This window comes from Mesorhizobium sp. M1403, assembly GCF_040317695.1.
GTDB lineage: Bacteria > Pseudomonadota > Alphaproteobacteria > Rhizobiales > Rhizobiaceae > Mesorhizobium.
Genome location: NZ_JAMYKY010000017.1, coordinates 1 through 110,538 on the forward strand (window position 1 = coordinate 1; position 110,538 = coordinate 110,538).

The 110,538-nt window shown below is 61.8% G+C and carries 112 protein-coding genes, 1 tRNA gene and 2 pseudogenes; 46 read left to right on the plus strand and 69 right to left on the minus strand.

Annotation, left to right across the window (positions count from 1 at the left end; all coding sequences use genetic code 11):
• Positions 1-50 precede the first annotated feature (50 nt).
• The 12 genes from NKH01_RS23735 to NKH01_RS23790 form a co-directional block, all read right to left on the minus strand.
• Positions 51-671: an LpxD N-terminal domain-containing protein gene (locus NKH01_RS23735; RefSeq protein ID WP_353022704.1), complete on the minus strand. Its 621-nt coding sequence runs from the start codon at positions 669-671 to the stop codon at positions 51-53.
• A gap of 134 nt (positions 672-805) precedes the next feature.
• Positions 806-1,573: a DUF3313 domain-containing protein gene (locus NKH01_RS23740; RefSeq protein WP_353022706.1), complete on the minus strand. Its 768-nt coding sequence runs from the start codon at positions 1,571-1,573 to the stop codon at positions 806-808.
• Positions 1,574-1,729: 156 nt separating this feature from the next.
• Entirely contained in the window at positions 1,730-2,902 is a 1,173-nt protein-coding gene (locus NKH01_RS23745; RefSeq protein ID WP_353022708.1) for a patatin-like phospholipase family protein, read from the minus strand.
• A 460-nt stretch (positions 2,903-3,362) separates the two neighbouring features.
• On the minus strand, positions 3,363-3,995 hold the full coding sequence (locus NKH01_RS23750; protein ID WP_353022710.1) for a GMC oxidoreductase: 633 nt from the start codon (positions 3,993-3,995) through the stop codon (positions 3,363-3,365).
• Positions 3,887-4,996 carry a GMC family oxidoreductase gene (locus NKH01_RS23755; RefSeq protein ID WP_353022712.1) on the minus strand — a complete coding sequence of 370 codons (1,110 nt, stop codon included), beginning with the start codon at positions 4,994-4,996 and terminating at the stop codon, positions 3,887-3,889. Before NKH01_RS23755 ends, NKH01_RS23750 begins: the two co-directional genes overlap by 109 nt.
• A 177-nt stretch (positions 4,997-5,173) precedes the next feature.
• Positions 5,174-5,665, minus strand: a complete 492-nt coding sequence (locus NKH01_RS23760; RefSeq protein WP_352788875.1) for a class I SAM-dependent methyltransferase — start codon at positions 5,663-5,665, stop codon at positions 5,174-5,176.
• A 231-nt stretch (positions 5,666-5,896) separates the two neighbouring features.
• A complete protein-coding gene (locus NKH01_RS23765) occupies positions 5,897-6,784 on the minus strand; it encodes a MipA/OmpV family protein (RefSeq protein ID WP_353022714.1) in 888 nt (295 codons plus the stop codon).
• 225 nt (positions 6,785-7,009) lie between these two features.
• Positions 7,010-7,969, minus strand: a complete 960-nt coding sequence (locus NKH01_RS23770) for an aspartyl/asparaginyl beta-hydroxylase domain-containing protein (protein WP_353022716.1) — start codon at positions 7,967-7,969, stop codon at positions 7,010-7,012.
• A gap of 366 nt (positions 7,970-8,335) precedes the next feature.
• Positions 8,336-9,127, minus strand: a complete 792-nt coding sequence (locus NKH01_RS23775; RefSeq protein WP_352515605.1) for an antitoxin Xre/MbcA/ParS-like domain-containing protein — start codon at positions 9,125-9,127, stop codon at positions 8,336-8,338.
• A gap of 353 nt (positions 9,128-9,480) precedes the next feature.
• On the minus strand, positions 9,481-10,596 hold the full coding sequence (locus NKH01_RS23780) for a porin (protein WP_353022718.1): 1,116 nt from the start codon (positions 10,594-10,596) through the stop codon (positions 9,481-9,483).
• 883 nt (positions 10,597-11,479) lie between these two features.
• Complete coding sequence (locus NKH01_RS23785; RefSeq protein WP_353022720.1) at positions 11,480-12,895, minus strand: sensor histidine kinase; 1,416 nt, start codon at positions 12,893-12,895, stop codon at positions 11,480-11,482.
• Positions 12,892-13,647, minus strand: coding sequence for a response regulator (locus NKH01_RS23790; RefSeq protein WP_352494212.1), 756 nt, complete (start codon positions 13,645-13,647; stop codon positions 12,892-12,894). The genes NKH01_RS23785 and NKH01_RS23790 overlap by 4 nt, the downstream gene beginning before the upstream one ends.
• 344 nt (positions 13,648-13,991) lie before the next feature.
• Between NKH01_RS23790 and NKH01_RS23795 the strand changes: the two genes are divergently transcribed.
• From NKH01_RS23795 to NKH01_RS23810, 4 genes are all read left to right on the plus strand, one after another.
• Entirely contained in the window at positions 13,992-15,512 is a 1,521-nt protein-coding gene (locus tag NKH01_RS23795; protein WP_353022722.1) for an efflux transporter outer membrane subunit, read from the plus strand.
• On the plus strand, positions 15,512-16,585 hold the full coding sequence (locus NKH01_RS23800; protein WP_353022724.1) for an efflux RND transporter periplasmic adaptor subunit: 1,074 nt from the start codon (positions 15,512-15,514) through the stop codon (positions 16,583-16,585). The genes NKH01_RS23795 and NKH01_RS23800 overlap by 1 nt, the downstream gene beginning before the upstream one ends.
• A complete protein-coding gene (locus tag NKH01_RS23805) occupies positions 16,582-19,824 on the plus strand; it encodes an efflux RND transporter permease subunit (protein ID WP_353022726.1) in 3,243 nt (1,080 codons plus the stop codon). Before NKH01_RS23800 ends, NKH01_RS23805 begins: the two co-directional genes overlap by 4 nt.
• Positions 19,825-19,977: 153 nt before the next feature.
• Complete coding sequence (locus NKH01_RS23810; protein ID WP_352847259.1) at positions 19,978-21,009, plus strand: glycosyltransferase family 9 protein; 1,032 nt, start codon at positions 19,978-19,980, stop codon at positions 21,007-21,009.
• A 651-nt stretch (positions 21,010-21,660) separates the two neighbouring features.
• Here the strand turns inward: NKH01_RS23810 and NKH01_RS23815 are convergent.
• Positions 21,661-22,524 (minus strand): alpha/beta fold hydrolase, encoded by an 864-nt coding sequence (locus NKH01_RS23815; protein ID WP_245278662.1) that lies wholly within the window; start codon positions 22,522-22,524, stop codon positions 21,661-21,663.
• 415 nt (positions 22,525-22,939) lie between these two features.
• Here NKH01_RS23815 and NKH01_RS23820 point away from each other — a divergent pair, with 415 nt between their 5' ends.
• Positions 22,940-23,929 (plus strand): hypothetical protein, encoded by a 990-nt coding sequence (locus NKH01_RS23820; RefSeq protein WP_352480826.1) that lies wholly within the window; start codon positions 22,940-22,942, stop codon positions 23,927-23,929.
• A 1-nt stretch (position 23,930) separates the two neighbouring features.
• Positions 23,931-25,406, plus strand: coding sequence for an FAD-dependent oxidoreductase (locus tag NKH01_RS23825; RefSeq protein WP_353022729.1), 1,476 nt, complete (start codon positions 23,931-23,933; stop codon positions 25,404-25,406).
• Between the two features lie 39 nt (positions 25,407-25,445).
• On the opposite strand, the gene NKH01_RS23830 is transcribed toward NKH01_RS23825, so the two are convergent.
• Both NKH01_RS23830 and NKH01_RS23835 read right to left on the minus strand, forming a co-directional pair.
• Positions 25,446-25,916, minus strand: a complete 471-nt coding sequence (locus NKH01_RS23830) for a YbhB/YbcL family Raf kinase inhibitor-like protein (protein ID WP_352471470.1) — start codon at positions 25,914-25,916, stop codon at positions 25,446-25,448.
• A 49-nt stretch (positions 25,917-25,965) separates the two neighbouring features.
• Complete coding sequence (locus NKH01_RS23835) at positions 25,966-26,403, minus strand: DUF2267 domain-containing protein (RefSeq protein WP_352917703.1); 438 nt, start codon at positions 26,401-26,403, stop codon at positions 25,966-25,968.
• Between the two features lie 111 nt (positions 26,404-26,514).
• Here NKH01_RS23835 and NKH01_RS23840 point away from each other — a divergent pair, with 111 nt between their 5' ends.
• On the plus strand, positions 26,515-27,147 hold the full coding sequence (locus NKH01_RS23840) for an Hsp20/alpha crystallin family protein (protein WP_353022731.1): 633 nt from the start codon (positions 26,515-26,517) through the stop codon (positions 27,145-27,147).
• Between the two features lie 86 nt (positions 27,148-27,233).
• Here NKH01_RS23840 and NKH01_RS23845 read toward each other — a convergent pair whose 3' ends face one another.
• Complete coding sequence (locus tag NKH01_RS23845; RefSeq protein WP_352847246.1) at positions 27,234-27,644, minus strand: CBS domain-containing protein; 411 nt, start codon at positions 27,642-27,644, stop codon at positions 27,234-27,236.
• 302 nt (positions 27,645-27,946) lie between these two features.
• Here NKH01_RS23845 and NKH01_RS23850 point away from each other — a divergent pair, with 302 nt between their 5' ends.
• The 4 genes and pseudogenes from NKH01_RS23850 to NKH01_RS23865 form a co-directional block, all read left to right on the plus strand.
• Positions 27,947-28,681: a phosphoribosyltransferase gene (locus NKH01_RS23850; RefSeq protein WP_353022733.1), complete on the plus strand. Its 735-nt coding sequence runs from the start codon at positions 27,947-27,949 to the stop codon at positions 28,679-28,681.
• A 325-nt stretch (positions 28,682-29,006) separates the two neighbouring features.
• A complete protein-coding gene (locus tag NKH01_RS23855) occupies positions 29,007-29,507 on the plus strand; it encodes a DUF6496 domain-containing protein (RefSeq protein WP_352451168.1) in 501 nt (166 codons plus the stop codon).
• Between the two features lie 355 nt (positions 29,508-29,862).
• The gene (locus tag NKH01_RS23860; protein WP_352855472.1) at positions 29,863-30,750 is read left to right on the plus strand and encodes an arginase family protein; all 888 of its coding nucleotides are present in this window, start codon (positions 29,863-29,865) and stop codon (positions 30,748-30,750) included.
• Between the two features lie 172 nt (positions 30,751-30,922).
• A pseudogene (locus NKH01_RS23865) lies at positions 30,923-32,672 on the plus strand (vitamin K epoxide reductase family protein); the annotation flags it as partial.
• Positions 32,673-32,780: 108 nt separating this feature from the next.
• On the opposite strand, the gene NKH01_RS23870 reads toward NKH01_RS23865, so the two are convergent.
• Together NKH01_RS23870 and NKH01_RS23875 are read right to left on the minus strand one after the other, a co-directional pair.
• Positions 32,781-33,554: a glucose 1-dehydrogenase gene (locus NKH01_RS23870; protein ID WP_031194526.1), complete on the minus strand. Its 774-nt coding sequence runs from the start codon at positions 33,552-33,554 to the stop codon at positions 32,781-32,783.
• Between the two features lie 108 nt (positions 33,555-33,662).
• Positions 33,663-35,081: an aminotransferase gene (locus NKH01_RS23875; RefSeq protein ID WP_023720896.1), complete on the minus strand. Its 1,419-nt coding sequence runs from the start codon at positions 35,079-35,081 to the stop codon at positions 33,663-33,665.
• Between the two features lie 297 nt (positions 35,082-35,378).
• Between NKH01_RS23875 and NKH01_RS23880 the strand changes: the two genes are divergently transcribed.
• From NKH01_RS23880 to NKH01_RS23890, 3 genes are read left to right on the plus strand one after another with little or no spacing between them, the layout of a single operon-like run.
• A complete protein-coding gene (locus tag NKH01_RS23880) occupies positions 35,379-36,296 on the plus strand; it encodes an ABC transporter permease (protein ID WP_352847237.1) in 918 nt (305 codons plus the stop codon).
• A gap of 24 nt (positions 36,297-36,320) precedes the next feature.
• Positions 36,321-37,148 carry an ABC transporter permease gene (locus NKH01_RS23885; RefSeq protein WP_353022736.1) on the plus strand — a complete coding sequence of 276 codons (828 nt, stop codon included), beginning with the start codon at positions 36,321-36,323 and terminating at the stop codon, positions 37,146-37,148.
• 22 nt (positions 37,149-37,170) lie between these two features.
• Positions 37,171-38,244, plus strand: a complete 1,074-nt coding sequence (locus tag NKH01_RS23890; RefSeq protein ID WP_353022808.1) for an ABC transporter ATP-binding protein — start codon at positions 37,171-37,173, stop codon at positions 38,242-38,244.
• A 2-nt stretch (positions 38,245-38,246) separates the two neighbouring features.
• Here the strand turns inward: NKH01_RS23890 and NKH01_RS23895 are convergent, their stop codons facing one another.
• From NKH01_RS23895 to NKH01_RS23920, 6 genes are all read right to left on the minus strand, one after another.
• Complete coding sequence (locus NKH01_RS23895; RefSeq protein ID WP_353022738.1) at positions 38,247-38,648, minus strand: hypothetical protein; 402 nt, start codon at positions 38,646-38,648, stop codon at positions 38,247-38,249.
• A gap of 5 nt (positions 38,649-38,653) precedes the next feature.
• Positions 38,654-39,931, minus strand: a complete 1,278-nt coding sequence (locus tag NKH01_RS23900) for a flavin monoamine oxidase family protein (RefSeq protein WP_353022740.1) — start codon at positions 39,929-39,931, stop codon at positions 38,654-38,656.
• Positions 39,928-41,001, minus strand: coding sequence for an extracellular solute-binding protein (locus NKH01_RS23905; RefSeq protein ID WP_353022742.1), 1,074 nt, complete (start codon positions 40,999-41,001; stop codon positions 39,928-39,930). The genes NKH01_RS23900 and NKH01_RS23905 overlap by 4 nt, the downstream gene beginning before the upstream one ends.
• 114 nt (positions 41,002-41,115) lie before the next feature.
• The gene (locus NKH01_RS23910; RefSeq protein ID WP_353022744.1) at positions 41,116-42,210 is read right to left on the minus strand and encodes an ABC transporter substrate-binding protein; all 1,095 of its coding nucleotides are present in this window, start codon (positions 42,208-42,210) and stop codon (positions 41,116-41,118) included.
• 26 nt (positions 42,211-42,236) lie between these two features.
• Positions 42,237-42,950 (minus strand): transcriptional regulator BetI, encoded by a 714-nt coding sequence (betI, locus tag NKH01_RS23915; protein ID WP_502912677.1) that lies wholly within the window; start codon positions 42,948-42,950, stop codon positions 42,237-42,239.
• Positions 42,951-42,956: 6 nt separating this feature from the next.
• Entirely contained in the window at positions 42,957-43,751 is a 795-nt protein-coding gene (locus NKH01_RS23920; protein WP_353022748.1) for a methyltransferase domain-containing protein, read from the minus strand.
• A 186-nt stretch (positions 43,752-43,937) separates the two neighbouring features.
• Between NKH01_RS23920 and NKH01_RS23925 the strand changes: the two genes are divergently transcribed.
• The 4 genes and pseudogenes from NKH01_RS23925 (at position 43,938) to NKH01_RS23940 (ending at position 48,666) form a co-directional block, all read left to right on the plus strand.
• Complete coding sequence (locus tag NKH01_RS23925; protein ID WP_353022750.1) at positions 43,938-45,557, plus strand: phytoene desaturase family protein; 1,620 nt, start codon at positions 43,938-43,940, stop codon at positions 45,555-45,557.
• The gene (locus NKH01_RS23930; RefSeq protein WP_353022752.1) at positions 45,544-47,118 is read left to right on the plus strand and encodes a phytoene desaturase family protein; all 1,575 of its coding nucleotides are present in this window, start codon (positions 45,544-45,546) and stop codon (positions 47,116-47,118) included. The genes NKH01_RS23925 and NKH01_RS23930 overlap by 14 nt, the downstream gene beginning before the upstream one ends.
• Positions 47,119-47,170: 52 nt before the next feature.
• Positions 47,171-48,403 carry an aminomethyl transferase family protein gene (locus NKH01_RS23935; protein ID WP_352480846.1) on the plus strand — a complete coding sequence of 411 codons (1,233 nt, stop codon included), beginning with the start codon at positions 47,171-47,173 and terminating at the stop codon, positions 48,401-48,403.
• 2 nt (positions 48,404-48,405) lie between these two features.
• Positions 48,406-48,666, plus strand: a pseudogene (locus NKH01_RS23940) (hypothetical protein).
• Between the two features lie 88 nt (positions 48,667-48,754).
• On the opposite strand, the gene NKH01_RS23945 reads toward NKH01_RS23940, so the two are convergent.
• The 4 genes from NKH01_RS23945 to NKH01_RS23960 form a co-directional block, all read right to left on the minus strand.
• Positions 48,755-49,813 carry a dipeptidase gene (locus tag NKH01_RS23945; RefSeq protein ID WP_352547168.1) on the minus strand — a complete coding sequence of 353 codons (1,059 nt, stop codon included), beginning with the start codon at positions 49,811-49,813 and terminating at the stop codon, positions 48,755-48,757.
• Positions 49,814-49,999: 186 nt separating this feature from the next.
• Positions 50,000-50,299, minus strand: coding sequence for a GNAT family N-acetyltransferase (locus NKH01_RS23950; RefSeq protein WP_353022754.1), 300 nt, complete (start codon positions 50,297-50,299; stop codon positions 50,000-50,002).
• On the minus strand, positions 50,292-50,927 hold the full coding sequence (locus NKH01_RS23955) for an alpha/beta hydrolase (RefSeq protein ID WP_353022756.1): 636 nt from the start codon (positions 50,925-50,927) through the stop codon (positions 50,292-50,294). Before NKH01_RS23955 ends, NKH01_RS23950 begins: the two co-directional genes overlap by 8 nt.
• Positions 50,928-50,937: 10 nt before the next feature.
• Entirely contained in the window at positions 50,938-51,870 is a 933-nt protein-coding gene (locus NKH01_RS23960; RefSeq protein ID WP_352494201.1) for a VOC family protein, read from the minus strand.
• 219 nt (positions 51,871-52,089) lie between these two features.
• On the opposite strand from NKH01_RS23960, the gene NKH01_RS23965 reads away from it, so the two are divergent.
• Entirely contained in the window at positions 52,090-53,658 is a 1,569-nt protein-coding gene (locus NKH01_RS23965; RefSeq protein WP_353022758.1) for an alkaline phosphatase family protein, read from the plus strand.
• A 51-nt stretch (positions 53,659-53,709) separates the two neighbouring features.
• Here NKH01_RS23965 and NKH01_RS23970 read toward each other — a convergent pair whose 3' ends face one another.
• Positions 53,710-55,053, minus strand: a complete 1,344-nt coding sequence (locus NKH01_RS23970; RefSeq protein WP_353022760.1) for a PRC-barrel domain-containing protein — start codon at positions 55,051-55,053, stop codon at positions 53,710-53,712.
• A 252-nt stretch (positions 55,054-55,305) separates the two neighbouring features.
• Here NKH01_RS23970 and NKH01_RS23975 point away from each other — a divergent pair, with 252 nt between their 5' ends.
• Positions 55,306-56,226: a diacylglycerol/lipid kinase family protein gene (locus tag NKH01_RS23975; RefSeq protein ID WP_353022762.1), complete on the plus strand. Its 921-nt coding sequence runs from the start codon at positions 55,306-55,308 to the stop codon at positions 56,224-56,226.
• A 59-nt stretch (positions 56,227-56,285) separates the two neighbouring features.
• On the opposite strand, the gene NKH01_RS23980 is transcribed toward NKH01_RS23975, so the two are convergent.
• Complete coding sequence (locus tag NKH01_RS23980; RefSeq protein ID WP_023720914.1) at positions 56,286-56,459, minus strand: hypothetical protein; 174 nt, start codon at positions 56,457-56,459, stop codon at positions 56,286-56,288.
• Between the two features lie 146 nt (positions 56,460-56,605).
• Here NKH01_RS23980 and NKH01_RS23985 point away from each other — a divergent pair, with 146 nt between their 5' ends.
• Positions 56,606-58,132 (plus strand): sensor histidine kinase, encoded by a 1,527-nt coding sequence (locus NKH01_RS23985; RefSeq protein ID WP_353022764.1) that lies wholly within the window; start codon positions 56,606-56,608, stop codon positions 58,130-58,132.
• A 58-nt stretch (positions 58,133-58,190) separates the two neighbouring features.
• Here the strand turns inward: NKH01_RS23985 and NKH01_RS23990 are convergent, their stop codons facing one another.
• A complete protein-coding gene (locus tag NKH01_RS23990) occupies positions 58,191-58,670 on the minus strand; it encodes a hypothetical protein (protein ID WP_023720916.1) in 480 nt (159 codons plus the stop codon).
• 10 nt (positions 58,671-58,680) lie between these two features.
• Positions 58,681-59,007, minus strand: a complete 327-nt coding sequence (locus NKH01_RS23995) for an ElaB/YgaM/YqjD family protein (protein ID WP_023720917.1) — start codon at positions 59,005-59,007, stop codon at positions 58,681-58,683.
• Between the two features lie 226 nt (positions 59,008-59,233).
• Between NKH01_RS23995 and NKH01_RS24000 the strand changes: the two genes are divergently transcribed.
• Complete coding sequence (locus NKH01_RS24000) at positions 59,234-59,602, plus strand: response regulator (RefSeq protein ID WP_352480853.1); 369 nt, start codon at positions 59,234-59,236, stop codon at positions 59,600-59,602.
• Between the two features lie 31 nt (positions 59,603-59,633).
• On the opposite strand, the gene NKH01_RS24005 is transcribed toward NKH01_RS24000, so the two are convergent.
• Together NKH01_RS24005 and NKH01_RS24010 are read right to left on the minus strand one after the other, a co-directional pair.
• Positions 59,634-60,185, minus strand: a complete 552-nt coding sequence (locus NKH01_RS24005; protein ID WP_023678544.1) for a sigma-70 family RNA polymerase sigma factor — start codon at positions 60,183-60,185, stop codon at positions 59,634-59,636.
• Between the two features lie 3 nt (positions 60,186-60,188).
• Complete coding sequence (locus NKH01_RS24010) at positions 60,189-60,392, minus strand: NepR family anti-sigma factor (protein WP_023720919.1); 204 nt, start codon at positions 60,390-60,392, stop codon at positions 60,189-60,191.
• A gap of 216 nt (positions 60,393-60,608) precedes the next feature.
• On the opposite strand from NKH01_RS24010, the gene NKH01_RS24015 reads away from it, so the two are divergent.
• The 5 genes from NKH01_RS24015 (at position 60,609) to NKH01_RS24035 (ending at position 63,934) form a co-directional block, all read left to right on the plus strand.
• A complete protein-coding gene (locus tag NKH01_RS24015) occupies positions 60,609-61,403 on the plus strand; it encodes a response regulator (RefSeq protein ID WP_023678542.1) in 795 nt (264 codons plus the stop codon).
• Between the two features lie 241 nt (positions 61,404-61,644).
• A complete protein-coding gene (locus NKH01_RS24020; RefSeq protein ID WP_023678541.1) occupies positions 61,645-61,809 on the plus strand; it encodes a DUF1328 domain-containing protein in 165 nt (54 codons plus the stop codon).
• A gap of 190 nt (positions 61,810-61,999) precedes the next feature.
• Positions 62,000-63,034: a sensor histidine kinase gene (locus NKH01_RS24025; RefSeq protein WP_352515608.1), complete on the plus strand. Its 1,035-nt coding sequence runs from the start codon at positions 62,000-62,002 to the stop codon at positions 63,032-63,034.
• A gap of 138 nt (positions 63,035-63,172) precedes the next feature.
• Entirely contained in the window at positions 63,173-63,343 is a 171-nt protein-coding gene (locus tag NKH01_RS24030; protein ID WP_352494195.1) for a hypothetical protein, read from the plus strand.
• A 345-nt stretch (positions 63,344-63,688) separates the two neighbouring features.
• Entirely contained in the window at positions 63,689-63,934 is a 246-nt protein-coding gene (locus NKH01_RS24035; RefSeq protein WP_006328050.1) for a YMGG-like glycine zipper-containing protein, read from the plus strand.
• A 99-nt stretch (positions 63,935-64,033) separates the two neighbouring features.
• On the opposite strand, the gene NKH01_RS24040 is transcribed toward NKH01_RS24035, so the two are convergent.
• The 4 genes from NKH01_RS24040 to xylF all read right to left on the minus strand — a co-directional run bounded on the left by NKH01_RS24040 (position 64,034) and on the right by xylF (position 69,115).
• Entirely contained in the window at positions 64,034-65,656 is a 1,623-nt protein-coding gene (locus tag NKH01_RS24040) for a CHASE domain-containing protein (RefSeq protein ID WP_353022767.1), read from the minus strand.
• Positions 65,657-65,785: 129 nt separating this feature from the next.
• On the minus strand, positions 65,786-66,586 hold the full coding sequence (locus tag NKH01_RS24045; protein WP_353022769.1) for an ATP-binding cassette domain-containing protein: 801 nt from the start codon (positions 66,584-66,586) through the stop codon (positions 65,786-65,788).
• A 14-nt stretch (positions 66,587-66,600) separates the two neighbouring features.
• Positions 66,601-67,932, minus strand: a complete 1,332-nt coding sequence (locus tag NKH01_RS24050) for a sugar ABC transporter permease (protein WP_352683670.1) — start codon at positions 67,930-67,932, stop codon at positions 66,601-66,603.
• Between the two features lie 142 nt (positions 67,933-68,074).
• Complete coding sequence (gene xylF, locus NKH01_RS24055; RefSeq protein WP_352494193.1) at positions 68,075-69,115, minus strand: D-xylose ABC transporter substrate-binding protein; 1,041 nt, start codon at positions 69,113-69,115, stop codon at positions 68,075-68,077.
• A 286-nt stretch (positions 69,116-69,401) separates the two neighbouring features.
• On the opposite strand from xylF, the gene NKH01_RS24060 reads away from it, so the two are divergent.
• On the plus strand, positions 69,402-70,646 hold the full coding sequence (locus NKH01_RS24060; protein WP_023720925.1) for an ROK family protein: 1,245 nt from the start codon (positions 69,402-69,404) through the stop codon (positions 70,644-70,646).
• A gap of 9 nt (positions 70,647-70,655) precedes the next feature.
• On the opposite strand, the gene phoB is transcribed toward NKH01_RS24060, so the two are convergent.
• From phoB to pstS, 6 genes are read right to left on the minus strand one after another with little or no spacing between them, the layout of a single operon-like run.
• Positions 70,656-71,345 carry a phosphate regulon transcriptional regulator PhoB gene (gene phoB, locus NKH01_RS24065; RefSeq protein WP_031194536.1) on the minus strand — a complete coding sequence of 230 codons (690 nt, stop codon included), beginning with the start codon at positions 71,343-71,345 and terminating at the stop codon, positions 70,656-70,658.
• Between the two features lie 16 nt (positions 71,346-71,361).
• Positions 71,362-72,069 carry a phosphate signaling complex protein PhoU gene (phoU, locus tag NKH01_RS24070; protein ID WP_023720927.1) on the minus strand — a complete coding sequence of 236 codons (708 nt, stop codon included), beginning with the start codon at positions 72,067-72,069 and terminating at the stop codon, positions 71,362-71,364.
• A gap of 32 nt (positions 72,070-72,101) precedes the next feature.
• Positions 72,102-72,905 (minus strand): phosphate ABC transporter ATP-binding protein PstB, encoded by an 804-nt coding sequence (pstB, locus tag NKH01_RS24075; protein ID WP_023720928.1) that lies wholly within the window; start codon positions 72,903-72,905, stop codon positions 72,102-72,104.
• The gene (gene pstA / locus NKH01_RS24080) at positions 72,902-73,753 is read right to left on the minus strand and encodes a phosphate ABC transporter permease PstA (protein WP_023720929.1); all 852 of its coding nucleotides are present in this window, start codon (positions 73,751-73,753) and stop codon (positions 72,902-72,904) included. Before pstA ends, pstB begins: the two co-directional genes overlap by 4 nt.
• Positions 73,754-73,756: 3 nt before the next feature.
• On the minus strand, positions 73,757-74,743 hold the full coding sequence (gene pstC / locus NKH01_RS24085; protein WP_502896305.1) for a phosphate ABC transporter permease subunit PstC: 987 nt from the start codon (positions 74,741-74,743) through the stop codon (positions 73,757-73,759).
• Between the two features lie 59 nt (positions 74,744-74,802).
• Entirely contained in the window at positions 74,803-75,864 is a 1,062-nt protein-coding gene (pstS, locus tag NKH01_RS24090; RefSeq protein ID WP_353022772.1) for a phosphate ABC transporter substrate-binding protein PstS, read from the minus strand.
• Between the two features lie 661 nt (positions 75,865-76,525).
• Here pstS and NKH01_RS24095 point away from each other — a divergent pair.
• Positions 76,526-76,876 carry a hypothetical protein gene (locus tag NKH01_RS24095; RefSeq protein ID WP_023720932.1) on the plus strand — a complete coding sequence of 117 codons (351 nt, stop codon included), beginning with the start codon at positions 76,526-76,528 and terminating at the stop codon, positions 76,874-76,876.
• A gap of 91 nt (positions 76,877-76,967) precedes the next feature.
• On the opposite strand, the gene NKH01_RS24100 is transcribed toward NKH01_RS24095, so the two are convergent.
• A complete protein-coding gene (locus NKH01_RS24100; RefSeq protein WP_352894693.1) occupies positions 76,968-77,960 on the minus strand; it encodes a DUF2865 domain-containing protein in 993 nt (330 codons plus the stop codon).
• A gap of 332 nt (positions 77,961-78,292) precedes the next feature.
• On the opposite strand from NKH01_RS24100, the gene NKH01_RS24105 reads away from it, so the two are divergent.
• Complete coding sequence (locus NKH01_RS24105; protein ID WP_023720934.1) at positions 78,293-78,508, plus strand: hypothetical protein; 216 nt, start codon at positions 78,293-78,295, stop codon at positions 78,506-78,508.
• Between the two features lie 137 nt (positions 78,509-78,645).
• Here the strand turns inward: NKH01_RS24105 and tolA are convergent, their stop codons facing one another.
• The 4 genes from tolA to NKH01_RS24125 all read right to left on the minus strand — a co-directional run bounded on the left by tolA (position 78,646) and on the right by NKH01_RS24125 (position 81,772).
• Complete coding sequence (gene tolA, locus NKH01_RS24110; RefSeq protein WP_352855459.1) at positions 78,646-79,032, minus strand: cell envelope integrity protein TolA; 387 nt, start codon at positions 79,030-79,032, stop codon at positions 78,646-78,648.
• Between the two features lie 381 nt (positions 79,033-79,413).
• Complete coding sequence (locus NKH01_RS24115) at positions 79,414-80,304, minus strand: glutathione S-transferase family protein (RefSeq protein ID WP_353022775.1); 891 nt, start codon at positions 80,302-80,304, stop codon at positions 79,414-79,416.
• Between the two features lie 27 nt (positions 80,305-80,331).
• Positions 80,332-80,913, minus strand: coding sequence for a VOC family protein (locus NKH01_RS24120; RefSeq protein ID WP_023720938.1), 582 nt, complete (start codon positions 80,911-80,913; stop codon positions 80,332-80,334).
• A 418-nt stretch (positions 80,914-81,331) separates the two neighbouring features.
• Positions 81,332-81,772: an SRPBCC family protein gene (locus NKH01_RS24125; RefSeq protein WP_023678521.1), complete on the minus strand. Its 441-nt coding sequence runs from the start codon at positions 81,770-81,772 to the stop codon at positions 81,332-81,334.
• A 116-nt stretch (positions 81,773-81,888) separates the two neighbouring features.
• On the opposite strand from NKH01_RS24125, the gene NKH01_RS24130 reads away from it, so the two are divergent.
• Positions 81,889-82,956: an adenylate/guanylate cyclase domain-containing protein gene (locus NKH01_RS24130; RefSeq protein ID WP_352860085.1), complete on the plus strand. Its 1,068-nt coding sequence runs from the start codon at positions 81,889-81,891 to the stop codon at positions 82,954-82,956.
• 146 nt (positions 82,957-83,102) lie between these two features.
• On the opposite strand, the gene NKH01_RS24135 is transcribed toward NKH01_RS24130, so the two are convergent.
• The 3 genes from NKH01_RS24135 to NKH01_RS24145 all read right to left on the minus strand — a co-directional run bounded on the left by NKH01_RS24135 (position 83,103) and on the right by NKH01_RS24145 (position 84,055).
• Positions 83,103-83,177, minus strand: a tRNA-Glu gene (locus NKH01_RS24135).
• A 90-nt stretch (positions 83,178-83,267) separates the two neighbouring features.
• The gene (locus NKH01_RS24140) at positions 83,268-83,675 is read right to left on the minus strand and encodes a VOC family protein (protein WP_353022777.1); all 408 of its coding nucleotides are present in this window, start codon (positions 83,673-83,675) and stop codon (positions 83,268-83,270) included.
• Positions 83,672-84,055, minus strand: a complete 384-nt coding sequence (locus NKH01_RS24145) for a fimbrial protein (RefSeq protein ID WP_352641750.1) — start codon at positions 84,053-84,055, stop codon at positions 83,672-83,674. Before NKH01_RS24145 ends, NKH01_RS24140 begins: the two co-directional genes overlap by 4 nt.
• Positions 84,056-84,081: 26 nt before the next feature.
• Between NKH01_RS24145 and NKH01_RS24150 the strand changes: the two genes are divergently transcribed.
• The 3 genes from NKH01_RS24150 to NKH01_RS24160 all read left to right on the plus strand — a co-directional run bounded on the left by NKH01_RS24150 (position 84,082) and on the right by NKH01_RS24160 (position 87,092).
• The gene (locus NKH01_RS24150) at positions 84,082-85,122 is read left to right on the plus strand and encodes an RluA family pseudouridine synthase (RefSeq protein WP_353022779.1); all 1,041 of its coding nucleotides are present in this window, start codon (positions 84,082-84,084) and stop codon (positions 85,120-85,122) included.
• A 187-nt stretch (positions 85,123-85,309) separates the two neighbouring features.
• On the plus strand, positions 85,310-86,221 hold the full coding sequence (rpoH, locus tag NKH01_RS24155; protein ID WP_023720954.1) for an RNA polymerase sigma factor RpoH: 912 nt from the start codon (positions 85,310-85,312) through the stop codon (positions 86,219-86,221).
• A 355-nt stretch (positions 86,222-86,576) separates the two neighbouring features.
• Complete coding sequence (locus NKH01_RS24160; protein WP_353022781.1) at positions 86,577-87,092, plus strand: hypothetical protein; 516 nt, start codon at positions 86,577-86,579, stop codon at positions 87,090-87,092.
• A gap of 202 nt (positions 87,093-87,294) precedes the next feature.
• Here NKH01_RS24160 and NKH01_RS24165 read toward each other — a convergent pair whose 3' ends face one another.
• The 4 genes from NKH01_RS24165 to NKH01_RS24180 all read right to left on the minus strand — a co-directional run bounded on the left by NKH01_RS24165 (position 87,295) and on the right by NKH01_RS24180 (position 89,795).
• Positions 87,295-88,167: an MBL fold metallo-hydrolase gene (locus tag NKH01_RS24165; protein WP_353022783.1), complete on the minus strand. Its 873-nt coding sequence runs from the start codon at positions 88,165-88,167 to the stop codon at positions 87,295-87,297.
• Between the two features lie 151 nt (positions 88,168-88,318).
• Positions 88,319-88,978: a peroxiredoxin gene (locus NKH01_RS24170; RefSeq protein ID WP_023720958.1), complete on the minus strand. Its 660-nt coding sequence runs from the start codon at positions 88,976-88,978 to the stop codon at positions 88,319-88,321.
• A 174-nt stretch (positions 88,979-89,152) separates the two neighbouring features.
• A complete protein-coding gene (locus NKH01_RS24175) occupies positions 89,153-89,518 on the minus strand; it encodes a cell division protein ZapA (protein WP_353022785.1) in 366 nt (121 codons plus the stop codon).
• 4 nt (positions 89,519-89,522) lie between these two features.
• Positions 89,523-89,795, minus strand: coding sequence for a DUF4164 domain-containing protein (locus NKH01_RS24180; RefSeq protein WP_006200774.1), 273 nt, complete (start codon positions 89,793-89,795; stop codon positions 89,523-89,525).
• Positions 89,796-90,055: 260 nt separating this feature from the next.
• Here NKH01_RS24180 and tkt point away from each other — a divergent pair, with 260 nt between their 5' ends.
• The 3 genes from tkt to NKH01_RS24195 all read left to right on the plus strand — a co-directional run bounded on the left by tkt (position 90,056) and on the right by NKH01_RS24195 (position 95,320).
• Complete coding sequence (gene tkt, locus NKH01_RS24185; RefSeq protein WP_353022787.1) at positions 90,056-92,047, plus strand: transketolase; 1,992 nt, start codon at positions 90,056-90,058, stop codon at positions 92,045-92,047.
• A gap of 158 nt (positions 92,048-92,205) precedes the next feature.
• Positions 92,206-93,216 carry a type I glyceraldehyde-3-phosphate dehydrogenase gene (gap, locus tag NKH01_RS24190; protein WP_023720961.1) on the plus strand — a complete coding sequence of 337 codons (1,011 nt, stop codon included), beginning with the start codon at positions 92,206-92,208 and terminating at the stop codon, positions 93,214-93,216.
• 217 nt (positions 93,217-93,433) lie between these two features.
• Positions 93,434-95,320 (plus strand): potassium/proton antiporter, encoded by a 1,887-nt coding sequence (locus tag NKH01_RS24195; protein WP_353022790.1) that lies wholly within the window; start codon positions 93,434-93,436, stop codon positions 95,318-95,320.
• Between the two features lie 178 nt (positions 95,321-95,498).
• Here NKH01_RS24195 and NKH01_RS24200 read toward each other — a convergent pair whose 3' ends face one another.
• Positions 95,499-96,416 carry a polyprenyl synthetase family protein gene (locus tag NKH01_RS24200; protein ID WP_352640176.1) on the minus strand — a complete coding sequence of 306 codons (918 nt, stop codon included), beginning with the start codon at positions 96,414-96,416 and terminating at the stop codon, positions 95,499-95,501.
• Positions 96,417-96,495: 79 nt separating this feature from the next.
• Here NKH01_RS24200 and NKH01_RS24205 point away from each other — a divergent pair, with 79 nt between their 5' ends.
• The 3 genes from NKH01_RS24205 to NKH01_RS24215 all read left to right on the plus strand — a co-directional run bounded on the left by NKH01_RS24205 (position 96,496) and on the right by NKH01_RS24215 (position 98,175).
• Positions 96,496-97,254, plus strand: coding sequence for a transglycosylase domain-containing protein (locus NKH01_RS24205; protein WP_031194544.1), 759 nt, complete (start codon positions 96,496-96,498; stop codon positions 97,252-97,254).
• 138 nt (positions 97,255-97,392) lie between these two features.
• Positions 97,393-97,575, plus strand: a complete 183-nt coding sequence (rpmF, locus tag NKH01_RS24210; RefSeq protein WP_006203806.1) for a 50S ribosomal protein L32 — start codon at positions 97,393-97,395, stop codon at positions 97,573-97,575.
• A 198-nt stretch (positions 97,576-97,773) separates the two neighbouring features.
• A complete protein-coding gene (locus NKH01_RS24215) occupies positions 97,774-98,175 on the plus strand; it encodes a hypothetical protein (RefSeq protein WP_023720966.1) in 402 nt (133 codons plus the stop codon).
• Positions 98,176-98,185: 10 nt separating this feature from the next.
• Here NKH01_RS24215 and NKH01_RS24220 read toward each other — a convergent pair whose 3' ends face one another.
• The 3 genes from NKH01_RS24220 to NKH01_RS24230 all read right to left on the minus strand — a co-directional run bounded on the left by NKH01_RS24220 (position 98,186) and on the right by NKH01_RS24230 (position 99,549).
• Complete coding sequence (locus tag NKH01_RS24220) at positions 98,186-98,617, minus strand: GlcG/HbpS family heme-binding protein (protein WP_023720967.1); 432 nt, start codon at positions 98,615-98,617, stop codon at positions 98,186-98,188.
• Positions 98,618-98,717: 100 nt separating this feature from the next.
• Entirely contained in the window at positions 98,718-98,948 is a 231-nt protein-coding gene (locus NKH01_RS24225) for a hypothetical protein (RefSeq protein WP_023720968.1), read from the minus strand.
• 76 nt (positions 98,949-99,024) lie between these two features.
• Positions 99,025-99,549 carry a winged helix-turn-helix transcriptional regulator gene (locus NKH01_RS24230; RefSeq protein ID WP_352640174.1) on the minus strand — a complete coding sequence of 175 codons (525 nt, stop codon included), beginning with the start codon at positions 99,547-99,549 and terminating at the stop codon, positions 99,025-99,027.
• A gap of 97 nt (positions 99,550-99,646) precedes the next feature.
• Between NKH01_RS24230 and NKH01_RS24235 the strand changes: the two genes are divergently transcribed.
• Positions 99,647-100,513: an alpha/beta fold hydrolase gene (locus NKH01_RS24235; RefSeq protein WP_353022793.1), complete on the plus strand. Its 867-nt coding sequence runs from the start codon at positions 99,647-99,649 to the stop codon at positions 100,511-100,513.
• A gap of 61 nt (positions 100,514-100,574) precedes the next feature.
• Positions 100,575-101,231, plus strand: coding sequence for a glutathione S-transferase family protein (locus NKH01_RS24240; protein WP_352847178.1), 657 nt, complete (start codon positions 100,575-100,577; stop codon positions 101,229-101,231).
• Between the two features lie 146 nt (positions 101,232-101,377).
• Here the strand turns inward: NKH01_RS24240 and NKH01_RS24245 are convergent, their stop codons facing one another.
• The 3 genes from NKH01_RS24245 to NKH01_RS24255 form a co-directional block, all read right to left on the minus strand.
• Entirely contained in the window at positions 101,378-101,665 is a 288-nt protein-coding gene (locus NKH01_RS24245) for an ArsR/SmtB family transcription factor (protein ID WP_023720972.1), read from the minus strand.
• 31 nt (positions 101,666-101,696) lie between these two features.
• Entirely contained in the window at positions 101,697-102,944 is a 1,248-nt protein-coding gene (locus tag NKH01_RS24250) for an MFS transporter (RefSeq protein ID WP_352480880.1), read from the minus strand.
• A 95-nt stretch (positions 102,945-103,039) separates the two neighbouring features.
• On the minus strand, positions 103,040-103,234 hold the full coding sequence (locus tag NKH01_RS24255) for a DUF1192 domain-containing protein (RefSeq protein WP_023720974.1): 195 nt from the start codon (positions 103,232-103,234) through the stop codon (positions 103,040-103,042).
• A gap of 124 nt (positions 103,235-103,358) precedes the next feature.
• Here NKH01_RS24255 and NKH01_RS24260 point away from each other — a divergent pair, with 124 nt between their 5' ends.
• From NKH01_RS24260 to NKH01_RS24270, 3 genes are all read left to right on the plus strand, one after another.
• Positions 103,359-104,369 carry an NAD(P)H-quinone oxidoreductase gene (locus NKH01_RS24260; RefSeq protein WP_353022796.1) on the plus strand — a complete coding sequence of 337 codons (1,011 nt, stop codon included), beginning with the start codon at positions 103,359-103,361 and terminating at the stop codon, positions 104,367-104,369.
• A gap of 132 nt (positions 104,370-104,501) precedes the next feature.
• The gene (locus NKH01_RS24265; RefSeq protein ID WP_023720976.1) at positions 104,502-104,642 is read left to right on the plus strand and encodes a DUF1127 domain-containing protein; all 141 of its coding nucleotides are present in this window, start codon (positions 104,502-104,504) and stop codon (positions 104,640-104,642) included.
• Positions 104,643-104,996: 354 nt separating this feature from the next.
• On the plus strand, positions 104,997-105,692 hold the full coding sequence (locus tag NKH01_RS24270) for a DUF1013 domain-containing protein (RefSeq protein WP_023720977.1): 696 nt from the start codon (positions 104,997-104,999) through the stop codon (positions 105,690-105,692).
• A 60-nt stretch (positions 105,693-105,752) separates the two neighbouring features.
• Here the strand turns inward: NKH01_RS24270 and NKH01_RS24275 are convergent, their stop codons facing one another.
• From NKH01_RS24275 to NKH01_RS24285, 3 genes are all read right to left on the minus strand, one after another.
• Positions 105,753-106,472, minus strand: coding sequence for a helix-turn-helix transcriptional regulator (locus NKH01_RS24275; protein WP_023678491.1), 720 nt, complete (start codon positions 106,470-106,472; stop codon positions 105,753-105,755).
• 18 nt (positions 106,473-106,490) lie between these two features.
• Positions 106,491-106,898, minus strand: a complete 408-nt coding sequence (locus tag NKH01_RS24280; protein ID WP_353022798.1) for a hypothetical protein — start codon at positions 106,896-106,898, stop codon at positions 106,491-106,493.
• A gap of 135 nt (positions 106,899-107,033) precedes the next feature.
• Positions 107,034-107,201, minus strand: coding sequence for a hypothetical protein (locus NKH01_RS24285; RefSeq protein WP_023720979.1), 168 nt, complete (start codon positions 107,199-107,201; stop codon positions 107,034-107,036).
• 203 nt (positions 107,202-107,404) lie between these two features.
• Between NKH01_RS24285 and NKH01_RS24290 the strand changes: the two genes are divergently transcribed.
• Entirely contained in the window at positions 107,405-107,566 is a 162-nt protein-coding gene (locus NKH01_RS24290) for a hypothetical protein (protein ID WP_008873884.1), read from the plus strand.
• A 117-nt stretch (positions 107,567-107,683) separates the two neighbouring features.
• On the opposite strand, the gene NKH01_RS24295 is transcribed toward NKH01_RS24290, so the two are convergent.
• The 3 genes from NKH01_RS24295 to NKH01_RS24305 form a co-directional block, all read right to left on the minus strand.
• Positions 107,684-108,415 carry an SGNH/GDSL hydrolase family protein gene (locus NKH01_RS24295; protein ID WP_023720980.1) on the minus strand — a complete coding sequence of 244 codons (732 nt, stop codon included), beginning with the start codon at positions 108,413-108,415 and terminating at the stop codon, positions 107,684-107,686.
• Positions 108,416-108,500: 85 nt separating this feature from the next.
• The gene (locus NKH01_RS24300; RefSeq protein ID WP_023720981.1) at positions 108,501-109,238 is read right to left on the minus strand and encodes a DUF899 domain-containing protein; all 738 of its coding nucleotides are present in this window, start codon (positions 109,236-109,238) and stop codon (positions 108,501-108,503) included.
• A gap of 151 nt (positions 109,239-109,389) precedes the next feature.
• A complete protein-coding gene (locus NKH01_RS24305; RefSeq protein WP_023720982.1) occupies positions 109,390-110,415 on the minus strand; it encodes a class I fructose-bisphosphate aldolase in 1,026 nt (341 codons plus the stop codon).
• Positions 110,416-110,538 lie beyond the last annotated feature (123 nt).

A 110,538-nucleotide genomic window follows, 5' to 3' on the forward strand; every position in this document is an offset into this window, starting at 1 on the left:
ATCGCCCCCACGGCAGCCTAAAGTCAAAAACACCTATCAGTCGCCTCGCTCTAACCGAGGACAACCTGTTGAGGCTCCACACCTAAGCTGCAATGGGCTATTGAGACGCTAGGGCCGATAGAGCAGTCCCAGCCGATTACCACGTCCGGACCCAGCACCACATGGGCGCCTATTGTGGTGCCGGCTCCGATGAACACCCGATCTCCGATGACAACACCAGGATCGAGCACGACGCCGGCGCCGATCTGCGCCAATGGATGCACAAAACATCCCCCGGTGACATCAGGGCTGCCCAAAAGCGGCGCGGCTCGCAATGCCTCGGGGTGTAGCCGGGCAAGCACCTTGGCATAAACAAGGCGGGGGTCCCGGACGGTGATGGGAACCGTGCCAGGCGGCACCAGATGGGCGAAGCGCTCCGTGACAAAGCAAGCGCCGGCCTTGGTGGTGCGCAAGGCGTTCGTGTAGCGTGCATGATCAATGTACGCGATATGCCACGACCGTGCCGTCTCAAGGCTCGCCCCGCTCTGCAGAAGCATGTCTGGATTGGCAGCTGCGGGCAGCAGCACTCCCGCCTCTTTGGCGAGTTCGGCTAAAGCTAATCCGCTCGGCTGAAAGATCGGCGGCACGGTCAGGCTCGGTTCATGGCAGGACTGGTTTGGTTTGATTTGCATTCATCAAAGTGTCGGTCGGCCTGTCGGGGGGCAGGGGAGTGCAGGCCGACCGACTTACCGCGGGTCCGCATGCGGACGACGCAGTCCATAAATCCGGATGCCCGGCGATGGAGTTGGTCGATACAAATTCTACTCTAGCTCTGCGGGCGAGCTGGCTTGTCCGTCCAGGACGGCGGCAAACCGAGTTGCCCGCCTGCGAAATCCTTCAGGCCGGGCGACCGACCGAACCTTTCGCAAGCCTGATATTTGGGTTTGCCGCCGAGCCCGGATTTCAGCTTCTGATAAGACGGAAGCTTCGGGAAGCCAAATTTGAATGGTGTTTTGCCCGTGACAAGCATCTTGGAAAAGTCACTTCCGAAACTCTCCGCCAGAGAGTAGGCATCGCCAATCTGTGACATCCGCGCGCCTGTTGTCACGAAATTCGCGCCCTTCGACCACACCATGGCAGCCGCCTGTTTTCCATCCTTCGTGGTCGCCTCGGCCTCGACGGCAAGCCCGCCCAGTCCTAACGGAATCCTCGGGACAGGGACGGAGGAGGACGCGAACGAAGCCCCAATCGACGCCGCGGTCGACAGGCCGGCGACTGTGGCGTTCGTTGGCACAATGCGGGTGACCGTCGCATGAACAACCAGATCGGCGCTTTCTCTGTCGTCCGTGACTACGAAGCGATCGCTGACGCCAACGCAGAGCGCACGGCTAACTACGGTTGCCACCAAGGCCTGATCGGCGGGCTTTATGGAGGATTGCGCTGCGGTTGGCGAAACCAGCGTAGGCTCAATGTACACTGTTTTGCTTACGTTGAGATCCTCGGGGACAGCCTTGTACTCTGCCTTTCTTATTCGCCCGTCGACCTTGGTGAGACCGTCATAGGAGGCCAGCGAGTTGTCCGGCTGGAGTGGCACCGAGGTGCAGCCGGCAACTGCCGATACAAGCAGCGACGGCAGAAGCGCGGCGCCGATCGATCTATGCTGCAGCCGACCGGCAGCCTGGTTTGTATGGAAATTTGGCACTTCGTTCTCCTGTTGGGGCTTGGGGAATGGAGGGAGGCAGGCGGGTGGCTACTGCATCTGTTTCGCTGGCTGATCGGCAGCAACCTTGTCGGTGAACACGGGCCTGTCTTGCCACAGGCTGCCACGAGCCATTTTTGTGTATCCCAGGTTGTAGACGGCGCGCATGTAGTCCGTGTTGAACGGATCGGTCATGCTGTAGGGGAGCTGCTTGTCGATCGAAGCCACGCGAAATCGAATGCCGTTCTTTTGGGCGTAGACGTAAGTGGCCAGCAGCGCACTGCGGGTCTGTGACTTGACAAGGGTGGAATTCGCCCTGGCCATGACAGAAAACGTATTGTTCGTTGTCGTGGTAAATTCTGGCATGAGCGCATTGTTGATGATGATGTACATGTTGAACTTGAGGTTCTTAGGCAGGACGCTTTTGTCCGAATTGGCTATCCACCCCTCCGGGATCGTCAGGATCTGGGTCGCTGAACCGCCGTCGGAGTGCATTTCTTCAAACGCCTCCCCTCCAGCTTCGGCGCGGATGAGCACGGCCGGATAAATGCCGGGGATACTTGCCGAGGCGATGAGTATGTCCTGGAAGAGTTTCAGCGAACCGGGCCGCCCGCTGCTGGCGATGGCGCCCATGTTCCAGATCACCGCTCTTTGGGAATCGAGGTTGGAGGTCAAAACAAGCAGTCGTCGCCCCTTGCGGTGCTCAGCCGCGATTTTTTTCAGTATGTCTCGCGTCAAATAGCGCTCGACCATTTTGCGAAGCGGCTCCTGTTTCAGGAGACTTGCTCCGAAGAGGCCTTTCGGTAGGAAATCCGCATCGACCAACTCCTTGGCGACACCGCTTGTATAGAGATCCACGAGGGGCTGGTCGTAGGCCGAGCCTAGGAAGGCGTAAGGCGCAATTAGCGCGCCCGTGCTGACACCGCTGACCATCTCGAATTCCGGCCGCTGTCCATTGTCCGACCAAGCCTTGAGCGCGCCGACGCTGAATCCGCCTGCGCCACCGCCGCTCGACAGGACGAGGTAGTTGATTTCCTTGTGTCTCGGGATGGGCAACCAGGTTTGCGCGTCGCGCAGTTTCCGGGCCGAATCTGCATAAATACGAATGTCGCTGAACCCTTGGATGCTGGCTACCGTCGCAGCCTTTGGCCCGTAAACAATGCGGTCCGGCGCCAAACAGCCCGCAAGGAAGGCCAGCAGGACGATGGCCACCAGTCGATGCATGTCTACCGCCTTGTCCCGGGCCATCGCCGGAAGGAACCATCAAGGTCTCCACCGGCGGTCGGCATACCCGCGACCGCTGTTCGCAATCGCGTCTGGCGGCATTAATCCCGATTTGTCGTTGCCGTGGGTTTTGTATTGTTAAGAGTTGTTTCGCCCTGCAATCCTCGCCGGCAAACGCTCTGCGCTTAAGAAGCCGCGCCGCCGAGTCGAAGGCCGCGGCCGTCAATGGTTTGACTTTTTGAAGGAACGGGCTCGGCGAAGATCGTCGCACAATGTGCCAATGCCGGGCTGGTACCGCATCTTGCGGTCGGCGGAAGCTATGCGGATGCTTCCCCGGCCGACCTTAGCACCGACTGAGCTGGTGCTGATGGCGGACGTTTCGGCGCTGCCGGTTTGGCTCTTGTTCGTTTTGGTTGACTGGAAAGCGCGCCCTTTCCCCACAGGCCGTTCCCGACGACGCTTACGCCAACACCCGGATCAGATCGGCAGAGATCTTCTCCGCCAACATGATCGTGGGCGCGTTAAGATTCGCCGTAGGGATCGTGGGGAAGATCGATGCGTCCACCACCCTCAGATTGTCGAACCCGTGCACTTTTCCGGACGAGTCCACAACACTCCCCTCTCCCCTCCCCATACGCAACGTGCACGAAGGATGATAGCTGGATTTCGCGACCCGTTTTGCCCAGGACAGCAACGTCTTATCGGTGCGACAGGCGACCTGTTCCCCGACCTCGCCCTTGAGCTTGGTCACCATGCTGGGCTGGTTCATCAAGTCGCGCAGCTGCCTGAGCGCGACAACCGCCAGCTTCCTGTCATGCTCTGTTCGTAGGTAGTTGAACCGAAAGGCCGGGGGAGCAAAAGGATCGGCGCTACTCAGCCAAACAAGACCCGTGCTTGTAGGCCGCTGAAGGCTGACAAAGCACTGAAACCCTGGGGCAATGCTGATTTCGCCGGCGCCGAAGCTCGATCGCGCCGCAAGACATTCTATCTGCCTATCTGCACATCGGGCCGGCTCACCGTCTGGTCGGACGATAGCATGGCTCCTACCTCGAAAAGACCTGAGGTCCCCGGGCCGCGCCGGGATAGTAGCCATTCCAGACCCGGCGTAAGTCCTCCACCAAAGGGCAGGGTTTGAGCGGCCGACTCGCGGGAATCCTTGACTTCATATTCAACACAGAAACAGATGTGATCGCTTAATCCCTGACCAACTGCCGGCAAGTGAGAGACGACCGGTATGTCTAGCTGTCGCAAATGGTCCGCATGTCCGACACCCGACAGCATGAGCAATTGCGGCGAGACTAATGCTCCTGCGCAGCAAATGGCCTCCTGATGGACCGGGATCGTGATGCGGGTGCGGTTTTTAACTACCTCGACCGCAACACAACGATGGCCCTGGAAAATGATGCGAACTACGCGCGCGTTGAGCAAGACATCCAGATTTGGCCGGACCGGCCGATTGTGGAGATAGGCGAAGGACGCACTCATTCGGCGCCCGTTGTCGATGTTGTGTTGGATGCGATGGACGCCGCTTAGATAAGCCGCGTTGTGGTCGTGATTCACGCCGTGACCTGCCTCCATGCCCGCGGCAAGAAAGGCCTGGAACAGAGGATTGTCGGCTTTGGAACGCTCAACCTGAATCGGGCCTTGGCCTCCCCTGAACCGGTTGTCGCCACCCTCGAAAGTCTCAGACATTTTGAAGAACGGCAGAACCTCATCGTAACTCCAACCCTGAACGCCATAGCTTGCCCAACTGTCGTAGTCTTTCCTGTTGCCGCGCGTCCAGTTCATGCGACCGATAGACGAAGAGCCTCCCAACACCTTGCCGCAGGGTTGATAGACGCCGACGTCCTGGCCCCTCCTCATCTCGGGCATACCGAAATATTTCCAGTTATACCGATCGCTTATCAACGGAAGACCTATGGCCGCAGGCATGCTTCCATCGGTCGACTGGTCGGACCCGCCCGCCTCAATGAGAAGGACCGTTCGGGCAGAATCCTCTGCCAACCGGCTGGCCACCACACTACCGGCCGAACCAGAGCCGATGACCACGTAGTCGTATCCTCCTTTCCTGGGGGACCGCACGACTTGGATCATCTGGGTTCCCTCGATCCATGGTTAAACGGCCTGGCAACCCTGCCCAACGGGGAAGGCCACCATCGCGTCGACGGTGCGCCTGAGCTGCTGCAGGATCAGGTTGTCTTCAGAGCGGCCAGCCGCTGACGTCCGCAGTTTGATGTGGGCTGGGTCGGCGGTGGATGGCTGACGACAAGCTCATCGTTCACTCCCGATCGCGTCCGATCTTCTGGCGATCCGGTAAACCTGCGCAGGCGGCGCGTTTGCGAAGACCCATTCCATAAACGTCGCCTCAAGCCCGATCCGGTCGAGAACGGTGTCAGGTACTGGGCACCGCCAGCCGTAAGTGAACTGATAGACGGCTCCTCCCGGCCGAAGAATGTGAAAAGCGCCGTACAGAATGGCGAACACACGCCAAGCCGGCATAGTAGAAAGCGGGAGGCTGCTGATCACCGTGCCTATTTTTTCCCCGTCAAAGGGATTGCATCGCCGCAACTCCGTTGCGTCGATATCCAGCAACGCGGCAGCGGGGAACTGCCGACGTAGCACGCGGGCAAGGGACGCAGCGTTTTCGACGAGCGCAATGCGCTGCTGAGGCACGCCGCGTATGATAAGCTGTCGGGTGAAGACACCGGTTCCGGGCCTAAGCTCAACCACCGGAGACTGCGCAGAACCTATTTCGCGAGTCATTGCCACTGCCAGAGCTCTCCCGGAAGGCACGAGCCAGGCCGTCCGGAAGGTATCCGACATCCAGGTTCGAAATAGAGTAGTAGGATCCAACATTGCGGAGCTCCGCATACCGACAGGCAATATTTGTTATCCGTAAGCCTAAGGCGGAAAACGCCGATCAGGCAGCAGAGTTAAGGGCTGGTGCTGGCCGGAAAGTGTCGAAGGGGTAGCGCGGGAGTTAGTACGGAAGTCCTAGAACCTATAGCCCGCCATGAGCATCCCTGAAGGCTGCACTGTTTTCCGAACAATCGGACTGTCCTTCGCGTCGCCCGTGAGGAAGCCAACCCCTGCCTGCCCGCGCACAAACCAGTTTTGCGATGCCATGTACGTTACCGAAGCTTCGATATCGAAGCGCTTATGCCCTGCACCTGCATCGTACTGCCGCAACCCCGATCTTGCCGACTGCAGAGCAGTCACCCCAAAGTAGCTTTGCATATGATTTTTGTCTGCGAAGGTCGCCGACACGCCCGCAGAGAGAATAAATGCGTTGTAGTGATGGGAAACGTTTGCGCCGATTTGACCAATCAGGCCGTCACTGCCCCCGAACGTCCTGTCGACAGATGTATAAATTTCCATCGGCCCCATTTCGTATGAGATCTGCGCTCCGACGACGCCGCCGCCGTCAATGTCACCGAGGCCTTTCAGGTGCTTGGAGTCCTTTTCCTTTCGCCCTCCGCCTATGTCATAGCCGCCCTTCACCGAGACCTTGAAACCGTTGGATTCTAGCACATCGATGCTCAGGCCGCCCGGATCAATGGTAAGACGACCAATGGTTGCGGAGATCATCGGTAGCGGGACGAGTTCGAACTCATCGGATCCTTCGTATTTTGGCGCGTACATAGCTCCGGCGGCAAGCATCACGTTCCAGTCGGCAAGCTTCACGTTCCAGTCGGCAAGCTTCTGGCGTATGGGGCCGTACCGTCTCTCGTCGACAGCATCCGCAGAGGGCACTGTTGCAGCCGCTTCATTCTCGAACGGTTCAGCTGCGCCTGCTTGGAACGGCAAAAAAGCCACTGCTGAGAGGCTCGTGGCGACAAGAGCATCCCGCGAGCGGGTTGAGCGAGACTTTGTGGCTGGCATGCGAATCGTCTCCTGGGGATGGTGGAGGTATTCAAAGACGGCAAAAGGGAAGCCCGACACAGTCGTACCTCCAGCGCACGCACTATCTCGGACTACGACATTGCTTTGGGTTTAGTGATGTTAAGACATGTTGCGGCTCGACCCGTCTGGGTTGCTATGGCGGGGTAACAATCGCGCGGCCTTCGCTCAGATCACGCACATCAGGAGCCAACTAAAAACTGTGCTTTAGACGAGTTGGCTCAGCAACTGTGCTACACCGGCAATCAGCCCCAACACCAACAGCAACAGCAAGGTATTCACCGACCATTTGATGACGAGGTACAAGGGGCGGTTCGTCGACTTCAGCGCCCTGGTGCCTGCTAGGAACGGCGCGAGCCCCGCAAAGACCCTGTTGGCGAAGCCACGATGGTCTTCCGGGGTATTAGGCACCACCGTGGCTCGTGTCAGGCCTTCGTAGAAGAAATTGAACACTGCACCCACCGGGTTCAAGGGCCTTTTGACATCGCACATGAGGATGAGGCGATCGCAGTCGGTATCGTTGCGCACGAAGTGCAGGTAGGTCTCATCGAACATGATGGCCTCGCCGTCGCGCCAACTCAACTTGCGGCCATCGACATTGATAAAGCAGGCGTCGGAGTTCGGGGTGACAAGACCGAGGTGGTAGCGCAGTGACACGGCGATCGGATCGGCATGCCGTGTCAGTTGCGCGCCCTTGGGAAGATAGGCAAACATCGCTCCATGGACGCTTGGCACGCTCTGGAGGATCTGGACCGTCTTGGGGCAAAGGCGTTTTGCTGAATGGTGCTCATATCCGTACCACTTAATGTAGAAGCGGCTCCAGCCGTACTTGAAGAACGTGCGGAAGCCGACGTCATAGGTTCCCGCCGTGCCCGGTCGTTTGGTGGCGTCGAAGTAGTTCTGGCGCAGCAGTTCAAGGCCTTCCTGGCGAATGGTGTGCCAGTTTTGACGCAGCACCTCGAGTTCAGGAAAATCGGCCGGGTCGAGAACAGCCCTTGATCCGTGCGGCAGCGTTGTCATGTACAAGGCACAATTCAACGGCGAAAAAATTGGCCATCCCTTGCGGATGTATTCAGACAGGCTTTCGTAGCGAACTTCACCCCGGAAGCGGTAGACGTACACGGTGCTCGCGGCCACTAGCGTGACCATGACGACAAGAATTAGCATGAGATTTGCCCAGAATGCGCCAGTTGCCGCGATGTTGAGATGCTTCCGTTGCGCCGACCCAAGTCAGACACTTCAGAATGTGTTCATCCGAGGCGCGCTCGCACGTTCGGATGGCGGCATTAGTCCAGATTCGTCGTTGCATTGGATTTTGTGTTGTTAAGAGTTGTTTTCGGTCCAGACGATTCATCACGGACGGTCGCCGGACGACCATCCGGCCGATGAGGGCCGGAGCCAAACCTTGCTCGAAATGATCTGCTATGCTGGGAGCGTGCTTGCTATGGCCGCTTCGGCCTACGACTTTCGCCTGACATCACTCGCTGCGCGGGGGATTCCAAGCTTCAACTTTCGCGTTCGACGAATGATCAGCTAAAACGAACGTTTGGCAGCTATCACGACTTCGTCGACTAGGTCTCGTCTCAGCAAATCGATGGGAATACTGCCCTCGAGGTAAGGTGAAGGGCGAACGAGCCATGACCACGCAAGCCTTGGCTGCTTTGCCAGCGCGAACACTTCAGGTATTCCGGCAACGGGTCTGCCGTCAACGAACTGGGCCAGCGGGAACACGTGCCGGCCGAGGCCCTTGCGCAATGCGATAACCTGGTTGCGTTTCTGCCAGCGGTGCAACGTCGATCTCGGAATCTGCAGATTTTCCTCGAGGTATGTTGGCCCGACAACCGCGCCTGCCCAGTCTTCAAGACGCATCGTGGCAACATCGGCGAGTCGCCATCGCGTCAAATAGGGTTCAGACTCTCGCCCCGCATTCACTCGCGCCAAATCGGCATTTGTTTGTTCAGACGGCCCTGTGCCCCTGGATACATTGTCACGAAGAAACTCCGTCTTGCGCCTGAATTCGGTTACGGGCTCGAAGTAGGTAACAGAGTCCGGTTCGCGCGTTGCGCCGCCGAGCTCGCTTTCGTTTCCCGAGCTTGCCACCGCACCTTCTATTACCTGCCTGACGTCCGTAGTCTCGTGATCATAGGTCACCATGCAACCCCAGCGATACGGGCTTGGGCCTCCGGGATGATCCGCGCAACGGAAACTGTCCGCGCTGATAACACCCGGAACCTTCATCACCTTGTCGCGATACAAATATGCGCGCTGATCATCATCGGACCCCATCAAGGCTTTAGTCAGGATGATCAGCTTACGAGAGCTCATAATCGGACCTCTATTGCGATTTAGGTGGAAACCTTTTTAAAATAACGGTCTCCATTGCTTTTTAAAGCAATAATTTGTTTGAATAGATTTAGAAATATTTTCTGATATTTCCATTCTTTTCGATTTTGATCGAGCGTTTCCACCATTGCCTCTCTGACCTAGAGCGCCTGAGATGCCGTTGCTTTGCGGCGATTGAACGAGAGGGCCGGGCCCTAGTCGAGTGCTACCGCGATCTGCCTTTTCTCTACTACCGCGCAGCGCCGGAAAGCTAATGCAGTCCGACGGTCATGCGAAAAGCCGGAAAGAAAACGGTCCGCGGCGCCCGCCGCGGACCAAGCCAGACCAGACGAAATCTAGAACGAGCGCTGCATGCGAAGGATACCGCCGACACCATCGGTCTTGGCGTGATACACGCTGGCACCCTTGTTGTAGTAATCGACTTCTGCCGTGGCCGTGAGGCCGGGGACGAGGTCGTAGGCAACGTTGGCAGCGACACCGAGGGTCTTGCCTTCGTCATACGAGGCCTGGAGGTTGAACGAAGTCTTCTCGTTGAACTTGTAGGTGCCACCACCCCAGACTGCCCACTCGCCATCCCATAGCTTGTAGAAGTTGTGAGCAGCATTCGAGTCCGAACCGTAGCCGCCGATAACAAACAGCGACAGTTCGTCGGTGGCGTTCACGTCCAAGCGAACTTTGCCCGCCACTTCTTCATAGTTGCTGTCATAGGCGATGACGCCAGTGACCGCGCCCCAGCCCTGCGTGTACTTCACGCCGCCAACGACATGCGGGACATAGCTGTCGATCGTCTCGGCGCCAGCGCCCTCTTCGAGCGAGACCACGGCCGAAAAGCCGTTGCCAGCGTCGAAGTAGTACTGGATGACGTTGGTGTCGAACGAGCCGTATGGGACGATCGTGTCGTCGATGACGTTGCCGGCGTAGCCGATGAACGTATCGAAGGCTGATTCGTCCTTACCGACGCGAAGACCACCGAGCTGCATCCAGGCGAAGTTCAGCGATACGTCCTTGTTACCTGCCTGCCAGCCAGCGCCGCCAACCAACGGGCCAGCACCATCCGGGTCAGCATAATCGCCGCTGCTGTTGCCGAAGTTGAACCGGGTCTCGGTGTAGGTCTTCAAGGTGCCCATCTCGGTTTCCTGACCGGTGTAGGTCCTCAGCGTGAAGCGGGCCTGCTTGTAGTAGGTGTCGTTTGTTTTGCCGGTTTTGAGATGATCCGGAACGTTCTGCGCGCCCTCCCGGTCACCGACGCCGACGTCGTAGCGGATGTAGCCGCCGATGCGCAGGCAGATTTCGGTGCCGGGGATGTAGAAATAGCCAGCGCCGTAGACGTCGCAAATCTTGACGTATTGAGCAGGTTCCGGCTCGGCAACGACGACGGCGTCGGCGGCGCGAGCACCGGAAACTGCGACCAGGGCCGCAGCTGAGCCGAGAAGCAGGCTCTTGATGTTCATTTTCTGACCTCCAGTGAAGTTAAAAGGGGCTGGCCAAGATCTTAGCCTCGATCCCCGTCCACGAAGCAGCGTGACGCGCCGCCTCTCCGCAAGGGATTATCGATGGGGTCGAATTGATCAATGGTATTTTGCGATCGTGTGACGACAATTACTAAGTATATGCACTCATGTTGCGTAAATATCACCTATTTCGGCACGACTTGTACTTATAATCCGCGTGGAACTGATGGCACATTTGCAACGTATGTTACGATTTTACATTTCATCGTGAAATACCCTTCTCCCGCAGCCAGTTCACGATGTTTGGTCGTTCGGGAGAAGGCCTCCTATGCAATCGCGTCCGTTAGCGCGCGGAAATATGCCCAATGAAGCAATTTCGATCGGGTCGGGCCCAGACAGGCGCTGGGCAGTTTGGCTGGCGAGGGAGCAGCCCGACAGTTGCGCAGTGACCGAGCGCGCCGGCCTCGGCATGAGGCAAGCTCACCGATCGCCGTGGCCATTTCGGTTGCCGATGGAACTTTTGACCGGAGCGAACCCGCCACGGTGGCCGGCAACAAAACTTCACCGACCGCCTTGGTTTTGTCCCGCTTTTGACATCGCCAGGATCTCGGCCGCGGCTACGTTCGAATGCGATAAAGACGGAGACCGTTTATGGTCCATGACGATCTAAAGCGGGCAGACATCCTGAAAGACCCACTCATAAGACAGATGATGCGTGCGGACCGGGTCTCTTTGAGAGAGATGAAGAAACTGCTTCAGGATGCGGCGGCGCGGTCGCACCGGTGTCATGGCAAGGACGAGCCCTTGCGGACGCAGGAGACGCCGCCCTCACCGCGATAAGACTTTGAACGCGGCTGTCAAACGTCACGCATCCTGCGTCCTGCTACGTGGTCGACTGCCTGCCCTTGGCGAGCGCCTGCCGCGTTGAAGCCTGTCGTTGCATCTCGTCAGTCTTGCTGTTTTTGAGCGGAACAACCTGCTCCGGCGGCAACGATATAGTTGCCCGTAGCCCATGCGGCGATATGTTCTCGAGCAACAGCGAGCCACCATGGCTCTTTGCGATCTCATCCGCGATCGAAAGGCCCAGACCAAAACCGCTGTTGGTATTCGAGGATCTGGCCTCATCTGCCTTGAAAAAAGGCTCTAGAGCCTTCTCGTGGAGACCTTCTGCAAGGCCGGGGCCATCGTCTTGCACAACAACGGACACTTTGCTTGGCGGGAAATTGGACAATTGGACATGCACGATCTTGCCGAATCTGACGGCATTTTCCACGATGTTGGTGACTGCCCGCGTCAGCCCTTTCTGCTTGCATGAATATCCGAATCTCTCGGGGCCGACGTAAATCACTGTGTGTCCAACATCGGAGAACCCGGCAACGATTGTCTTTATCAGGGCCGCAATATCAACTTTTCGAAGCGGCTCGTCGCGGGCCGTGCTGCTCAGATACTGGAGGCTTTCCTCGATCATCGCTGTCAATGTAGCGATATCGTCAAGCATCGCTTGTTTGGACGGGATCTCCTTTGATCGCTCCACGCGCATTCTTAGCCGCGTCAGTGGTGTTCTCAGGTCGTGGCTCACTGCGGTCAGCATCCGCGTGCGGTCATCAACCATCTTGCGAATTCCGCGCCGCATGTCGTTAAGTGCCGTTGCGAGGGTGCGAAGCTCCTTGGCGCCTGCGACAGTGAACAACTGCTCCTCGTTGCCGTCGAGGCGCAGGCTCTTTGCAGCCTCGGCGAAGCGGACGAGAGGCGACGTGATCACGCCGCCGATATAGAGGACCAGCAGAAGCATCGGCAGGATCAACATCAGAATCTTGGCAATGAGTTCGACAATCGTGCCGAACACGGCTGGATAGGTATCGGCGTCAGAGAACCGGACCAGGAGGCCGCGCTTGGCGTCGACACGCACCGCCAGGGCATTGTGTTCAGAATCCTGCGGAACAACCGTGGCCTCAAAGTCAGAGGGCAGCACGTCGCGGAGATCATCGGCGATGAATTGCATATTCCCTTGGTGGCTGCTTGCGACGTTAAGATCAGGCCACGGTAAAACGCTCATCTCCAGACCGGTGGGAGCGCTCGCGCGCAGCAGCTTCTCGGCGTCGGCATCGTCCGCGCTGTTTCTGAGTTGCTCTACGATCAATTCGATCTGCGTGCTTCTGACCGCCACCACTTGCTTGGCCTGGAAGATGTACGGCTCCGGCAAGAGCGCGACAACGCTAAGGAGCACTGCCGGAATAGGGATCGCGGCGAGCACGACGAACTGGAGCCGAATGGGCGCCCGTCTGAACCGACCGATCATATGGCTACCGAGACCTCCGGAGTGAAGATGTAGCCTCCCAGCCGCACTGTCTTGATGAAAGTGGGCTCCTTATAGTTCGGCTCTATCTTTTGCCGGATACGGCTCACATGCACATCAATGCTGCGCTCGACAGGTCCGGCAGCGCCAGCGTGGGTACGCGCAAGTATGTCGTGCCGGTTCATCACCTGGCGAGGATTCTCGCAGAACACAAGCAGCACATCGAATTCCGCCGTCGTAAGCGGCACATGCACACCGTCAACGTCAGTTAATTCGCGTGTGACAGGGTCGATGCGCCAGCCCGCGAACGTCATCGGGTCTTGGCTTGGCCTGACTTGGCTTGAATAAGACGAACGGCGCAACAGCGCCTTTATTCTCGCCAACAGCTCCCTGGAGCTGAACGGTTTTGTAACATAGTCGTCGGCACCCATTTCAAGCCCAACGACCCTGTCCACCTCTTTCGTCAGAGCGGTGAGCATAAGGATGGGCGTCGTATCGGATGCCCTGATCCTTCTGCAAATGCTAAAACCATCCTCTCCCGGCAGCATTCCGTCCAGCACAATAAGGTTGAACTCTCTCTTTTTTAAGACGCGGTCCATCTCCATCGCCGATCCGACCGTCTCGGCAGCATAACCAGCATCCTTCATCAACTCGATCAGCATGGTGGCTATATCCCGGTCATCCTCGACGACGAGGATTCGGGCTGAAGCTTGAGTTAGGACATTGTATCCGAGGCTATCCATAGGTTTGGCCATTTTCGTTGCCCTTTCCCTTCCGGAATAACACGCTGTACATGATGGCTGTCAGCAACAATTGTGTTTAGTTTTGTTGCTGCGCCCCCCACAGGCCGCCTCCGGGCCCGACAGCCGCTGCATCTACGGCCCATGAATGACGCGCACCGGTGCTTCCGGCGGGCCGCTCAGCCGCTGCGCCTTAGCAACTCTTAACAATACAAAACCCACGGCAATGACAAAACCGGACTAATGCCCCAGGCGCGATTGCGAAGAACATTCGCGAAATGTGCGGTGCTGCTGGTGGAGACTTAGATGTTTCCGCCGGGTGGCGGCCCCGGAACAAGGCGGTAGACATGCATCGACTAGTGGCCATCATCATGATGGCCTTTCTTGCTGGCTGTTTCGCGCCGGGCCGTAATGCCTGCCAATCGAAGGCCGCGATGAAGGCGGCCTATCGCAGGATTGTCGGTATGGGCGGTCTTGGAGCGTGCCTGATCGTGTCAGGCTGCACGACTGTGGCCAGCGTTCAGGAACCTGATTTGAAGATCGCGAATGCCTGGCACGCGACCTTTCCGCATGGCGGCCGGGCCGGCGATCTCGTGTCCTGGTGGTCCACGTTTTCCGATCCATCGCTGACGGCCCTCATTGCATCTGCGCAGGCGGAAAGCCCCAGTCTCGAGTCGGCCGCTGCAGAGATCGAGAGGGGGCGCGCCACGCTGACATCTACGCAGGCGAGCCTTTTTCCGGGGCTTGGCGGCTCGGGATCGCTCGCCCGCTCCGGCACCGGCGGCAACAAAGCCAACCAAGTTGCTGCCGCTACGACGGTGAGCGGCAGCCTCGACGCTTCTTGGGAAATCGATCTGTTCGGCAAGACTCGGCAGAGGAGCGAGGCTGCGCGGCTGCGGGTACACGAGCGCACCGCGGATTGGCACGATGCGCGCGTCTCACTCGCGGCGGAGGTGGCGGACTACTATATGCAGTACCGTGCCTGCCGGCAGCTGGAGCAAGTTTATACCACCGAACTCGCCTCGCAGCGCGAGACGATCCGGGCAATGGAAATGGCCGCAACCTCCGGCCTTACGTCGAGCGCCGACCTCGCGCTAGGGCGGGCGAGTGCTGCTACCTCGGCCTCGACACGGACCGCCCAGCGTGCCGAGTGCGAGGTTCTCGTCAAATCTCTCGCCCGCCTTATCGGCGGTGACGAGCCTCACGTCCGCGATATTCTGGCGATGGGCAAGCACGGGTTACCCACGCCGAGGACCCTCAAGCTATCCGCCGTGCCTGCCGACGCCTTGCGGCAGCGCCCCGACATCGACGCCCTTGAGCTCGAGGTCGCTGCATCGCTCGCCGAGATCGGCGCGGCAAAAGCCGATCTCCATCCGAGTCTCAGCCTCAGCGGCTCGGTCACGATCGACAGTTCATCGCTGATCGGAACCTCTCTGCCCTGGTCCTTCGGCCCGGCCATCTCGATCCCGCTCTTTGACGGTGGTTCGCGCCGGGCGGCAGTGGGCAGCGCGGCAGCCGCATATAAGGTGGCGGTGGCCGCCTACAAATCAGGTGTGCTGGACGCGGTCGCCGAAGTCGAGACCGCACTCGTGCGGATCGACAGTACGCGACGGCAGATCGGCGACGCCAGTGTCGCGGCGCGCAACTATCGCGCCTACTTCAAAGCCGTGGATTCGAACTGGAAGGCCGGTGGCGCAAGCCTGCTCGACCGCGAGGAAGCCCGGCGTTCGGCGCAGTCGGCGGAGGTCTCGCTCATCGAAATCCGTCGTGACTCCGTGCGCTATTGGATCGCCCTCTACAAGGCGCTGGGCGGCGGCTGGGATGCGAGCGCCTCCTCATCCAAGGACCTGCCGCAAACATCGAAAGAAAACCTGCTCTGATGCGATCTTCACCTCTTCTCCTCGCCGCTACCCTGAGCGGGATCCTTGTTTTCGCCGTAGAGCCCGCGCTCGCGCAACAGAACGAGGCGGCAGCGCTTACCGTCGCAGTGGCAAAGCCCGCGGAACGCCAGTGGCCTGAAACGATACCCGCCAGCGGCTGGCTGAAGCCCTGGCACGAGGCGGTCATCGCCGCGGAAATCGGCGGCCTGCGTGTGACCGATGTCCTTGCCGATGTCGGGTCGGTTGTCTCAAAGGATCAGCCCCTGGTTCGGCTGGCCGACGAAACGGTGCGGGCGGAACTGCGCAAGGAAGAGGCTGTCCTGGCAAGTGCCAAGGCGGACCTCGCAAAAGCCAGGGCTAGTGCGGACCGAGCACGCAAGGTGCAGGGAAGCGGTGCGCTTTCTGAGGAGAAGATCACTGAATACCTGATCGCCGAGCAGACTGCGATCGCGAGTGTCGAATCCGCCGAAGCCTCGCTGGAAAGCCAGAGGATCAAGCTTGCTCAGACGACCATTATGGCCCCGGACGACGGGCTGATCACCGCCCGTTCGGTCCAACTCGGCGCTGTCGTCTCCTCCGGCACGGAGCTATTCCGTCTCGTGCGCCAGCAGCGCGTCGAGTGGCAGGCGGAAGCGTCTGCACGTTATTTGCCTCGCATCAAAGAAGGCCTGACCGCCACGATCATCAGCCCGGAGCGGCGGCGCGTCAAAGGGACCGTGCGGCTCGTGGGGCCGACGGTCAGCACCGATACCGGAAGGGTGCTCGCCTATGTGGCGCTGCCGGCGGACGCGCACCCACCCATCGGCCTCTACGTCACCGGCCAGATTGAGCTTGCGACCACGCAGGCCCTCACCGTGCCCGAGACGGGCCTCGTGATGCGTGATGGCATCGCTTACGTCTTCACCGTGGGTACAGACGGGCGTGCGTCACGCGTCCGAGTTGAAACCGGCCGCCGCAATGGCAGCGAAGTGGAGATCCTCTCGGGCCTTGATCCCTGGGCCGACGTGGTGACGGCGGGCGGCGCCTTCCTTTCGGACAGGGCTCTTGTCCGGGTAGAGGAGGACGCACGATGAACTTTTCCGCCTGGTCGATCCGCAATCCGGTTCCCGCAATCCTGCTATTCATCCTGCTCACCGTTAGCGGCCTGCTCGCCTTCGATCGCTTAGCGGTACAGAATTTCCCCGACATGGTGCTGCCGACTGTCCAGATCAACGCCGCGTTCGAAGGTGCCGCACCGGCCCAACTCGAAACCGAAGTCGCGCGCAAGATCGAGGACAAGCTCGCCTCTCTGAGCCTCCTAGAGCATGTCACTACCACGATTACGGACGGCGCGGTCAGCATCAATGTCTCATTTCAGCTGGAGAAGGACGGCGAGGCAGCGCTGAACGAGGTGCGCAATGCCGTCGACAGTATGAGCGGCGACCTGCCTGCCCAGATGCAGACACCAAGCGTGACGAAAACGACGGTGCAAGGCTCACCGATCCTTACTTATGCCGTGCGCTCCGTCCGCCTCAATGAGACGGAACTCTCCTGGTTCGTCGACAACGACATGACAAAGGCCTTACTTGCCGTGCCCGGCGTCGGCCAGGTCAGCCGCATTGGCGGCATCAATCGTGAGGTGCAGATCGATCTCAATCCCCAACTCATGAGTTCGCTCGGCCTCAGCGCCGCAACCGTTTCCGCGCGGCTCAAATCCATGCAGTCGGACGCTTCTGGCGGCCGGGCGGAAATCGGCGGCAGCAAGCAGGTGATCCGCACGCTCGGCGCGGTTTCTTCGATTGAGGCATTAAGGGCGCTCGCAATCCCGCTCCCAAGTGGCGCCCTGGTGCGTCTCGACGAGATCAGCACCGTTACGGACAGCTTCGCTGACCGGGGGTCCATCGCCTATCTCGATGGCGAGCCGGTGATCGCAGTGCAGGTCAAACGCTCGAACGGCTTTTCGGATACGGGCGTCGCGGCAGCCATCCGGACTGGCATGCAGAACTTCGCCGCCGCCAAGCCCGATGTTGAGATCGTCGAGGCCTACAGCACGACCGGGCCGATCATTGAGAACTATGACGGCTCCATGCACATGCTCTACGAGGGCGCCATCCTCGCGATCGTCGTGGTCTGGCTCTTCCTGCGCGACTGGAGGGCGACTGTCCTTTCGGCGGTTGCGCTGCCACTATCGGTCATTCCGACCTTTCTTGTGATGTATCTGGCGGATTTCAGCCTCAACACGGTGACGCTGCTCGCGCTCTCTCTCGTGGTCGGCATCCTGATCGATGATGCGATTGTCGAAATCGAGAACATCGCGCGCCATCTGCAAATGGGCAAACACCCGAAGGAGGCCGCGCTTGAGGCCGCCGACGAGATTGGCCTTGCCGTCATCGCCACGACCTTCACGCTCGTCGCCGTCTTCCTGCCGACTGCCTTCATGAGCGGTATTCCCGGCCTGATCTTCCGTCAGTTCGGGGTGACGGCAGCCGTGGCGGTCCTCGCCTCACTGGTCGTCGCGCGCCTGCTGACGCCGATGATGGCCGCCTACATGATGAAAGCGCATCCCGTCGAGGCAAAGGACGGCTGGATCATGCGCGCCTACATGGCCGTCGTCAGAATCTGCCTGCAGCGCCGCAAACTAACGGTCCTTGGCGTCATGCTGTTTCTCGGCCTTTCCATGTCGACGATCCCGTTCCTCAGTTCCGGCTTTCTGCCCGCTTCGGATGATGCGCAGACGCAAGTCACCTTGACGCTGCAACCTGGCAGCACCATTGGGCAGACGGAGGCGATCACGCGGCGAGCCGCCGAGATCGTTTCCCGACTGCCGGACGTGACGCATGTGTTCTCCTCCGTGGGAAGCGTCTCTTCGAATGACTTGATCGATTCCTCGACGACCGCCGATACGGGGGCCGCTTCCCTCGTGGTCGATCTCAAGAAGATCGGCGATCGCACCCGCACGCAGACCGAGATCGAGAATGATATCCGGCAGGCACTTTCCGTCCTTCCCGGCACCAGGATCGCTGTGGGGACGGGCGGCAACGGCACGACATTGGAGATCACGTTGGCGAGCGACGATTCCGATGCGCTCGGCCAGGCAGCCGGCGCGCTCGAAGAGCAACTGCGCACCCTCAGGAGAGTCGGCGCGGTCACCTCCAGTGCCTCCCTGCAGGCGCCGGAAATCCAGATCGTCACGAACCTCGACAGCGCGGCCGCTCTCGGCGTGACGGCGGAAGCGATTTCCGAGGCGGTTCGCGTGGCAACAAACGGCGACCATTCCTCGTCGCTCGCGAAGCTCAACCTGCCACAGCGCCAGCTTCCTATCCGTGTCCGATTTGACCCCAGCAACCGGACGACGTTTGATGACATTGCCAATCTTCGCGTTGCCGGCGCCAGGGGCAGCGTCGATGTTGGCTCGGTCGCCGAGATCAGCATCGGCGGCAGCCCGTCGGAAATCAGCCGCATCGACCGCTCGCGAAATGTCACGCTATCGCTCGAGTTGAACGGGCGCATCCTCGGCGACGTCTATCGCGAGGCACAGGCATTGCCTGCCCTTCGCAACCTCCCGGAAGGCGTCCGGCTCGTCGAGCAAGGAGAATTAGAGCGCAGCTCCGAGCTCTTTGGCAGTTTCGCCATCGCTATGGGGATCGGAATATTCTGCATCTATGCCGTGCTGGTCCTCCTCTTCCACGACTTCCTTCAACCGGTGACGATCCTTATGGCGCTGCCACTTTCTCTCGGCGGCGCCCTGCTGCCGTTGGTGCTGACCGGCACGAGCTTTTCCATGCCAGTGGTGATCGGGTTGCTCATGCTGATGGGTGTGGTGACGAAGAATTCGATCCTTCTGGTCGAATACGCGATCATCTCACGCCGCGCCGGCCTCTCGCGCTTCGACGCTCTTGTCGACGCCTGCCATAAGCGCGCTCGCCCGATCGTGATGACGACGATCGCGATGGGCGGCGGCATGCTTCCGGTAGCCCTCAGTCTCAGCGGCGGCGACTCCAGTTTCCGTCAACCCATGGCAATTGTTGTCATCGGCGGCCTGATGACTTCCACCGTCTTTAGCCTCGTCGCGATCCCCGTCATCTTCACCTTCGTCGATGACTTTCTCAGGCTTCTCAAACGGCTTGCCGCCCTAGGAGAGCATGAGACCTCGCCGGCTTCCACACCTGAAGACGCAGTGCAGTTCGAGGCACCGCTTCGGCGGGAGCGGTCCTGGGACGCACCTCGACTACGATCCGGCCTTCGTGAAACAGGCGCGGGATCGAACTGGCCTGCCACGCCAGCGGACGGACTTTCTCATCCTCCTGCCGAACGACCCGCGCGTCGGAATTGAGGCCGATGAGTGCTAGCACTTTGGCCGCATTGGCTAGCCGCGCTGTCCGTCTTCGGCCATGGCGGGTGCAGATCGCGAGCGCCTGCCACGACTGGCCAGCTGTCCGTCAAGTCCATTCTCATCATTCAGACAAAGTATATTGGCGACGTTGTTTTGACGTCAGCTTTGGTGCGCAATCTACGTCTCGCCTACCCGGATGCCACCGTGACCATGCTTTGCGCCCCCGGTCTTCGGCGGTTCATAGTCAGCCAAAACATCGCGGACGAAGCAATCGGGTTCGACCGCCGCGGCAAGGGAAAGAGCCTCTTCCAGCGGCTAAGAGCGTATCTGAGCTTGGTCTCTGATCTCCGCCAACGAAGGTACGATCTCACTATTGATCTGAGTGATTCCAAGACATCCAGGATTCTGCACCGATTGCTCGACGCGCCGCTGCGGGTTGGCTTCGATCCTCCCGAGAGGCCACTGAGATTCTGGGAGGTTCAACCGGCAAACGTTTACGCCGCCACCTGTGGTCACGGCGGCATCCACTATCTGTACCGATATCTTTCTCCTCTAAAGGCTCTCAACATTGACCTCGCTGACTCCACACCAAGGCTTGTGCCCACATGCGCCGCTCAAAGTGAAAGCGCACAAATCCTGGCGCAAAGGAGTTTGGTCAAAAACGCCTATATCGTCGTCCATGCAGGGGCACGATTTGAGGGGCGATGCTGGCAACCGGAGCGGTTTGCAGCGGCAATCGATGAAGTCTATGCCGCCACCGGCCTTCGGTCTTTGCTGATTGGTGGCCGGGACGAGACAACAGCCGAGCAGACAATACTCGCATTGGCTGTGTCACCTGTGGCGAGCGTGGTTGGGAAGGTCTCGCTTGAAACACTGACGGCATTGCTTGGCGACGCCGTTATCTTTCTAGGAAATGAGAGTGGTCCCATGCATCTGGCGGCATCAGTAGGGACTCCTGTCGTCGGCCTTTACGGCTTGACACCGCCGGACATATGGGGGCCGCTCGGAGTTCCGCATCGGATCGTGGCGCCTCGGCTGCCCTGCCAATGCGCTGCTCCCAACTTGTGCAAGCCGAACAATCCCGGTGGCGTCTACTGTGTGCATCGCGTGCGAGTAGAGGAGGTCACCACAGCTACCCTCGACCTGATCGAGTTCGAAACGCTCAAATCAATACCGAATCGTTAAGCTCAGCTCAGCTAGTTCGTTGAAGCGGCGGACCTAACAACTGGCCGGATCGACGGCGAGCGGCCTAGGTCCATCAGATCAAAGCCGGGCCTCGATCCAGAACAGAGATATCGTAAACTACACTCTGCGTCTCATGAACGGCCAAGTCAGCAAAATACCCCTATTCACCCCCGCCGTCGGTTACTGCTCATCGCCTTGAGATAGCCTCTTGCGAGTCGACAATCGCCTCCCGCGCTATGACAATGTCTTTCCGGGTGAGAGCATTGCATTCCCTCGCAAGCGCGATTCGAACCGTTATTGCGCGTTCATTTTCCGCAAGACGGCAGCGCGTTCCCGGATAACGAACATTCGATCCCAGCTAACGGCAATCGCATCCCACATAACGACAACGGATTTCCCTGTTAATTCACCGGCGGCCGCGAATATTCACGCAAATCTGGTCGATATTCCCTGACGCCTCGCGCAGGAAATCTCCCACTAAGTAGCTGACATCGCTACAAGATATTGATGTTCTGCCCGCCCAAAGCGCGCATTTCGCACAAATACCCTGCTTTTTGCCTGTTAGCAGGAAATATCAAACGGAGACTGGTTCGCCACAGACCGGTCGGTTCACCATGCTTTCAATAGGTTACCCGAGGGATGCATCGGTCATCAGCCGTGGACGCGTGCAAGGAAGTCGCGCACCAACGCAAGCGCCTCATCGAAATGGGTTTCCAGTAGCCAGTGGCCGGCGCCATCGAGGAGGTGGAACTCAGCTTGCGGCAAGTCGCGTTTGTAGGCGCGGGCCGATGCGGCCGGCATATAGCCGTCCTCGGGACCCCAGACGATCAGTGTCGGCGGTTGCCGTTTGCGCAGATAAGCTTGGTATTTCGGGAACCAGTTGAGGTTCCCCTCCAGCTTCTCCATCAGGCCGACCGCAAGCCGCCGACGGGCTGGCGTGTCCATCAGAGGCCAATGGAGTTTCCACAGATCCGGTGGCACGCGCTCGGCCACGGCCTCGCCAACTTCACCGATGAACTCGTGCCGGAAGCCCTCCTCGCTGACCGCATCTTCCAGCGGGCGATGCTTCTCGGACGTCTTGTCGTTCCAATACATCTTGATGGCTGCGTATTTCGGGCCGAGCACGTCTTCGTAGATGTCGCCGTTCTGGATGATAAGCGCGGCAACGCGCTCCGGATAGGCGATGGCGTGGCGCAATCCGATCTGCGAGCCATAGTCGTGCAGCCACAGCGCATAGCGGGATAGGCCGAGCGCGTCAGCGAAAGCCGCCAGAAACCCGGCATAGGCATCGAAATCGTAGCCGAATGCAGCCATGTCGGGCGTGGCGCTGTAACCGAAGCCAGGAAAATCCGGCGCGAACGTGTGCCAGCGATCTGCCAGTCCAGGCATCAGCCTTCGAAACTGATAGGACGAGCAGGGATAGCCGTGCGGCAACAGAAGCACCGGAGCGTCGGCCGGGCCGTCCTCGCGAAAGAAAATAGCGTCTCCGTTAACTTTGACTTGGCGGTGTCGCAATTTTGCCTCCTCGATCGAAAGGCTGCAACCTCCCGCATCCCGTTGTTTACGATGCTCTCGCTGGAAGGTTCCGTGGAAAAATAGACGCGGCAACTGACTTCCAAAACACAAATACGGTGACAGTGCACTTTGTCTTGTTCGCGCGATTGTCGCTTTCTGTACTGCTCCGCTCGGCCAGTCCGGGCATGAGTTCGGGCCACGTGGTCCCCGCACCGTCCAAGGCCAATTCGCAAACTTATGACCAGGCGGAGGGTTCCCGGTCGCGCCGTTGAAAGCGCCAAGGAACCTGCCGCCGATCAGATCGTTTCGCGGTATCTGGCCAGATCAACCGGAGCAGAGGCAGATATGTCGCATGCTCGCAATCGCATGGGACTGAACATCGGCAAAGGCTGCCGCGAGTTCGGGACTTGGCGCGATGCTGCGTGACGTCGACTATGTCCTGCGAAAACTCGACTGGCTGCGCGCCGAAGGCATCTGGCCCGACGGCTTGCGGTATCTGTGGACCGATGCATTCGGGGTCGTGCTCTACGTCTCGCTTTACACAGAAACTGGCGAAGCGCGCTGGCTGGACGCGGCCGAGCGGCTGGTGGCCGATGTCGAGCGTGTGCTCGGGCGCCGGCGCGGACTGAGGATCGGCGAAGCGGCCGATCGCGACGGCCAGTACTTCCACTATCTGGCGATGTGGCTGTTCGCCCTGGCGCGTCTCGGCGATCTGAAGCCGGAATACCGCAAGCGCGGCATTGCGCTGGCGCGTGACATTCACCCGGCCTTTGTGGTCCCCGGCCGCGGCGTGATCTGGAAGATGCAGGAGGATCTGAGCAGCCCATATCCTGGCTACGGTCTCGGCAGCATGGATGCCTATGACGGCTACGTCTCTTACCGGATGCTCAATGAGGACGCACTGGCGCCCGAGATCGCGCAAATGCGTGACCTGATGGAGCGCGATTGGCGCACCCTCGACATCGAGCAGGACCTCGGCCTCGGCATGATGCTGTGGCTCGCCCATTTCTTTCCCGACGAGCCGTGGGCCGAGGCCCAGACGAGGCGTTCCCTGCGAAGCCTGGAAACGATGTGGGTCGACCCGCCCGGCTATTTCAGCCGTGCCCCATGGCTGGGCGACACCAAGTTCGCCTTCACCAATTACGGCGTTTCGCTCGGCCTGCAGGCCGCCGGTATCTGGCCGGGGCGTGTCGATAGGCTGAACGCCTTCTTCGAGGACTGGCGCTCCGGCGACGAATACGACCGCGAGGCGATCACGTGGGTGATGGCCTGCACCTCGCATCTTCCTGGTGCTTTTCTGACCCGGGGTGGCGAGACAATGATTGAAAGCGACCAAGCTCGGGAACGTTCCTCTGCCGGCGCGGTTGTCGATGGAAGTGCACCGAGACGCAAGGAACGCGGTTGAAATGGCCATTCTCTTGGGAAAACCGGGAAGCTGTTGGGTGGCGGCAGCCAGATCCACGAACTATCCCCAGCTCGAAGGTTCGATCCATGCGGACGCCGTTGTCGTGGGGGCTGGAATTGTCGGGCTGACGACGGCGCTTCGGCTTTGCGAGGCGGGCCGATCGGTGGTCGTCCTCGAAGGCCTGCGCACGGGCGGCCAGGTGACCGGCCGCTCGACGGCCAAGATCACCACGCAGCATACGCTGATCTATCGTCATCTCATCGACAGCGTTGGCCGGGACCTAGCGCAGACCTATGCCGATGCGAATTCCGCTGGCGCCCGACAAATCCGCGATTGGGTTAACAACTACACAATCCCCTGCGATCTCGAGAGCAAGGACGCCTACACCTACACCTGCGATGAAAGCCGGCGCGCTGAGGTCGCGGCCGAGGTGGAGGCCGTGCGCCAGGTCGGGCTAGAGGCCGAGGTTCTCGAACGCGCACCGCTGCCTTTCGAAACGGCCGCGGCATTACGGTTCCCCGACCAGGCGCAGTTCAATCCGGCGATGTATCTGGTTGGTCTGGCGGAAGCGGTGACGGCCCGTGGCGGTCGGATCTTCGAAAACAGCCGCGCCACCTCGATCGACGAGGCAAGCCGCTGGCGCGTCGTCACAGATGGCGGCGCCGTTGATGCCGGGCACGTCGTCGTCTCCACCAACATGACGGTGAAGAGCCCCGTCGGCATGGCGAACCGGACGCAACCGCGCTGCCACACCGTGATGGCCTTTCGGATCGATGATCCCCTCCCTGTCGACGGCATGTTCATCGGCATCGACGAGCCGACGCATTCCATTCGCACAGGCCGTGATGCCGAAGGTCCGCTGCTGGTCACGCTTGGCCCCAAATTCAACACCGGCTGGGATGGCGACTTGGCGAAGCGGTTTGTCGAACTGGAAAAATGGACAAGAAAGAACCTTCCGGTCGGCGACGTCGCGTGGCGCTGGTGCAACGAAGACTATGATACGGCCGACAGGATCCCATACGCCGGCGAACCCGATCCCACCAAGGCCGCCGGCTTCCGCATTGCCACGGGCTTCAACGCCTGGGGCATCACCAACGGGACGGCCGTGGGAACGATGATCGCCGACCTGATTTGCGCCCGCCCGAGCCCATGGCAAAAACTCTACGATCCGGCGCGGCCCTATCCCGAGGACTTCCACAAGAATGGCCGCAGTCAATCGATCGTCTCGAGCACCCACGACATTGCGCCCGGCATGGGTGGCGTGATCGTCAGGGGAGACGAAAAGATTGCGGCCTGGAGAGACACCGAAGGCGCACTCCAGGCGGTTTCGGCGACCTGCACCCACAAAGGCTGCACCGTAACCTGGAACAATGTGGACCACACCTGGGATTGTCCCTGCCACGGCTCGATCTTCGCCGCCGACGGTTCGGTCATCCACGGCCCTGCCCGAAAACCGCTTGCCCAGATTACATTGTGAAGGCGGCCACTGTGAAGGCGGCGATCGGCGCGGCCCGCGTCACGCCGGCCGTTCGTAGGTTCCGACCAACTCCGTCTCCTCCAATGCGTGTTTCTGGGCTTGCTTCCAGACCTGATGCACGCCCGCCTGTCCTGGTACGCTGAGGCTCGGCACATCGAGCGCGGCCAGTAGGAAGTGGTAATGGTGGACGCCGTGCCCTGCAGGCGGCTGCGGACCATCGTAATAGGCATTGCCGAAATCGTTGGTGCCTTGCCTGAGGGCCGATGGGCCGGGCTTGCCGTCTTCGGCCTCGGCGAGTCCGCCGGCATCCGGCGGGATGTTGAAGACCGCCCAGTGCCCGAAAATCCCGCTTGGCGCATCGGGATCCCGCACGACAAGAACAAGGCTCTTGGTACCATCCGGAACACCGGACCACTTCAGCGGCGGCGAGACGTTCTGGCCGTCACGCGCATATTTTTCGGGAATTCTTCCGCCTGCCCGGAACGCCGGGCTGATAAGGGTGAGTGGCATTGCTATTTCCCCAAGGAGGTTGCGACCGAGAAACCCGCGCCGGCGCCGTTCACGCCGCTTGTTGAGCTTCGGCGATGCGTCTGATCTCTCCTGGCAGGGATTCCCAGACCTTGTGCATCTGTCCTTCTCCGACGTGATGGGCGAGCACCTTGGACACGACCCTGAAGGCATCCTTGGAATCGACCGGACGGGTGAATTCCAGCTCCGCCTTGATCTTGGCCAGAAACTCGTCGAGCGACCGCACCTTCTCGGGAGCTTTGGAAGGCTGATATTGGTCATAGAAGGCGCCGCGCACCAGAATCGGCAGCTGCGAGCCGAGGTGAGCTGCAAGGTCCGGTTGCATACGGTCGCGCAGGGCGTGCAGCACCGCTCCGAGAACGTGCCATGCGACCTGCCGATCCGGCCCGATCTCGTCCATGATCTCGTCGAGCCAGATGTTCGTGGTCTGCAGGGTCTTGTCGAATACGTCGAGTCCGGTGGCGTTCATCGAAATCCTCCGATCAAATCCGATTACGGCTGATGTGACCAAACAGCCGTACCGGCCCGTTGTTCCCCGATGGGCATGTCCTGACGCGCATTCATTGTCGGAGGTTCCGTCATGAGGGAATTTGGGCCGGCTTTTTGCCGCTGTTTTTTCGACCGCCTTTCTTGGCCGGCGCTCGGAACATCCTCATGGGCGGACGAGTTTTATTTCGCCGTCGCCGATCACATGGCGACGAATGATGCAGACACGAAAAACAGGAGAAGAACCATGGCACATCACGATTTGGCGCCCAGGACGCCATCGCGCAGCCTCTACCCATCCGCGCGAGACCCGCTCACGTCATTTCACCGGCAGATTGATCGCCTGTTCGACGACTTCTTTGCGCCAATGGCCGAAGCGACTACGGCCGGCGGTCTTTGGCCGAGCGTCGACGTATATGAAACAGACCAAGCCTATAAGGTCACCGCCGAATTGCCGGGGCTCGAGCAGAAGGATGTTGAGCTCGAGCTGCGCGACAACACCCTCTCCATTACGGGCGAGAAGCGTTCGGAGCACAAGGAAGGCGACGGCGGCCGCACTTACAGCGAACGCAGTTATGGCCGGTTTCAGCGGACCATCCCCCTGGAAACGGAGATCGATGCCGACAAGGTGCAGGCCACTTTCAGGAACGGCGTTTTGGCTGTCGAGCTTCCGAAGAATCCCGCTGCAAAGGACAAAACACGCCGCATAGAAGTGAAAGCGCGATAGTTGCCAAACTGAAGGCTGCCTGAGCAGGCGGCGTTCAGCCCCTGTGGAAGGAGAGCGGCGAGCACGGCGGCAACCGCTCAGGGCGTCTAGCGCCGGGGATCGTCCGTCGCCTCGGAAACGCCTTCGAGAGCGATTTTGGCGGCTTCCTCACCGGTCCGCCCGAGGTCGGCCAAGGCAATGACGCCGACGAGGCGCTTGTCGTGGTTGATCACCGGAAGACGACGCACCTGATGCTTGGCCATGATCTTCGCCGCATCGGTGATATCGGCATCGTCGAAGCACCAATAGACATGCTCGGACATGACCTCGCGAACGGTCGTGTTGCCGGCTGAGCGCTCCTCGGCGACGCCGCGCATCACGATGTCGCGGTCCGTCACCATGCCGACCAGCCTGTCATTCTCGCCGACCGGAAGGGCACCGAGATTGTCGGCCCGCATTTTCCGGGCGGCATCCCTGATTGTCGTGTTCGGGCCGACCAGTTCGGTCCGACGGCTCATGATCTCCTGAACTTGCATGGCATATTTCCTCTCTCTGATTGCTGAGGCAACAAGTCGCCAAAGGCGCTGTTGCCGCGCATCGCGAGATTGCCAGCTGGCCGGACGAGGCTTGTGCGATCGCTATCCTCTCGATCCCGCGCCAATGCACGTGCCGGCACCTCGCGATCGAAACTATTCTTGGAACGTCCAGGCAGCGAGCGAGTTCCAAAACGGTAACCGGCGTCGCCGCCATCCCACGGGATGTCGCCGCAGGCTGGTGAAAAACATCCACCGGAAAAACAGATGCACGCGGATTGAAGATCATGGCTATCATCTTTTCAGATCGCCGCGAGGCCGGGCGGCGACTCGCCGGAGAGCTCGTTCGCTTTGCCGGGCGCGACGACGTGACCGTGTTGGCGCTGCCCAGAGGCGGCGTGCCGGTCGGCTACGAGGTCGCGCAGGCGCTCAAGGCACCGCTCGACGTCTTCGTCGTGCGCAAGCTCGGCGTCCCCGGTCACGAGGAGCTGGCCATGGGAGCGATCGCGCCCTTCGGCGTACGCGTCCTCAACGACGAAATCGTCAGCAGTCTCGCGATCCCGCCACATCTCATCGACGCAGTCGCCGCAACGGAGGAAAAAGAGCTTCTGCGCCGCGAGCACCTCTATAGGGACGGGCGGCCCCCACCGCAGTTGAACGGACGAACCATTATCCTCGTGGATGACGGGCTTGCGACCGGATCGACCATGCGGGCCGGGATCAAGGCGCTGCGAAAAAACCACGCCGCCCATATCGTCGCGGCCGTTCCCGTCGGTAGCCCCGACACTTGCGACGCGATGCGGGCGGACGCAGACGAGGTCGTTTGCGCGACGACACCAGAGCCGCTGCTCGGTGTCGGGCGGTGGTACGTGGATTTCTCACAGACGAGCGATGAAGAGGTCCGCGCGCTCCTCGCCAGGTCCGTGCCCAAGCCTGCCGCTTCCGACAAGCCTGCCGCTTCCGAAGAGGAATTGGCTGGGCATGCGAGTGCGGGTCCGGCGCCTGGCATCAGATCGACATAGCGGAGGTGGATATGGACCGGGATAGCGAGCACGTCGTGCATGTTCCCGCGGGGCCTATCACGCTCGAGGGCAATCTTTCGTTGCCCCGGATGCCCGCGGCCTTGTGCTCTTCGCCCATGGCAGCGCTGGACGAAGTCGCGGATCTCGCGAGCCGATGGTTCTTGCGCCATCTGATTTCGGACAGATCGGCGTCCACGTCCTGACAGCTGGAGGTTGGATCACCAGTCCCGGGATCATTTGCGTCCTCAACGCGTTAAGGTCCTCGTAAAACAGCGCGCAGCTGCAACCCAAATGGCTGTCGCAACCCCTAGTTGGAAGAAAGACAATGCCGGACAAGAAAACCATCGAGAAGGCCCGAAAGGACAAGCGCGAGGGCAAATCGCCGAGCACGCAGGCCGGCGAGTTCGTGCACGAGGAGATCGATAAAATCCGCCGCGGCGAGCACGGCGCGCGCTCGACCCAGCAGGCTATCGCCATCGGGCTTTCCGAGGCGAGACGCGCAGGCGTAGACCTGCCCCCGCCCAAAAAGGGCAAGGTGAAGGAGAGCACGCGCAAAAGCGCCGAATACGCCTATGAGGCCGGCCAGGGCGAACGCACGCCGAAACGCCGCCCGCGGGTCTCGAAAGCCGTCTCCAAGGTGCTCGAGCACGAGCCGAGGAGCACAGCGTCGCACGAGGCGCTGGCGCAGCAGGCAAAGCGTGCGGCCTCGCGCCGGACGGCTGAGGAGCGTTCCGCAGCCGCAAAGAAAGCCGCCGAGACGAAAGGCGCCAGCGGAAGGAAGGCGGCGGCTCAAAAGGCCGCCAGAACGCGGGCACACCACGCATAGTTCAAAGATGGCAGTTCGGCTCTAGGAAACCCGATATGGCCCAAACGACCGGTATCGAGCTCCGCTCCTGCAGCGTGGGACGGTGCCGCTGCCCAAGGCGAATCAGTGACTGCATCTGCGGGACAACATCGACGTCTTCGCTCGAAATGTTCCTTTACGCGTAACACCGACCCAGAGGTACTCGGCGGCAAGGCCCCGGAGGTACTCGGCGGCAAAGCCGACGGGAGACCGGGAGGAAAGCGCAGCCTGTTTCTTGAGCAGATGCCTATTGCCCACAACGCGGAGAACTCTGATCATGTCCTCAGTAGCCAGCACGACAATGCCACGAACCACCCCTCAGGCGAGACATATCGCTTTGCTCGGCGCGCCCTCTAATCTTGGGCTGATGCCGCAGGAGGGTGAGCCGGAGCCCGGCGCATGGAAGGCGCCGGAGGTACTTCAATCGCTTGGTCTCGCCAACCGTTTGGGCGCCGGTCCGTTGCGCACGGTTCGGGCTCCGCCCTATCGGCCTGAGGTGGACCCTGCGACGGGCGTGCGCAATGCCCAGGCGCTGCGCCAGTATTCCGAGACGCTTGCCGAAGCCGTCGGCGAGGAGCTGAACTCGGGAGGGTTCCTGCTCATACTCGGCGGCGATTGCAGCGTGTTGCTTGGCCCCGCGCTAGCGCTACGGCGTCGTGGCCGCTACGGCCTTATCTTCTTCGATGGGCACACGGATTTCAAATTGCCGGATACCTCGCCCTCAAAGGGAGCCGCGGGCATGGATTTGGCCTTCGTGACCGGCCATGGACCGAAGCTCCTGACCGATTTCGGCGAGCACACTCCTTTGGTCCGTGAGGCCGATGTAGTCGCGTTTGGCTATCGCGATGTGCAGGACCCCGCGACTTACACGTCCAAGGCCGTCTTCGACACCGATGTTCACCGGATGGATTTGGCTGAAGTGCGGCGGCGCGGCGTCGCCGATGCTGCACGCGTAGCGCTTGACGCGGTCGCAGGGCAGGACGTCGAGGGTGTATTCGTTCACTTCGATGTCGACGTGCTGGACAGCGAGATCATGTCGGCTGTCGATACGCCGGAAGCCGGCGGTGTCTTGCCCGACGAAGCCGTCGAAGCTCTTCGCACATGGTGCAATGATTCACGCGTGATTGGGATGGAGGTGACGATCTATGATCCCGACCGCGATCCAGATCGTCGCTGCGGCAAGCTGCTGATCGACATTCTGACTGCTGCACTTCGCGACCGGTAGGCCAATGGCAGTCGTCCTGCACTTGTGCACGAATGCAATCCGCCGGAGCGAATGGCAGTCGGTCTGACGGATCGCCGCGCGCATCCATTCCGTGATGCCACCTCATCGGGAACCGTTCTCAACGAACATGGTTCCGAGTGTGCGACTGAAAGCATTTGGCCCCTTTCATCTTGGCGAGACCTGGCGGACCCTGTCCCTGCCCAAGGAGGTGACGAAGCTCGGCGCCTGGATGCAGGAGAAGGTTTTCGACCAGGAGATCGACATCAAGCCATGGATGATCGAGAACGCCGACGATCACTACGAGATCGACATCTCCCGCGCCAGGCGGCTGCTTGGCTGGAAGCCGCGGCACAGCCTGACCGCTACCTTGCCGGAAATGATCCGGGCTGAAGGCGGATCCCACCGACTGGTACAAGAAGAACAAGCTTGAACCGTCGGCGGTCGCCGCTTCCGCGCCCGAGCTCGACCAGGCCGCCGCAAGGCTGCGGCGTCCGCTCGAGCGCTCAGACGACGAGGTCGAGGTGGAAACCGAACGCCACCGGGCCGCAACGCTCTGGGCGCCACTGACCAATGTTGCCATCGGACTGTGGCTCGTGGCGGCGCCCTTCACGCTCGGCCTGTTCGATCCCGCTTCAGCACCGATTCCGCCGGCGCTCGGACATGAGATCGCCTCGCCGGAGACGCGCGACGGAAGGCTCGGCATGAGTGAGATCGTATCCGGCCTCGCCATCCTGTCGCTGGCGCTTGTAGGCATGCGCCGGCGCTGGCACGGACTGCAATGGATCACCGCCTCGATCGGGGTTTGGGTGATGTTCGCGCCGCTCCTGTTCTGGACCACCAGCGCCGGAGCCTACGCGACCGACACGCTGGCCGGCATGCTGATCGTCGCGTTCGCGGTCATGGTCCCGCCAACGCCGGGTATCAGCCGGCGTGCCCTTGCCGCCGATGACGACCGGCCGCTCGGCTGGAGCTATTCGCCCTCGCTCTTCACCCAGCGCATTCCCATAATCGGCCTCGCCTTTGTCGGCCTGTTCGTCTCGCGTTATCTCGCTGCCTATCAGCTTGGCCATATCGATGGCCTTTGGGAACCGTTCTTCGGCCCGGGCGAAACGCCGGCCGGCAATGGCAGCGAGGCGGTAGTCACCTCCTGGGTCTCCAAGGGCTTTCCGATCGCCGATGCCGGGCTGGGCGCCTTTGCCTATGCGCTGGACATCCTCGCCGGCGCGATCGGCGACCGCCGCCGCTGGCGCACGATACCGTGGATGGTGCTTTTGTTCGGCTTGCTGGTCGTCCCGCTCGGCGTGGTCAGCGTCAGCTTCATCATCATCCAGCCGCCGCTCATCGGAGCGCTGTGCACGCTCTGCATCGTCCAGGCTGCCGTCACCGTCGTGCTCATCCCCTATTCGGTCGACGAGGTGCTGGCGAGCTGCCAGTATCTTTGGCGTGCGAAACAGGCGGGAGAGCCGTTCTGGCGCACATTCTGGTGCGGAGGCCCGGCACTTTCGGAGGACCAGACGCCGGCGCCGGATCTCGACCGGCCGCTGTCGGAAGTGGCGCGGGACTTCGTCACCGGCGGTGTGAACTTCCCATGGACCCTAGTCGCCAGCACCCTCGCCGGCGCCCTGCTGATGATCACGCCGCTCGCCTTCGGCACAAGCCCGCCGCTCTACTTCAGCGACCATGTCACCGGCTGCCTGGTCATAATGGTCGCCGTTACTGCGATGGCCGAAGTGGCGCGCGCCGTCCGCTTTCTGAACATCGCGCTTGGAGCCTGGATCGCCCTCTCTCCCTTTATCCTCGCCGGCAGTGCGGCGGCGAGCCTAGCCAATCTGGCGATCGGAGCGCTGCTGGTCGGGCTCAGCCTGCCGCGCGGCACGCGCAGCGCCGCGCATTATGGCGGTTGGGACCGGGCCATCGTATAAGGATGTTCAGCAGCGCTGGACGTGTCGAGATGAGGGTCGCCGAAGCTAGCCAAAGGATGGCGGCGCGGCGCCCTGATCGTGCCCCAACAGCGACCGCGACGCCCGCGCTCACACCGAGCCGGTCATGCCGCCGTCGACATAGATGATCTGGCCCGTCATGAAGCTCGATGCGTCGGAAGCCAGGAAGATCGCGGCGCCGCCCAGTTCGTCGACTTCGCCCCACCTTGCCAGCGGTGTGCGCCCGACCAGCCAGCGCGAAAACTCGGCGTCTTGCACCAGCGCCTCGTTCAGTTCTGTCCGGAAGTAGCCTGGGCCGATACCATTGACTCTGATGCCGTGTGGGCCAAGCTCGGTGGCAAGCCCCTTGGTCAGCATTTTCATCGCACCCTTCGATGCCGTGTATGGCACGATCGAGGAACGCCCCAGTTCGCTTTGCACCGAACATATGTTGATTATGGATCCGGTCTTGCGGGCCATCATCGAGCGGACCACCGGCCGGGTGACATAGAATGCACTGTAAAGGTTTGTCCGCATCAATCTGTCGAACATGTCGAGCGGGAAATCGGCGAATGGCGCGCGGTGCTGCATGCCGGCATTGTTGACGAGAATATCGATCGGGCCGCGCTCTGCTTCCAGCCTGCCGATTTCACGCTCGACGTCTTCAGCCACGGTCACGTCGAAGGTGGAGCCGATCGCCTGGATACCGGATTCGGCCAACGATCCGAGTGCCTTTTGAACGTGGTCTTCGTCCCGCCCATTGATGATCACCGTCGCGCCGGCGCTCGCCAGCGCCTTCGCCATGGCAAAGCCGATTCCGCGGCTCGATCCGGAGATGAAAGCGGTTTTGCCGGCGAGGCCGAACAGGTCCGATAGGTCGGTCAATGTTTGTTTCCCAGAGATGCGGCCAGATGCAGGCGATCGAGGCCCTGCCGTACATCGTAAGCGCGAACGACCGCTGTCAGCAATGGCGAGATTGCCGGCGATAAACGCTTATCCCCGCCAGACGCCTTCCCGGCGCAGATCGTCCATCGTGCGCGAAATGCCTTCGCGCAGGATCGACACCATGTCGTCGATCTGCTCGCGCGTGATGATCAATGGCGGCGACATCACGCACATGTTAATCAGCGGCCGGACCAACAGGCCGAGCTCGTGGCAATGCGCGTCGATGCGTTTGCCGACATCCTTGTCGAGCTGCAGTGGATCCTTGCTGTCGCGGTCGGCGACGCATTCGACGCAGCCCATCAGCCCCATGCCGCGCACCTCACCGACCAGCGGCAATTCCTCCAGCGTCTTCAGTTGCGCCTGGAAGTAGGGCGCGACCTCGCGCGTATGGGCCAGCACGCTTTCGTCCAGAATATCGAGGTTCTTCAGCGCCACCGCGCAGCCGACCGGATGGCTGGTGTAGGTCAGGCCATGGCCGAACATGGCGTCCGGATGGTTCGAGCGGCGCAGCTCCTCCAGCAGCCGTTCCGAAAGGATGACGCCGCCGAGCGGGAAATAGCCTGAGGTCACCCCTTTCGCAAAGGTGATCATGTCGGGCTCGATGCCGAACACCTCGCCGGAGGCAAAGACATGGCCAAGCCGGCCGAAGGCGGTCACCACCTCGTCGGAAATATAGAGGATGTCGTTGTCGCGGCAGATCGTCCGGATGCGCTGGAGATAGCCCTCCGGCGGCACGATGACGCCGCCCGACGCCTGCACCGGCTCGCCGACGAAAGCACCGATCCTGTCGGCGCCGACACGGGCGACCATATCGCGGAATTCAGCGACCAGCGCATCGGTGAAAGCGGCAACGCTCATGCCCTTCGGACGGCGGAACGGATCGGGTGAGGACAATTTGACGACCAGCTCGTCGGCGCCGTCCATCCAGTCACGGTCGCGCGGACGCCCGTTAAGCGAAGCAGACAGATAGGTCGAGCCGTGATAGGCGCCGCCCCGGCTCAGGATCAGCTTCTTTTCCGGGCGACCGCGCACATTGTTGTAAAATTGCATGAAGCGCAGCGCCGTCTCGACCGCCGAGGAGCCGCCGGTGGTGAAGAAAACATGGCTGAGATCGCCCGGCGCGTGGCCGGCGATGCGCATGGCCAGTTCCGCCGACGGCGCGTTCATCGTGTACCACGGCGTGTTGTAGGACAGCGCCATCGCCTGGTCGTACATCACCTTGGCGAGCTCCTCGCGACGGTGGCCGACATTGATGCACCACATGCCGGCCGGCCCGTCGATCAGCCTCTTGCCGGTGGCATCGGTGATATATATGCCCTCGCCCGCGCCGATCAGGGCGCGTGCCTCCGCGCCGACCGAGCCGGCGAACGGCCAGGGCTGGACAAGATGGCGCTTGGCCAGTTCGACGGCATCCTGAGCGCCGGCTCCAGCCATTTCGGTCGAAGTGACATCTCTTACCGCCGCCATCGTCGCCTCGCATTGTATGCCGCAATTCAACAGACACAGAGCTAGTCCACACTCCAGGAAAGCTCGGCTTTCTTCGTCAATTTTGAATGGCCGTTCAATCAATATTGCAGAAATAGCGCTTGATTTCAATCCGCCGATGCGCTCATGATGAAAGAAAGCCGGCAAGCTCGGAGCACGATTGCGCCCTGGGCATAAAAGTGGGTACAGATAGCCGGTTCCAGCAATGGGATGCCGCATGGCAGGACAGTCCGCGCCAGCAACCGAAATCACGCCGGGGACCCTGCCCGAGAGCCTGCAATGACAGCGGCCGCGGAAGGGTCGCCCGCTTTCGGTATGACGCGGGCCATGCGCAATGCCCTTCTGCAATCCGAACCCGTTCAGGGCCTTGCCCTGATCAGCCCGACCCTCGTCTACGCGCTGATACTTCTGGTGCTGCCGATCCTGGCGGTCATCGCGCACTCCTTCTGGACGCAGAATTACCTCACTGTCGACCATACCTTCACGCTTGAAAACTACCGCCTCGCGCTGACCGAGCCGATCTATCGCGACCTGCTGTGGCGCTCGCTCTACATCTCGCTGACGGTGAGCTTCTTCACGGTCGTGCTCGCCTATCCGATCGCCTATTTCATCTCGTTCCACGGCGGCCGCCACAAGAGCCTGTGGCTGTTCCTGATCACCATCCCGTTCTGGACCAGCTATCTGCTGCGGGTAATGTCGTGGAAGGTCATCCTCGGCTATAATGGCGTGCTCAATTCCGGCCTGATGGGCCTTGGCATCATCGACGAGCCGTCGACCGCGCTGCTTTACAATTCGACTGCCGTCATCATCACGCTGACCCACGCCTGGGCAGCCTTCGCCATCCTGCCGATCTTCGTCTCGCTGGAAAAAATCGACCGCACGCTGGTCGAGGCGGCCACGGACCTCGGCGATGGCCCTGTCCGTTCCTTCCTGCGCGTGACGCTGCCGCTTTCGGCGCCCGGCATCATTTCGGCAGCGCTGATCGTCATGATCCCGACGGTCGGCGATTACGTCACGCCGAAGCTTGTCGGCGGCAAGGACGGCGTCATGATCGCCAATGCCATCCAGGCGCAATTCGGCAAGGCCTCCAATTGGCCGCTGGGTGCTGCACTCTCCGTCACCACGATGCTGGTTGTGACGCTGATCGCAGGCGCCACGGTTCTGATCATCCGTGCCGCCCAGCGGCTGGCACGATGAGGCTGGCGCGATGAGGCCGGCGCGATGACGGCGATGCGCCGCTTGCTGCCGGGCCGATTGCTGCCGGCCTATGCGTTCCTCTACGTCGTGTTTCTCTATCTGCCGGTTATCTTCCTGCCGATCTTCTCCATCAACACCGCCGCGACGCCGAAATTCCCGCTCTCCGGCTTCACCTTGAAATGGTACCACGACCTGCCGCGCACGCCGGCGCTGCTCGACGCCACCTGGAACAGCCTGGTCGTCGGGGTATCGGCTTCCATCCTGTCGACCGTTCTTCTTGGCATCCTCGCCGCGCGCTCGATCACCCGCTACCGCTATCCCGGCCGCCGCGCCATCAACGGCCTGATCATGGCGCCGCTGGTACTGCCCGAAATCATCGTTGCCATCTCCTTGCTACTGGTGATCCTGCAACTCGGTTTGAGCCTGTCGCTGTTCACCGTCGTGCTTGGCCACGTCCTGGTCTGCGTTCCCTATTCGATGACGGTGCTGACCGCCGGCTTCGAGGGCTTCGACCGCAGCCTGGAGGAAGCCTCCGCCGATCTCGGCGAGAGCGCCTTCGGCACGTTTCGGCGGGTGACGCTGCCGATGGTGGCGCCGGCGATCATTTCAAGCCTGCTCGTCTGCTTCACCATTTCGCTCGATGAGTTCCTCATCGCCTTCTTCCTGACCGGCACCGAGGCTACACTGCCGATCTATATCTGGGGCCAGTTGCGTTTCGCCGCGAAACTGCCCGGCGTGCTGGCGCTGGGCACGCTGTTGCTGGTTGCCTCGTTTCTTTTGATGACGACTGCCGAAATCCTGCGCCGCCGCGCGGCCAGGCGCACCCAGAACGAGGGAGCCTTCCATGCCTGAGCGGCCCCAAATCGAACGCTCTATGATCGAGGTCCGCAACGTCACGCGCAGCTATGGTTCGTTCAAGGCGCTGGACGACGCCTCGCTGACCATCAGGGAGGGCGAATTCTTTTCGCTGCTTGGCCCGTCCGGCTGCGGCAAGACCACGCTGTTGCGCATGATCGCAGGTTTCGACAATCCGACCAGCGGCTCGATCTCCGTCGATGGCCAACCGATGGAAGGCATCCCCGCCAACCGCCGGCCGACCAACATGGTGTTCCAGAGCTACGCCATCTTCCCGCATCTCAATGTGGAGCAGAACGTCGCTTATGGCCTGAAGCGGCTGAAGCTGGCCGGCACGGAGGAAAGGCGCCGTATCGAAGAAGCCCTCGCCCAGGTGTCGCTGACCGGCCTCGGCAAACGTCTCGCCACCGAGCTTTCCGGTGGCCAGCGTCAGCGCGTGGCGCTGGCTCGTGCGCTGGTGATGCGGCCAAAAGTGCTTTTGCTCGACGAGCCGCTGTCGGCGCTGGACAAGAAATTGCGCGAGCAGATGCAGGTCGAGCTGCGCCGCCTGCAGCAGGCGGTCGGCATCACCTTTGTCCTGGTAACCCACGACCAATATGAGGCACTGGCGATGTCGGATCGCATCGCGGTGATGTTCGGCGGCATGATTGCGCAGGTCGCATCGCCGAAGGAGATCTACCAGCGGCCGGTCAATCGCCAGGTCGCCGATTTCCTCGGCGGCATGAATTTTGTCAAGGCCGAGATCATCGAGGAGAATGGCGCCTCGCTGATCCTCGACACGCTGGGCTTCGGCCGCGTCAAGACCGACAAGCCGAAAGCTTTTGTGCGCAATGGCGCCGCCGCGACGCTTGGCATCCGGCCCGAGCGCCTGCGCGTTCTGTGGGACAATGCCACGGCAAAATTCGAGGTCGTCGGCAAGGTGGTCGAGCGCCACTATTTTGGCGAGATCACCCATCTGATCGTCGAAATACCAGGGCTGGAAAAGCCGTTGTCGGTGACCGAGACCAACGACTTCGGCGCCGACGACATTCCGGTCGGCACCACGATCCGCCTCGCCTACGACCCAGAGGCCTTGGTGGCGATGGCAGATTGACGCTATCTCACATCCAATTGGGCGGACAGATAGTCACTTAATCGATTGTCGCCTGCCTTCTTTGAATCCTCCAGCAGCATTTTAAGATCATCAATGTCGACCAATCCATGGTTCTGCAAATAGACGACTGTAAGCTCCGGGTCGAACCCGCACTTGAGATTACCCAATTGGCTAAGCACGTGATAATGCGCACGGTCGCCGGACTTCCAAACAGCAAATGAGTTGATCGGCCAGCCGCCCTGAAGGTCAGCTTTAAGTGAGCTTGCCGAGTATTCGCAGACCTTCTTTAAGGTATTGTCGAGTTCACCAATCTCAATTGGGTGGGGCGCCGAATAATAGCCAGCCGCAAATCCTGTAACTGCCATGACCGCACCGGTGAGTACGATCTTCGAGACCGTTTTCATAACGCTCAGATCTCCTCGATCAACCGCCGCGCCATTTTTCGCCCGGCGACGATTGCACCCTCGACATAGCCTGGGAATGACGGCGACAGCTCCGACGAGGCGAAATGGACCGGCGGCGCGCCGGCGCGGATGATGCGTTCGGCATTGGTTGCCGTCGCATCGACGATAAGGTCGCTGTAGCCGCCACCGCTCCAGCGATCGTCCGTCCAGTCACGGTAGCTGAGATCGGAGAAGCCGGCCGCCTCGGCGCCGAGCGCTTGCTCCAGTTTTGACGTCATCTTGGCGCGCAGTTCCGCCTCGCCCAGTTCGCGCCAGCGCCGGGCCAGCGGCCCGCCGATGAAGACGACAAGTGCTGGATGACCGTCGTCATTGCCGGCGTCGCAGGCAAAAAGCCCGTGCGGATCGCGCCACATCACCATGCCGCTCAAGCCCCTGTCGCGCCAGAAGGCCGTGGGATAACGCGCCAGCATCTTGATTACCGCGCCGCTTTGCCAGACGCCGAGCGCTGCTTCCAGCGCAGCCGGCAGCAGCGGTACGAAATCCAGTCTCGACGCCATCATCGGCGGGACTGCGACCAGCACCGCTCGCGCCTCGATTGAGCCTGCGGCCGAGACGACGCGAACCCCTTCCGCTCGACGCTCGATGGTCTTGACCGGCGTGTTCAGCCGCAGGCGATCACCGAGGTCGCGGGCCAGATCGTCTGCCAGCGAATGCATGGTTTCGCGCACGAAATACTGCAGTTCCGACACCTCGTTGGTGATGCGGCGGTCGTTGTCGATCAGGTACCACAGCGGAAGCCTTTCCATTGCCAGGCACCAAAGGCCCTCGATCAGCGAATGAAAGACCGCCTTGGCTTCATCGGGATCATTCTGGCGATCGAGCCATGCCGCGACGGTCAAACCGGCAATGGCCGGATCGTCCGGTGCAATCGCGTTCATCCGCTCGCGTATTCGCATGGCGGTGCCATAAGTGCGCTCGGCTTGCGCCTCGCTCATCCGCGGCTGGGTGATGAATTCGCCGGCGAAATGCGTCCCGACCAGCGTCTTGCCGCGTGCCCGCACCAGCGCCATCAGTTCGGGCATGTCCTCGCATAGGAACTGGCCGCCGCTGTCGATGCGCTCGCCGAGCCCGTTCGGCATGACTTCGACGCGTCCGCCGACGCGGTCGCGGGCTTCGAGCAGCACGAAATCGACGCCAGCGTTGTTCAGCTCATGCGCCGCCGACAGGCCGGTGAAGCCGGCGCCGACGACGACCACCTCGGCTCGTTCGATCTCGGACGTCAATAGCCGGCCTTGATCTTCTCGAATTCGGCGATCATCCGCTGCTTGAGCTCCGGCGCCACCGGCTGCTGGAACAGCGTCTTGTCGAGGAACTTGTCGAGATCGTCGAAGCCGCGCTCGGCCAGGATCTTGGGATCGATCGCCGCCATGGCGGCGGCGTTGCCATGGCCATAGCCGAACGTCTTGACCAGATAGTCGGATACAGCAGGCGCATTGACAGCGTTCAGGAAATCATAGGCCTGGTCGAGATCACCCGGTGCGTCCTTCATCAGCACATAGCCGCACACCCATGTCGACAGGCCTTCCTTGGTACCGCGGTTCATGGCGATCGGCATGCCTTGGCCCTTGAGGGTGACGAAAGTCTCGTTCCAGCCCCAGGCGAGATCGACCTCGTTGCCGGAGAAGGCCTGATTGATATCGGTGTCGTCGGTCCAGTAGAAGCGGATGTTCTTGTGCACGTCACGCAGAAATGCCGAGGCGTCCTTGAACTGCGCGTCGGTCATCTTGTTCCAGTCCTTGAGGCCGATGACCAGGCTGGCCAGCGCGTAGGCGTCGTCGACATTGTCGCCAATGGTAACGCGCCCCTTGAACTTCGGATCGGCAAAGATCCTGAGCGACTGCGCCTGATCCGGCGTCACATTGTCGGTGCGGTAAAGCAGGGCCGTATTGCCCCAGTCGAAAGGCATGAACCAGGCCTTGCCGTCAGCGGTGGTGGCGAGATCCTTCATCGCCATGATGCCGGGATTGAGATCCTTCCAGCCGGCGATACGGCTGGTGTCGAGCGGCTGCAGCATGCCGGCCTCGCGCCATTTCACCACGCTTTGCGAGCAGGGATGCGCAATGTCCGCCTTGAAGCCGGCCCGCATTTTCTGAAAGGCCTCTTCCTCGTCGCCGAAGAAGGCGAAGGTCGGCTCGGCGCCTTGTTCGGCGGTGTAGGCCGGATGCAGCAGCGGGTCCTCATAGCCCGACCAGTCGAACACGACGAGGTCGCCGCCTGCCGCAAGTGCCGCGACTGTGCCTGCGCCGATTGCGCAGGCCGCGGCGATGGCCAGGCGGCGAAGCACGGAATTCATGGCGCAAAGCTCCTCATCGCGGGAAACACCGCGGCGACGTTAGGAGAATTCGGGAGCTTTGGCGAGCCCGTCCGCCCGCTATGTCCGTGGGCAGACGGGCCAAGCGAGGAGAGCTCAATAGCCGGCTTTGATCTTCTCGAACTCGGCGATCATCTTGAGCTTGAGATCGGATGGAACCGGCGACTGGAACAGCGTCTTGTCGACGAACTTCTGCACGTCGTCATAGCCTTTCTCCTTTAGCACCACCTGGTCGACGCCGGCCATGCCATTGGCATTGGCCTGGCCGTAGCCCCAGTCCTTGACCAGGACCTTGGCGACTTCCGGATCGTTGACGGCGTTGAGATAATCATAGGCCTTGTCGGCATTGCCGGGCGCATCCTTGAACAGCACATAGCCGCAGACCCAGGTCGAAATGCCCTCGTCGGTGTCCTTCTTGGCCTTGATCGGCACGCCGGCGGCGACAGACTGCACCGTCGCGTCGTTCCAGGCCCATGCGAGATCGACCTCGCCGCCGCTCAACAGCTGCACGATATCGGTTGAGTCGGTCCAGTAGGAGCGGACGTTCTTGTGCACCTGGCGCAGGAAGCCTGATGCCTGTTTGAACTGGTCGTTCGTCATCTTGGTCCAGTCCTTCAGGCCGATGGCGAGACTGGCCAGCGCGTAGGCGTCGTCGACATTGTCACCGACGGAAACCCGGCCCTTGAACTTCGGATCGGCAAAGGCCTTCAACGACTGCACGTCCTTCGCATCGATCTTGTCGGAATTGTAGGTCAGCTGCGTGTTGCCCCAGTCCCAAGGCATGAACCAGGCCTTGCCGTCGGCGGTGGTGGCGAGATCCTTCATCGCCATTATGCCGGGATTGAGGTCTTTCCAGCCTGATATCTTCGAGGTGTCGAGCGGCTGCAGCAGGCCAGCCTCGCGCCATTTCACCACGCTTTGCGAGCAGGGATGGCCAAGATCGGCCTTGAAACCGGAGCGGACCTTTTCGAACGCCTCGTCCTCGTCGCCGAAGAAGGTGAAAGTCGGCGAATCGCCGTTCTTTTCGACATATTTCGGATGGAAGCCGGGCTCCTCGTAGCCGGACCAGTCGAACACGACGAGATCCCTGTCCGCGGCCAGCGCCGCCGCCGAAGCGGCGAGCGCTCCGGCCAATGCCAATGTCAATGTCAGCGTCAATGTCAGCGTCGGGCGTCGCGTCATTGTCTTCATTGCTGTTCCATCCTCTTTTGATTGTTTCACGCCGGCTTGGCACCGCCGGCTGTCGGCCACGGATAATGCTTGGGAAATGCCGCGGACAGGAACGCGTTCGCGGCCTGCAGCGCAGTCTCGCGCGTGGTGTCTTCGGTGCCCATCATCAGCCGCAGCCACAGTCCCTCCAGCATGGCGCTGAGCGCCAGCGCCATCACCTGCGGCTCATAAGAATAGCCGCCGCTCTGCTTGAGCGTCGCGCAAAGGTCGACAAAGATGTTCTGATAGACGGCGTCGCGTGCGCTGCTCAGCGCCTGATAGGTCGGCCGCGATTTGGCTTCGCCCCAGAACGCACACCAGGCCGCCAGCTTGCGCTTGTTGCAGATCGAGCGGTCGAAATCGGCCGCGACCAATGCCTGCAACTGGCGGGCGGGATCATCGCCGGCCTTCTGCAAGGCGCTGCGCCAATGCGCCGAATACTCGTCATACATGTATTGCAAAGTCGCGACGAGCAGCTTCTCCTTGCTTTCGAAATGGAAATTGACGATGCCGCGCGACAGGCCGGCACCGTCGGCAACGTCGGCCATCGTCGTATCCGAATAGCCGCGCTTGGCCAGTGAATCGATCGTCGCTTCGATCAGTTGAAGCTGCCTGGTCTCTTTCGACGCCTTGCGGCCACGCTTTTCGGTGTCGCTCTTTCGCGTCGCCTCGAGGAGGGCTTCGCGCGCCTCTGTCTTCATGGGATTGATGGTCTCCAGCATCGCCGGCTAGCCAACCGGCTTTCGGCCGCGAAGATGAGTGGGACGGTGCTCGCCTGTGTCAAGTACCTTCTGCATGGCTTCCCAGGTTCGTATATTCTTGTCGACATAGGCCGCGCCGACGGCAGCCGCGACCACCGGGTAGAGCGGCCCCTTCAAGCGGTTCAGCTCCTCCCCCGCGACCTCGCGATACCAGGGATTGCGGTCGCGCACGGTGATGTCGGCAAAGCCGGCCTGGCGCATCGCCTGCACATAGCGGGCCGGCGATGCCATGGCGAAGGACAGGCCTTCGGCGGCGACATAGGCCTTCATCTCGGGCGACGGCTCGCCATCATGCGAGATCATCCAGTTCGACGCGGCAAAGACGCCGCCAGGCTTCAGGACGCGGAATATCTCGGCGAACAATGCATCCTTGTCCGCCACGTGCAGCAGCGCGTCCTTGGAAAATACGACGTCGAAGGCACCGTCGGCAAAAGGCAGCGGTCCTGGCGCCGCCTGGATGAAATCGGCGCGACGCGCGAGCCCGCGCGCAGCGGCCCGCTTCCTGGCCGTCTCGATCACGGGCCGTTCGACGTCGAAGCCTGTGAGATGGGCCGCGCCGTGACGCTTGATGAGATGCAGCGTGATGCCGCCGGAACCGCAGCCCATGTCGAGGACTGTCTTGCCCGCAAGCGACAGCCCTTCGACGACCCGGTCGACCTCTTCTGGCCCATCCGGCGACAAATAGCCGTCGCCCCACAGCGCCTCGAGGAAGCGGATGGCGGTGTCGTCATACTCCGGTTCGGCCTCTGCCGTTTCGATCATCAAACCCTGGTCCCAAGGCTATCCTCGAATGAGCCAAAGCCTAGCGCATAAACACGAAAATGCAACATCATTTGTTGAACATTCATTCAATATGGCTGGACAGGATGACCGTCTTCGTGCGAAATTCGGCTTATTGGGGGCGCATCACACGAAAAGAAGGTCGGGCACGATGAAGGCTGGGCCAAAGTGAAGAGCTGGGACGCGATCGTCATCGGCGGCGGGCATAACGGGCTGGTCAATGCCTGCTACCTGCAGCGTGCCGGGCTCGACGTGCTGGTCGTCGAGAAGAACGACTGGGTCGGTGGTGCCGCCACCAGCCGCGAGCTGACGCCCGGCTTCCTCTATTCCAACTGCTCCTATGTCTGCTCGCTGTTCCGCCCGGAGATCATGCGCGACCTCGAGCTGCCGCGCTTCGGCCTGCAGGTGATCTCCTATGAGGGCGGCGCGGTGTTCACCCGCGATGGCGACTATCTCGCCAACTACCGCGACCACGATGCCCACCGGCGCGAATTCGCGCGGTTCTCCAAACGCGATGCCGAGGCCTATGATCGTTATGCCCGCGACGTGACGCGGCAGTGCCGCTTCATCCAGCCGCTGCTGATGCGCACGGCGCCCGACCCGACCAGCCTGCGGCCGCGCGACCTTGGCGAACTGCTCTATCTCGGCAAGAAGTTCACGGGGCTCACTGCGGAGGAAATGGCGCTGACGCTGCGCTTCTGGACCATGTCGATCTCCGACTTTCTCGACGAATATTTCGAGACCGACGTGATCAAGGCGAATTTCGCTTTGTCCGGCATCATCGGCACCGCGCTCGGGCCGATGTCGCCCGGCACCGCCTATGTCCTGCTGCATCATTATATGGGCGAGGTCGACGGCTCGGTCGGCGCCTGGGGCTATGCGCGCGGCGGCATGGGCGCGGTCACCGAGGCGCTCTCCGCATCCTTCCAGGCTTCGGGCGGCACCATCCGTACCGGCGCCGAGGTCGACCATGTGCTGATCCGGCGCGGCAAGGCCAAAGGCGTGGTGCTGGCCGGCGGCGAGGAAATATACGGCAAGCTCGTGGTTTCCAACGCCGACGTGAAGCGCACCTTCCTCAAGCTGGTCGAGGAAAAGGAATTGCCCGAGATTTTCCTGCGCCGGGTCAGGAATTTCAAGATCCGCGGCTCGTCAGGCAAGGTCAACATCGCGCTCGATTCACTGCCGGAATTCCCGGCGCTGCCGAAGGATTCGCCCGTCTATTGTGGCGACATGCATTTCACCGATTCGATCGAGCGCATGGAGCGTGCCTATGACGACTGGAAGGCCGGGCGCTGGTCGGCCGATCCTTTCCTCGACATGGTGATCCCGACGACGCTCGACCCGACCATGGCTCCACCCGGCAAGCATTTCATGAGCTGCTTCGTGCAATATGCGCCACCGAAGGTGGACGGCCGCGGCTGGACCGACGCCGACCGCGACGGCTTTGCCGAAAGCGTGATCGCGCAGATATCGGACTATTCGCCGGGCTTCCGCGACCGCATCGTCCACATGGAAGTGCGCACGCCGCGCGAGATCGAGGCCGAGGTCGGCCTCACCGAAGGCAATATCTTCCAGGGTGAATTGACCTTCGACCAGTTGTTGTTCAACCGCCCCGTGCCGGGCTACGCACAATACCGCTCGCCGGTCGATGGACTCTACATTTGCGGCTCCTCGACCCATCCCGGTGGCGGCGTCATGGGCGCGCCGGGCCGCAATGCCGCCGCCGAGATCCTGCGTGATCTCGCCAAGCCAAATCAGCATATGAGCCCGGCCCATGACGTCATCTGACAAATGGGATGTTGTCGTCATCGGCGGCGGCCATAATGGCCTCGTCGCCGCCGCCGTTCTGGCGAAGAGCGGCCGCAAGGTGCTGGTGCTGGAAGCCGCCGGCGAGGTCGGCGGCGCCGCGCGCACGGAGGAATTCGCGCCCGGATTTCGTGTTTCGTCGATCGCCCATCTGCTGAACCGGCTGCACCCCGATGTGGTGAAGGTATTGGAGCTGGAGAAGCACGGGCTGCAGGTCGCACGCGGCGACTTCGCGCCGTCGGTGGTGCTGGCGAAAAGCGGTCCGCCGCTTTTCCTGCATGGCGCCTATGGCGAGGTGCTGACCGGCACCAGTCCTGCCGAGCAGTCCGCCTGGAAGGAGTTGCGGGCACAGCTGCTGCGCTACGCCGGCATCCTGAAGCTGTTCTTGTCACGCCGGCCGCCCGATCTCGGCGCCATGTCGCTCGCCAACACGGCAGCGCTCGGCCAAACCGGACTGGCGCTGAAGAAGCTTGGCAAGGAGGACATGCGCGATTTCCTGCGCGTGCTGTTGATGAACGTTGCCGACCTGCTCGACGAGCAGCTTGCCGACGACCGGCTGAAGGGCCTGCTTGCCTTCGACGCTACGCTCGGCAGCCATCTTGGCCCGCGCTCGCCGACCTCGCTGCTCGGTCTCTATTACCGCCTGGCCGGCGAGACCGGCGGTTCCGCCGGCGCGCAGATGCTGCCGAAGGGCGGCATGGGCGCCGTCATAGCCGCCATTCGCGCATCGGCGCAACAGGCCGGCGTGACCATCCGCACCGCGACGCCGGTGGCAAAGATTATCGTCGAGAAGGGCCGCGCCGTCGGCGTGCTGCTCGACAGCGGCGAGGAAATCCGCGCGACAACGGTCGTGTCCGCCATCAACCCGGCGACGGCCATGATCGACCTTGTCGGCCCGCGTGAAGTCGACACCGGCTTCGTTCGCAAGGTCGGCAATATCCGCATGAAGGGCGATGCTGCGAAGCTCAATCTGGCGCTCGACCAGCCACCGCAATTCGTCGGCGTCGATGCCGCCGGCCACCGTGGCCGTCTCGTCATCGCGCCCTCGACCGATCATGTCGAGCGCGCCTTCAACCCGTCGAAATATGGCGAGTTCTCACCCGAACCGGTGATGGAGATCACGCTGCCCTCGCTGTCGGACGCCTCGCTCGCGCCCGAGGGGGCCTGCGTGCTGTCCGCGGTGGTGCAATACGCCCCCTATGCCTTGAAAGAGGGCTGGAGCGCCGGCAAGCCGAAATTCCTCAAAGTCTTAATGGCTGAACTCGAGGCTTATGCGCCGGGAATCGGCGGCAGCGTGCTCCATGCCGACCTGCTGACGCCGGCCGACATCGAGGCGCGCTACCGGATGCCGGGTGGGCACTGGCACCACGGCGAACTGCAGGCCGACCAGATGCTGATGTCACGGCCGATCTCCGGCTGGTCCGGCTACGACACGCCGGTGGACGGGCTGTTCCTTGCAGGCGCCGGCTCGCATCCGGGCGGCGGGGTCTCCGGCGTGCCGGGCCTGAATGCCGCAAGGCGCATCATTACGGTGAGGGGGTAGCTGTCATGGTGCAACGAGCCAAGACCGTGCTCCACGGCGAAAGAACGCCGTGATGAACCATCAGCCCATTGGCCCATCCGATGCCCGCATCGCGGCACAATCCCATTTCCGCAGTTTGCGCCTCGACACGCCGTTCCAGGCGCGCATTGATGCGCTGGCGAAGACGAACGACTGGTACAATTGGGCCGGCTATCGCGCCCCACATTCCCTATGGGACGAGGATCTCGAATATTTCGCCATCCGCAGCCAGGCCGCTCTGTTCGACATCTCGCCGATGACGAAGTACCGCATCGAGGGGCCGGATGCCGAGACCTTCCTCGACCGCCTGACATTGCGCGACGTGACTAGGCTGAAGCCCGGCCGCGTCAACTACACCGCCTGGTGCGACGATCAGGGCTTTGTCCTCGACGACGGCACGTTGTTTCGGCTATCGCCGACACGGTTCCGGCTGTGCTCGCAGGAGCGGCATCTGCCGTGGCTTCTGGACAGCGCCATTGGCTTCGACGTGGCGGTTGAAGAAGAGACCGAAACCGTCGCCGGCCTCGCCTTGCAAGGCCCGACCTCCTTTGCCGTGCTGCGCGATGCAGGTTTTGCAGGTATAGAAAAACTGAAAATATTCGACCTCGCCGAGTTTCCGCATGACGGCGTCACCATCACCATCTCGCGCACCGGCTTCACCGGCGATCTCGGCTACGAGTTGTTCGTGCAAACGGATAAGGCGCTCAGCCTCTGGGATCGGCTGATGACGGCGGGCGAGCTGCGCGGCATCCGCGCCATCGGCTACGCCGCATTGAACCGCGCCCGGCTCGAAGCCGGGCTGATCGTCGCCAATGCAGATTTCGTCACCGCCGAGCATGCCATCCGCGCCGATCGCCTGCGCATGCCGGACGAGATCGGCCTCGGCTTCATGGTCGACTTGGAAAAGGGTCATTTCAACGGCCGCCGCGCAATACTCCACGCACGGGCGAAGAAGCGTCTTCGCCATGTCCTGGTCGGGTTGCAGATCGAGGGCAATATCCCGGCCGAGCACGCGATCGTCTACCACAGGAAAAGCCAGGAGGTCGGGCTGGTCAGCGCCGCCATGTGGTCGCCAATGGCCAAGCGCAACATCGCCATCGCCTCGCTGACGCGGCCGTTCGGCGAGACCATCGTCGACGACCTCTGGGTCGAGATCTACGCCATGCGCGAGCTGCAGTACCAGAAGCTGATGAAGCGGGCCAAAATCGTGGCGCGGCCGTTCGTCAGGCTCGACCGCCGCACCGCCAATCCGCCCGCGGATTTCTGAGCATGTCCGACGAAGCCGAACGTCATGAGGATGACGCCGAAGCCGCCGAACAGTGGCAGCTGGTCAACACGCCGCTCGGCGAAAAATGGTCGGGCCGCACCCGCTATGCCGCGGCCATGTTCTTCTACAAACGCGGCGAGATGAGCGCTTAAACGCTGGAGGTCTACCGCATTTGTGCGAGGCTGGACTCGACCGATCCGCTGCCGATCATCCGCGATCGCGGCATTGGCCAGGACTGGCTTAAACGCATAGGTTTTGAATAACTCGCCCTGGGGCGTGTTGAGATTCAGGTCAGGCCGAGTCGAAAATTGTGGGTTCCGAGAACCGGAGCGGAGCGTACTTTTGGGTGCCCTAGCCGATGGTCTTTTCCAGCATACTGAGCCAATTGCGATAGGCGATCTTCTCGATCAACGCGCGCCCGAAGCCGCGTGCTGCGAACGCGTCGAGCAGCTTCGGCAGGCCGGCAACGTCGCCGATCACGGCAGGAATCATGGCGCCGTCGAAATCCGAGCCGAGGCCAACGCCGTCTTCGCCCAGCGCCTGCAGCAGCGAATCGACATGGCGCACCATGATGTCGAGGCTGGTGTCGGCGTTCATCCTGCCGTCCTCACGCAGGAACCCGGTGGCGAAGTTCAGCCCGACCATGCCGCCCGAGTCGCGGATTGCGCCGAGCTGCCATTCGGTGAGGTTGCGCGAATGGCCGCAAATCGCGTGCACGTTGGAGTGGGTCGCGACCAGCGGTGCATCGCTGATCTCGACGACGTCGCGAAAACCTTTTTCGTTGAGATGCGAAAGATCGATCATGATCTTCAGCTGGTTGCAGGCCTTCACCAGCGCCTTGCCGGCATCGGTCAGCCCTGGCCCTGTATCGGGCGACGACGGAAAACGGAACGGCACGCCGTGGCCGAAGGCATTGGGACGGCTCCAGACGATACCGAGCGAACGCAGGCCGGCTGCGTGGAGGACGTCAAGCAGGGTGAGCTCAGGATCGATCGCCTCGACCCCTTCGATATGGAACACCGCCGCGATCGAGCCTTGCGCCATCGCCTTCCTCACGTCGCCGGCGCTGCGGCAAACGGTGAGCGCCGAAGCCCGCTCCAGCCTGAACAGGATCGAGGCCATCGCCATGGTGGAGTTGAGCGCATCGGCGCGCGGAACCTCGGGCGGCAAGGGCTCGCTGTCACTCGGCGCCAGCGGCACCGAGCCGCGTTTGGATTTCTCGACAGGCGGCGGGAAGATCGCGAACATGCCGCCGGCAAATCCGCCTTTCTTCGCGCGCGGCAGGTCGATATGGCCACCCGGCGTCCCCTCGACAAACAGCTTTTCGACGTCCGCATCCTTCGACTGGTAGAGCCTGAGCAGCGTATCGTTGTGGCCGTCGAAGACGGGAACGAGATCGGATTCGGTCATGGAGGGCCATTCGGTTGAAGTGGTCGGGCCGCAGACGGCGAGCCGGTTTGTTGGCAATACTTAGGCAAGACGGGCGCTCTGCGCAAATCCCGCATGTTGCCGCTGTGTTTGTACGCCTCCAATGGCCGAAGAGGCCCGCGGTAAAGCCGCGCACCCTTTCTCCTGTCATTCATCGATGGCTGTCTCTTACCGCTTCAGCACGTCCGCCCATTCCGGATGGCGACGGAACTGGGCATTGGCGAACGGGCAAAGCGGGATGATCGTTTTGCCCGCCGCACGCGCATCCTCGACGGCACGGGTGACCAGGCGAAGCCCCGCGCCCTGGCCGCGAAATGCATCCGGCACTTCGGTATGGTCGATGATGATCTGGTGCTCGCCGATCTTGGTGAAAGTCATCTCCGCCTCGGCGTCGCCCGGCCCACGCAGGAGATAGCGGCCCTTCGAGCCGCGGTCCTCCAGTTCGATCTCCGGCAATAGGTCAGACATGGCTTGCGGTCCTTTCGTCCGGCGCCACGGCGAACAACCGCCGCGCCGCCTCGATCTCGCTCGGCCGCACCTCATGGCCGCCGTCATGCCACTCGACTGTGACATCGGCGCCATTGGCGCGCAAATAGGCTTCGAGCCGCGCCGTCAAATTAGGCGGACAGATCGGGTCCCGCCTGCCGGCGGTGACCAGGATGCGGCTGCCGCCAAGGCTGCCCTTGACCTCCGGCTCGAACGGGATCAGCGGATGCATCAGCACCGATGCGTCGAACAGCGACGGCTCAGCAAACAGCACCGAGGCCAGGATGTTGGCGCCGTTGGAGTAACCAAGGCCGAGCACCGAAGAGGGCCCTGTCGTCTCGACATGTGCCTTGACGAAGCCGGCCATCTTGTCTGTCGCTCGCGCGAGGTCGCTCATGTCGTAGGCGCCCTCGCCGGTACGGCGGAAGAAGCGTGCCGCGCCTTGTTCCGAGACATCGCCGCGCGGGGCGACGATCGTCGCTTGCGGCGCGAGATCGCGGCCAAGCGACAGAAGCTGGGCCTCGTCGCCGCCGGTGCCATGGAAGACGAAGAGCAGCGGCCCATCAGGCGAACCGGGCAGCACCTTGTGAATATACGAATCCTTGCTCACGATTTTGCCCTCAGTCTTCCAGTTTCTGCAGATGCTGCTCGAGATAGGGCCGCAAATGCTGGTGTTGCGACGGCAGCTTCAGCGCCTCACCAAGATGGGCGGTATCCTCGTCGCGGTCGAAGCCGGGCTCGTTGGTAGCGACTTCGAACAGCACGCCGCCCGGTGTGCGGAAGTAGATCGCCCAGAAATAGTCGCGGTCGATTACCGGCGTCACCTGATAACCGGTATCGAGCAGCGCCTTGCGCACTTCGAGCTGCTTGGCGCGGTTCTCGACGGCGAAGGCGACATGGTGGACCGAGCCGGCGCCGAGATTGGCGAAGCCGGCCCCTGGCAGCGATTCGATATCGACGACATCGGCGCCGTTGCCGTTCTTCACCGTTAGCCGCCTGACATTGCCGGACTTGTCGACCTCCTCATAACCCATGAATTTCAGCAGCTCTTCGGTGGCGCCGCCATCTTTCAGCCTGAGCGACACCGAGTGAAAGCCGCGGATCGCCTCGTCAGTGGGAATGCCACCCTTCGCCCAGGGCGCTCGGCTGTCCGCTCTGTCCTCGACCAGCGCAAACCCGTCGCCGTCGGGACCGGCGAAGGCAAGACGCTTCTCGCCGAACGTCTCCTCGCGAGAAAGCCCAGTGACACCTTGCTCGGCAAACCGTTTCTCCCAATAGCCGAGCGTGCCCTCGGGCACCGAGTAAGTGGTTGTGCCGACTTCGCCGACTCCATGGCGGCCCTTGCCGATGTTGGGGAAGGGGAAATAGGTCATCACCGAGCCGGGCATGCCGACCTCGTCGCCGTAATAGAGGTGGTAGACGTCGGGCGCGTCGAAATTGACGGTTTTCTTGACGCGCCGCAGGCCGAGCGTCCCGGTGAAGAATTCATTGTTCTGGCGCGCGTCGCTGGCCATCGAGGTGACGTGATGCAGGCCCTTGACCTGGTCGAGCATGTTTCTGCTCCTTCCCTTGTACTGGTGCGGCCCTTGCCGCTGTCCACGCAAATATGAGGATCCGGCTCCTGGCCGCAAAGATGGCAAACACAGAATGGACTGTGCTGTTAAAGTGAACGATCAAGCAGGTTTTGTTCACCATTCGGCAAACTGGACCGGCTTGCATATTCGCCGAAATTGCGCTCCATGAGCGACGTAGCCGGCATGAGGATATAGCGGTTGATTGGAAAACGCCCCAACATTCTCCTGATCACCTGCGACCAGTGGCGCGGCGACTGCCTATCGGCTGCTGGCCACAAGGTGGTAAGAACGCCGAATGCCGACGCGTTGGCTGCAGAGGGCATTCTTTTCAAGAAGCACTATGGCGGCGCCGCGCCTTGCTCGCCGGCGCGCGCCTGCCTCTACACCGGCCTCTACCAGATGAACAATCGTGTCTGCCGCAATGGCACACCGCTCGACGCCCGCCACGGCAACATAGCGCTCCGGGCGCGTGCCCTCGGCTATGAACCGACGCTGTTCGGCTATACTGATATGGCACGCGATCCGCGTACGCTGGCGCCTGGCGACCCGCAGCTGAAGAGCTATGAAGGCGTGCTGCCCGGCTTCACCGTACGTCAGCTTCTGCCCGAGCACCAGAAGCCTTGGCTGTCATGGCTCAAGGCGCGCGGCGTCGATGCCGGCGCCGGCTCCCCCGACATCCATCTCCCGGTGGGTGAAATCCCGGAAAACGACGGCGGGGTTAGCAACGCCCCGCCCGTCTATTCGAAGGACGAAACGCCCTCGGCCTTCCTGGCCGGCGAATTTATCCGCTGGCTCGGCGAACAGGAGCGCGATGCGCCGTGGTTCGCGCACCTTTCCTTCATCAGTCCTCACCCACCCTTCATCGTGCCGGCGCCTTACAACGCCATGTACGATCTGGCCATCGGTCCAGCTTTTGACCGCGCCGAAAGCTGGCAGGCCGAAGCAGCAAGCCACCCTTATCTCGCCTATGAACTTGACCGGCAGGAACGGTCGAAATTCCGGCCCGGCTCGGAGGGCAAGGTGCGCGACTGGGGCGACGATAATTTTCGCCGCATCCGGGCGCTTTATTACGGCATGATCTCGGAGAGCGATGCGCAGCTTGGCCGGGTCTGGCAAGCAGTCAAGGCGGCCGATGCATGGGACGACACCGTCATCGTGCTGACCTCCGACCACGCCGAGATGATGGGCGACCATTTCATGCTGGGCAAGGGCGGCTTCTTCGACGGCAGCTTCCATATTCCGCTGATCATTCGCGATCCGCGCCGCCGCAAGGCTGTCGGCAGCAGCGTCGACCGCTTCACCGAGGCGGTGGATTTGGCGCCGACCTTGCTCGAGCTCACTGGCGGCGAAGTGCTGCCGCATCTCGACGGCCGCTCGCTGGCGCCTTTCCTGGACGCGACGGAGCCGGACGCCTGGCGCGACGCGGCCCATTGGGAGTTCGATTTCCGCTCGATCGCGGATGGTGATGCCGAACGGTATTTTGGCATCGGTCAACGCCAGTGCAATCTCGCCGTCATCCGTACGGAAAAGTACAAATATGTGCATTTCGGCGGTGGCCTGCCGCCCTTGCTCTTCGACCTCGAGAAAGACGCCGGCGAGGTGACCAGCGTCACGGACGACCCAGCCTATCTGCCGGCGCGGCTGGAACTTGCCGAAAAGCTCCTTGCCTGGCGGGCCGAGCATCTCGACCAGTCGCTGGCGCTCGCCGAATTGACGCATGACGGCGTTACCGGCCATGTCGCGGGCCTGCCTTTTGCGTCGACATGAGAAAGCCCGCGCCGTTGCCGGCGCGGGCTTACCTGTCGACTGAGATGCAGCTTACCGCATGATCATGCGCTGTTTGTCGCGGTTTTGCGCATAGCTGCCCTTGTCATAGGCGGCCTGCGCCTCGAGCTGCTCCTTGGTGAAGTTCGTGTAGAGATAGCGCTTGCCGTTCTTGTCGGTCATGAATTTCAGGTTGTCCATACCGACTGCCACCTCCTTCTCGCCGACGCCGAGGAAGCCGCCGACGTCGATGATGACTGCGTCGACCTTCTTGTCGCCGCTCAGCACGACGTCGCCGATCTCGCCGACATTGGCATCATTGGCGCCGTAAACGGTTGTTCCAACCAGATCCTCGGCCCGGATTTCGCCTATCGGCATTTCAGTCAGCGTCGACTTGTCGATCGAGCCGGTCTTGGTCTGGTCGGCCGCGGAATTAGCCATAGGCGCCGGCGCCGGGGCATTTTGAGCCGTTTTACTGGCTTGGTCAGTGTTGCTGGTGGTCGCGGTGCTGGCCGTCACGGTAGGCGTGACGGTGGCAGGCGCAGTAGCCGCGGCATCGTTCGACGCAGTGGTTGCCGGGGCCGGATCATAGGCCTTGCGGTTGAAGTCCGGCTGTGCCTGCAGCTCTTCCTTGGTCGTTTGCGCGACCAGCCAGCGATCGCCGTTCCTCTCGGCCCACTGTGCCTTGTCGAAATCATAGGCGACGTTCTTTTCGCCGATGCCGAGGAAGCCGCCGACACCGATGATCAGCGATTGCGCCTTGGCTTCCTTGTTGATGACGATGTCGTTTACGTCGCCGATGTTCTGGGCGTCGTCGCCGGTGCCGTTATAGACGGTCTCGCCGATGATATTGGTGGCGAGATTGCCTTCGGCGCGCTTCACCGGCTCAGCCGGCGCGGCAGGCGCCGGGGTTGTATTTTGCGCGCTGGTGGAAGGGGCGGCAGGCGCCGCATTATCCGCCGAAGCTGGTGGCGGCGGCGGATCGTAAGGCCTCCGGTCGAAATCCGGCTGAGCCGTCAGCTCATCCTTCGTTGTTTGCGCTATCAGCCAACGGTCGCCATTTCTTTCGGCCCATTGCATCTTTTTGTAGTCGAAAGCGACGTTCTTGGTTCCTATGCCAAGAAAACCGCCGACGCCGATGACGACGGATTTTACCTCGCCGCGCTCGTCGAAGACGACGTCGCTGATGTTGCCGATATTCTGGGCATCGTCGCCGGTGCCATTATAGACGGATTCGCCGATGATGTTGGTGACAAGGCTGCCCTCGGCACGTATCGCCGGAGCGGTATCCTGGGCGGCGGGTGGTTGCGCCGGCGCCGGGGTCGTCGCCGATTGCGCAAATGCACCCGTCGCAATCAATGTTGCGACTGCTGTCGTGGTTAAAAGGGTGCGGATCATCTTAGTGTCTCCTCGTCGGTGATTTCGTGCACGCCCTGCCCGCCTGACGTCACTGCGGGCGCAGCGTCTTCTGCATGTTCACAACGTTGTGACCACACTGTTGTTCCGAAAAAAGCCGCGGTGCACCCGGTGCGATGTCAATGGTTCTCGGATTCGCCGCGCCGGTCGAAAGGAACATTTTCTCGGCCGCCCCGTTCCACTCCCGGCTGGGGCCCTGTCCCGGCCCGTTGGGTGCTGGAAAATGGAACGGCCATGCGGTTTGCAGCGGTGCTGAACAAGGACGGGGGCACCCTGCGCACCATCGATCTTGAGGCCTTCGCCAGCCGGATGCGTGGCACGCTTGAGACTGCCGGCCACTCGATCGATATCGAAATCGTCGCCGGCAAGGATATCGTCGCCACGCTGGACGGCGTAGCTTCCAGGCGCGGCATCGACGTCGTGCTGGCGGGCGGCGGCGACGGCACCATTTCGGCCGCGGCAGCCCGTTTGATGAATGGGGAGAAGGCGCTGGCAATTCTGCCGGCTGGCACAATGAACCTTTTTGCGCGCGGCCTCGGTATTCCGCAGACCCTCGATGCGGCAGTGAAATCGTTTGCGGACGGCGAGGTGATGGCGATTGACATTGCAACAGCCAACGGCCGGCCTTTCGTGCATCAATTCTCGATCGGCATGCACGCCAGGATGGTGCAACTGCGCCAGAAGATGGAATTCGGCTCGCGGCTGGGGAAGATGCGTGCCTCGGTGCGAGCCGCTTGGGCAACGATCAACAATCCACCGGCGATGAACGTAACGCTGACGGCCGGTGAGGCCGAGATCAGAACCCGGATCACCGGTATCGGCATCACCAACAATCTGTTCGGCGAGGGCCACCTGCCCTATGCCGATAATCCGGCAGGCGGCGTGCTGGGCATCTATGTCACCGTGGCACGGCGGCGCGGCGAATTGATCAGGTTCCTCTTTGACGTTGCCCGTGGGAAATGGCGCGGCAACGAGCATGTCGAAATCCATCAGGCAAACCGCGCCGTTTTGAAAATCCATTCGACGAACAGGAAAGTTCAGGCCGTCATGGACGGCGAACTGGTAAAGCTCGATCGCGAGACGACCGTCGAAATCCATCCGCGCGCGTTGAATGTTCTCGTCCCGGCGCGCGCCGCCGAGGCAAAGGTTGCCTGACGTGAGGTAGCGTGATGTGGGGTTGCGTGATGCGGGTTGGCACGAGAGATGGAGAGAGTCTAGCCGCTGGGTGTGTTGCCCTGCTCGGTCTTAGGCGTCTCGATCATCCAGCCGTAGATTTCGGCGACGCCCCAGGCGATAAAAGCCAGCAACAGCGCGGCGATCAGGATACGAAGGACATGCTGACCCCGCCGCCCTTGACGGGCTTTGTTTTCAGGAACGATTTTTGGCATGGTCTGGCTCCATATTTGGCGCCGGCGGGCGGAGCTAGCGGGGCATTGGCTGGTAACGGCTCCCCGCTGCGAAAGTTCCGGCTCGACAAGGCGGCAAACGGGCCGGTTGGCCTGATCAATCAGCGGGGCCGGCCACTGGGGGCGTAGTGGACGACAATGGCCAGACAAAGCCGGGCCTGCCGGTCGATATTCGCCGTGTGGTGGGCGCTGCGGACCGCCTTGCCGTGCTGCACGGCCTCGACGCGCTGGATACGGCTGCCGACCCTGATTTCGACCGTATCAGCGGTCTTGCCGCTTCGGCGATGCAAACGCCTGTCGCACTGATCACGCTGGTCGATGCCGAGCGGCAGTGGTTCAAGTCCTGTATCGGCCTCGACGAGACCGAAACCGCAACCGAGACATCGTTCTGTGCCCACACCATCGCAGCCGGCGACGTGCCGATGGTGGTGGCCGACGCGGCGGCGGATCCGCGGTTCAAAGCCAATCCGCTGGTCACCGGCGAGCATCACATCCGCTTTTACGCCGGCGTGCCGATCGTGGTCGACGGCGCACTGATCGGCACGCTCTGCGTGCTCGACCGGAAGCCGCACGCACGTCCCTCTTCTGTCCAGCTCGACCAGCTGTCGGCGCTGGCTGGCCTCGCCGCCAGCCTGTTCACGCTGAAGGATGCAACCCGCAGCGCGGCGATTGCCGAGGCCGCACTGGTTCGAGAGGAAAAGCGACGCGCTATTGCGCTCGACGCGGCTTCGCTCGCCAGTTGGGCATGGGATATCCGCAGCGACATGATCGACTGCGATGTCCTGCTGTCCGAATTGTTCAACTTGCCCAAGTCGAACAGGCTGAGAGCGCGCGACATCCTGACCGCCATCGACCCGCGCGACGTTCATCAGACCGAAACACGCTTTCGCGACGCGCTGACCGGCAGCGACGATTATTTTGGCGAATACCGTGTCAAAGGCCTCGATCCGCCGCGATGGATCGCAACGCGCGGCCGCGTCATAGAGCGCGACGGCGAGGGCAAGCCGACGCTGATCTTCGGCGTCAACTACGACACCACCGAACGCAAGCTTGGCGACGAACGTCAACGGCTGTTGCTGCGCGAGCTCAATCACCGCGTCAAGAACACTTTGGCAACCGTACAGGCGCTGGCGACGCAGACCGTTCGCCATGCCCGTCAGCCAAGCGAATTCCTTGAAGCTTTCAGCGCCAGGCTGCAGGCGCTGGGCGTTGCGCACAGCCTGCTGTCGGACCGCGAGTGGCGCGGCATCGGCATCCGCGAGTTGGTGGAGATCGAGGTAAAGCCGTTTCAAACCGCTGGACAATCGCGCATGGCGATCTCCGGCACCGATGTCCTGCTCTCACCCGACCAGGCAGTCGGGCTCGGCCTGATCCTGCATGAACTGGCAAGCAACGCACTACAATATGGGGCGCTCTCGGTTTCTTCCGGAAAGGTCGATCTCGATTGGAAGGTGCAAGGCAGGAAGGGTGCACGACGTCTGTTGCTGGCGTGGCGTGAAAGCGGCGGCCCGCGGGTTGCGCCGCCCGAACGCCATGGCTTCGGCTCGATCCTGATCCGCCGCAGCCTGGCCAAGGTCATTTCCAGCGAGGTGACCCATGAATTCCGGCCCGACGGCGTAATCGCCGAAATATCGATGCCGCTCGACGATTTGTGACGCGAGGATTTTACGACCGGGCGCCAGAATCGTTTGCGCCGAACTATCCGCTTCCGAACTATTTCCCTTTGCCGGTATCCGGATCGTCGGAGTCGGGCTTCACGTTCTCGCGGTAGATGGCGTAGGCTGCGAGTGCTATCGCCGGGCCGAGAATGGCGCCCAATCCGCCCTTCGCCACGCCACCTTTGCCCTTGAGCAGCGCCGGCAGCACGGCGAGTGCAGCGGCGATGCCGACCGCCTTCATGTCAGCGTTGCGTCGCTTCGCCCGGCGTCTGGCGCGCGAGCCGGCCGACATCCGGTAGACGAGCAGGATGAGACCGGCGATTGCCAGAAAGCCGATCCCGAAGCTCAGCGACGCCGCCATCGGCCCATAGCGGGCCGCCGTCCAGATATAGGCCGCCCCGACCAGGAAGCCGAGGCCGCACAGCGCCGCGAGTGCTGCGACCGAATAGACCATCGCAGCGACGCGCGCGCGTTGTATCGCCGCAATGGTTTCGCCCGAGGCGAGGCCCGAGATCAGCGATGCAAGCATTCCCATGCGTGCAGAACTAGCGGCGCGCGAGGAGTGCGAAGAGGAACCCGACGCCTGCGGCGATCGCCAGCGAAGTCACAGGCTTTTCGCGCATATGGGCTATCAGCTGCGCCTCGATGTCCTTGGCGTTGCTGCGCAGGCTGTCGAAGGCTGCTTCGCCCTGGGTTCGCAACTGCTCGACGCCCTCGGCGGCGGCGCGGCGCGCAGCCCCGTAGCCATGTTCGCCAGTTTTGGCCAACAGCTTGGTAAGTTGGTCGATGTCGGCCTTCAGTTGTGCGATGTCGGCCTCAATATCGGAATTCGTGCGGGCTTCGTTCGCGGCCTTTCCTGCGGCAGTCGCCATTGCTTCACTCTCCTTGCTTTTGCTCGGTCGAAAACGCCCAACAGACCCCAAGGTTCCGGCACGAACCTCTTCTAACCCTATCTCCGGCAGCGCTCGTTGCAAATGCCTTGCAAGGGCCGAGGCCGACGCATCCGCCGGCATGTCTTTTTTAAATGACAGCATGCCAAATAGCGATCATGACTTCCCCGGTTTCAAGATAGAGACGCATTTAAGGAGATATTGCTGCGTGGGCCCATCGCTTGACGGTTTGCGGATTCTTATCCTGGAAGATGAGTTCCTGATTGCCATGGATATCGAGCAGCTTTGTCGCGACTACGGCGCGCTCGATGTGGTCATCGCCCGTGATCTGACTGAGATCGAACAGCAAGACGTTGCCGCGCAGTTCGACGTGGCCATCGTCGACCTCATGCTGAGCGGCGTTTCGACGCTTCAATTTGCTTCACGGCTGCGTGAAGCTGGCATCCCGTTCGTCTTCGCCTCGGGCCAGTCGGATATGGACGAGATCAAGAAATCCTTTCCCGGCGTCAGACTGGTCACCAAGCCCTATTCGGGAGACGATCTCGTCGAGGCAGTGGCAGCGGCCTGCAGGCGCTGAGGGCGCGGAGCGGCTCGAACACGCCCACGCTTCACGCTGCCGTCGACCCCGTTACCTGAGCCGAAATTGCGTCCGGGCCATACTCGTCTTCACCGGAGATCTTCAAGATTTCCTGCAGCCGCGTGCGGGCGCGGCTGACGCGGCTCTTGATCGTTCCGACGGCGCAGCCGCAGATCTCGGCCGCTTCCTCGTAGGAAAAGCCCGATGCGCCGATGAGGATAATGGCTTCGCGCTGGTCTTCGGGCAGCAACTCGAGCGCGCCGCGAAAGTCTTCGAGGTCAAGCTGGCCGTGCTGGGCCGGATGAACGGCAAGTCTGGCCGTCATGACGCCATCGCTGTCCTGCACCTCGCGGCCGCGCTTGCGCATCTGCGAATAGAATTCGTTGCGCAAGATCGTGAACAGCCATGCCTTCAGATTGGTGCCGGGCTGGAAGCTTTCATGCTTGTCCCAGGCCTTGACTAATGTTTCCTGCACCAGGTCGTCGGCCTTGTCGGCATTTTGCGTCAGCGACACGGCAAAAGCCCGCAGGCTCGGGATCGAGCCGAGCAAGTCGGTCTTGAAGCCCTGGGAGACGGCCGCCATGCCTCAGTCCTTCTTCTGTACAGGTTCGGCCTTTTCCAACTGGCTGAGCAGTTGTGCGAAGCGATCCGGCACATTGTCGGAGACCAGCTCGTCGTAATATTGTTTGAGTTTGCGGCCGATTTCCGAGTTCGGCCCAAGCGGGTCGCGGGAAGCAGCCCGGCGCCCGTTGCCAACGCCAGCCGTGGTAGCTTTCGTCATGTTCTTCATTTCGCCCTTTGTCCCAGCCTTAAGCCGCCCTTTCAACACATAACGCAAGGCAAGCGGCAGCCTCGTCTGGTTGCCCAACCCCGCCCTAAACGCCAGCCCGCATACTTAGTTCCGCATGACCGGAACTTTTTCGCACAACCCGCGTTTCTAACTTTGGGCTTGCGAACCGTTTTTAGCTGTAACATGTAATCACGTCATATGAGGGAGACGTCCGATATGAGCCTATCAGCAACCATCGCTCCGCACCTGCCGTTCCTGCGCCGCTTCTCGCGCGCCGTATCCGGATCGCAGGAGAGCGGCGACGCGTTGGTCGCCGCAATGCTCGAGGCCATCATTGCCGATGTCGATATCTTTCCGGACGCATCGAACGACCGCATCGCACTCTACAAGGTCTTTGCCAAGCTCTTCACCTCGGTGGCCATTCGCGTTCCGCAGGAGCATGCCCAATCGGCATGGGAGCAGCGCGCCGCGGCCAATCTGAATGCAATCGCGCCTCGTCCCCGCCAGGCCTTTCTGCTGGTCGCCGTCGAAGGCTTCAGCGAAGACGAGGCGGCGGAGATTCTCGACGTCGACGAACAGGAATTCTCAGAACTTCTCGCTCAGGCGAGCAACGAGATCTCCCGTCAGGTGGCAACCGACGTGCTGATCATCGAGGATGAGCCGCTGATCGCCATGGATATCGAGGAAATGGTCGAAAGCCTCGGCCACCGCGTCGTCGGAACAGCGCGCACCCACGCGGAGGCGGTGGCGATGTTCGGCAAGGCGCGGCCAAAGATGGTGCTTGCCGATATTCAGCTCGCCGACGGCAGTTCGGGCATCGCGGCCGTCAATGAAATCCTGTCGTCCACCTCGGTGCCGGTGATCTTCATCACCGCCTTTCCCGAGCGGTTGCTCACCGGCGAGCGGCCGGAACCGGCTTTCCTCGTCACCAAGCCATTCAACCCGGATATGGTCAAGGCTCTTATCAGCCAGGCCCTGTTCTTTGACCGGCACGCGAAGGCCGCGGCATAAAACAGCTGGCGACCGAGTTGCGGCCGCCAGGGTGTGGGATAGCCACTCCCCTTGGACCGGATGGGGGCGTGACGCCGACTTAACACACGACAGCCAACTGCTGCCGAACCTGACGAGAACCTTTTCGCACACACCGCAGCAATTCGGGCCGTAACGATTTTCAGCATCGTCTTTTTCGGGAAATGGTGGAACAAACGGAGGCGAATCACGTTTTCACCGCAGCATTGGAAGGAGATGGATCATGCTTTACTGGGCGCTCGTATTTCTCGTCGTGGCGATCATCGCCGGTGCGCTTGGTTTCGGCGGCATCGCTGGCACTTCGGCCGGCATAGCGCAGATATTGTTCTTCATCTTTCTCGCCTTCCTGATCATATCGCTTATTGCCGGCCTGATCAGACGGGCGTGAATGCCAAGCGGCCATTCAAGCGAACACTGGAAGCCGCACCCCTCAAACGGTTTCCAGCCACCGCCGGGCAGTGTCCTCCAACGGGATGCCGCTCGGCGGACCGCTTATTAGGGCTCGATCCGAAGCTCCTCCTTTTGGAACCCATTTTTCCGTGAGCCGTTCAGCCCGACGTGGGTTGAGCAAATTACCGATGCGTTCCAGAGTCGGAAAAATGAAAGACCGCGGCCAGAGGGATGAGATCATCGCTCTGCATCCCGCCGAAAGCGGAATGCAGCTTGGCCGAGCCCTTCTCCACGCCTTGCACAATGCCGGGATTTCCGTTCTATACCAGGATCGCGAGATGAAGACGGTGTGGGCGCGCAACATGCGCGCACCATGGACCTCTGATGCCTCCGACAACAACGGCATCTTGCCGCCGGCGCAGGCAGAGCGTATCGGCGCCGCCAAGCACGACGTCATCGTCTCCGGCAATCCTCAACATCTCGAACTCAGCGTGCCGGCCGATGATGGCGCCCGCTGGTTTCAGGTATGGATCGACGCCGACCGCAGCGAGACCGGCGCGGTGCAGGGCGTCGTGACCACCATGGTCGAAACAACCGAGCAGAAACGCCGGGAGCAGACGCTGAAGGCGCTGCTGCGCGAGGTCAGTCACCGCTCCAAGAACCTTTTGGCCATCATCCAGAGCATCGCCACCCAGACGGGGCGTTATTCCGGCAGCATTGACGATTTCCTGACGCGTTTCCGGGGCCGATTGCAGTCGCTGGCCTCCTCGCAGGACCTAGTTACGTCATCCAACTGGCGGGGAGCGGCGCTGCGCGAGCTGGTTTCCGGTCAGGTCGGAAGGTACGGCGCGGACCCCATGCACAGCCTGCGTTTCCGCGGCGCAAATCCATATCTCAATCCCAATGCTGCCTTGCACATCGGCTTGGCCATGCATGAGCTCGCCGTCAATTCGGTCAGCTATGGCGCGCTGTCGCGCAGCGACGGTTTCGTCGAGGTGACGGCCGATCTGACGGCCGCTTCCGCTGGCGAGCCTGCGCTGTCGCTGACATGGGCCGAAGTGATCGGAGCCAACGACAATCAACGCAGCGAGAAGCGTTTTGGCAGCGTCGCACTTGAACGCGTCGTGCCCACTTCGTTGAATGGAACGGCGACACTTGAGATCACCGGGAACCGCCTCGAATACCGTCTTGTCGTTCCTCACGGCAATTTCGAGACGGATTGAACGAACGGCGGCCGCAGGAAGAAGGCTGGCTGCATCACCCCGCCTTAACCGACTGTTCACCATAAAGTCCGATCCTGTCCGAACGTGCCGATTCAGCGGACATTGATTGAGTTTGGCACAATATGAAAGGAATGGGCCTTGACGGCTGCCGACTTGAACAGACTGGAACAGGCCGCTCGCGTCTCGATGGGCGGTTTTCAGGATCCCGACGTGTCCGCAGCGCCCGCGCCTCGTGCTTTGCCCCTTCGCTTCGCCGCCTTTGCGCTTATGGCCGCGATCGTCCTGACCGCCGCGTCCCAGTTGATCTGATCGAGCTCGCCTCTGCTTGATTCCTTTGAAACCGCGGCCGAGTGCACGGCGGCGCGCCCCCGTTCGCGGTCATCGACCGGCAGGGCCAAGCCCAACATGTCGGCGCCAAATGTCTTGCCGTCGATCCTGCGCTCGAGGACGGCTATGACAGGATTGTCTGGAATGTGCATCCCGACGCCACGCTCGATGCGTCCTTGGAGATTTCCGAGTTCGTGGTAGCATCGAACGGCGCACGTCCGAAAAGACTATCTTAATCAACAATGAAATCGTGCGCGCAGAGGCCGCACTTTCATGCTAGATGGCGGCTGGAGCTTGTTAAAGTGAGGACAAAGTGAGGATGACTCCATGCGGAAGATGATTATTGCCATGGTTGCCGTGGTTGCGGTCAGCGGCTGCACCACCACGGAAGAGAACGTGGGTATCGGCACTGTGGGCGGCGCGCTTATTGGTGGCGCTGTCGGCGGCGGCAAGGGCGCTTTGATCGGCGCTGGCGCTGGTGCGATTGGCGGTCTGCTGGTTCGCCGCCTGCAAAATGGCTACTGCCAATACAGAGATCGTCACGGCCGGATCTACACAGCTCGCTGCAACTAGTTTCGAGCTCCAGGCGAACAGCAAACGCGGAGGCAGACCACCTGTCTCCGCGTTTGCACTTCCAAAGCGCTGTCGCGATGCGGCTCACGAGACGGCGTTTCAAGCCGGCAGCGGAACCTTGATTTCCACGTTCAAGCCGTTTTCGTGAAAATCGCGCCTGATTGTGCCACGCAACTCGCGTGTGACGTTGAGATCGATCAGTCTGGTGCCGAAACCGCTCTTCGCCGGTGTCTCGAGCTTCCTCTGCCCGGCCTCGCGCCAGTTGAGAGCCAATGTCCGGGCTCCGCCGCGGCCTTCGAGCGACCAGTCGACCTTGAGCGCACCGACTGAATTGCCGGTTTCGCCATGCTTCAGCGCATTCGTCGCCAGTTCGTGAAAGACGAGGCCGAGTGCCTGCGTCGTCTTTTCGTCGAGAAGAACCTCCGGTCCCGACAACAGCCCTTCAGGAAGCTCGCTTCCGAACACCTGGCCAAGCTCGATGCGCAGCAGGTCGCCGAGATCGGCTTTCTGCCAGCGTGAGCGCGTCAGCATGTCCTGGGAAGCCGCCATCGCCTGCAGCCGAGCCGAAAATGATGCCGAGAACTCTTGGACGTCGGCGGTGTGCGATGCTGTCTGGCGCGCGATTGCCAGCACCCGCGTGATCGAGTTCTTGATGCGATGCTTCATCTCCTGCAGCATCAGGTCTTTTTCCAGCAGGCTCTTTTCGGTCGTTTCGTGAAGCAGCGAGACCGCCTCATAGGCCCGCTCCTGATAGCGGGCCACCAGCGCGATGGCGCCCGCAAGCAGTAGCCCAAACAATCCGAGCATCACCGGAATGGCACGCGAGGAAGGTTGCGAGAAAGCACTTGTCGGCCTGAACAGGACGACCCACGGCCGACCGGCAACGGTGATCTTGCGGGTGATCAGCAGCCTGTCGCCAAGGGCTGAAACAGGCGGCGTTTCCGACTGGAACAGCAGGTTGTCACTGTTCACAGCGCCGTCATAGATTTCGGTGTTGACCGGCAACAGAGGTGCCCGGCTGAGCGCAGCCTGGAACAGGTCCCGGGAGCGGAAGGCCGCATAGAGGAAGCCGGCAGTCGAAGATCTCGATGCGTTGACGGCGTCCGGCGCGGTTTCGACATTGAGCCGGACGAAGACGAGGAACCCGGTGAAGGTCTGCGCGGCACCCGTATCCTTGCCGAGCTGCACGAGCCCGCTGGCGTGCAGCTGGTCGTCGACCATCGCCTTTTCGATCGCCTCGCGCCGCACCGGCCCGGTGAACATATCATAACCGATGCTGGATTTATTGGACGGGTCCAGCGGCTCGAACAGCACGATGGGCGTACGCCACGGCAAGTTCGTGTCGGGATAGATCGGATGGCTTGCGCCGTGATCGTGCAGGATATCGCGCTCGACCGCCGCCTCGTTTCCAGTTTTCGCCAGGCGGAGGAAGCCGATGCCGCGCAGGCCGGCGAAATTATTGTCGATGTCGAGCGCGTTGAAGAAAGCCTTGAACTCGCCTTGCGAGATACCGCCATTGCGCGCATCGAACAATGCCCGGGTTGAGCGCAGCAGCGACAGGTCCAGGTCGATGCGGCTTTCGATCCGGTTAAGCGCGTCGTCCGCCGTCGCCTCGAATTTTATACGGGCGGCTTCCTGGGTGGCAAAATAGGCAAAACCCGCCATCGTCAGGCTGATCAGCGCGACGGCGATGAAAGCTACGGTCGGAAAGAGTTTCTTCAATTGCTGATACGTCCCGTGGACGGTTCGGCATCTTTATGGGCAACTCCCGACGCCAACACAATGGCGAGGCCAAAGCATGGTGACTGCTGGCACATTTTGGCGACTTGTGATTAGCCGGCTAATTCTCGTTCAGGCCGCGATCTTCAGGGCGCCCGGCCCTGGGATGGCGCCGGGCGGGCACTTGCCGAGGATGATCATGCCGAGCACCTCGTCCTGGGTGACATCGGTCGTGCGCGCCGTGCCGACAACCCGACCGTTCTTCATGACGCAGACGCGGTCGGCAAGCTCGAACACGTCATGGATGTCATGGCTGATCAGGAAGATGCCAATCCCGTCCGCCTTGAGCTGCCTGACCAGTTCGCCGACCTGCGCCGTCTCCTGCGGCCCGAGTGCCGCCGTCGGCTCGTCCATGATCAGGATGCGGGCGTTGAACAGGATGGCGCGGGCGATCGCAACCGACTGCCGCTGGCCGCCCGAAAGCTTTACCACCGGTTCCTTGAAGCGCTGGAAACGCGGATTGAGCCTGCCCATCACCTTGCGCGCTTCGGCCTCCATGGCGACATCGTCGAGCGTTCCCCAGCCGGTCATCAGCTCGCGGCCGAGAAACAGGTTGGCGGCCGCATCGACATTGTCGGCCAGCGCCAGTGTCTGGTAGATCGTCTCGATGCCGTACTTCTTGGCGTCGCGCGGATTGGAGATCGAAGCCTCCTCGCCGTTGACGAAAATCTGGCCCGCATCACGCTTGTAGGCGCCGGACAGGATTTTTATCAACGTCGATTTTCCGGCACCGTTATGGCCGAGCAAAGCCATCACCTCGCCCGGGAAAAGATCGACCGAGGCGTCGTCGACGGCGCGAATGCCGCCGAAGGCGATCGAAATGTTGCGCATCTCGATCAGCGGCGTGCCCGTGGGAGCGGTCCTGTCTGCCATGCTCGTTCTCCTCACTAGACCCGTTTGCGATAGACGGTATCGAGCCACACCGCGACCACCAGCACGGCGCCGACAACGATGCTCTGCAGCGGCGAATCGATGCCGAGCAGCACCATGCCGGATTGCAGCGATTGCATCAAAAGCGCGCCGAGCATGGCGCCGAGCACCGTGCCGGAGCCGCCGGCGAGCGACGTGCCGCCGATCACGGCCGCCGCGATGACCAGCAGCTCGTCCAGGGTCCCCAGCGCATTAGTCGACGCGTTGAGGCGCGCCGATGCGATCGCCGCACTGATCGCGGCCAGCACGCCCATGATCATGAACACCTTCATGGTGACCCAGCGTGTGTTGATGCCGGCGAGTTCGGCCGCTTCCGGATTGCCGCCTATGGCAAAGACATAGCGGCCGAAACGGGTGCGTCTGGTGATGAAGGTCATGACGATGCCCGCGGCCACGGCCATCAGCACAGGTATGGCGATGCCGTGGGCGATGAACAACCCGCCCTCGGGAACGGTGATGCCGTTCTGCTGGGCATATTGGCGTACGATGCCGACCGGCCAAGGATAGGAATTGGCGATCCACACGGCGCCGAGGATGGCGGCGCAGGCTATCACGCCGAGCAAGCTTTCCGCCCAGACAGGGCGCAGCGGAAAGTTGAAGCGCTTGCGCTGCGAGCGGCCGTTGAAGAGCATGAAGGCAACGGCCGCGCAGGCGAGGACACCGACGATCCAGCTCCAGGTGGCGCCGATCGAGCCCCGTGGTCCGCCGCCCATCAGCTGGAAGGTCCTGTCCAGCGGCGCAACGGTGCGCCCGCTGGTGATCAGCCATGCCATGCCGCGCCAGACCAGCAATCCGCCGAGCGTCACGATAAAGGCAGGAACCTGGAGATAGGCGATGATGAAACCCTGAAACGCTCCGATAGCCAGGCCGAGCACCAGGCCGGCGGCCAGTGCGATGACCCACAGCCAGGGGCTGCCAAGCTGAAATCCCATGATGCGGACGAGGAATTCGGCCTGCGCCACGCCCATCACCATGCCGATCACGCCTTCCACGGAGCCGACGGAAAGATCGATGTTGCGCATCACGATGACCAGCACCATGCCGGTCGCCATGATCGCCACCGACGAGGTCTGCACCGAAAGGTTCCAGAGATTGCGCGGCGTCAGGAAGAGCCCGCCCGACAGTATGTGGATCCCGACCCAGATGACCAGCAGCGCGCCGACCATGCCGAGCATGCGCGTGTCGAGTTCGGTTGCCTTGAGAAATCGGGCAACGACGCCGAGCTCCGATTCCCGCGCCCGGTCTGCCGTCGAGCTGTCGACCGGCGTGTTGGAAGTCGTGTCGGTCATGATGTTTCTCCCGCCGGGTTGCCGTCTGCCGCGGATGCCGGAAGCAGCCTAGAAGTTATCCGCCGGAAGCGGAAAAACAATTCTTTCTTGAAAAAACGCCGCGGCAAGCGGCCGCGGCGTTCGGACTTCTCGGAAACTCGGATCAGTTGCAGACCGGAACAGCGCCCGCCGCCACGCCCGCGCAGACCTCTTCTTTCTTGATCCAGCCGGCGTCGATGACGACGTTGAGGTTGTCCTTGGTGATGGCGACCGGGGTCAGGAACAGGGACTTTACGGTGTTGCCGCCGGGCGTGGTGAAATCCTTCACGCCGGCAATGTCGGTCATCTGCTTGCCGTCGGCCAATTGCGAGGCGATCTCGGCGGCGTTCTTGCCGAGCTCGCGCGCGTCCTTCCACACCGAGACCGTCTGTGTGCCGAGCGCGATGCGATTCAGCGCGGCGTGGTCGCCGTCCTGGCCCGAGACCGGAACCGATCCAGCCAACCCTTGCGCCGTCAGTGCGGCGACGACGCCGCCGGCAGTGCCGTCGTTAGCGGCGACCACCGCATCGACCTTGTTGTCGTTCGCGGTCAGGAACTGTTCCATGTTCTTCTGGGCGTTGGCCGGCAGCCAGCCGTCGGTATAGGCCTCGCCGACATTCTTGATCTTGCCGCTGTCGATGGCGTCCTTCAGCACTTCCATCGAACCGGCAAAAAGGAAATCGGCATTCGGATCGGCGCCCGAGCCCTTGATGAAGACATAGTTGCCTTCCGGCTTCACCTTGAACACGTCGCGGGCCTGCATGCGGCCGACTTCCTTGTTGTCGAAGGTCAGGTAAAAGACGTCCTTGTTCTCGATCAGCCGGTCGTAGCCGACAACCGGAATACCTTCGTCCAGCGCCTTCTGCACGGCCGGCCCTATCGCCGAGGCGTCCTGCGCCAGGATGATCAGTGCGTTGGCGCCCTGCGAGATCAGGCTCTCGACGTCGGTGAGCTGCTTGCCGGGGTTGGACTGTGCGTCGGCGGAAATATACTTGTCGCCTGCGGCCTCGATGGCCGCCTTCATTGCGGCTTCGTCGGTCTTCCAGCGCTCTTCCTGGAAGTTCGACCAGGAAACGCCGATGACCTTGTCCTTAGCCTGCGCCACCGACGCAAGCGCCAGCGTCATGGCGACACCCGCCAGAATGGCGGTCGTGAATTTCTTCATCATATCCTCCCTGCGCCGCGTACGGCGTGACCAATTGGCCCCAAAGGCCAGCTTAGAGGCGCTAATTTTTTCGAGCCTCGAAAAAATACTGGCCCGATCTCCCGCTGCTGTCAACATCGATTCTGATGGATTTTGATGTTGCTGCGAGTTTTTTCGAGCTTCGGAATAAACGATGACAGCGCCACCTGCATCTGACACTATTTGCCTCATCTGACACTATTTGTCGGCATTACCGACGGCTTCCGGTTCATGAGCGGCCGCGGCAAACCGGGAGGAAAGCAAAACGATGTCGGTCGGAATCCGCCATGACGATTTGCGCCGGCGCAACCGGGCGATGGTGATCTCGGCCGTGCGCCGGGCCGGCCAGCCATCGCGTACGGAGATCGCCGCAACCACCGGCCTCAGCCATTCGACCATATCGGCGATCTCCTCCGACCTGATACGGGAAGGCATCCTCGCCGAGAGCAAGGCAAGCGAACCCGTTTCGTTGAAACGCGGTCGTCCGCAGGTCGGCCTCGCCCTCAATCCGGAAGCGGCGGCGGTGCTGACCGTGGTGTTGTCGCTGAATTTCCTGTCGGCCGCCATCATCGACTATGCGGGGCAGGTGGTCGCCGAGGAACAGCGCCGGCTGGACACGCTGACCATGCCGCGCGACGAACTGATCCGCGAATGCATGGCCATCGTCCGGCGCCGGCTGGACGATCCAGATCTTGACGTCCGCAGTGTCGCCCGCATCGCCCTGGCGATTCAGGGAATTACCGACTCCCCTGCACGCGCCATGCTGTGGTCGCCGATCACGCCGCAGACGGACATCGCCTTTGCCGACATGCTGGAAGATGAATTCGGCATCCCGGCCACGGTGGAGAACGACTGCAATATGATGGCGGTGGCTTTGCGCTGGCGCGATCCGGATCGCTATCGCGACGACTTCATCGCCATCCTGCTTTCGCACGGCATCGGCATGGGGCTGGTGTTGAAGGGCGAGCTGTTCACCGGCACGCATTCCTCGGGCGGCGAGTTTGGCCACATGATCCATCGTCCGGGCGGCGCGCTCTGCCGTTGCGGGCGGCGCGGCTGCATCGAGGCCTATGCCGGCAATTACGCCATCTGGCGCAACGCCACGCAGATGAGCGAAGACAGCCAACCGGTCGCCGACGTCAGCGACGCCGACATGCGCGCGCTGGCGGTTCGGGCGCGCGAGAAGGACGGGCCGGAACGCGAAGCCTACCGCAAGGCCGGCGAAGCGCTGGGTTTCGGTCTCGGCTCGCTGTTCGCGCTGATCGATCCGGCACCGGTCGCAATGGTCGGCGCCAGTGCCGCCGCCTTTGATCTGATCGAGCCGGCCTTGCGGAAGGCCATCGCCCAGACCGCCGGCGGCCAGCATTCGGGCTCGATCTCCTTCGATACCGAGCCGAACGAATTGCCGCTGATCCGCGAAGGCTGTGCAATGCGGGCGTTAAGCTTCGTCGACCAGCAGATTTTCGCGCCGGGCGCGCAAATGAGGCCCGGCGTCAGAAAGAACGTAGCCTGACTGGGCGGGTCAATCTTCCCTGATCGCGTAGCCGGCACCGCGGATGGTGCGGATGACATCAGGCATGCGGCCGTTGTTGACGGCTTTGCGCAGCCGCCCGACATGCACGTCGACGGTGCGTTCGTCGATATAGATCGTCTCGCCCCAGACATTATCGAGTAACTGGCTGCGCGAGAAGACGCGGCCCGGATGCCGCATCATGAATTCGAGCAGCCGGAATTCGGTCGGCCCGAGCCGGATCTCGGTCTTCTTGCGATACACCCTGTGCGATTCGCGATCGAGCACGATGTCGCCGACCTTCAGCACGCTGGACAGCACTTCCGGCTTGGCGCGGCGCAGCAGCGCCTTGACCCTGGCCATGAATTCCGGTGTCGAAAACGGTTTGACCAGATAGTCGTCGGCGCCGGTCGAAAGACCGCGTACCCGGTCGCTCTCCTCGCCGCGCGCGGTCAGCATGATGATCGGCAGCCGTTCGGTTTCGGGGCGCACCCGCAACCGGCGGCAGAGCTCGATGCCGGAAACCGCTGGTATCATCCAGTCGAGCACCAGAAGATCGGGCACATTCTCCTGCAAACGGATCTCGGCTTCGTCGCCGCGTGTCACCACCTCGACCTGGTAGCCTTCGGATTCGAGATTGTAGCGGAGCAGCACACCCAACGGCTCCTCGTCCTCCACCACCATTATGCGTGGTGCGATCATCGGCTGGGCACCCCCATCATGTCGCCGGTGCGGACATTGTCGTTTCGTCTTGCTTCGGACGATTGACCGGCAATTGCTCGCCGGTCAGCACATAATACGCATTTTCGGCGATGTTGGTGACATGGTCGCCGATCCGCTCCAGATTCTTGGCGCAGAACAGCAGATGCGTGCAAGCGGTGATGTTGCGCGGGTCTTCCATCATGTAGGTCAACAGTTCGCGGAACACCGACGTATATTTGACGTCGATGCGCTCGTCGGCGGCGCGTAGCTTGGCCAACGCGGCCGCATCGCCTGCAGCATACTCCTCGATGACGCCCTGCACCTGGATGAGCACCAGCTGCGCCATCGCATCGATGGAATGCGATAGGTCGCGCGGTGTGACGCTAAGGCCGACCGCACTCACACGCTTGGCGATATTCTTGGCAAGGTCGCCGATGCGTTCGAGATCGCCGGCCATGCGGATCGCCCCGACGACATGGCGCAGATCGTGGGCCATCGGCTGGCGCTTGGCGATCAGGGTGATGGCGCGGTCGTCCAGTTCGCGTTGACGCGCATCCATGATGGCATCGTCGGAAACGACGCGTTGCGCCAGCACGTTGTCAGAATTCAACAGGGCCTTGGTCGCCCCGCCGACCATCGAACCGGCGAGGTCGGCCATGTCGCGGATCAGCTTGCTGATCTGCTCGAGATCCTCGTCGAAAGAAGCGACTGTGTGTTCGCCCATGGTCCTGTCCTTATATGCATGATCGGAACGGCTCAGCCGAAGCGGCCGGTGATGTAATCCTGCGTGCGCTTCTCGCGGGGCGACGTAAAGATCTTCTCGGTCCGGTCGAACTCGACCAGTTCACCCAGATACATGAAGGCGGTCTGGCGCGACACGCGCGCCGCCTGCTGCATGTTGTGGGTGACGATGACGATCGTGTAATCGGCTTGCAACTCGTCTATCAGCTCCTCGATCTTGGCGGTCGACAGCGGGTCGAGTGCCGAAGCCGGCTCATCGAGCAGAATGACTTCCGGCTTCACCGCCACGGTGCGGGCAATGCAAAGCCGCTGCTGCTGGCCGCCTGACAGGCTCAAGCCGCTGGCGTTGAGCTTGTCCTTGACCTCGCCCCACAGCGCGGCCCGCTTCAACGCTTGTTCGACGCGGCCGTCCATTTCGGACTTGCCGAGATTCTCATAGAGCCTGACCCCGAAGGCGATGTTCTCGTAGATCGACATAGGGAACGGCGTCGGCTTCTGGAACACCATGCCGATCTTGGTCCTCAGGAGATTGAGATCCTGCGAGCGGTCGAGAATGTTCTTGCCGTCGAGCAGCACCTGGCCCTCGGCTGTCTGCTTCGGGTAGAGTTCGTAGATGCGGTTGAACACACGCAGCAGCGTCGATTTCCCGCAGCCCGAAGGGCCGATGAAGGCAGTGACGCTGCGCTCGGGCAGCGACAAGGTGATGTCCTTCAACGCCTTGCTCTGGCCGTAGTAGAAGTTGAGGTTCTTGACCTCGATCTTCGTCTTCTCGGCGACCGTTTCGGTCATCGTCATGTCCGGGGACAACATCTGTGTCATCTGTCCTCTCTGCGTCCGGTAAGGCTGCGGGCGAGGATGCTCAAGCCCAGAACCGTCAGGGTGATTATGAGTGCGCCGGTCCACGCCAGTTGCTGCCATTCCTCGTAAGGGCTGAGAGCGAACTGGAAGATGGTCACCGGCAGGCTGGCCATCGGCGCGTTGATATTGCTGCTCCAGAACTGGTTGTTGAGCGCGGTGAAGAGCAGCGGCGCCGTCTCGCCGGAAATGCGTGCTATCGCCAGCAATATGCCGGTGACGATGCCGGACAATGCGGCGCGGTAGGCGACCGAACGGATCACCACCCAACGCGGCGCGCCGATCGCGGCACCGGCTTCACGCAACGCGTTCGGCACCAGGTTGAGCATGTCTTCAGTGGTGCGCACGACCACCGGAATGACCAGGATGGCAAGCGCAACGGCGCCGGCTATGGCCGAGAAATGCCCCATTGGCCGCACCATCAACTCATAGACGAACAAGCCGATGATGATCGAGGGCGCCGACAACAGGATGTCGTTGATGAAGCGCACGACGGTGGTGATGCGCGAGAAACGCCCATATTCGGCCATGTAGGTTCCCGCCAGCACGCCGATCGGCGTGCCGACGACAACGGCGATGATCGTCATCAGCAGGCTGCCCGCGATTGCATTGAGCAGGCCGCCGGCCTCGCCTGGCGGTGGCGTCATCTCGGTGAAGACCGCGAACGAAAGCCCGGCTGTGCCCTTATAGACCAGTGCACCGAGAATGAGCGCCAGCCAGGCAAGCCCGATGCCGGCGGCGACGACGCAAAGCGCCATCATCACCGAATTCCTGGCTTTGCGGCGGCTGTGGAGCGATGAGGATGTCGACATCGGTCAGGCTCCCGTACGGGCGTCGATCCGCATCAGCATATAGCGGGCGGCGGCAAGGATCAGGAAAGTGATGACGAACAGGATCAGGCCGAGCGAAACCAGAGAGGAGGTGTAGAGATCGCCGTCGGCCTCGGTGAATTCATTGGCGATGGTCGCCGAGATCGTCGTGCCCGGCGCGAACAGAGAGGCGCTGATGCGGTGAGCGTTGCCAATGACGAAGGTCACCGCCATGGTTTCGCCGAGCGCGCGGCCGAGGCCAAGCATGACGCCGCCCATGATACCGATGCGGGTATAGGGAATGACCACGCGCCGGGTCACTTCCCAGGTCGTGCAACCGATGCCGTAGGCCGATTCCTTCAGCACCGCCGGCACCGTATCGAAGACGTCCTTGGTGATCGAGGTGATGAAGGGCAGCACCATGATGGCGAGGATCAGCGCCGAGGTTAGAAGGCCGATGCCGTAAGGAGGGCCGGCGAAAAGGCTGGATAGTCCCGGCACGCCGTGGAAGATGTTGATGATGAAGGGCTGTATCGTCGTCTGCAGGAACGGCGCGAACACGAACAGGCCCCAGATGCCGTAGATGATCGAGGGAATGCCGGCCAACAGCTCGACCGCTATGCCGATCGGGCGCCTGAGCGGGCGCGGGCAGAGTTCGGTGAGAAACACGGCAATGCCGATGCCGATCGGAACCGCGATCAGGATGGCGATGGCCGCCGTGACCAGGGTGCCGTAGATCGGCGCCAGCGCGCCAAATTTTTCCGTAACCGGATTCCAGCTCTCAGTCGTCAGGAAAGAGAACCCGAAGGACGACAGGGCCTGCCATGAGCCGGCAAACAGCGAGATTGCGACACCACCGAGGATGACCAGCACAAGAATTGCGGAAGCGCGGGTGAGTCCGCGGAATATGGCGTCTGTGAGCGCGAAGCGCCGCACCGTAGCTTCCCTGGCCCGGGCTGCAGATGATAGCATGGCATCGGAAGCGATGGTCATTGGGTCCTCGCGATTGAAGGCAACAGGGAGGGCGCCGTCGACGCCCTCCCTGGAGGAGATTACATAGCCGAGTAGAGCGGCTTGCCGTCGCTGCCGACGACTTCCTTGGCCCACATGGCCTTGACGCTCTCGACCACCTTGTCGGGCATCGGAACGTAGTCCAGCTCGCCGGCCATCTCGTCGCCCTTGTCGTATGCCCAGGCGAAGAATTTGAGCGCTTCGCCGGTGGTCGCGGCATCGTCCGGCTTCTTGTAGAGGAGGATCCACGTTGCCGCCGTCATCGGCCAGGACTCGGCGCCCGGCTTGTTGGCGAGGATGACGCCATAGCCCGGCTGCGAGCTCCAGTCGGCATTGGCCGCTGCCGCCGAGAATGCCGCCGCGGTGGGTTCGACCTTCTTGCCGTCCTTGTTGATCATGTCGGCGTGGGTGAGCTTGTTCTGCTTGGCATAGGCGTATTCGACATAGCCGATCGCGCCGCCGGTCTGGGAGACGTTGTTGGCAACGCCCTCATTGCCCTTGGCGCCGATGCCCACGGGCCATTCCACGGCCTTGTCGACGCCGACCTTTTCTTTCCAGTCCGCGCTGACGTCGCCGAGGTAGTATGTGAAGTTGAACGTCGTGCCCGACCCATCGGAACGGTGAACGACCGCGATCGCCTGCGAAGGCAGCTTGACGTCGGGATTGAGCTTCTTGATCGCCTCGTCATCCCAGCTCGTGATCTTGCCGAGGAAGATGTCGGCCAGCGTCGGGCCGTCGAGAACCAACTCGCCCGGCTTGATGCCTTCGAGGTTGACGACGGGAACGATGCCGCCCATCACCATCGGGAACTGAGCCAATCCGGACGATTCAAGCTCTTCGCCTTTCAGCGGCGCATCAGAAGCGCCGAAGGTAACGGTCTTGGCTTTGATCTGCTTGATGCCGCCGCCGGAACCGATCGACTGATAGTTAAGCCCAATGCCGGTGTCTTTCTTGTAAGTGTCGGCCCACTTCGCATAGATCGGGTAGGGGAAGGTGGCGCCGGCGCCGGAGATGTCCGCGGCGAGCGCGGCGGACAGGGTGAGGGTAGTCGTCGCCGCAGCCATTGCAATCGCAACGGCCGCCGAGCGGATGAAATGTCTCATGTGGCCTGCTCCTGTTCGGAATATGGTCTCTCGGCGCCATTCCTCCGGCGCCCGCTGAGGCCAATAGCCCCCGATTATTACAGTCGCATGACAGTTTCATGTCGCTCCGGTAACGTCGTCCAGCCGGGTTAAGAAGGAACGGCCGCGGGCTTTGTCGGCATGGGCCGCGGTTTGCCGCTGGAATCAGCAGCTTGCGTGAATTCCGGCCGGCTTTGTCCGCTCGACGATAGCAGCCACTGACCTTGAGAAGAAAAAAGCCGGACGGGAGCGCGTTGCATGCAGCCAGAACGTGTCATGGCCGCGCCATCGCCGAAACAGGTCCGTTGGGGTAAATCTGACCCTGTTTCTTGCCGGCGGTCGCTGCTCCCGCCCGTAACTGGAGGAGCGGAACTTCGAATATCCCATTGTCGCGACTGAGCGCGCCATTGGGTATGGTGCGATCGCACCATGGCCTTACGCTGGAAGCGGTGACGAATCGCAAGGTTTTAACTCGCCTCGCGCTGGACCTCCATCCGCGCCCGACCCGGCGCTCGATCTTTCGAGCGGGGCCTTCGACTGGAAGTGCGACGATTTCTACTTCACCTTACCTACTCCCTCTGCACTATTCCGCCGGTTGTCGGTTGGGCCGAAGCAGCGTTATAAGCTTGCAGGGGTGTTGCTGATGTTTCGACGGATTCTGCCTGTCTTCCTGTGCCTGGCGCTGCTTCTGGGAACCGGCTGCGCGCGCAGCTATGACGGCACCGTGATCATTCCCAAGCCGCTCGATGTTCGCCGTTTCTGGGACCGGCCTTCTCCGCAGGCGCAAGCCGAACAGTCGCAGCTGGAGACCGATGTCTTTCCTGTGGCGCCTCAAACGCCGAAAAGGCCGGCGGTGCGCCGGAGCGCAGCTTCCGTTGCAGCGCCACGAAGGAAGGTCGCCAACCCGCCCATGCTGTCATCGGAGCCGGCGAAGCCGCTCACCTGCAGGAATGTCAGCCAGCCCGGCAAACGGGCCCGCATGGTCTGCGAATAACCAACCGGCCGTCGGTCGATGCGTGCGGCTGTAGGCCTTGAAGCGGCTATCCGGCCAGCCGTTCGCCGTCTCGGGACATCGCCTGCCTTGGTCAGTCCGCCGGGAAAAAGGCCGGCCCGACCACTCTCACCGGCCGCGCGCCGATCGCTCTTTCGACCGACTGATGCTGGGCAGCCCCTGGTACCTCGGCAACCGGCGTTTTTTCCCCTGCGAGAGCGGTACCGGCGGTTTGGATCCCGGATTCAGGAATTTCCGCGACGATGCCAAAATCCGGCTTTGCCGTCGGCAACGGAATGATGGCGTTGCTCATGTTGGCCGGTGTCACGGTTCGTGCCCTGAGTTCGGCGACGCGCTGGTAATAGCGCTTGACATCGCAGGCCTTGAAGTTCGCGTCGTCGCGGTACCTGAAGGCGGTCGCAAGCTCCACATAGGGCTTTTGCGTCTCGAGCGCGATCATCTCTTCGGTCTCGCGGGTGGCATCGCTCAGCGTATAGAGTTCGACGCCGGCATCGTCGCAGATATAGCGGCACTGATCGACCGTTTCCTTCAGATCGTCGTTCTTGGCGAACTGCGATTTTGGCGCGGGGAAGAAATATCCGTCCGACAAGCGAACGCAAAACAGCATCCGATTGCCACCCATTATTGCGCCTGCGGACTGAGGTTTTGGTGCTGTGCGCTGCTGTGCCTGCGGCTGGTTCTGCTGCGCCTGCTGTTTCTTGGCAGCGGGGGCGGCGCAGCCTAGCGCGACGAACCTGGCCTTCAGGCCGGAGGTGTCCCTGCCCGAATTCGACAGTCTGGCGATCTGCCGTTGCACCTCCGCCTTGCTGCTTACGAGGTCGGCGCAGGGGTTGAAGAAGAACCCGGCCGTTTTCGCCGTGCATCGGCGCTGTCTCTCCAGCCTTTGAATCGCGGCGAGTTGCCGGCGTAGTTGGGCAAGCTCGGGGCTGGTCCCGGCGCCACGCCCCGCCGAAAGCAATTGGCTCCTGATCGCGCCGCAGCTATCCGCATAGGAGGAGGACGTGCCGAGCGCAACGGCTATTGCCGACACCAGCATCAGAATCGTGAGAAGCCAGAAGCGTGTCATTGGAGCGACCATTGTCCTTGTTGCGCCGAGAACAGGATTTCTTTGTCGACTATGGATAAGTACTGGCTAAATCAGTTTTACCTAATTGAAGTAGACCGCACCGCCACCAGAGACTTTAGTTCTAGTGTATTATATCCGCTGGCGTAAATTCAATATTACATTTTTATTTCAAGATTGAGACGAACCGGCAGCAACGCCGGCGAACTCGCGCCACGGCGAAGTTTGAAGCACCCGGCCGGATCCGCACCGCGATCAATCCGGCGTTACCGGCCGGCCGTTGCTGAAACCTTAGCCCCAAGTTCGGCGTTGAGCGGCCAAGGAGGAGACCGCAAATGTCGATTCATTTCACTGTCGCGGGCCTGACCAGGAATCTGTTCCATTCACTTGGGCTGGACCATGAACGCACACCGAGGCCGCTCGACCACGAGCAGAGGCTTTTGCTGGAGTGCTATCTCGCCGGCCAGATTCCGGAATCGGCCTGGAGCGACTATGTCTTCGAAATGCCGGAACTGGCGCGACATGTCGAGGCCAGACGAAGCCGCCACTAAAGCGCATCGCGGTCGACCGGGCCTCATGCGACGCGCTTAGGTTCTTGTTTTATACATGTCGTTGTCGCAAAACCGCTGCACACTTTTGCTCGACATGCGCTAGATCCCGAAAAGTAGAATCCGGTTGTCGGAAAAGATCAAGGCGAAGCCTGCACCCGCGTTGCAGGCTGTTTTTGTTTGGGCGAGTTGAATTGCAGAGTGAACACCTTGCCCGGGATGCCTTCAGCCAGCGCCGGTGAAAGGCTCAACGGCAGGCAGTGGTCCACGGCCGCAATCGCCGCATCGACAAAAGCTTGCCGCGCCTTCTCGTCGCCGGCCACGCGGATGGCAGTCGGCTTGGGCCGGCCGATCAGCGTGCCATTGCGCCTGAAGCTGAAGCTCAGGGTGACGGTGGAATTCCCGGCATTCGCTGGCGGGGTCCAGCACGCCTGGATGGCAGCCCCGACCTCGGGCATGGTGTTGAGCGTCGCTGCATTCGATTGACCGGCTGTGCCCGCCAGCATGGCGCCTGCAATCACCACCATTCCAGCAATGTTTTTCATGACAGGGCCTCTGTCCTTGAACCGCCCTCGAGGACGTGACTAACTTCGATGGTAGGGCCGACATCGGCGATGACAAGGTGCCAGCAACGCGCTTCATCAGCCATGCAGGCGTCGGGAAGCGCCGTCGACCGCAACTTCGGCAGGGCTGCAACAAGCAAAAGGCCGGCGAGCAGCCGACCTTTGCTTTCCATCCGCGCCAGTACATCCGTGGTCGCGGGCTGGAGGTGGATACAGTAGAAAGGGTTTCGGTTAACGAAACCTTAAGCTCCCCACATCGTGCAAACAGGGGAGAGTAAAAAGAATTACCCCAGATCGTTACCGGCTCCTGCAGAACGTACGGACGATCGCCGGCCTGCACGTGCCTCAGGCGTTGGCCTGCGACCGCACATAGGCGATATAGCCGCGCACATCGCCGGCCGGCTCGGCATAGGCCTTGCCGAGCTTCTTCTCGATCGCCGTCATATAGTCTTTTGCCCATTGGGGCAGCGCATAGTCGATGACGGCGAGGAACTCGAGCGTCGCCGCCAGACGGATGTCGGCGATCGACGGGTTCTTGCCGCCGATGAACGGCTTGCCGTTCCTGAAGAAGCTGTGAAAGACCTCCAGCGGCTCGGCAATTGCGGCCGCCGCGGCCTTCTGGGCTTCCGATTTCCTGTCGGGATGAGCGTCGCTGTGGCCGACCTCGCCGGCATATTGCGGGAAATTCAGTGCTGGATAGGTGGCGCGCGCCACATAGGGGTAGAGCGTGCCGATCAGGTAGAACATGGCACTGTCGATCATTGCCCGCTTGGCGGGTTCCTTAGGGTACAATTTTTCCAGCCCGTGCTTGTTGGCGAGGTACTGCATGATGGCGCAGCTTTCCCACAAGACACCTCTCGGCAGGCCCTTGTCCTCGATCATCGGGGTCAGGTGGGCCGGGTTTCGCGCCATATATTCAGGCGAGCGCGTGTGGCCCCATACGTCGGTCTCGGAATGGTCGAGCCCGGCCGCGCGCGCAAACACCCGTACGCTCATATTGTTGACGCTCGGCTTCAGCATGCTGAGCATCAGCGCGGGTTTTTTCGCTGATTTCGCTACGGCCTTCCGCGCGGACTTCGCGGATGCCTTGGCTGCAGGTTTTGCGGCGGCTTTCGTTGCCGACTTGGCGGACGCTTTCGACGCCTTGGCTGCAGGCTTTGTCGCGGCCTTGGCAACTGGTTTCGGAGCGGCCTTGGCGGCCGGCTTCTTCGCACTCTTCGTTGTCGTCTTTGCCATTGTGTCCTCCCTTTGTTTGGCCTGTCGTCAGTATGGATCTTTCGGAGCGCGGTCTTCCGACAAGGTCGCGCGGGAGCGCTCGACAAGCGCCTGGATCGCGTCGGCGAGATGCACCTCGGCTATTGCGTAGTCGCCGCGCGCGACGCGGATCTTGTGCGCCTGCATCAACACGTCGGCATGGGTGAAGCCCGCCGGCGGCTCGAAACGGTAGGAGGCGAGCTCGATCAGCAGGCCGAGCGGATCCTCGAAGTAGATCGAGTCCATGAAGCCGCGATCCTTGACGCCGCTGTGCTTGATGGCGCGCTCGTCGAGCCGGCCGACCGCCTGCAAAAAGGTGACGCGCGACACCGCGAAAGCGATGTGATGGACGCAGCCCGTATCGGTTGGCGTGCGCCGCTTGACCGGCGTGCGGCTCTCGTCGGTGAAGACGGTGATCAGCCGGCCGTCGCCCGGATCGAAATAAAGATGGCTTTCGCTGGCTTTGTCGAGGTTGGGCTGCTCGAAGATGAAAGGCATGCCGAGCACGCCTTCCCAGAAATCGATGGAGCTCTGGCGATCGGCGCCGACCAGCGTGATGTGATGGACGCCTTGTGATTGCAGCTTCTGCATCTGACTCCTCCCGGCCACGCCGTCTTGCCGCCGAACGGAAGTTCGGATGCCCAGTCGCGCTTGGATCAGCGCCCGGCATGTGACCGCGCCCGGCCTCGCTCGCCTGCGCTCCGCATTCCGCATCCTGCAGGAGTGCGGCCGGAGCTTTGATGAACGGATGCTAATTCAATCCGAGGCGTTGCGCCAGAAGCGCTGAGTTTTCAAGAACTCCACGCAGGCGCCAAGAGCGGCATCGGGATCGCGGACGCCTTCGCCGAGCTCGCCGAAACGATCCGTCGCCGGCAGCTGTAATGGTGCGGCAGCCCGCAGGTCGCTGGGTTTCCCGAGCGGCCGGTTTGGCGACGGCAGGTCAAAGGGGCCTCGTTGACGCATGCCGCGCCTGGTTCGGATTACGGGCATCCGCGGCCCTTAGATGAAATCACATATTCTTCATCGGCACGTCGGGATCGACATGTCCCCCATCGGCAGTGATCTTCAGCCTTGAGAGGTAGTGCTCCCATCCCCTTCGGTGGCTGTCACGCTCCTTTGCGTTCGGCAGTCCGCTGTGCGTGAAGCGGATCAGTGTCCCCGCATCCCTCGCGATCAGGTCGATCTCGACATGGCTGGAGCCGGGCGGCACGGTCTCGTTGTCTTCCCAGCCAAAACTGTAGGCAAGACGGTGGACCGGGATCACCTCGGTGAACTCACCGCGGGCCATATGGCGACCACCGACATTGACGAGGAACAGACCGCCCGGCGATGCATCCAAATTCGCTTCGGTCCCGATCCATCGCACGATCTGGTCCGGATCCGTCAAAAGCGCGAACACGGTCGCTTGTGGCGCGGCGACCTCAATCTCTGTGTAAACCGATTCCGCCATCGCTCACTCCAGGTCACATCCGCATCGAATGCCGTGCATGATTGAAGCGAATGTGGGGAGTTGCAAGAAGATGTTCGAGGCGTAAGCATAAGCCTGTGCCGAGTGACCTTCTACCGATGCTTCTCGCAAACTCGCTTTCATTCCTTCTGGACGACGCCGCGCATATTGGCGACGGTGGGCGACTTCTATTGCAGCTCTCAACGCATTTGATGGAAGACGGCCTGCCGATCATCGCCGGCGCGCTGGCGCAGGATGCTCCCGACCCGATCATTTCACGCCGCATCTGGCTCTGGCGAGCGCCTGGGAATGAAGTGGTCGAGGCTTTGGGCATAGGCGCCGACCGCCAGAATGCCGATCCCCGGCTCGTGCTGCGGGAGTGGCTTGGCACGACGCGGGCGATGGTGTTCGACGAGCGAGCGGGCGGTGTCGCACCGACTTTGGTGTGGGCGTTCGATCATACTCCGGATGAGGCGCAGTCAGAGCTGCTGCGGCAAATCTCCCGGTTTGCTGCGGCTCCGATGACCGCACTCGCAGAACGGGCCGCGAAACGCGCATTGCTCGAAGCATATTTGGGAAAGCGCAGTGCAGCACATGTGCTCAACGGTCATTCTCGTCGAGTAAAGGGAGAGACGATACGGGCTGCGCTTCTGTGCGCGGACCTTCGAGGTTTCACCGATCTATCCGAGGTTCATGATGCAGACGAGATCGTATTGGTACTTGATGCCTGGTTCGATTGCGTCGCCGGCGCGGTGCACGCATTTGGTGGTGAGGTTCTCAAGTTTATAGGTGATGGCGTCCTCGCGATTTTCCCGATTGGCGAGCGCGATGCAAATGCCGCATGTGACGCTGCGGTACGCGCCGTGAAGGCCACGCGCGCCGGGATAGATCATCTCAACCAAACTCGGCGCCGCAATGGCGGCCCTGAGCTCGGATATGGCATTGGCCTGCATGTCGGCGAGATACTCTGGGGGAATATCGGCACTGCCGGCAGGTTGGACTTCACCGCGATCGGCAAGGCTGTAAATCTTGTCAGCCGCATCGAAGGGCTGTGCAAGCCGTTGGGACGGACGGTGCTCGCGTCGACAGTGTTCGAGGCAGAAACTACCGAGCCGATGATCGCCATGGGCAGTCATCCGCTCGGAGGAATAGCAGGCGCGCAAACACTTTTCGGCTTGCCGGAATAGATCGAATGGTTGAGCGCGCCGTGGATGTGTCGTTCGCAGCATATCTTGGTATCGTGCGAAGCCATGACTGAGCGGCAATGAGCCAAACCCGCCGCGACCCAAGGCGATGGATCGGATTGATGGTTTGCGGAGAGCTTGGAGAGACTTGGTACGCCCAAGGGGAATCGAACCCCTGTTCCCGCCGTGAGAGGGCGGTGTCCTGACCGCTAGACGATGGGCGCGTTCAAGAACCGGCGATATAGGCTGACGGCTGGCAAAAAGCAACTAGGCTTAAGGCTGCCTGTCGCGCCGGTGAAATATCCGCTGCAAGCCTAGCGTTTTGGCTCGATCAGGTCCCAGAGATTGCCGTAGAGATCAGCGAAAACCGCCACAGTGCCATAGGTCTCGTGCCGGGGCGCCTCACGGAATTCGACGCCCTTTTCGAGCATCAGCGCATGGTCACGGGCAAAATCGTCGGTTTCGAGGAACAAAAAGACCCGTCCGCCGGTCTGGTTGCCGACGGCGTGCCTTTGCGCATCGTCGGATGCCTCGGCGAGAAGCAGCCGCGCGCCCTGCCCTTTTCCCGGCGTGATCGTGACCCAGCGTTTGCCGCCGCCGAGATCGACATCTTCGGTGAGGACGAAACCCAGCCGGTCGACATACCACGAGATCGCCTCGTCATAATTTGCGACGACGAGCGCGACCGTGGCAATGCTGCGGTGTTCGGCAAAACCGGTCATTTGTTCCTGATCGAAAAACGGCCGACGATGCGTCGTTCGGTAATGTCATAGACGAAGATGGCGCGGCTGCCGTCGGCCAACTCGGCGTCAATCGACAGGCGATTGCCCGAGAGCGATTGACTGACCACCCTGGCGCCGACCGGCAGCACGATGTCGCCACTGACCGGCTCGCCTGCCGGCACCTGGATGTCGCTGCTCAGCGGAGGGCTGACAGGCGGTGCATTGCGCGCTTTGTAGACAAGCGCCGCGATCACCACCATAAGGGCGAGGAACAGCAGGCCGAGATTGATGGCGACGAAGCGGACGAGCTTCCTCCGCACCTTTTCGACCTCGGGGTCGAGCGGCTTTTCCTCGTCTTCGTCGGCACGCGGCCGGGCCATGGCAGCAGATTCCGGAACTGTTTTCGATGAGCGCTCATAACGAAGAGGTCAGACAATTAATAGGGGCCGGACAGATCGTGCTGGAGGCCGGCGCCGATGCGGCCGGCCAGCGGCTCGACCAATGGCTGGCGGCCAGGCTCGGCCCCGACATGTCGCGCAGCCGGGTGCAGATGCTGATAAAGCAGGGCGCGGTCAGGATCGGCGGCAGGCCAGCCAGCGAGACGAAGCGCAAGATGGCACAAGGTGACAGCGTGTCGGTCGACATGCCGGAGCCGGAACCGGCGGAGCCGCAAGGCGAAGATATTGCGCTGGATGTCCTCTACGAGGACAGCGAGCTGATCGTCATCAACAAGCCGGCCGGGTTGGTCGTGCATCCCGGCGCCGGCAACTGGACCGGCACGCTGGTCAACGCGCTGATCCATCATTGCGGCAACAGCCTGTCGGGCATCGGCGGGGTGAGACGGCCGGGCATCGTCCATCGCCTCGACAAGGAGACCAGTGGCGTCATGGTCGTCGCCAAGACCGATCGCGCCCACAAGGCGTTGTCGGAGGCCTTTGCCGACCACGGCCTGACCGGCGATCTCGAGCGCGCCTATCTGGCGTTGGTCTGGGGCATACCGGCAAGGCCGACGGGGATGGTCGACGCGCCGCTTGGCCGCGCCGCCGACCGGGTACGCCGCGCCGTGGTGCCGCAAGGCCGCGACGATGCCCGCCACGCCATAACGCATTTCACCGTCATTGAGCGCTTTGGCGAGCAGCAGCAGGAATTCGCCACGGCGAGCCTGGTCGAATGCCGGCTGGAAACCGGTCGCACCCACCAGATACGCGTCCACATGGCCCATATCGGCCATCCGGTGATTGGCGACCCCGAATACGGCCAGGCTTTCCGCACCAAGGCCAACCGGTTGCCTGAGCCGCTAACCAGCAAAGTGAAAGCATTTCCCCGACAAGCTTTGCACGCCCGCCTCCTTGCATTTCGGCATCCGGATACCCATTTAACGATGAGGTTCGAAGCACCGATACCGTGGGACATGGAGAACCTCGTCGACGGCTTCCGCAAGCTTTGAACCAACCACTTGAAAACCTGACCGGCGTTGTTCACTTCAGCGTGACACACTGTTTCGTGTTGAACAAATGCCTGTCTTTCTGGTTTTGTTCCTATATATGTCGGTTGGCGCGAATGTGCCTTTGGCATTCGCGCCACATGCCTGCCGCGTTTCGGGGGCATCACTCCAATAGAGAGGGGGCGCTATCATGGCCCAGTCACTACCCAGTATCGTTTCCGGCGAAGGCGGCCTCAGCCGCTACCTGGAAGAAATCCGCCGTTTTCCGATGCTTCAGCCGCAGGAAGAGTACATGCTCGCCAAGCGCTACGCCGAGCATGAGGACACCACGGCTGCGCACAAGCTCGTCACCAGCCACCTTCGGCTCGTCGCCAAGATCGCCATGGGCTATCGCGGCTACGGCCTGCCGATCGGCGAGGTGATCTCGGAAGGCAATGTCGGCCTGATGCAGGCCGTCAAGAAATTCGAACCGGAGCGCGGCTTCCGTCTCGCCACCTATGCGATGTGGTGGATCAAGGCCTCGATCCAGGAATACATCCTGCGCTCGTGGAGCTTGGTTAAGATGGGCACCACCGCCAACCAGAAGCGCCTGTTCTTCAACCTGCGCAAGGTGAAGGGCAAGATCCAGGCGCTCGACGAAGGCGATTTGAAGCCCGACCAGATCACCGAGATCGCCACCCGGCTGAACGTCTCGGAAGCGGAAGTCGTGTCGATGAACCGCCGTCTGTCGGGCGATGCCTCGCTCAATGCGCCCATCCGGGCCAGTGAAGGCGAATCCGGCGAATGGCAGGACTGGCTGGTCGACGACCACGAAAGCCAGGAAGAGATGCTGATCGAGCAGGACGAGCTGGAAAACCGGCGCGGCATGCTGTCGGGCGCTCTTGCCGTGCTCAACGACCGCGAACGCCGCATCTTCGAGGCGCGCCGCCTCGCCGATGAGCCGTTGACGCTGGAAGAGCTGTCGGCCGAGTTCGATATCAGCCGCGAGCGCGTGCGCCAGATCGAGGTGCGCGCCTTCGAGAAGGTGCAGGACGCGGTCAAGGCCGCAGCCAAGCGCCAGATGCAGGCGCTGCGCACCATCGAGGCGCAGCCGGCGGCGTGAAGCCTTTCGGTATCCGGTAGAAACAAATAACGGCGGCGTCAGGTAACTGGCGCCGCCGTTATTTTAGAAGGTTGCCAGTCCCGCGGCGCCTTCGCGGATGTCCGATCCACTGCCATAAACTGCTCAGTAGCCTCGCCATCGTGTCCGCAGACGATCCCATCGATAGCGGCATTATCGCAATTTTCCCCAAGCTCTGGAAACCGCAACGCTGCAAGCTGTGGCGGCAATGTTCCGGCGCCGACACGGGCTTCCGTCGCAAAATTCCACAAGGCGGCGCTTGCGGCAGACGGGCGACAACGGGCCGCCGGGGCCGCGCCGGGCAGTTGAACTCGTCTGTTCGGAAACGAAAGGCAATATGACGATGACGATTTCTCCGTTTCTGACCGCTCTCGGATCCGAAGGTCCCCCAGCCGACCGAGCGAAAGACATGGACCTGTATGGATGGCTAATTGGAAGCTGGGAAATGGACACGGTCCACTACCTCGATGACGGGACAATCCAGAAATGGGATGGCGAATGCCATTTTGGCTGGGTGCTCGAAGGCCGCGCGATTCAGGACGTTTGGATCAGGCCCAAGCGCCCTGCGCCGTCGACGATGTATGGCACGACCTTGCGCATCTTCGATCCTGGGATCGATGGCTGGCATATCATATGGAACGACCCGCTCAACCGGGATCACTCGCGCCAGATCGGCCGGGCCGAGGGTAAGGACATTGTCCAGCTCGGCAATGACTCGCGCGGTCTGAAAACTCGATGGCGTTTCACTGAGATCACTGCCAACAGCTTCCATTGGATCGGCGAGGAAAGATCTTCCGAGACCGATCCTTGGCAAATCACGTATGAACATTTAGCCCGCCGAACAAAACCCTGACGCTGGACTAAACACTTAGCTGGCGTCTGCGCCGCTCCTCATCCGGCTGCCGCCACCTTCTCCCGTATGGCGACCTATCGGATTCACACATCGCAAAAATCGAATCAGGATCAATAACTTAATCAATAACTTAGATGACCATCTCGGAACGATGAGCGGGCGCAGAGTTTGAATGGCATTGTAGTGCCAACGACCCATCTCCTCACAGGCAATCGAGTGGAAACTTCAGATAGCGCCGGCCGTTGGATTCCGGTTCCGGCAGGCGTCCGCCATTCATATTGACCTGCAGCGCGTGCAGGATCAGCCGCGGCATCGGCAACGTCCTGTCGCGGGCTTGGCGGAGCGCGACGAAGTCGGCTTCCGTCTTGCAGCCGGCAACATGGATGTTGCCGGCTTTCTGCTCCGCGACCGTGCTTTCCCACCGCGCTTCGCGACCGCCCGGCTGGTAGTCGTGACCGACGAACAGACGTGTCTCGTCCGGCAGCGCCAGGATGTCCTCGATCGAGTGCCAGAGCCGCTCGGCACTGCCGCCGGGAAAGTCCGTCCTGGCGGTGCCGCTGTCCGGCATGAACAGGGTGTCGTGGATGAAGGCGGCGTCGCCGATGACGTAAGTGATCGAGGCCAGCGTATGGCCCGGCGAAAACAGCACTCTTGCCGGAAGGCCGCCGACCGAAAAAGTCGCGCCGTCGGCGAACAGCCTGTCCCATTGCGAACCGTCGGCGAGGAATTCCGGCCAGTTATAGATCACCTTCCACAATTTCTGGACCTCGATGACCTTTTCGCCGATTGCCGTCGGCGCTCCGGTTCTCCCCCTCAGATAATGGGCGGCCGAGAAATGATCGGCATGCGGATGCGTGTCGAGGATCCACTCGACCTCCAGCCCGCTTTCCCTGACGAAGTCGAGCAGGGCGTCGGCGTTTTTCGTTGCCGTTGCACCGGACCTTTCGTCGAAGTCGAGCACCGGATCGATGATGGCGCATTTGCGGGTCGCCATGTCGGCGACCACATACTGGACGGACCCGCTCGGCTTGTCATAGAAGCCGGTGACCTGCGACCTGGCCGATAATGCGTCCAATCCCAGCCCCTTGATCTCTCACCGTGGCAGGAATGATTTTCTCAGCCACGGCAAATGAAAGGCATGGTTGTCCGTCAACCAGGCGTCGTCAAGCACCCCGTGCTCACACGGCTAGGAAAACCAAAAATTTCTCCGTGCCGCCTCTGCCTGCTCAGGCGGAAGGCTGCTTGGTTTTCCTGAGATATGGCAGGATTGTCTCGTAGGCGCCGAAGCGCTTGATGGCATCCTCATTCGAGACAGCAGCGGTGATGATGACGTCCTCGCCCTGCTTCCAGTTCGCCGGCGTCGCCACCTGGTGCTTGGCGGTCAGTTGCATGGAATCGATGGCGCGCAGGATTTCGTCGAAGTTGCGGCCCGTCGTCATCGGATAGGTGAGGACCAGCTTGATCTTCTTGTCGGGCCCGATGACGTAGACCGAACGCACCGTGGCATTGTCGGCGGGCGTGCGGCCCTCCGAGCTCTCGCCGGCACCCGCCGGCAGCATCTCGTAAAGCTTGGCGACCTTGAGATCCTTGTCGCCGATCAGCGGGTAGTTCACCGAATGGCCGGTCGCCGTCTTGATGTCGTTCTGCCACTTTCCATGGCTTTCGACGGGATCGACCGAGATGCCGATGATCTTAACGTTGCGCTTCCTGAACTCGCCTTCGAGCCCGGCCATCGTGCCGAGTTCGGTTGTGCAAACCGGCGTAAAGTTCTTCGGATGGCTGAACAATACCGCCCAGCCGTCGCCGATCCATTCATGGAAGCTGATCGGTCCTTGCGTGGTCTCAGCGGTGAAGTCCGGCGCGATATCGTTGATGCGGAGGCTCATGACATGTCCCTACCTTGTGAGTGCAGATCGCAGCCGGCGTTGACCGGCGCTGCTTTTGCCTTTCTACCACTCCGGCGTCATCCTTCAAACGGCTGTTGCGCCGGCATCGAGGCCGGCGGCGAAATATTTTCATTGCTTCTCGGCAAATGCAGCAGGAATTTTCGCTGCGCTGGCTCAGGCCTTGCTCACTGCTAACGTCGTCGCCAGGTCTTCCATGCGCTGGGCCAACGCGCCGAGCGCCCCGGTCAGCACGGAATCGTTCTTGTCGGCCTTGGTCAGTGCGTCGTCGCGCGTCTTGCGCAGCGTCAGCACTTCGCTTTCCATGCCCTTGACCCGCTTTTGCAGTTCTGAAAGCTCGTCCATGACCATGATGCCGGCCATCACGGTCAGCCTCTGGTCGCCGATCTCGCCAAAAGAATCCTTCAGATGCGAGACATAGCGGTCGAAGCGCTCGGCAAGATCGATCAGATGCTCTTCCTGGCCCTCGTCGCAGGCCATCCGATACTGCTTGCTGTCGATGGAAACCGTGACTTGTGCCATTGGCCTACCTGTCCAGTACCGCGCGGATGGTCTCCATGGCTGTCACCAGCCTTCGCGACACTTCCTTGTTGGCATCTTCCAGCCGTTCGGCGCGGGCCTCGGAATTGTCGAGTTCCTGCGCCAGCCGCGAGCGGTCGGCGTTCATCCGCTGCACTTCGGCCTCGGCTTCCGAATAGTCCCGCTCGTGCTCGAGCTTGGCCGCGACGGCGTTTTCCAGCCCTTCGATGGCCTTACCCAGCCTGGCAATGACTTCCTTGAGGGTCGTTTCCCCGGTCATGGCTTTCGTCCTGCGCCCTGCCCATCACCGAATCATCCACGTTCAGAACGCGTTATCCCTGAAACATTACGCGCCGTGTGAACCGCACGTCAATAAAGCGATCGCGACTGTCCCCTGCTAACGCTAATGTAAGTGGTGCATGGCCATCACAAGACCGGCAAAAGCACACCGATTTGTTGACTAAAAGGCCGCGCCTGCTATGTGTCGCGCACCCTTTTCAAGGGCTTTCCCAAGGCCCAAACCCCCATTTTGGAGGAAGCATGACCTCGCGCGAACAACATGACCGGATGGCCAATGCGATCCGTTTTCTCGCCATGGACGCCGTCGAGAAGGCAAACTCCGGCCACCCCGGGCTGCCCATGGGCTGTGCCGACATCGCCACCGTGCTGTTCACCCGCTTTCTCAAATACGATCCGAAGAACCCGCATTGGCCGGATCGCGACCGCTTTATCCTGTCGGCCGGCCACGGCTCGATGCTGCTTTACTCGCTGCTCTATCTGACCGGCTACGAAGACATCACCATCGACCAGATCAAGCAGTTCCGCCAATTGGGGTCGAGGACCGCGGGCCACCCGGAATACGGCCATGCCGCCGGCATCGAGACGACGACGGGCCCACTCGGCCAGGGCCTTGCCAATTCGGTCGGTTTCGCGCTCGGCGAGCGCATCATGAATGCCGCTTTCGGCAACGATCTCGTCGACCACTACACCTATGTGCTGGCCGGTGACGGCTGCCTGATGGAAGGCGTGTCCCAGGAAGCCATCGCGCTTGCCGGACATCTGAAGCTGAACAAGCTGATCGTCTTCTGGGACAACAACAACATCTCCATCGACGGCCCGGTGTCGCTGGCCGACAACACCGATCAGGTCGCCCGCTTCCAGGCGTCCGGCTGGAACGCCAGCCATATCGACGGCCAGGACCCGGAAGCGATCGCCTATGCCATTGAAGCGGCCCGCCACTCCGACAAGCCGACGATGATTGCCTGCAAGACGACGATCGGCTTCGGCGCGCCGACCAAGGCCGGTACCAACAAGGCGCATGGCTCGCCGCTCGGCGCCGAGGAAATCGCCGGCGCCAGAAAATTCTTCGGCTGGGATTATCCGCCGTTCGAGGTTCCGGCCGATATCCTCGACGCATGGCGTACCGCCGGCCGGGCCGGCGTCAAGGCGCGCTCCGACTGGGAAAGCCGCCTTGCCAAGGCCGACGCCAAATTGCGCGGCGAATTCGAACGCCGCATCGGTGGCACGCTGCCGGCCAACTTCGATGCTGTCATTGGCGATTACAAGAAGAAGCTCGCCGCCGACAAGCCGAAGGTCGCCACCCGCAAATCGTCGGAAATGGCGCTGGAGGTCATCAACGGCGCCGTGCCCGAAACCATCGGCGGCTCGGCCGATTTGACCGGCTCCAACAACACCAAGACCAGCCAGACCAAGAACATCACTGCCGACGATTACGGCCAGCGCTATGTCCACTACGGCATTCGCGAGCACGGCATGGCGGCCGCGCTCAACGGGCTGACGCTGCATGGCGGCATTATCGCCTATGGCGGCACCTTCATGTGCTTTTCCGATTATGCCCGTCCGGCGATGCGGCTTGCCTCGTTGATGGGCATCCGCTCGATCTTCGTCATGACCCATGATTCCATCGGCCTTGGCGAAGACGGCCCGACCCATCAGCCGGTCGAGCATCTGGCAGCACTTCGCGCCATCCCGAACCACAATGTCTTCCGCCCGGCCGACGCGGTGGAAACCGCGGAATGCTGGCAGCTGGCCATTGAATCGGAAAAGACGCCTTCGACTTTGGCGCTGACCCGGCAGAACCTGCCGACGGTACGCAACGACTTCGTTGCGGAAAACCTCTCCAGCCGCGGCGCCTATGAACTTGCCGCCGCAAGTGGCGAGGCGGCGGTGACAATCTTCGCTTCGGGCTCCGAGATCGAGATCGCCCTGGCCGCGCGCGAGGCGCTGGAAAAGCACGGCCATGCTACCCGCGTCGTCTCGGTGCCGTGCTTCGAATTGTTCGACAAGCAGAGCGCCGACTATCGCAGCAGGATGATCGGCAATGCGCCGCTCAAGATTGCCATCGAAGCCGGCATCCGTCAGGGCTGGGATTATTTCATCGGCACCGAAGGCATCTTTATCGGTATGACCGGCTTCGGCGCCTCCGGCACGATCGAACAGCTCTATCCGCATTTCGGCATCACCGCCGAAGCAACGGTGAAGGCGGCGGAAGCCCGTCTGCACGGCAAATGAAATTAAGCCCCGATCCGCAAAGGCTGGCATAGCGGTTTTGCCGGCCGGCGGAGCACTAATCGATTTAAATCCGAGCCTCGGCGGCTGGATTCTTTGCCCGTCCGCCGTTATGAAGCTGCGGACTTGATCTTCGGCCCCCAACTCCCAGGGAGAGAACAATGACCGTCAGAGTTGCCATCAATGGATTCGGCCGCATCGGCCGCAACATCCTGCGCGCCATCCACGAATCCGGCCGCAAGGATATCGACGTCGTCGCCGTCAACGATCTCGGCCCGGTCGAGACCAACGCGCATCTGCTGCGCTTCGACAGCGTGCATGGCCGCTTTCCGCATGAGGTGACGGTTGACGGCGATCAGATCATCGTCGGCAAGGAAAAATTCAAGGTCACCGCGATCAAGGATCCGACGCAACTGCCGTGGAAGGAACTCGGCATCGACATCGCGCTCGAATGCACCGGCATCTTCACCGCCCGCGACAAGGCCGCCGCCCATCTGACCGCCGGTGCCAAGCGCGTTCTCGTCTCCGCTCCGGCGGAGGGGGCCGACCTCACCGTCGTCTATGGCATCAATCACGACAAGCTGACCAAGGACCACATCGTCATCTCGAACGCCTCCTGCACCACCAACTGCTTGGCGCCGCTGGCGGCCGTGCTGAATGAGGCCGTCGGCATCGAGAAGGGCATGATGACGACGATCCACTCCTATACTGGCGACCAGCCGACGCTGGACACCATGCACAAGGACCTCTACCGCGCCCGCGCCGCCGCGCTTTCGCAGATTCCGACCTCGACCGGTGCCGCCAAGGCCATCGGCCTGGTACTGCCCGAGCTCAAGGGCAAGCTCGACGGCATCTCCATCCGCGTGCCGACCCCGAACGTCTCGCTGGTCGATTTCAAGTTCATCGCCAAGCGGTCGACCACCGTCCAGGAAATCAACGACGCGGTAATCGCGGCTTCGAACGGCAAGCTGAAGGACATCCTTGCCGTCACTCGTCATCCCAATGTTTCTATCGACTTCAACCACGATCCGCACTCCTCGATCGTGGCGCTCGACCAGACCAAGGTCATGGACGGCAATTTCGTTTCGGTGCTGGCCTGGTACGACAATGAGTGGGGCTTCTCCAACCGCATGGGCGACACCGCTGTCGCCTTCGGCAAGACCATCGCCTGATCGCAGAACCATCTTCTCGACTTGGACAACGCCCGGCTCAGTCCGGGCGTTTTTCGTTGCAGCACGCCCCCCGAGGCAGCCTCCGCTGCTCGGAGGTGCCAAAACATTCGACTATCGGCAGCGCAGGGCGAAAAGCCGCGCTGCTGCCTTGCAGCGGCCATGTCTTCGCCCCACTCTCCCGTGATGCCGGAGCATATCGACTAGGGGCGACCAACGAATGGAGCATGGTATCTATCTGGTGACGCTCGTTGGCGCAGCACTTGTCGTTGCCGCCGCGTTTTCGAGCCTGATCGCCTTCCGTTTCGGCGCCCCCCTCCTGCTGCTGTTTCTCTGCATCGGCCTTGCCACCGGAACCGACGGTCTCGGAATCCATTTCGACAATGCCCGATTTGCCTATTTTGCCGGCTCATTGGCGCTGGCGGTCATCCTTTTCGATTCCGGCTTCGGCACGCCGCTCAATGCCTTGCGGCAGGCGGCCGGGCCGGCGCTGTCGCTGGCGACCTTCGGCGTCCTTTTGACCACTGGCCTGTTCGGCGCCGCCGCCTATTATTTGCTCGACCTGACATGGCTGGAATCCTTCCTGCTCGGTGCCGCCGTCGCCTCGACCGACGCCGCGGCGGTGTTCTTCCTGCTGCGCGCCGGCGAGATCAATTTGCGCGAGCGCGTGCGTTCGACGCTCGAGGTGGAATCCGGCACCAATGACCCGATCGCCATCTTCCTGACCATCACGCTGGTCGAGGTCATCGCCGCCAACACCCACCCCGAGGCCAAGGTGCTGGTTACCGATCTTGCCGTCGGTTTCCTTGTCAACATGGGGCTCGGTGCGGTCATCGGTATTCTCGGCGGCATGGCCATCGTGCGCCTTGTCGATCGCCTCAATCTAGATCACGGCCTGCTGCCGATCTTCGTGCTGACGCTGTCGCTGATGGTGTTTGCCGCCGCCGGCGCCGTCGGCGGCTCCGGCTTCCTGGCGGTCTATCTCGCGGGCCTGATCGCCGGCAATTCCGATATCCGGGCTGTCACCATCCTCAAGCGCTTTCAGGACGGCATGTCGTGGTTGGCGCAGATCATCATGTTCCTGATCCTCGGCCTGTTCGCGACGCCTTCGCAATTTCCGGCGATCCTGGTGCCGGCGGTGCTGCTCGGACTGTTCCTGATATTTGTCGCACGGCCAGTCGCCGTCTGGCTATGCCTGGTGCCGTTCCGTCTGCCACGCCCGGAAGTCGCCTTTGTCTCATGGGTTGGCCTGCGTGGCGCCGTGTCGATCCTGCTTGCTATCACGCCGCTGCTCGGCGGTCTTGAGAACGGCCGCCTCATCTTCAACACCGCCTTCATCATCGTGCTGGTCTCTCTGGTCATCCAGGGATGGACCGTCGGGCCGCTGGCGCGCCGCCTCGGCCTTATCGTGCCGGCCCGCCTGGGACCGCTCGACAAGGTCGAATTGGAACTGCCGGGCTCCGCCCATCATGAGCTTCTTGCCTACCGCGTGGCACCCGGCAGCCCGGTGGCGCGCGGCGAACGCATTCCGCGCTGGGCGCGGCCGTCGCTTGTGCTGCGAGACGGACGCTCGATGCGCTTCCAGGATATGGGCCGGCTGGCGGCCGGCGATCATGTCTACATCTTCGTGCCGGACCGCTATCCGCGCCTGCTCGACAAGCTGTTCGCCAGCCGTGCCGTGGTCGATCCCGAGGATGCGGATTTCTTCGGCGCCTTTGCCGTCGATCCGTCACGCTCCGCCGAGGAACTGGAGACCGCCTACGCGCCGGGCCTGACCGAAGCGGAACGCAAGCTCACCATTGGCGATCTGGTCACGGCGCGGCTCGGCGGCCACGCCGAATATGCCGACCGCGTGCTGCTCGGTCCGATCGAGCTGATCGTCCGCGACGTCGACGACAAGGGCAGGATCGCCGGCCTTGGCCTATCCTTCGAGCCGACCGCGCCGGTGGCACGCGTTCCGGTATTCCTCAGCGCCGGCGAAATCCGCGACCGCATCGCCGCCTTCATCCGCAACCGGCGCAAGCCGGCCGAAGCGCGAGCGGTCGAGGCGGTGGCCGAGATAGAACCGGTTCCGCAGCCCGTGGAAAAGACAACTGGCGAAGGCTGACCGCGTCGACCCGAGCCGCGGAGCCCTGCCGCGAGGCTGAAGAATGGTTCGGCAACTGGCGTGGCGAGTCCATGTGGTCCGACATCGCCGGAAATCATCCCGATCGGCCGGCTGCGAGGGCATCTGGCCGAACAGTCGCCAATTCTCCGTGCCTGTACGGCGCGCCATAGGGGGCAGCTTAATTGTTGCGGGCCGCAACGAACTGCGCCGCTTGTTTCAGAAGCGCGGCTTGTTCGCCATAGGGCTCGAGCAGCGCATGAGCTTGGTCGACGAGGCCATGGAGCTGGTCCCGCGCCCAGTCCGGTCCGTGCAGCGCGACCAGCGTCGCCTTGCCGGCCGCGGCATCCTTGCCGGTTGCCTTGCCCATCTGATGCGCGTCGGCGGTCAGGTCGAGCAGATCGTCGGCAAGCTGAAAGGCAAGCCCGATCGCCGAGCCGAATTCGGCCAGCCTTTCGCGGTCGCGCGACGGCGCGCCGGCAAGGATGGCGCCCGCTTCGCAGGCAAAGCGGATCAGCGCACCGGTTTTCATCGCCTGAAGCCGGATGATGCCAGCCTCGTCCGGCCGGCTTTGTTCGGCCTCGAGATCGAGCATCTGGCCGCCGACCATGCTGCCGGCCCCTGCGGCGCGGGCCAGCGCCAGCACCAGCGCTGCCCTGCGCTCGGCCGGCAGCATTGTCGCCTCGTCGGCAAGGATGTCGAAGGCAAGCGTCAGCAAGGCGTCGCCGGCAAGAATGGCGGTCGCTTCATCGAAAGCCCTGTGCACGGTCGGCTGGCCACGGCGCAAATCGTCGTCGTCCATGGCCGGCAGATCGTCATGGATGAGCGAATAGCAGTGCACGCATTCGAGCGCTGCCGCGACGCGCAGCGCCGGCTCGACGTCGGCTGAAAACAGTGCAGAACTTTCCATGACCAGGAAGGGGCGCAGTCGTTTGCCGCCGTTCAGCACGCCATGTCGCATCGCGGCCATCAGGCGTTCCGGCCGCGCGATCTCGCCTGAAAGCGTGCGTCCGTCGAGCAACCGCCTCAGCAGCGCCTCGAGTGGAACTGCCCGGGCAATAAGTGCAGCCTCGAACGCCATTTGGTCGTCTTTCGTCATGGTCGGGAGCGGTAGCCGACACTCAGACGTTGCGCAAGAAGCCAAGCGCCATTATGCCGGGGGCAGGGAGTAGCGCGGATTGGGTGGCTTGGCGGAACCGATCGTCGATCACGAAACCGAAGGGTTGGACATGGCGAGACCGAGACGCGGCAGCCGCATCGGTCTTCAACGCTGGGTCCGGCGCGGCATCGCTGTCGCCATCGTGCTGGCGCTGATGCCGGTGGTGCTGACCTTTCTGTACCTGCCGTCATTCGTGCACCCGGTTTCGACATTGATGCTGAAGGACCTGGCGACGTTTTCCGGCTACGATCGGCGCTGGGTTTCTATCGACGATGTGGCGCCGGTGCTGGCATATTCGGTCATCATGTCGGAGGACGGGCAGTTCTGTTTCCATCGCGGCGTCGATCTAGGCGAGTTGCGCGGCGTCGTCGACGATGCGCTCGCCGGCGAGATGACGCGTGGCGCCTCGACCATCACCATGCAGACGGTAAAGAACCTTTATCTATGGTCGCGGCCGTTGGGCTCGGTCCGTAAGGTCGTCGAACTGCCGCTGGCCGTCTATTTCGATGCGGTGCTGTCGAAACGGCGGATCATGGAGATCTACCTCAACATCGCCGAATGGGGACCGGGCATCTACGGCATCGAGGCCGCCGCCCAACATCATTTCGGCGTCTCGGCAAAACAGCTGTCGCGCCGACAGGCAGCGCTGCTTGCCGTCACCTTGCCGAACCCGATCGTGCGCAATCCGGCGAAGCCCGGGCCGGGACTGAGGCGGCTTGCCGCGTTGATCGAACGGCGCGCGGGCCGCGCCGGCGCCTATGTCGGTTGCCTGCGATAGTGTCAAAAAAAAACACCGCGACGCTGGCCAAAACGCCATCGGGCGTGTATAGGCAGCCGACTTTCTCAGATTCCGGCCCCTGACGTGGCCCTTTCACGAGGCCGCCGGGGCGTTTTGACCATGTAGTGGAGCATATCCATGGCCGTTCCGAAACGAAAAACCTCTCCGTCGAAGCGCGGCATGCGCCGTTCCGCCGACGCACTGAAGGCCCCGACCTATGTCGAGGACAAGAACTCCGGCGAGATGCGCCGTCCGCACCATATCGACCTGAAGACCGGCATGTATCGCGGTCGCCAGGTGCTGGAGCCGAAGGAAAGCTGAGACAGCTTTCTACGGTTTATTATTGCAAAAGACCGGCCACTGGCCGGTCTTTTTGCGTTCGTCGACAACTGATCATACCGGCCGGGGCTGACATTGTTGTTTCACGCCGTCTTTGTCCGTGTTTATGGGCCGCACGAAAATTCTTGACGGCGAACGCCGGGCGCACTCTACAAAGATCAGTCCAACCGGAGCCGCCACATGTTCGGTGCCATTCCGCTGCTGATCGTGCCTTTCATCCTCTACAATCTCGGGCTTCTGGGAATATTCGGTAGCGGCGACGACCCGTGGGCGACCGAAATGTTTTCGGTCCGGATGATGTCGGGCGGGGTGTTCTCGATGACCCTCGGCGATCTCATCGTGCTGATCGCATTGATCTTCTTGTTCGTCGAAGTGGTGAAGTCGACGCGAACGACAAATGCCTCGATCATGGACCACCTTTTGTCGACCTTCGTCTTTGTGGCCTATCTGGTCGAATTCCTGCTGGTGAAGGGCGCCGCCCATTCCGTCTTTTTCACACTGATGGTCATAGCACTGATCGACGTGCTGGCCGGCTTTTCGGTGTCGATGCGGTCGGCCAGCCGCGACATCAACATGAATTAAGGATCCTGGCTCAGCCCGGGTCGGCGGTGAAGCCAGCCGCCTCGATGCCAGCGATGGCTGCCGTTTCATCATTGTCCGACGTATCGCCGGAAATGCCGACGGCACCGATGATCGTGCCAGCCTTATCGCGGATCAGCACGCCGCCGACGACCGGCAGGACGCGTCCGCCCGACACGTCGGAGACGCCGGCTATCAGATGCGGGCGCTCCTTGGCGAAAGCCTCCACCCGGCGCGAGCCCATGCCGATAGCGAGCGCGCCATAGGCCTTGCCGGCCGACATTTGCGGACGCAGGAACGAGGCGCCGTCCTGACGCTGGAACGAGACCAGATGGGCGCCGGCATCGAGCACCGAGACGCCAAGCGGCCTGAGCTTGAGCTCGGCACCCTTGGCAAAGGCGGCGGCGATGATCTCAAGGGCTTTGTCGAGCGTCAGTGCGGTCATGGCCGCCTCCTAAACGCGCCAGTTGTCAACCGGCAGAACAGATCGCGGTGAAAACTGTTCCGCGTACGAAACGAAGCAATGCGATCCAGGGAGCGCCGGCTTATTTCTTCTTGGCGCGGGACTTCTTCACCGGCGCCGGAGGCGCATTGGCCAGATCTTCCGCTTCCTTGGCGAGGCGCAGCGCCCGCAGCTTGTTGGTTTTGGCCTGGCGAGCGTCGCTCTCGGCGACATATTCCGCCATGGCCTTCTGGCGCACCGTGGCTGCCTCTTCCTGTTTCTTGAAACGCAAATCGGCCCGCGCACGGGCAGTGTCCTTAGAGTTCTCGACCAAGAGCGTTATCCAATCCGGTAAATTGTCTTCAGTCCCTTGATAGCAGAGCCAGCCCGCAATTGGGAAAATAAGTTGGTCATGGCGCCGGATCGCACCCGACTCGCTCCGCATTGCGGGCGATCACCGCATCGTATGCGGCCTGCAAGGTCGCGCGCACGGTGGGTCCAGATGGGGCGGGAGACGCACCCAGATGCTCGTGGCGCAACTCGTTCATAAACTTATCCCACATCGGCGGGCCGCCTTTTTCCAGAAGCTCGGCACGGATAGAGAGCTCTTCGCTGACCGGCAGCCAGACGCGGCCCCAGGCGCCGAGATGCGCCAGGATCGGCACCAGCGTAATCGCCATTTCGGTCAGGCTGTAGATCGCCTTTTGCTTGTGGGAGGGATCGTCCGCCTTGGTCAGCATGCCGAGCTCCATCAGCCGCTTCAGCCGGTCGGCGAGGATGTTGGAGGCGATGCCCTCCATCGAGCCATTGAGCAGTTCGCGAAAGTGGCGTCTGCCGCCGAAGATGATGTCGCGAAGGATGATCAGGCTCCACCGATCGCCGAACACTTCGAGCGACAGATTGATCGGACATCCGGACCGGCGATCAATGTTCATGCGAATCTCCAAAAACCGGTTGCATTATCGTATCGGTTTTAATATCGTGCAACCGATTGCAAATTGCAATCGGATTTGCGGCCCGAGGAGGAAAGCCATGAGAAACGCCGAACACCCCGAAATCGTATCCCAGACGTTCGGCGATCCGGCACATCCGGCGGTATTGTTGATCATGGGCGCCATGGCTTCCATGCTCTGGTGGCCGGAAGCGTTTTGCCGAAAGCTGGCCGGCGAGGGTCGCTTCGTGATCCGCTATGACAATCGCGATACCGGCCGTTCGACCAAATACGCGCCGGGCGAGCCGCCTTATACATTCGACGACATGGCGGACGATGCCATCCGCGTCCTTGACGACCAGGGAATCCGAAAGGCGCACGTGGTCGGCATGTCGATGGGCGGCGTGATTGCGCAGCTCGTTGCGTTGAAATACCCGTCGCGTGTCACTTCGCTTACGGTGATCAGCAGCTCGCCCTTGGGCATTGATACGTCGCATCTGCCCGGAACCACCGAGGCCTACAGGAAACATTCGGACGAAGGCGCGAAGGTCGACTGGTCTGACCGTGGCCAGGCGGTCGATTTCATCGTCAAGGACGCGTATGCGCTCACCGGCACCGCACGCTCATTCGACGAGCAGCGCACGCGGGCTTTCGTCGAACAGGATTACGACCGGTCCGGCGGCTTTCTAAGCGCCACCAATCATTTCATGCTCAAGAGCGGCGAAGATGGGAGCGGCGAAGATCGGAGCGGCCAGGACTGGACGGGGCGGCTGCACGAGATGAAGATCCCGCTCCTCGTTATCCACGGCACCGACGATCCGATCTTTCCAGTCGAGCATGGCGCCGCTCTTGCCGACGCGGTCGCCGGCGCACGGCTGGTCCGGATCGAGGGCGGCGGCCACGAGCTGCATCCCGACGACTGGGCCGCGATCATCGATGCCATCGTCACCCACAGCCAAGCCAAATAGTACCAAGCCTGACCTCAACACCGAATTTCCGCGAGACGAACCACCCAAGGAACGACAACCAATGTCCCTGACTATGCATCTTCATCCACTGGCCTCCTTCTGCTGGAAGCCGCTGATCGCGCTCTATGAGAACGGCACGCCATTCACATCCGTCGTCGTCGATCTCGGCAATGAACAGTCGCGCGCGGCGTTTCTGAAATTGTGGCCGCTCGGCAAGATGCCGGTGCTGCGCGACGATGCGCTGGACCGGACCGTGCCGGAATCGTCGATCGTCATCGAATATCTCAACGCGTATTATCCTGGGCCGGTCGAACTGATCCCTGCCGATCTCGACCTCGCCCGACAGGCCCGGCTTGCCGACCGTTTCTATGACTTCTACGTCCAGGAACCGATGCAGAAGATCGTCGGCGACCGGCTGCGGCCGGAAGGCAAGACCGATCCGTTCGGCGTCGAGCAGGCGCGCGCCCAGCTGCGCAGCTCCTACGCCGTCATCGAACAGGACATGCAGTCGAGGACATGGGCGGTGGGCGGGAGCTTCACCATGGCCGACTGCGCCGCCGCCCCCGCGCTGTTCTACGCTAACAAGGTCGAGCCGTTCGGCGACAAATATCCTGCGGTGAGGCGCTATCACGACCGGCTGCTGCGGCGCCCGTCGGTCGCCCGTGTGATCGAGGAAGCGCAGCCCTATTTCAAGCTCTTCCCCTACAACAACGGCTAGAGAGTGGTTCATCGTTTCACGGAAACGCCGAACCGCTCTATCCCTTTGTTTTTGCGCAATTCCGGACGGAAAACCGTTTCACACTTTTCCTGGAATTGCTCCAGGCCCGAGGCTGCACGAGCTGCCCGACGCGCGGACGACGCCTCTCAGCTTCCGGGTGAACCGAGCTGCTCTGCATCCCAGAACTGGTCGAGCCAGATGTTGAGCTTTAGGAAGCCGGCATTGCTGACCGTATAGACGCGCCTGGTGCCTTCCGGCTTGGCGTTGACCAGCCCGGCATCAAGCAGCACCTTCAGATGCTGCGAAACGGCCGGGCGGGACACCGGCAAGCCAGAGGCCAGTTCGTTGACGGTCTTCGGTCCGCGCCGGAGCTCTTCCAAGAGATAGCGCCGGTTGGGATCGGCAATCGCCATGAAGGCGTCGGAAAGCATCATGCCTTATTTGTGGGGCAAAGCGTCTCGAATCTCAACCGTCGGTTTCAGCTTTTCTGCGCGGGTCGAGCCGCAACGCTTCCGGCGTCACCGAGCGGTCGGCCGGCTGGGTCTTGAAGGCATCGCGGCCTTCGATTGGCACCGGCGCGCGACGGCTGATGCGCAGCAGCGTATAGGCGGCCAGGCAGAGATGCGCCAGCGCAGTAGCCAGGAACAGCCCCTCGGGACGCATCCAGCCCATCAGGCCGGCGGCCAGCAGCGGGCCGATCATCGTGCCGAAGCCATAAAGCAGCAGCAGGCCGCCCGACACTTTGACGAAGTCTTCCGATCGGGCATGGTCGTTGGCATGCGCCACCGCGATCGAATAGAGCGTGTAGGCGAAGGCGCCGTAGGCGGCGGTGCAGACGATAACGAAGACGCCGGAGCGCGGTTCGAACAGGAAGATGGCGATGGCGAACAGCGCAGCGCCGAAAGCCGCGCCCGCCAGCACGAAACGACGGTCCGTCGTGTCGGAGAGCCGCCCGGCCGGAAGCTGCATGGCGGCGCCGGCGATGACCACCAGGCTCATCATGAGCGCGATCTCGGCCGTCGAGATGCCGATGCGAGCTCCATAAACGGCACCAAGCGTGCCCCAGGCGCCGTTGGCGATGCCGATCAGCACGCAGGCGATCGCCGACACCGGCGAATTGACGTAGAGCCCTTTGACGTCAAGCGACACGTCCTGCAGCGGCTTGGGGTGCGACGCCGTCGAGACCGCCGTCGGGATCAGTGATAGGCAAAACAGAATGCCGGTGATCATGAATAGCGACGCCGATTTCACATCGCCGCCGGCAACGATCATCTGACCGCCCATGATCGAGGCATAGGTGACCATCATGTAGAGGCCGAAGACGGTGCCGCGGTTTTCGTTGGTGGCCTTCTCGTTCAGCCAGCTTTCGATGACCATGAAAGCACCGGCCATGGTGAAGCCGGTGAAGGCGCGCAGCAGGATCCAGGTATATTCATCAATGATCAGGCCGGTGAGCAGTGCGACGATCGCTCCCGATGCGGCAAAGGCGCCGAAAGCCCTGACATGACCGGCGCGGCGCACGATGCGTGGCGCAAAGAAGCAGCCGGTGACGAAGCCGCCGGCCCAAGCCGTGCCCATCAGGCCGAGCGATGCGGTCGAGAAGCCCTCCACCTGGCCGCGCAGCGGCAACAGCAGCCCGTGCAGCCCGGATGCCGCCAGCAGGAACGCGGTGCCGCGCAGCAGCGAGAGGATCGGTCTGTAGCTTGCGAACATTGTTCAATCCGGCTGGGGTTCGGGGCACAGGTCTGGAGACAGCGGCATTCGGGCTTTTCGGCGGCGTGCCCGAGCTTTTGGAATTGCCCGCAGTACTATCCGCGGCGAAACAGCGCCTCTGCCGCCGACTTGGTGGAGCCCTTGGTCATGAGCTCGGCTTCCAGCCGGGCGATCTCGCCGCGCAGGATGCCGATCCGCTCGGACAATTCATCGACAGAAAGCAGCGACAGATCCTGCCCGATCTCGTGCGGGCGCGCTTTCTTCTTGGGTTCGTCGTCGAAGACCGCCATCGTCGCTCCTCCGTGATTGCCCATTTGCCTGATTTGCCAATGAGCATACATAGGGCAGGGGTATGGATGCAAATGGCAGGCAACAGCTGGCGCTAGAAACCGGCGAAACACGACGGGAAAATTCATGGCGAACGCACAGAAAATTCCGGCCAGGATGATGGCGATCGCCATCTCGGAGCCGGGCGGGCCGCGGGTGCTGAAACCGGAAACCCGCGACGTGCCGGTACCCGGCCCTGGCGAGATCCTGATCCGGGTGCGTGCCGCCGGCGTCAACCGGCCCGACGTGCAGCAGCGCAAGGGTGCCTATCCGCCGCCGCCAGGTGCGTCGGATCTGCCGGGCCTGGAAGCGGCGGGCGAAGTCGCCGCCCTCGGCGACGAGATATCGCGCTGGCGCGTCGGCGACCGGGTCTGCGCGCTGACGGCGGGCGGCGGCTATGCCGAATATGTCAAGGTTCATGCCGGCAGCGTGCTGCCGCTGCCCGCCGGCTTTACCTACACCGAAGCGGCGGCGCTGCCGGAAAACTACTTCACTGTTTGGCACAATGTCTTCGAGCGCGGCGGCCTGAAGAGCGGCGAGACGCTGCTCGTGCATGGCGGCTCATCGGGTATCGGAACGACGGCGATTCAGCTTGCTGCCGCTTTCGGCGCTTATGTCGTCACCACCGCCGGCAGCAAGGAGAAATGCGACGCCTGCCTCAAGCTCGGCGCCGACCGGGCGGTCAACTACCGCGAGGAGGACTTCGTCGCCGCGGTCAAGGAGGCAACCGGCGGCAAGGGCGCCAACGTCATCCTCGACATGGTCGGCGGCGATTATGTCGCGCGAAACTACGAGGCTGCGGCCGTGGAGGGCCGCATCGTCCAGATCGCGACGCAGGGCGGAGCGGTGGCGAGCGCCGATTTCTTCAAAATCATGGCCAAGCGGCTCGTGCACACGGGTTCGCTGCTCAGGCCACGCACGGTGGAGTTCAAGGCGGCAGTCGCGGCTGCGCTGGAGGCGCAGGTTTGGCCGCTACTCGGCACGCGCAAGGTTGCACCGGTGATGGACACGATCTTCCCGCTCAAGGAAGCCTGGCGGGCGCATGAGCGGATGGAGGAGGGTGAGCACATTGGCAAGATTGTGCTCGATGTCGCCTGACGGCCGGTAAACAGGCTGAACGAAGGCTTAATGGTGCAATGCAACAAACGCATTGCCGCCATGCAAAAGCGTCTGTTCAATTTTTCATCGCCGATGCCTATTTAAGCGGCATCGAAACGATGGAGGACTACCATGAACCCGATCCGCGCTTTCCGTAACTGGCGCATGTACAACGAAACCGTGCGCGAACTGAACCGGCTGAACGCTCGTCAGCTCAATGATCTCGGCATCAACCGCGGCGACATAGAGAGAATCGCCCGCCAAGGGCTTTGATCTCGAGCACGATCCTGTCCGAAGACCGGGCGCTGCTTTTCCGCAACGCCGAGCCGCGGTTCGGGATCAAGCCTTAGAAGCCAGAGCCGTAGCAGACGGATTTCCGTCGCCGGTTCCGAGCCCGCCCGACCTTGGTCTGGCGGGCTTTGTCTTTTTGAAGCTTTCGACTGCATGGCTTCATGTGCCGACCCTTCGCGGTCTGCTGGTCGCGCCGCCATGCCGTCCTTGACGCGCGCCTGCCAAAAACATTGCGAAATGGCGAGTGAGCAGTTATATAGACCGCGATTTTCCCATTTTGGTGGCTGTAAACCACCGCCCGCGCGGGAACGCGGGCGAACGAGAAGGATTTTTGTAATGGCCAATACGCTGCTGATGCCAAAAGCGACCGCCGTCTGGCTGGTTGACAACACAGCGCTTTCCTTCGAGCAGATCGCGCAGTTCTGCGGACTGCATCCGCTTGAGGTCAAGGCGATCGCCGACGGCGAATCTGCGCAAGGCATCAAGGGTATGGACCCGATCATGACCGGCCAGCTCACTCGCGACGAGATCGCGCGCGCCGAGAAGGACCCGAACCACCGGCTGAAGCTCTCCGACCCCAAGGTGCGGGTGCCGGAATCCAAGCGCAAGGGTCCGCGCTACACTCCGCTGTCCAAGCGCCAGGACCGGCCCAACGCCATCCTCTGGCTGGTGCGCAACCATCCCGAGCTCAAGGATGCGCAGATTTCCCGCCTTGTCGGCACGACGAAGTCGACGATCGACCAGATCCGCGACAGAAAACACTGGAACTCCGCCAATCTCCAGCCGATGGATCCAGTGACGCTCGGCCTGACGTCGCAGATCGACCTCGACATGGAAATCAACCGCGCCTCGCGCGGCCGCGAGCAGGCGCAGCCGGTCGGCGATACGCTGCTGCCGGCCGCCTTGACCGAACGGCTGGTGCCGGCGCCGGAAAAGCCGAAGGACGAGGACCGCGAACTCGACGCCAACGCCGTCTTCGCCAAGCTTTCGGCGCTGAAGTCGAAGGACAAGGATACGGACGAAGAGGAATAGAGGTCTCGCATCCAAAACAAAAAGCCCGCTTTCAAGCGGGCTTTTTTGCGATCTTCCGTGTCAGCTTCGCGCCGCCCGGTCCGGTGCCATGCCGTAGTCCTCGCTGCGTTCCACCGCGCGGTAGAAATCGGCGAGCTGCTTGCCGCGCTCCGGCTTGAAGGTGCGGCCGGCGATGACCACCGAGGCGATGCGGTCGATGCGGAAGGCGCGGAAATCGCCGCGCATCTCGCACCAGGCGACCAAGGTCCACACCTTGCCCCAGAACCACAGGCCGAGCGGGCGGATGTCGCGCGCGGTGCTGCGGCCGGCCTCATCCGAATAGTCGATGGTCAGCACCTGACGTTTCTCGATGGACCGCTCAATCAGGTCGATGGCTTCGCGGGCGGCGTCGCTTACCACCCACATCGGCGTGTGGATCTCAGTGCGGGCGATGCGGTCCTTTTCGGCGTCGGGCAGCACGGCGCCGATCTTGACCAGCGCCTCGTCGGCGGCTCGCGCCATGGCCGCGCCGCCAAAGGCGCGCACCATGCGGGCGCCGGCGACCAGCGCGACGATCTCGTCACGCGTGAACATCAGCGGCGGAAGGTCGAAACCCTCCCTCATCATGTAGCCGACACCGGCCTCGCCGTCGATCGGCACGCCGGTCGACTGCAGGTCGGCGATGTCGCGATAGATGGTCCGCTCGGAAACCTCGAGCCACGTGCCCAGCTTCTGGGCGGTGACCAGACGGCCACCGCGCAGGTGCTGCACGATCTGGAAGAGCCTGTCGGCGCGGCGCATCGTATGGTCCCTCGGCGTCTATTGCTCCAGCCCTTCGCGCTTGCGCTGCGCGGCGACGGAGGCCGCGCCGAAGGACAGTTTCCTCGTTGTCGGCGTGCTTGCGTCAAGCACCCCCCAGAACGGCGCAATGTCGCCCAGCGCCATGCCACGCTCAAGATCCTCGTTGGCGGCCTCGGCGACGGTACGCAGATGATAGCCGATGGTGACCGGACATGTCACCTCGGCACCGTGCTCGATGGCGAGCGCGGTGCGCAAAGCCCGGATATCCATATCCATGCCTTCGGGGATGGCGCAGATGAATGCATCGACCTGGCGAGCTGTGGGAACCAGCATCGGCTGGCCTTCGACGACATCAGCGATGGTGCGTGGCGACGGTGTTATGCCGTTGATGCCAGGCGTGTTCAGCCTGTCGGTCCAGCTTTTCATCGATCGTCCTCTCGGCCGTCCGTCTCTGACGGCCATCCCACTATGGCACGAGCCTCCTGACACCATACTGTCAGGAGGCTTCAGCATGCCTGTTTATCGCCGGGCCGCATCCAAACGCCGGGCAGAAAGATTGCCTCAATTGCCGCCATTGTGGCGGTCGCCATACATGTCCGGCCAGCCAATATCCTTGCGGATGTCCGCCGGCAGGGTGTTCATGAAACGCTGGGTGCGGATCTCATTGCGCATCGTCCGGATCTTGCCGACATAGTGCTGCACGCTACGCAGAATGGTAAAACCGTTCATGGCTGGTCTCCTCTCTTTCGATGCAGGCACTATCGCACACCCCTACTGACAGCAGTCTGTCAGGAGGGTGCGGCTCTCGCGACCGGCGTTCCGATTTGTCCACCGAAGTGATCGAACAGTGCTGAAAAGAGGCGTGCCGCGGTGGAAAGACCGCGATCGCGGAGCCGCTTTGACAGCCAGCCGCGATGCTGATCAAAGGCTGCATGTCGAAACTTCTCGCGCTCGTCATCATCGCCATGATGGTCATCCAGCTCATCAAGCCGCTCGGCTGGCCGGGGCTGAAGCGGCGCAGCGATTTCTGGAAGCTGGCGCTGTTGGCTATGGCGGCGATTTCGATTACGGCGGTGCTCGGACACTGGACGTAATGCATGTCGCGCAAAAGTGTGCAGCGGTTTTGCGCCAACGACATACATAAAACAAAGAACCTATAGTAGCGTCGCATGAGGCCAATCGAACGCGACGCGCTTTAGTGCCGGCAGCCGCTACGCGACGCCCGGTTCGTTGGCGAGCACCAAGCCGGCCAGATGTTCCGCCCAGGCGCGGTAGCCGGCTTCCGAAGCATGAAATCCATCCGACGCAAAGCCGGCCTCGGCGTCGGTGATCGGCAGGCGGGGCGCCGGTATGGCGCCGCGCTCGAGGCAAAGGCGCTCGCCCATCCGGTTCATCTCGCCGGCGCGGATCTCGAGGATCTTGCCGAGCAGCGGCGGCATTGCCGGCGCCCGGGTGAACTCCAGCACCGGCGACCACACCACGCGCGCCTCCGGCCATTTGGCGCGCAGCGCGTAGAGCAGGCCGCCAAAATCGCGCTTGAAGCGCGGTACCGAATGAAAATTCTTGGTGTCGTTGGTGCCGATGGCGAGCACGATATGCGTCCACGGATCGGCCGACAGATTGGGCAGCACATGATCGCGGATCTGGCCAGAGGTTGCCGAGTTGAAGCCGGCTGCCCGCCAGCGCACGGTGCGGCCGGTGCGTTGCGCAATTAGAACGGCCAGTTGCGCGGCCAATCCGTTTTCGGAATTGCCGATGCCGACTGAGGCGGCGGAGGAATCGCCGAGCACCAGCAGCGAGATTGCCGGCGCCTGGCCTGATATCTCGTGCATGACCGGACCTTGTGCCGGCAGCATGCGGGTGGTGCGGCGACGCACGCCAAGTCCTTGCCAGACATAGACCGGAAAGGCGAGCCAGGTGAGAAGGGTCGGAAAGCGCCGCATGGCAAATCCCTTTTAGGGCACAGCGAACAGCACTTAGCGCATGTTGCACTGAAGGTGAACGACCTTGCAGCGACAGCCTGTCGCCTCAATGGCAGCAGTCATGCGTCCCGGATTGGTCTTCATACTCGTCATGCAGCCGCACCCAGTCGGCGAGGCTATGATGCGGCCCGGTTTCGTTGCGGCCTTTCGGCGTCAGGTCGAGATAGTGATAGGCGCCGATCAGCGGATCGCCGCCTCTGGAGCGCGAGATGAAAGTCAGGAAGATGTCGCCTTTCTCGTCGCGATAGAACACGCTGGTGCCGGGAAGGTCCTTCGATCTCCGCGCGCGCCGCTCGAAATTGTAGGTCGTGTCGCCGGCCGCGATCTGCTTGTCGGTGAATGACACCTGCATATCGAAGTTGAAGTCCGAGGCGTAGGACGACACCCAGTCGAATTTCCAGCCCATGCGCTGCTTGTAGGGCAGAAGCTCGGCCAGCGGCGCCCGCGCCACCACGACAAGCGAAACATCGTGGTGCCTGAGATGCTGGTTTGCGCCGTCGATGTGGTCGGCAAGGAACGAGCAGCCCTCGCAACGATAATCGGCGCCCGGCCCGAACATGAAATGGTAGACGATCAACTGGCTGTTGCCGCCAAACAGGTCGGGCAGTTTCTTTGGCCCTTGCTCGGTCTCGAAGACGTAGTCCTTGCGGATCTTCAGCCATGGCAATTCGCGGCGTTCGGCGGCGACGCGGTCGCGAAAGCGCGTCAATTCCTTTTCGCGCGCCAGATGCGCCTTGTGCGCCTGAAACCAGTCTTCCTGCGAAACGGTCTTGTTGTTTGGCATAGGTCTGCTCCTCTTTTCACGGAGGACGTTCGGCAGCGAGGAATGCCGACACCGAGCTGCATTTCAGTTGCAAGAAAATTGCAGCCCTTGCTGCTTTCAAGCAAAACCCGGGCACGTGGCCCGGGTCGGGAGAAACGCAAGATGGATTCGGTTAAGCGGCTTGCTCCAGCGACGGCTGCCATTGTCCAAGCGCTGCCAGATGGTTCATGTGGGCGCGATGGGCGAAGGCGGCCTGCGCGGCGGCGACGTTCGCCGCCTTGCCGCTCCAGGCCTTCTGCGGAGCGGCCTGCAAGGCGCGGCCGTAGGAGAAGGTCAGCTTCCACGGATGCGGGCCGATGGCGTTGATGGCGTTGAGGTTGGCGGTCGCTTGCTCGTCCGATTGTCCGCCCGAAAGGAAGGCGATGCCTCCGATCGCGGCTGGCACCGTCTCGCGGAACAGTTTTATCGTCCTTTCGGCGACCTCGTCGGGGCTGCTGACCTTGCCCGATTTCTTGCCGGCGAGAACCATGTTTGGCTTCAGGATGGTGCCTTCGAGGACGACGCGGGCCGCATAGAGCTCGGTGTATAGCTTTGTCAGTGTCGCCTTGCTGATCTCGTAGCAAGTGTCGATGTCATGAGCGCCGTCCATCAGCACCTCCGGCTCGACGATCGGCACGATGCCGGCTTCCTGGCAAAGCGCGGCGTAACGGGCGAGCGCATGGGCATTCGAGCCGATCGAGGTGGCGGAAGGCACCCCCTTGGCAACATCGATGTCGATTACCGCGCGCCATTTGGCAAAGCGGGCGCCAAGCTTGTAATAGTCGGCGAGGCGTTCGCGCAGGCCGTCCAGGCCTTCGGTGATGGTATCGCCGGGAAATCTTGCCAGAGGCTTGGCGCCGGCGTCGACCTTGATGCCGGGAATGGCGCCTGATGCCTTGATGATGTCGACCAGCGGCGTGCCGTCGGCGGCCTTCTGGTGGATGGTCTCGTCATAGAGGATAACGCCGGAAATGTACTTGGTCATTGCATCGCTGGCGCGGAACATCATCTCGCGATAGTCGCGGCGGCTGTCGGCGGTCGACTCGACGCCGATGACGTCGAAGCGCTTCTTGATAGTGCCGGAGCTCTCGTCGGCAGCCAGCAGGCCCTTGCCGTTGGCCACCATCGCGGCGGCAATGTCCTCGAGACGTTCGCTCATCGTGCTTCTCCTGAAAGAATTGACCCGTACCCAGCAGACCACCAGAGCAACGCAGGTTCAAGTCGAACCCTTTCGTCGGAGAAGCGCGAATCGATTGAAAATCGCGAGCGCACTGCTTCGCGC

Excerpts from the sequence above, each read along its gene's own strand:
- NKH01_RS23735 (WP_353022704.1), bottom strand. The coding sequence starts at position 671 with ATGCAAATCAAACCAAACCAGTCCTGCCATGAACCGAGCCTGACCGTG.
- NKH01_RS23745 (WP_353022708.1), bottom strand. The coding sequence starts at position 2,902 with ATGCATCGACTGGTGGCCATCGTCCTGCTGGCCTTCCTTGCGGGCTGT.
- NKH01_RS23750 (WP_353022710.1), bottom strand. The coding sequence starts at position 3,995 with ATGGCTACTATCCCGGCGCGGCCCGGGGACCTCAGGTCTTTTCGAGGT.
- NKH01_RS23755 (WP_353022712.1), bottom strand. The coding sequence starts at position 4,996 with ATGATCCAAGTCGTGCGGTCCCCCAGGAAAGGAGGATACGACTACGTG.
- NKH01_RS23760 (WP_352788875.1), bottom strand. The coding sequence starts at position 5,665 with ATGACTCGCGAAATAGGTTCTGCGCAGTCTCCGGTGGTTGAGCTTAGG.
- NKH01_RS23765 (WP_353022714.1), bottom strand. The coding sequence starts at position 6,784 with ATGCCAGCCACAAAGTCTCGCTCAACCCGCTCGCGGGATGCTCTTGTC.
- NKH01_RS23770 (WP_353022716.1), bottom strand. The coding sequence starts at position 7,969 with ATGCTAATTCTTGTCGTCATGGTCACGCTAGTGGCCGCGAGCACCGTG.
- NKH01_RS23775 (WP_352515605.1), bottom strand. The coding sequence starts at position 9,127 with ATGAGCTCTCGTAAGCTGATCATCCTGACTAAAGCCTTGATGGGGTCC.
- NKH01_RS23780 (WP_353022718.1), bottom strand. The coding sequence starts at position 10,596 with ATGAACATCAAGAGCCTGCTTCTCGGCTCAGCTGCGGCCCTGGTCGCA.
- NKH01_RS23785 (WP_353022720.1), bottom strand. The coding sequence starts at position 12,895 with ATGATCGGTCGGTTCAGACGGGCGCCCATTCGGCTCCAGTTCGTCGTG.
- NKH01_RS23790 (WP_352494212.1), bottom strand. The coding sequence starts at position 13,647 with ATGGCCAAACCTATGGATAGCCTCGGATACAATGTCCTAACTCAAGCT.
- NKH01_RS23800 (WP_353022724.1), top strand. The coding sequence starts at position 15,512 with ATGCGATCTTCACCTCTTCTCCTCGCCGCTACCCTGAGCGGGATCCTT.
- NKH01_RS23805 (WP_353022726.1), top strand. The coding sequence starts at position 16,582 with ATGAACTTTTCCGCCTGGTCGATCCGCAATCCGGTTCCCGCAATCCTG.
- NKH01_RS23820 (WP_352480826.1), top strand. The coding sequence starts at position 22,940 with ATGCTGCGTGACGTCGACTATGTCCTGCGAAAACTCGACTGGCTGCGC.
- NKH01_RS23825 (WP_353022729.1), top strand. The coding sequence starts at position 23,931 with ATGGCCATTCTCTTGGGAAAACCGGGAAGCTGTTGGGTGGCGGCAGCC.
- NKH01_RS23830 (WP_352471470.1), bottom strand. The coding sequence starts at position 25,916 with ATGCCACTCACCCTTATCAGCCCGGCGTTCCGGGCAGGCGGAAGAATT.
- NKH01_RS23835 (WP_352917703.1), bottom strand. The coding sequence starts at position 26,403 with ATGAACGCCACCGGACTCGACGTATTCGACAAGACCCTGCAGACCACG.
- NKH01_RS23840 (WP_353022731.1), top strand. The coding sequence starts at position 26,515 with ATGAGGGAATTTGGGCCGGCTTTTTGCCGCTGTTTTTTCGACCGCCTT.
- NKH01_RS23845 (WP_352847246.1), bottom strand. The coding sequence starts at position 27,644 with ATGAGCCGTCGGACCGAACTGGTCGGCCCGAACACGACAATCAGGGAT.
- NKH01_RS23850 (WP_353022733.1), top strand. The coding sequence starts at position 27,947 with ATGGCTATCATCTTTTCAGATCGCCGCGAGGCCGGGCGGCGACTCGCC.
- NKH01_RS23855 (WP_352451168.1), top strand. The coding sequence starts at position 29,007 with ATGCCGGACAAGAAAACCATCGAGAAGGCCCGAAAGGACAAGCGCGAG.
- NKH01_RS23875 (WP_023720896.1), bottom strand. The coding sequence starts at position 35,081 with ATGGCGGCGGTAAGAGATGTCACTTCGACCGAAATGGCTGGAGCCGGC.
- NKH01_RS23880 (WP_352847237.1), top strand. The coding sequence starts at position 35,379 with ATGACAGCGGCCGCGGAAGGGTCGCCCGCTTTCGGTATGACGCGGGCC.
- NKH01_RS23885 (WP_353022736.1), top strand. The coding sequence starts at position 36,321 with ATGACGGCGATGCGCCGCTTGCTGCCGGGCCGATTGCTGCCGGCCTAT.
- NKH01_RS23890 (WP_353022808.1), top strand. The coding sequence starts at position 37,171 with ATGATCGAGGTCCGCAACGTCACGCGCAGCTATGGTTCGTTCAAGGCG.
- NKH01_RS23895 (WP_353022738.1), bottom strand. The coding sequence starts at position 38,648 with ATGAAAACGGTCTCGAAGATCGTACTCACCGGTGCGGTCATGGCAGTT.
- NKH01_RS23905 (WP_353022742.1), bottom strand. The coding sequence starts at position 41,001 with ATGAATTCCGTGCTTCGCCGCCTGGCCATCGCCGCGGCCTGCGCAATC.
- NKH01_RS23910 (WP_353022744.1), bottom strand. The coding sequence starts at position 42,210 with ATGAAGACAATGACGCGACGCCCGACGCTGACATTGACGCTGACATTG.
- betI (WP_502912677.1), bottom strand. The coding sequence starts at position 42,950 with ATGCTGGAGACCATCAATCCCATGAAGACAGAGGCGCGCGAAGCCCTC.
- NKH01_RS23920 (WP_353022748.1), bottom strand. The coding sequence starts at position 43,751 with ATGATCGAAACGGCAGAGGCCGAACCGGAGTATGACGACACCGCCATC.
- NKH01_RS23930 (WP_353022752.1), top strand. The coding sequence starts at position 45,544 with ATGACGTCATCTGACAAATGGGATGTTGTCGTCATCGGCGGCGGCCAT.
- NKH01_RS23935 (WP_352480846.1), top strand. The coding sequence starts at position 47,171 with ATGAACCATCAGCCCATTGGCCCATCCGATGCCCGCATCGCGGCACAA.
- NKH01_RS23945 (WP_352547168.1), bottom strand. The coding sequence starts at position 49,813 with ATGACCGAATCCGATCTCGTTCCCGTCTTCGACGGCCACAACGATACG.
- NKH01_RS23950 (WP_353022754.1), bottom strand. The coding sequence starts at position 50,299 with ATGTCTGACCTATTGCCGGAGATCGAACTGGAGGACCGCGGCTCGAAG.
- NKH01_RS23960 (WP_352494201.1), bottom strand. The coding sequence starts at position 51,870 with ATGCTCGACCAGGTCAAGGGCCTGCATCACGTCACCTCGATGGCCAGC.
- NKH01_RS23970 (WP_353022760.1), bottom strand. The coding sequence starts at position 55,053 with ATGATCCGCACCCTTTTAACCACGACAGCAGTCGCAACATTGATTGCG.
- NKH01_RS23975 (WP_353022762.1), top strand. The coding sequence starts at position 55,306 with ATGCGGTTTGCAGCGGTGCTGAACAAGGACGGGGGCACCCTGCGCACC.
- NKH01_RS23980 (WP_023720914.1), bottom strand. The coding sequence starts at position 56,459 with ATGCCAAAAATCGTTCCTGAAAACAAAGCCCGTCAAGGGCGGCGGGGT.
- NKH01_RS23990 (WP_023720916.1), bottom strand. The coding sequence starts at position 58,670 with ATGGGAATGCTTGCATCGCTGATCTCGGGCCTCGCCTCGGGCGAAACC.
- NKH01_RS23995 (WP_023720917.1), bottom strand. The coding sequence starts at position 59,007 with ATGGCGACTGCCGCAGGAAAGGCCGCGAACGAAGCCCGCACGAATTCC.
- NKH01_RS24005 (WP_023678544.1), bottom strand. The coding sequence starts at position 60,185 with ATGGCGGCCGTCTCCCAGGGCTTCAAGACCGACTTGCTCGGCTCGATC.
- NKH01_RS24010 (WP_023720919.1), bottom strand. The coding sequence starts at position 60,392 with ATGAAGAACATGACGAAAGCTACCACGGCTGGCGTTGGCAACGGGCGC.
- NKH01_RS24015 (WP_023678542.1), top strand. The coding sequence starts at position 60,609 with ATGAGCCTATCAGCAACCATCGCTCCGCACCTGCCGTTCCTGCGCCGC.
- NKH01_RS24020 (WP_023678541.1), top strand. The coding sequence starts at position 61,645 with ATGCTTTACTGGGCGCTCGTATTTCTCGTCGTGGCGATCATCGCCGGT.
- NKH01_RS24025 (WP_352515608.1), top strand. The coding sequence starts at position 62,000 with ATGCGTTCCAGAGTCGGAAAAATGAAAGACCGCGGCCAGAGGGATGAG.
- NKH01_RS24035 (WP_006328050.1), top strand. The coding sequence starts at position 63,689 with ATGCGGAAGATGATTATTGCCATGGTTGCCGTGGTTGCGGTCAGCGGC.
- NKH01_RS24045 (WP_353022769.1), bottom strand. The coding sequence starts at position 66,586 with ATGGCAGACAGGACCGCTCCCACGGGCACGCCGCTGATCGAGATGCGC.
- NKH01_RS24050 (WP_352683670.1), bottom strand. The coding sequence starts at position 67,932 with ATGACCGACACGACTTCCAACACGCCGGTCGACAGCTCGACGGCAGAC.
- xylF (WP_352494193.1), bottom strand. The coding sequence starts at position 69,115 with ATGAAGAAATTCACGACCGCCATTCTGGCGGGTGTCGCCATGACGCTG.
- NKH01_RS24060 (WP_023720925.1), top strand. The coding sequence starts at position 69,402 with ATGTCGGTCGGAATCCGCCATGACGATTTGCGCCGGCGCAACCGGGCG.
- phoB (WP_031194536.1), bottom strand. The coding sequence starts at position 71,345 with ATGATCGCACCACGCATAATGGTGGTGGAGGACGAGGAGCCGTTGGGT.
- phoU (WP_023720927.1), bottom strand. The coding sequence starts at position 72,069 with ATGGGCGAACACACAGTCGCTTCTTTCGACGAGGATCTCGAGCAGATC.
- pstB (WP_023720928.1), bottom strand. The coding sequence starts at position 72,905 with ATGACACAGATGTTGTCCCCGGACATGACGATGACCGAAACGGTCGCC.
- pstA (WP_023720929.1), bottom strand. The coding sequence starts at position 73,753 with ATGTCGACATCCTCATCGCTCCACAGCCGCCGCAAAGCCAGGAATTCG.
- pstC (WP_502896305.1), bottom strand. The coding sequence starts at position 74,743 with ATGACCATCGCTTCCGATGCCATGCTATCATCTGCAGCCCGGGCCAGG.
- pstS (WP_353022772.1), bottom strand. The coding sequence starts at position 75,864 with ATGAGACATTTCATCCGCTCGGCGGCCGTTGCGATTGCAATGGCTGCG.
- NKH01_RS24095 (WP_023720932.1), top strand. The coding sequence starts at position 76,526 with ATGTTTCGACGGATTCTGCCTGTCTTCCTGTGCCTGGCGCTGCTTCTG.
- NKH01_RS24100 (WP_352894693.1), bottom strand. The coding sequence starts at position 77,960 with ATGACACGCTTCTGGCTTCTCACGATTCTGATGCTGGTGTCGGCAATA.
- NKH01_RS24105 (WP_023720934.1), top strand. The coding sequence starts at position 78,293 with ATGTCGATTCATTTCACTGTCGCGGGCCTGACCAGGAATCTGTTCCAT.
- tolA (WP_352855459.1), bottom strand. The coding sequence starts at position 79,032 with ATGGTGGTGATTGCAGGCGCCATGCTGGCGGGCACAGCCGGTCAATCG.
- NKH01_RS24115 (WP_353022775.1), bottom strand. The coding sequence starts at position 80,304 with ATGGCAAAGACGACAACGAAGAGTGCGAAGAAGCCGGCCGCCAAGGCC.
- NKH01_RS24120 (WP_023720938.1), bottom strand. The coding sequence starts at position 80,913 with ATGCAGAAGCTGCAATCACAAGGCGTCCATCACATCACGCTGGTCGGC.
- NKH01_RS24125 (WP_023678521.1), bottom strand. The coding sequence starts at position 81,772 with ATGGCGGAATCGGTTTACACAGAGATTGAGGTCGCCGCGCCACAAGCG.
- NKH01_RS24130 (WP_352860085.1), top strand. The coding sequence starts at position 81,889 with ATGCTTCTCGCAAACTCGCTTTCATTCCTTCTGGACGACGCCGCGCAT.
- NKH01_RS24140 (WP_353022777.1), bottom strand. The coding sequence starts at position 83,675 with ATGACCGGTTTTGCCGAACACCGCAGCATTGCCACGGTCGCGCTCGTC.
- NKH01_RS24145 (WP_352641750.1), bottom strand. The coding sequence starts at position 84,055 with ATGGCCCGGCCGCGTGCCGACGAAGACGAGGAAAAGCCGCTCGACCCC.
- NKH01_RS24150 (WP_353022779.1), top strand. The coding sequence starts at position 84,082 with ATGAGCGCTCATAACGAAGAGGTCAGACAATTAATAGGGGCCGGACAG.
- rpoH (WP_023720954.1), top strand. The coding sequence starts at position 85,310 with ATGGCCCAGTCACTACCCAGTATCGTTTCCGGCGAAGGCGGCCTCAGC.
- NKH01_RS24160 (WP_353022781.1), top strand. The coding sequence starts at position 86,577 with ATGACGATGACGATTTCTCCGTTTCTGACCGCTCTCGGATCCGAAGGT.
- NKH01_RS24170 (WP_023720958.1), bottom strand. The coding sequence starts at position 88,978 with ATGAGCCTCCGCATCAACGATATCGCGCCGGACTTCACCGCTGAGACC.
- NKH01_RS24175 (WP_353022785.1), bottom strand. The coding sequence starts at position 89,518 with ATGGCACAAGTCACGGTTTCCATCGACAGCAAGCAGTATCGGATGGCC.
- NKH01_RS24180 (WP_006200774.1), bottom strand. The coding sequence starts at position 89,795 with ATGACCGGGGAAACGACCCTCAAGGAAGTCATTGCCAGGCTGGGTAAG.
- tkt (WP_353022787.1), top strand. The coding sequence starts at position 90,056 with ATGACCTCGCGCGAACAACATGACCGGATGGCCAATGCGATCCGTTTT.
- gap (WP_023720961.1), top strand. The coding sequence starts at position 92,206 with ATGACCGTCAGAGTTGCCATCAATGGATTCGGCCGCATCGGCCGCAAC.
- NKH01_RS24195 (WP_353022790.1), top strand. The coding sequence starts at position 93,434 with ATGGAGCATGGTATCTATCTGGTGACGCTCGTTGGCGCAGCACTTGTC.
- NKH01_RS24200 (WP_352640176.1), bottom strand. The coding sequence starts at position 96,416 with ATGACGAAAGACGACCAAATGGCGTTCGAGGCTGCACTTATTGCCCGG.
- rpmF (WP_006203806.1), top strand. The coding sequence starts at position 97,393 with ATGGCCGTTCCGAAACGAAAAACCTCTCCGTCGAAGCGCGGCATGCGC.
- NKH01_RS24215 (WP_023720966.1), top strand. The coding sequence starts at position 97,774 with ATGTTCGGTGCCATTCCGCTGCTGATCGTGCCTTTCATCCTCTACAAT.
- NKH01_RS24220 (WP_023720967.1), bottom strand. The coding sequence starts at position 98,617 with ATGACCGCACTGACGCTCGACAAAGCCCTTGAGATCATCGCCGCCGCC.
- NKH01_RS24230 (WP_352640174.1), bottom strand. The coding sequence starts at position 99,549 with ATGAACATTGATCGCCGGTCCGGATGTCCGATCAATCTGTCGCTCGAA.
- NKH01_RS24235 (WP_353022793.1), top strand. The coding sequence starts at position 99,647 with ATGAGAAACGCCGAACACCCCGAAATCGTATCCCAGACGTTCGGCGAT.
- NKH01_RS24240 (WP_352847178.1), top strand. The coding sequence starts at position 100,575 with ATGTCCCTGACTATGCATCTTCATCCACTGGCCTCCTTCTGCTGGAAG.
- NKH01_RS24245 (WP_023720972.1), bottom strand. The coding sequence starts at position 101,665 with ATGATGCTTTCCGACGCCTTCATGGCGATTGCCGATCCCAACCGGCGC.
- NKH01_RS24250 (WP_352480880.1), bottom strand. The coding sequence starts at position 102,944 with ATGTTCGCAAGCTACAGACCGATCCTCTCGCTGCTGCGCGGCACCGCG.
- NKH01_RS24255 (WP_023720974.1), bottom strand. The coding sequence starts at position 103,234 with ATGGCGGTCTTCGACGACGAACCCAAGAAGAAAGCGCGCCCGCACGAG.
- NKH01_RS24260 (WP_353022796.1), top strand. The coding sequence starts at position 103,359 with ATGGCGAACGCACAGAAAATTCCGGCCAGGATGATGGCGATCGCCATC.
- NKH01_RS24265 (WP_023720976.1), top strand. The coding sequence starts at position 104,502 with ATGAACCCGATCCGCGCTTTCCGTAACTGGCGCATGTACAACGAAACC.
- NKH01_RS24270 (WP_023720977.1), top strand. The coding sequence starts at position 104,997 with ATGGCCAATACGCTGCTGATGCCAAAAGCGACCGCCGTCTGGCTGGTT.
- NKH01_RS24275 (WP_023678491.1), bottom strand. The coding sequence starts at position 106,472 with ATGCGCCGCGCCGACAGGCTCTTCCAGATCGTGCAGCACCTGCGCGGT.
- NKH01_RS24280 (WP_353022798.1), bottom strand. The coding sequence starts at position 106,898 with ATGAAAAGCTGGACCGACAGGCTGAACACGCCTGGCATCAACGGCATA.
- NKH01_RS24285 (WP_023720979.1), bottom strand. The coding sequence starts at position 107,201 with ATGAACGGTTTTACCATTCTGCGTAGCGTGCAGCACTATGTCGGCAAG.
- NKH01_RS24290 (WP_008873884.1), top strand. The coding sequence starts at position 107,405 with ATGTCGAAACTTCTCGCGCTCGTCATCATCGCCATGATGGTCATCCAG.
- NKH01_RS24295 (WP_023720980.1), bottom strand. The coding sequence starts at position 108,415 with ATGCGGCGCTTTCCGACCCTTCTCACCTGGCTCGCCTTTCCGGTCTAT.
- NKH01_RS24300 (WP_023720981.1), bottom strand. The coding sequence starts at position 109,238 with ATGCCAAACAACAAGACCGTTTCGCAGGAAGACTGGTTTCAGGCGCAC.
- NKH01_RS24305 (WP_023720982.1), bottom strand. The coding sequence starts at position 110,415 with ATGAGCGAACGTCTCGAGGACATTGCCGCCGCGATGGTGGCCAACGGC.